This is a genomic window from Aestuariibaculum marinum, from assembly GCF_014596975.1.
Lineage (GTDB): Bacteria > Bacteroidota > Bacteroidia > Flavobacteriales > Flavobacteriaceae > Aestuariibaculum > Aestuariibaculum marinum.
The window spans coordinates 699,996-815,338 of the sequence record NZ_JACVXD010000002.1 but is presented as its reverse complement, the minus strand read 5'-3'; the positions used below and the strand labels follow the sequence as shown (position 1 = coordinate 815,338).

Sequence of the window (115,343 nt, the reverse complement as noted above, 5' to 3'; positions counted from 1 at the left end):
GATACATAACTTGCCAGAATAACTGCTAAGAAATTAAGAACAAAATACAATGAAAGTTTCGTATTCTGACTTACCAATCGATCCAGCATCGATTTTTGAGGCCTGTTAATTAAATCTTTCTCTGAATCGTAAAAATTATTGATAATATACCCTCCGGCAATCGTCATCGCACTCGCCATAACCAGCATAAATAAATTTAAATCGAAAACCACCGATTTCACCGGTAGATGATTTCCTAAAATATAAATACTCGCTAAATACTGGGCAATAACAATAATAAGAATATTGTAGCCACGAACTACAGAAAACATACTAAAAAACTTAATGAGAATATGTTTCTGTCTTCGGTTAAGCATATAATAAAATGTTTATGAGATTCTGAAAAATTTCAGAATGACAGAAGTTTTAGAAGTTATAAACCACTTCCAGTTTATAATCAGATAATGCTGATTTAGCTTTTTCTATATCTTCAGTAAATCCTAAAATATAGCCTCCGCCACCAGAACCACACAGTTTAAGATAATAATCGTTAGTCTCTAGTCCTTTTTTCCAAAGCTCGTGAAATTGTTTTGGAATCATTGGTTTAAAATGACTTAAAACTACTTTAGATAATTGTTTTGTATTTTGGAATAACGATTTCACATCACCCTTTAAGAAATCGTCAACACAGGCGTCGGTATGTTTTATAAACTGATCTTTAAGCATACTACGGAACCCTTCCTGCTTCATATTTTCCATGAAAATGCTAATCATTGGAGCGGTTTCACCAACAATACCACTATCTAATAAAAATACAGCACCTTTTCCGTCTGGTTTTTGAGAAGGAATACCAGTCGCTTCAATATTATCTTTAGAATTGATAAGAATTGGAATGCTTAAATAGCTGTTTAACGGATCTAATCCTGATGATTTACCGTGGAAAAACGACTCCATTTCAGAAAAAATCGATTTTAACTGTAACAGTTTTTCACGCGTTAAATTTTCTAAAACCGTAATTTTATCCTTCGCATAGTTGTAGTAAATCGCAGCCACTAAAGCGCCACTACTTCCAACACCATAACCTTGCGGAATAGAAGAATCGAAGTACATGCCTTCTTCAACATCATTTTTTAAAGCAGCGATATCGAAAGTTACTAACTCCGGATTTATGTTTTCTAAATAATCGGCAAATCGTTTCAAACTTTGATTAGATTGAATAGCCTCTTCTGAAGGATGCTCCGAAACTTTTAGAGCCCCATTATAAAAGTTATAGGGAATTGATAAGCCTTTAGAATCTTTGATGATACCGTACTCACCAAACAATAAAATTTTCGAGTAAAAAAGAGGTCCTTTCATAATTTATATTCAATTAGCTACACGCTTAAAACCAATATTTTAGACAAAGATAAGAATATTATTGTACTTGTTGCGCACCAAAACCTATCTGGTCGCAAATATATTGCTCGTTTTGACAATATCCAACTAACTCGTTCTTTATAAATTCTAGGATTTTTTCTGATTCTTTTTTCGGATATAATACATGTACATTAGCTCCGGCATCTAAAGTAAAGCCAATATGCGCCCCAGTTTCTTTTCTAAAAGCCCAAATTTTATTGATAATTTCCAAAGTGTTTGGTTTCATTAAAATAAAATACGGCATACTGGTCATCATCATAGCGTGCAGTGTTAGAGCTTCACTTTCTATTAAACTGATAAATTCATCCAGATTTCCAGATTCTAAAATGGGTTTTAATTTTTCTAAATTATCGTGCGCCTGCGCAAATCGGTTTTGTGCATACGGATGATTAAACATTAAATTATGACCAACCGTGCTACTCACCTGCTTTTCGCCTTTATCAACCAAAAGAATAGTATCCTGATATTCTTTAAAATTATCGTGAACCGCGTAAGGATATTTCACACCAAATAAATCGCTGCTACCTTTCACAACTTCGTTTTCTCCCCAAACTATTAAATCGCCTTCAATACTTCTACAAGCACTTCCTGAACCTAATCGCGCTAAAAATGATGCTTTTTGATTGAAATATTCTTCTGAAATTTCGTTAGAACTCAACTGCTTTTCAACACTCATTAAACACAACGCCATGGCACTCATCCCACTTGCGGAAGAAGCGATACCCGAACTATGTGGAAAGGTGTTTCGTGTTTCAACTACAAATTTATAATCCTTTAAAAAGGGAACATACGCTTCAACGCGCTTGAAAAATGTTTCGATTTTTGGTTTAAAACCGTCCTTTTTTTCACCATCTAAATACACTTCAAAATCAAAATCAGACGTATCCTCTTTTTTTTCAAAAGTTAAGGTCGTAATGGTTTTACAGTTATTAAGAGTAAAACTAATAGATGGGTTTTCTGGGATTTGATTTTTCTTCTTCCCCCAGTATTTCACTAAGGCAATATTACTTGGCGACTCCCAGGTTACCTTACCTTGCTCTACTGTATTGGTATATGCTTTCGGAATAAATTGTGCTTCGGTCATGTGTTAAGATTCTGCCGACAAAGATAACAACTTTACCATAGTATTATAGTTTCTTGCAGTCGCAATGATGTTCAATTTGCGCTCGAAAAAATTATTATTGAATTTCGTTTTACCATAGCCGTTGGCGCTGTAAAAATAAACACAATTTTCTGTAATAGTAAATTGTTCTTCGGAGGTGCTTAACTGCATAATTTGCTCTGCTAATTCAAGTTTCGGTTTATCAAACAACAACATGAAATAGCTTTTCTTTAACGCCTCTTCTGAAAACGGACTTGCCTCAAAAACAGCTTGAAAATCTTCAAGGGTTTTCACTAAAACCGACACGTCGAAACCGAATTGTTTTAATATCGCTTTTGAAATAGTTTCTGATATCGATTTTTCATCTTTCACATCCGATCGAAAAACCACATTTCCACTTTGAATATATGTTTGTACTCCAGTAAATCCAGCATTAGACAACAAAGTTCTTAACTCTGCCATTGGGATTTTCTTTTGTCCGCTAACGTTTATACCTCGAAGTAATGCGATGAAGGGTTTCATTTTGCTATGGCTTTTGATGCAATATATGCGCCTGTCCAGGCATTTTGAAAGTTAAATCCACCGGTAACAGCATCGATATTTAACACTTCTCCAGCAAAAAACAGATTTTTATGAATTCGGCTTTCAAAAGTTTTAAAATTAATTTCCTTTAAATCGACTCCACCTGCCGTAACAAATTCATCTTTAAAGGTGCTTTTTCCTTCTACATTAAAAACAGCTTTGGTTAATTGTGCTCCCAAAGCCTCCAATTGTTGTTTGTTTAAATCAGCCCAACGGGTTTGCTCATCCATATTTGAGGCCAAGACCATTTGATGCCATAAGCGTTTTGGCAAATCGAATTGCGTCGATTTAAACACGGTTTTCTTGGCTAAATCCTGTTTCAAGACTTTTAACTCATCTAAACAATCTTCAAACGACTGCCTGATAAAATTAATTTCAATTTGAAATTTATAATCCAGTTTTGCCAGCTCCACCGCACCAAATGCAGAAAGCTTTAAAATAGACGGCGCACTCATACCCCAATGCGTAATTAACAACGGGCCTTCACTATATAAATTAGTCCCTAAAACAGAAACCTCAACATAGGAAGCCACAACACCAGGTATGTTTTTTATGCGGCTATCGTTAATATTAAAAGTGAATAACGACGGAACGGGTTGCGAAATAGTATGCCCTAAATTTTCAAGAAGTTTCCAGAATTTCACACTGCTTCCCGTAGCAATTAAAAGGGTTTGACATTGATACGTTTCTTCTTTAGTTTGCACCTCAAATCCTTCATCTGAAGGTTGAATATCCAAAACATTCTGACTGTACAATACCTCAACCTGATGCTTTTTGGCTTCACTTAAAAAACAATCAATAATGGTTTGTGAAGAATTAGATTCCGGAAACATACGTCCGTCATCTTCAATTTTTAAAGGCACGCCGCGTTTTTCAAACCATTCAATAGTATCACCTGTCATAAACTGATGGAAAGGTCCTAAAAGTTCCTTCTCACCACGCGGGTAATTCTTTATTAATTCCTGCGGAATAAATTCGGCATGCGTCACATTACAGCGACCACCACCAGATATTTTCACCTTTTGAAGTCCTTCTTTTGCCTTTTCTAAAATAACGACTTTTAACTCCGGATTCTGCTCAGCGATATTGATTCCCGCAAAAAAACCTGCTGCTCCACCACCAACTATAATAACATCGTATTGTTTCATCTGTTCATACTTATTACCTTTCAAAGGTCAGATGTAATTCACTAAAAATAACCTCGATTGGATTCAAAATTTATTATAGCTCATTTCATATTCTATCTGGATAGTCGGAGATGATACCATCTACGCCATAACTTTTCATTCTGGCAATGGTTTTTTCATCGTTAACCGTCCACGTGTTTACTTTATACCCTTTTTGTTGGGCAAAATTAACGTTCTCACGGGTTAATAAAGCAAAATTGGGATGAATAATTTTTGAATTAATAGTTTCAGCAAATTCAATAGCTTCGGCCACATTGGCTTTCGTTAAAACCGCTAACGGAATTTGCTTACTTAGTTTATAAACATCTTCCAATTCGTGATGTTGAAAACTGGACACAATAAAATCGGAATACTTCCAACCCTTTTCATTGACATAGGTTTCAATAACCTCACAGGTTTTCGCTGCGGTGTGTTTTCCTTTTAATTCAATATTCAACAAACAGCGTTTATCAATCAAATCCAGAACTTCTTCAAGCGTTGGTATTTTATAATGCTCGTTAACGTTGAGTTCTTTCAGTTCTTTTAAAGTCCGTTTACCAATTTCACCCGTTCCGTTGGTCATTCGATCTAAGGTAAAATCATGGAAAACCACCAATTCTCCAGAAGCACACTCATGCACATCTATTTCAATACCATCTACATTAAAACTCAATGCTTTTTGTATCGACTCGATAGTGTTTTCTGCTACATATGCCAAAGCGCCTCGATGTCCCACTTTTAAACCTTTATAATTCATTATTTCTTTTTAATTGGTCGCATTAAACCTTCCTGAGTTACAGATGCCACAAGCTTGCCATCTCTGGTAAAAATATTGCCACGAGCAAAACCACGTGCGTTTGATGTATTGGGTGATTCGATAGAATACAACATCCAATCGTTGAAATCAAAATCTCGGAAATACCACATCGAATGATCTAAACTTGCCGTTTGGGTGTTCCCATAATGCGCTTTACTGGCATGACGATTCATGGCAGCTGCCAGAATATTATAGTCTGATATGTAGGTCAAAATTTGTTGTTTGGTAGCATGATCTAATGATGAAGCATCGCCATTTAACTTAAACCAAACATGTGTAAACGATGGCAAATCTTCTTTATTAAATGGATTTACCACTTCAACCGGTTTAAACTCTATTGGACGCTCAACCTCTATAAAGCTTTTGGTTCTTGAAGGAATAGCATCACCAAACTGATTGAGCATATCTGTCCAACTTAATAATTCTTCAGGTTGCTTAATACCTTTCGGCATCTCAATTTGATGATTATAGCCTTCTTCTTCTTTATGAAAAGACGCCGATAAAATAAAAATGGTGGTACCCTCCTGAGCCGCTGTTACACGACGAACCGAAAAACTTCCTCCATCGCGGACAATGCTTACATTATATTCAATGGGTTTTGTTAAATCTCCAGCCTCTAAAAAATAAGCATGCATAGAATGTAAAATTCGGTCTTTAACATCGGTTCTACTCGCCGCATTAATGGCTTGTGCCAAAACCTGACCACCAAATACATGCGGACTACCTATAGTTACACTATTACCAACAAAAGTTGTATCGCCTGTTTTACCTAATTTTATAAGATCTATTAATTGATTAACCGTTGTCATACACTAATTTTTCCATTGAATCTATAAATCTAATAAATGAAAATAAGCCAACCATATTTTTTAAATACTTAATTTTGCCCAAAATAATTAATCATGCCCTTAAGAATTTTGTTTACCCTTTTTATCTGTTTATTATTTGTTGCTTGCAGCACAGGAAAACTATCTGTTGTTGCTGATATTCCTAATAATTTAAAAGAAGTTTCTGGTAATGAAATCACTACAAATTCTAATCTAATCTGGGTGATTGAAGACGCCGGAAATCGCAACAATGTTTATGGCTTAAACGACAAAGGTTATATTGTAAAAGATATTGATGTTAAAAATGTAAATAACCTGGATTGGGAAGATTTAACCACCGATAAGGAAGGCAACCTTTACATTGGAGATATTGGAAATAATGATAAAAACCGAAAATGGCTAAGCATTTTAAAAATATCAAATCCAGAAGCCATTGAAGATGAAACTACCGCAGAAGTGATAAAATTCAAACTACCTAAAGGTGAAAAACCTAAAGACTTTGAGGCGATGTTTCTTTACAATAATTTTTTCTACTTGTTTAGTAAAGAATCTGGTAAAGCCATTTTAATAAAAGTACCAAACGCTTTAGGAAAACATACCGCTGAAATTCTTACTGAATTTAACCTAAACGGAAAACACAACCTCATTACCTCTGCCGATATTAGCGATGATGGTAAAACCGTAGTTTTACTAAACCATGAAAAAGTATGGATGTTAACAAACTTCACAGACGACAATTTCTTTGGAGGTAAGCTGACTAAACTAACTTTTGAACACGATTCTCAAAAAGAAGGTGTTTGTTTTGAAGACGACAATACCATCTTAATCACTGATGAAAGTAATGACGATTTAGGCAGTAATATTTATAGTTTTGAGTTGAAGCAAAAAAATTAAGTCTGTCAAAATCACTTAAAACTTCATTCCAAAACCGAATGAAAATCGCATACCATCTTCTCCATTAAACAGGTTAAACGTAGCCGAAACAGTTTCGGCAGCTGCCACCCAAAAACCACCTCCATAATCGTTATGCCATTTATTGGAATGATCACCTCTCAACCAAACACGGCCTACATCACCACCTCCAAACACACCTATTTGTAACGGTGCAAATCCGGTTTTAAACGAATTGAAACTGTAACGTAAATCGGCGCTACCTATAAACGAATTACGCCCTGTAAAACGTTGTGTACGATACCCTCTAAATCCATTTTCACCTCCTATATTTGCAGCCTGATAAAATATTAAATCATCCCCAAATCGTAACTGAGTTCGAGCATCGGTTTTTAACACCCATTTTTTATTTACCGATAAGGCATTGTAAAACCCTAAATTAGAATTGATATAACCATAAGTAAACGTCGATTCTTTAAGCTCGGTTTTTCCACCAACTTCGGTTAAAAAGGTCATCCCGCGTGATGGGTTTAACTTTTTATCGAAACTGTTATAGCTATAATTTACTTCGGCACCAGCAAAAAAACGGCGCTCGTAAAAATCAAGATTAATTAACGGTTCAAATTCTGAAATAAATCGATTCGGGGTATCTTGAATTTCAATTCCTTCAAACATTAATTTTGCTCCAAAGGCACTTCCGTAATTTGTAGTCTTGGATAGTCCTATATCAAATCCATAAATTCCTGTTTTTACACGATTGTAATCTAACCCTAAATTATCATCTTTATTTTCGGTCTCGTTTCCATAACCAAAGAAATTATTGGTAAAATTTTCACTGGCAAAAATACCACCTACAGCTAAATTCCATTCACCAAAAACATTTGCAAACTCACCGTTATACCGTATATCATATCCGTCGGTAGCGAAATAATACCCGCCATTAAAACGATGCTGTGTTGAAAACGGATTACGTTTAAACCCTTTGGTTGTTCGGGTAAAAGATACTCCTAACTTCATCCCATCATCAGGATTATAACCTATACCTGGAGCAATAAAATTAGTTCGGATTATGCCTTTTTCGTAATCGAACAAATTCAACGTGTAGATATCGGTTAAATTAATTCCGCCTCCTTTATTTTCCTGGACCGTATTCTTCTTACTCTTGTAATCATAAACTTTAATACCCTTACCGTTTTTTATAATATAAGTATCATTGTTTTGCCCTCCGATTAATCTAGTAAAAATAGGATGTTTTCCCTCTCCAGAAACCTCAAAAATATCTTTATCATCTAATCCATAAACCCAAAGTTCTTTAGTAATGTTTTTATCGAAAATTCTGTCCACTAAAATATCTGCCTTTTTCCCTTTTTTGATTCGTGATATGACAACTCTGGTCTTATAATCATCTACACGAAGCACCTCGATATAATCATCTTTGTCCGTGGCTGTGATAATCACTAATTCGTTTAAATAAGCATAGTAACGACTGGCAATATCCTTAAGATTACCAAGCCTGCCGGTTAACTTTTGTTTTATATCCTGGAGCTGTTCATTTTTAACAGCATCTGGCACATTTTTAAAGGCCCTTTCTATAACGTCATCGGTTATATGTTTCTGAAGAAATTTAGCTTGTTCTAACCACAAATCTTCTTTTGCATTCTGAATTAATACGCGATCTAATTTTATACCTGCATTATTAATCCATTTAATATCTTTTAGCTCGGCATCGTAAACCTGAAGCTGCTTTACCGGGTTGCTAATTTTTTTAAGCAATGTTAACAAACCGCCATCGAAATTTGAAAATGCTTGGTCGCGATCTCTTGGAATTGGCCGATACAGTTTATCTCCATTTTCCTGATTGAATTGTGCCCACCTCCACTGATCCTGATGCCTGTCCCAATCGCCAATAAGCATATCAAACAATCGTGCTCTTATGTATGCCTCTTCATCTATTTTATACTTTTCATCCTTTCTTATTTTGGCAATAATATCATGTGAACTTTCAATATCATCGGCATATCCAAAATTCTTCTTATACGCCTGGTTTTCTTCCGGACGTTCTTCAATCATATACAATTCATCACCATATTCGTCATTGAAATCTCCTAAATATTTATGCTTCGGAATGTAATAAAGTTGAGGGGTGGTATGATATACTTTTGCTGCTTTTGACAGTTCCGGAATAATCTCGAAAGCATAGGGGTGAGCTGCTGTGTAAAAATCAAGAATCAACTCTTCAACTTCGGTCTGCTTAAAATCGTTTTCTATATAAATATCCTTAAATAATACCGCCTGAAGATACTGCGTTGCACTTTTTCGAAGTGCTCTCATATTAAACTGACGACCATCTTTAGTTTGTAATCGTAAAGATCGTGTTTGATGACCACCGCCCTTTCTAACAATTTCCAATCCACCATAAAGGGTATCTAATGTCGCTACCCGGGCTTTGATTTTCGTGCTATATAAATCGCGATAATGATCACCCCAAAACGTTTTGAACGATTGAGAACGATCGGTTTCTTCATCACTGTAAACAGAAACTTCCATCGTTTGCGAGAAGTGCTCATCTAAATCAGACACATCAAACGGCTGATACGGTTTGTAGACTTCCTTTTGATATAATAATTTAGGTTCTCCGTTATTGGACGCATAAAACAACACCCGCGAACTTCCATCTTTAAAAACCTTATAGATCGCAAACCCTTGCTTCCCGTAGGAGAACAAACCATCTTCTCCTAACGCGGCATAAGATTCTTTAGATCCTGCTCCGGAAATAATTTGCTTCACGCCTTCATGTTCTATATACTGCAAAGTATGTTCATGTCCCGAAACAAACACGATATTACCATTATTGATAGACATCGTTTCTATACGTTGCATTAGTTCGTTATACCGCTTATTATAACGATCTTGTGGAGACACCCCGCCTTGCGCACGTAATTGCACCGCTAACGATGCCAAACCAGGAAGTGGAATAGGCTTCTGCATTGGAAACAAATGTTTTGCAGCACCAAACTCGCCACCATGCGCGCCATTTGTAAACATTGGGTGGTGCATGGCAATTACCACAGTTTTACCTTGTGCCTTTTTAATTTCTCCTTCTAATTCATCAAAAAACCGTTCCTCGGTTTTTATCTCACAATCGTCGTTTATTGTTGGATTTTTATTCCAGTTCTCTAAATACCATTGTGTATCTACAATAACCAATTGTACCTTATCACTAACATCGACACTTTCAATTGGACAACCATTTTCCGGTAAAAAAGTGTTTTTCCCAAGTTCTTTTTCAATAAATTTTTCTTCTTCCTTTAATCCAACCAATCGATTTGCATACCAATCGTGATTGCCTGGGATAAAAATAGTTTTGCCTTCAAACCCTTCTACCGCTTGGATTTGCACTATTAAACTTTGTTCCGCTTCGGCTCTTCCTTTTTTGCCCTTTTTAGGCATACCTGCAGGATAAATATTATCACCTAAAAACAAAACAAACTCATTTTTAGTTTCCCTATTTTTTATAAAATTCTGAAATGCTTTAATACCTTCTGAAGCTTCATTATTATACACCAAACCACCATCGCCAATCAAATAAAACGTTGCTTCTACTTCTTTATCAGGAAAATCGATCTTCGTAGAGATTTCATTTTTATATTGCGCTTTTTTTGTTGCACAAGCCGTTAAAATGATGAAACTCACTAAAACTGAAATGGTTTGAAAGTATAACTTCATTAAGGTTATTTTTAAACTATAAAGGTACTAATTTGAGTTACGCTACGTTATAAAAACAAGCTACTTTAAAGATAAACAAACTTCCTAAACTTATCTCACTAAAGATTAATGCCCAAAAGATTGTTTTTATTGAAATTCTCAAATCTCGATTATAGATTAAAATACTGTCTCTTTTAGTTAAATTTAGTAATTTGTACCCGTGTAATCCCAACAGTTTATGTCGCAATTAATAGAAAACACAGAATCGTTTGTTTTTAATTTGTTTAAGTCGCAATTAGACCAAACTTTTTTATATCACAACCTTACACATACTGAGCGTGTTTTAAGAAGCCTACGAGAAATTATAGAGAACTCAGAAATCAGCAAAGAAGATGCTGAAATGCTTCAGTTAGCAGCCCTACTTCACGATACAGGCTATATTAATTCCAGAGAAAATCATGAGGAAGAAAGTGTAAAAATTGCTACTGAATTTTTAACAGACAAAGAAGTAGACCAAACCACTATTGCCGCCATTAATAACTGTATTCTGGCTACTAAATTTGAAGGATCACCAACTACCGAATTAGAAAAAATTATTCGTGATGCCGACTCGTCACACTTTGGCAAACCTTATTTTGATGAGGCCAGCGAGTTTTTAAGAAAAGAACTGGAAATTCAGGGTGTAAAGAATTATTCGGCTTCAGAATGGTTAGATGAAAACATAAAAGTACTAACCAAAAAACACGAATTTTATACTGATTACGCCTTAAAACATTGGCAAAAACAGAAAGAAGATAATCTTGCTAAACTAATTAAGCGAAAGAAAAAGCTAAAAGAACAATTAAATAAAGAAAAACTTAAAGCAAAGTATAAGGCTCAATACAAAAGCGAAAGCCCAGAACGTGGCATTCAAACCTTTTATCGCGTTGCTTTAAGAAATCACATAAAACTGAGTGATATTGCCGATACTAAAGCGAATATTCTGCTTTCGGTAAATGCCATTATCATTTCGTTGGTTTTATCTAATCTATTTTCAAAATTAGATAATCCTAGTAATGCCTTTTTAATTATACCAACAGCCATTTTTACAACCTCCAGTGTCATTTCTATGGTTTTATCCATCATTGCTACGAGACCAAACGTAACACGCGGAGAGTTTACAAAAGAAGATGTAGCTAATAAAAATGTGAACCTGACCTTCTTTGGTAATTTTCATAAAATGGAACTAAACGAATTTGAATGGGCAATTAGCGAACTTCTAAAAGACAAAGACTACGTTTATTCATCACTTACTAAAGACTTATATTTTTTAGGAAAAGTATTGGACCGCAAATACCGTATTTTACGCATTACCTATTCTTGCTTTATGATTGGTATTATCGTATCGGTATTAGCTTTCGCTATCTCGTTTAAATTAATGAATTAAAGTAAATATTGTTTCGCTAGGCCTTGATGGTTTTCATTAAATCTTCGTAAGTATAAAAGTCTTTGGCATTTTCCTGATGCTGGTAAAGAATACTAACACGAATAGCCTTTACCCCTGTAACACCTTGTAAATCCTCTAGCTCAACAATTTCAACGTCGTCATTAAGTAACTTTTTATGCTGCAAGAATTTAATATATTCTAAATACTCTACTTCATCTTCCTTTTGAGAGTAGATGATGGTTATTTTTCCTTTTTCTGTAACGCGTTGTCCGGTTCCTTTTATAACCGCTTTATCTACGCGTTTCTTAACCACTTCATAACGCGCATTGTAAGTTCCATCAACATCAAACTGCTTCTCATCCATTCTGAAGCTAATAGTTAATGGCTGATTAAAGACTAGAATCATGGAAGCAACATCCAGCGACACAGGATACACATGACGATTCTGATAGTATTCGTTTTCCATCTCGCACATAACCTGTAACTGCCATAACCTTAAATTGTAAAGGTAAATAGTATTAAAACTTTCCTCTTTGGTTATAGCCTCACCAATATACATATTATGCTCTACCCCGTCTGTTTTAAAACGCTCGAAATAATGCGGATACATTTTTTGGGCATCCTTCTGTTTCTCATCCAAAACAGAAGCCATGTTTTTATTAATCAGTGCTATGGTTTTATCGAAATCTTTTCGGTAATGATATACCACATTTAAATTCGGATCTACCTTGCTAAAATAATCTTGTATGGCTTCGCGATAGGCTTCCTTTTTTACCATAAAAAACTTAAACAACGGCTCTATTTCCTGTTTAAAGAAATTAGCTATTTGTTGTTCACTATCTACCTTAAAATCTTCTTGCAGCAAGTTTCTGTAGCTATCAATTTGATATTTCAATTGTTCGTAAATCGGTAAGGTTTCATCTTCAAGCACATCATGAATAATACGATTCACCAAAGTTAATTGCAACTCTAAATCTCTTTTTGTAGCCAGATTTCTCACTTCAGAAGATCCTTTTACATCAATTTGACCGAACAGCGGATAGACATTTTCAAAACTGATTTTGCTGAATATAGCATTACTACCAACATCCTGTTTATCTTTTAAAAACTGACGTGCAGCATTTTCAAATTTCCAGGACACACTGGAATGGATTGAGGTACATTCCTGTTGAATAACAGCTTCGATTAAGTTTTCATATTCACGTTTAGAACGTTTTACCGCCGACAAAATAAACGGCATAACATCTACCAGTTTATTGGCGTTAACGCTATTTAAAATTTTAGGTGTTTTCGATACAATCTCTAAAATCCCCAACAGCTCATTTTTATCTGAAATTGGCGCAAAAATAGCACTCTTAATGCCCTGTTCTTTTAAAATTCTGAACTGTGCTACTTTACCTTCTGACATTTTAAAATACTTGTCAACATCAGAAATAGAATAAGATGTATTTTTATTGATTAACGATTTATACGATGCCTCACATAATATGGTCTTACATGGCGATTCTTCAACATCTTTCAACAAGAAACTTTGTACACCTTGTTCATGTACACAGTCGAAGCTGTCTTCGGTTTTATTATAAATAGAAAAACCAACCTGCAAGTCTTTAATTCCAAATAAGGATTGAAATATGGTTTGAAAATCAGCCATATTTTCCTTTTTCTGGATTTTATTTTCAGCTATAAAAGTCGATTTCATGTTAGATATAGACTGATCGTCGGTTACATCGAACATATTTGAAATTACAAAACCTCTGAACAAATAGCTTTTAGGCGGAAATTTAGATTTCCACAATTCAATATCATTAAAATTATCGATTAATTCATTGAAATCATCTGGTGTTATTTTTATAGCCTTTTCAGTTGGAATAATTTCAATAAAATCGGCATTGTAAGCTATTTTATAATAACGCATTACACCATTTGCATCCGGTATTTCGTATAAAATAGGACGTTTAAAACTTAAATTATACCCGTAACAAGTATTTAAAATTACTGCACAAGCCATGATATAAACATCATTCTCGGGCATGCTTTTCATTTTCAACTGAAATCCTTCACCTGCTTCTTCAATTATTTTAGTAAATCGATTGGAGGCATTAAACACAACATCTTTAAACGGCATCGAAGCTGTTTTAATCTCATTGTTACTTAATATTTCACTAAACGAATCCTGTAAAATAAATTTGATTTCTTTTTTGTAGGTGTCAAAATAAGCAGGATCGCTAAACCCTTCTCTTAAAATAGGATGCGGTTTTTGTACCTCTAAAACTTTACGAGCCTTAGATGCAATAAAATCGTCATCACTTGTTGATAAGCGCTCATAATGTTCAATAAGTTTATTAAAACTTATTCTTAGATCGAACGGTGACGGTGTATTTTCATTGATATCTATCATAGCTTTTACAGATGCTGCAAAGTTACAAATTAAGAACTACAGGATAACATGGAACACCCAACTTTATGTCGCGCCCATTCCGGACGTTTAGCAAACCATTTTTCCATATTGGGCTGCTCGGCATAAGGTTGTTTTAACAGTTGAAATAATTCATCAATTAACGAATAATTTCCATTATCGGCGGCATCTATAGCTAATTGTGCCATATAATTACGAAGCACATATTTAGGGTTAACCGCATTCATTTTTTCTTTTCGACTTTCATCTGAAATGCTTTCCTGTTGTAATCGGTCTGCATAACGCTGAAACCACGCCTGCCATCTGTTAATCACTTCGCCAGTTAATTCTTCTGACTTGTAAAAAGCATCCTCTACTATTTGGGTGCCTTCTAAATAATTTTCCTTTTTAAACTGACTTAGGTTTCTAAAGAAAATGGTCATATCGGTTTCTATTAACAACAGGTTATCTTCAAGATCCTGAATTAAGGATTTATCGAAAACATCTTCCGTTTCTAAACCAAGTTTACTTCGCATCATTTCGAAAGATTTCTTGTCAAAATCTACTTTATACGCATCTAAAATATCTTCTAACGGCTCAGCTTCTTCAATCAACGGATAAAGTGCGTTTGCCAACTTAAAGAGATTCCAAAGCCCAATATTTGGCTGATTGCCGTAACGGTAGCGTTTATGTTCTCTATCCGTTGTATTTGGTGTCCAGCCATAATCGAAACCCTCCAACCAACCATAAGGCCCGTAATCTATGGTTAAACCTAAAATGGACATATTATCAGTATTCATGACTCCATGCACAAAACCAACACGTTGCCAGTGGATAATCATATCTAAGGTACGATTCGTTACTTGTTTAAAAAAAGCCAGATAGGTTTCTTTACTTGGTTCACCTAATTCGGGATAATATTCTTTTATGGTGAAGTCGACCAGTTTTTTTAAATTTTCAACATCTTGACGAGCAGCAAAAATTTCGAAGTTCCCAAAACGTAAAAAGCTTGGTGCTACGCGTGTAACGATTGCTCCTTTTTCGTAAGCAGAATTTCCATTATACAACATATCACGTAGTACCTGATCACCAGATAAGGCTAACGATAACGCTCGTGTTGTTGGTACACCCAAATAATGCATAGCTTCACTACATAAATACTCACGGATTGACGAACGCAACACCGCCAAACCATCGGCTGTTCTGGAATATGGTGTTTCCCCAGCACCTTTAAGTTGCACTGCCCATCTTTTGTTATTATGATTAACCTCAAATAAATTTATTGCTCGTCCATCCCCTAATTGACCTGCCCAATTCCCAAATTGATGTCCGCCGTAACACATTGCGTAAGGCTTGGTATTTTGGTACACTTCATTTCCTGTGAACACTTTTAAAAAGGTATCACTTTCGCTATCTTCTTTCGACAACCCTAACTGCTCCAACATGGCTTCAGACACATGAAGCAACTTAGGTTTTGCAGTTTGTTTGGGCGTTACAAACGAATAGCAAGCCTGTTCTACCTGACGCCTCGTATTTTCCTTTACAGCATCGGCAGGTAAGCTATCTATGAATGTATTATCAAAATTTAGGTTCATTTTTATTTTAATTTTTCGGCATGCATTTTTCTAAGCTTTGCCAATTTAGGTGTGATTACGGCCGCACAATACATTTGTTCTTTATTATTTGCGTAATAATCTTGATGATAATCTTCAGCTTCATAAAAGATGCCTAACGGACTTATTTCTGTTACAATAGGATTGTCGTAATACTGAGCTATTTCTTCTACCACAACCTCGGCAACATCTTTCTGAAAGTCGTTGTGATAATAAATTACAGAACGGTATTGCGTTCCTACATCAGCACCTTGGCGATTTAATGTTGTTGGATCGTGACTCGTCATGAATACAAGTAACAAATCTTCAAACGATACTACATTAGCATCATAGGTTATTTGAACCACCTCGGCGTGACCCGTTAACCCAGAACACACTTCGCGGTAGGTTGGTTTTCCAGGTGCCGTTCCGCCGGTATAGCCGGAAACCACTTTTTCAACACCTTTTATTTCATTAAAAACAGCTTCGACACACCAAAAGCAGCCACCACCCACAGTCATTAATTGTAATGTTTTTTCTTCCATTAATTTTCTTCTTCAACAGTTTGTAATGTTAATGATTCTGAGTTGACACAGTAACGCAAACCGCTTGGTTCTGGTCCATCAGGAAACACATGACCTAAATGTGCATCGCAGGTATTACACATAATTTCTACGCGAACCATTCCGAATGACACATCCTTATCATACTTCACTGCATTGGGCTTAATAGGCTGTGTAAAACTAGGCCATCCTGTACCTGAACTGAATTTTATTGTCGAATCGAATAAAGGTGTATCACAGCAAATGCAATTATATTTACCTTCTTCATACGAAGAACACAACGCTCCTGTATGTGGTGCCTCCGTTCCTTTATGTCGCGTAATTCGAAATTGTTCCGGCGTTAATTGTGCTTTCCAAGCTTCTTCAGTTTTTTCAACTCTGGTATCTGGTTCTGGATTACCATTAACCGCAAAATTTATAATGTCTTTCCAAGTCAACATAGGCTTGATATCTTTCTTTTATATTAATTTTCGTCAAAGTTAAAGAATAGTCGATAGAACATTGGTTTCCTTTCAACTATTAGCTATTTACAATTTAATGATAAATACAGATATTCTCTCCCAAGAGCATGTTAAACTCTATATAACGAAAAAACCACCGAGAGCAAACTCTCAGTGGTTTTTAAATCCTTTAAAGATTCAAATATATTAAAATCCTTTGTTTATTGCGTAAGCTGCATCATTCCAACGCAACTCTTGTTTAAATCTGTATAAATCGGTTTTCTCGTCGATTAATAAGAATTCAATATCCATAATATCTGCATAATCTTCTAGAGATTCAGCAGAGATATTTTGGCTATAACATGTATGGTGTGCACCACCAGCGTGAATCCAAGCAGCAGCAGCAGTTTGTAAATCTGGTTTAGCATCCCATAATACGCGAGCAACTGGTAAGTGAGGCATATCGTTTTCAATTTCTACAGCCTCTACTTTATTTACTAACATTCTGAAACGGTTACCCATATCAACAACAGACGCATTTAATGCTTTACCTGCTCCACTGTTAAATACTAAACGTACAGGATCTTCTTTACCACCAATTCCTAATGGGTGAATTTCGCAAGACACATGGCCTTTAGCAATTGTAGGACAGATCTCTAACATATGAGACCCTAAACACGTTGAATTTTCCGGATCGAAGTGGTATGTATAGTCTTCCATAAAACTGTTTCCTCCTTCGAGACCAGCACCCATAACTTTCATTGTACGTACTAAAGCAGATGTTTTCCAGTCACCTTCGCCACCAAAACCGTAACCGCTTGCCATTAAACGCTGCGTTGCGATACCTGGTAATTGTTTCATACCGTGTAAATCTTCGAATGTATCAGTAAATGCAGAATACCCTCCGTTTTCTAAGAAGGCACGCATTCCTAATTCGATTTTAGCTGCGTCTCTTAAAGACTGACGCATAGATCCATCAGCTTTAATTTTTTGAGCCATCACATAAGTATCGTCGTACTCTTGTACTAAACGGTCTACCTGTGCATCGGTAATTTGATCTACAAAATCAACTAAGTCACCAATTCCGTAACCGTTAACCTCGTAACCAAACTTAATTTGAGCTGATACTTTGTTTCCATCGGTTACTGCAACCTGACGCATGTTATCTCCAAAACGAGCGACTTTCATACGACGGCTATCTGCTACAGCATTAGCTACACGACACCAGTCTGCTACTTGTTTGATAACTTTTTCATTTTTCCAGTGACCTACAACCACTTTACGGTTTTTACGTAAACGCGATACTAAGAATCCGAACTCACGACCACCGTGTGCCGATTGGTTTAGGTTCATAAAATCCATATCGATGGTTCCCCAAGGAATATCTCTGTTGAACTGCGTATGTAAGTGTAAAAATGGTTTTTGTAAAGCCGTTAAACCAGCAATCCACATTTTTGCCGGAGAGAACGTGTGCATCCAAGTAATAATACCAATACAGTTATCATCGTTATTTGCTGCTTTGCAAATTGCGTGAATCTCATCTGCCGTCTTAACTGTTGGCTTGAAAACTACATTTACCGGAATCACAGAACTTTCTGTGTAGGCATTTGCAATTTCTTTTGAATGTTCGGCAACCTGTTTTAAGGTCTCAGGTCCGTAAAGGTGTTGACTACCTGTTACAAACCAAACTTCACCTTGTTTAAAATTAATCATTATTTATAAAAAATAGTTTTTGTTAATTATTATGATAAATAAATATAAAGTGCCACCACAGCCGCAACAACAGCAAAACCAACTGGTTTTAAATATTGCCAAGGTGTGATATCCACTTGTTTTGTATACTCTTGATTGTAGTCTGTTTCTCTTGGAACAAAAGAACTCACTACATACATGATGATTACGGTTAACACAAACAGAATACCCATTAAGTGTAAGAAACTAATATCTGGTTTAATAACATATAACGTTGTTAAATATGTTACTACACTGAATACAATAGATATGTTTGCTGCTTTTCCCGACACACGCTTAGAAAAGATTCCAACTAAAATGATCGCTAAAATCGGCACACTATGTGTTCCATTTAACTCTTGTAAATACGTGAAGATTCCTCCTTCAACACCATATAGTAATGGTGCAATCGCCATAGAGAATAACGCCAGTACGATACCAAAAGTTTTACCAGCTTTCACCACTTGCTTTTCAGATGCATCGTGATTGATATATTCTTTGTAGAAATCTAAACCGAATAAGGTTACAGAACTATTTAACGCACTATTAAATGAACTTAAAATCGCTCCAAAAAGTACTGCAGCAAAGAACCCTATAAAGGCAACTGGCAATACCGCTTTTACAACCATTGGATACGCTTCATCGGCATTTGCTAAATCCCCATTAAATAAATAGAACGCAATGATACCCGGAAGTACTACGATGAATGGCCCTAAGATTTTAATGAATGCTGCTAACAATAACCCTTTCTGACCTTCTTTTAAGTTTTTAGCTCCTAAGGCTCTTTGAATGATAGCCTGGTTGGTTCCCCAATAGTAGAAGTTTACAATTAACATCCCTGTAAATAAGGTTGCAAATGGCACATCTGAATCTGGTCCACCAATAATATCAAACTTCTCGGGTAAAGTTGCCGTTAACGTTTTTAATCCTTGAAAAACGTTTCCATCACCAATTTTCATTAAACCGAAAATAGGGATTAACGATCCCCCAATAATTAAACCTACTGCATTAATAGAATCGGAAACGGCTACTGCTTTCAATCCTCCAAAAATAGCATAGATACTACCAATTATACCAATAGCCCAAACCGTTACCCAAAGTGCTGGTTCTGGTTCCATTCCAATCATTTCAGGAATATCAAACATGGTATTAATAGCTAATGCTCCAGAATATAGCACTGTTGGAAGCATAGAGATGGCATATCCTAATAAGAATAATAATGAGACAATTGTTTTTGTGCTTTTACCGTAACGGTTTTCCAAAAACTGAGGAATAGTTGCAATACCACTTTTAAGATACTTAGGCAATAAAACAAACGCTGTAAACACCATAGCAATTGCTGCTACAACCTCGTACGCCATAATTGGAATACCGTCTCTAAACGAAACCCCATTCATTCCCACAATTTGTTCTGTTGATAAGTTGGTAAGTAATAAAGACCCTGCAATTACTGGTCCTGTAAGACTCCTACCTCCTAAGAAATACCCATCAGATGAATTCTCATCTGTTTTTCTTGTTGACCACCAAGCAATTACAGCAACCAGCAAAGTAAAAGCGACAAAAGATAAAATACTCATAATAGTTTATTTAGTTATAGTTATTAGAAATTACTACGCCATTAACACCCCTGACCATAATAAGCATCTTTACCGTGTTTACGTTCAAAATGCTTTTTCTTTAAGGCATCTTTTAAAATAGCTGCATTGGGGTTGATTTGTAACGTTAAGTACGCCATTCTGGCTACTTCCTCACAAACGGCGCTATTATACACTGCTTTCGCAGCTGTAGCTCCCCAAGTAAACGGCGCGTGATTTCCAACTAATATCATTCCTACTTCGTTGTAATCTAATTTACGTTCGTTTATACAATCTATTATTTGATACCCGGTCATGTGCTCATAATCGCCTGCAATATACTCATCTTTCATTGGCGGAGCACAAGGAATATCAGAAATTAGATGATCGGCATGTGTGGTTCCAAAAATCGGAATATCCTTGATAGCCTGAGCCCAAGCAGTTCCGTAAGTTGAATGTGTATGCACTACGCCTCCAATTTTATCCCACTCTTTATATAAAACAGCGTGTGTTTTAGTATCTGAGGACGGGCGCATTAATCCTTCTACAATTTTCGCCTCGAAGTCACAAATAACCATATCTTCAGGTTTTAATTCTGAATATGGCACACCACTTGGTTTAATGGCAAATACACCTTTATCGCGATCTACAGCGCTGGCATTACCAAATGTAAAAAGTACCAGACCTAATTCTGGAAGCTGCATATTTGCTTCGTAGGCTTCTTCTTTTAATGATTTATAACTACTCATAATCTTATTTTTTCATGATGTGATCTTCCATAGCAACACAAAGCTCACTATAGTCGTTATATACTTTTTTATAAGCCTCCACATTTTCTTTAATAGGCTCATATACTTTTTCAAACGGACTTGCCATAGCGTCCATAGCTGCTTCTGTATTAGGATGAACTCCTGCTGCTACCGCTCCAAATACTGAAGCTCCTAAAGCACAAGCCTGTTCTGATTTAGCCACTTTAATTGGCGCATCTAAAACATCGGCCATGATTTGCATCACTAAATCTGATTTTTTAGAAATGCCTCCAATAGCAATCACTCCTTTTATAGCAATACCTTCTTCAACAAAACGATCGGCGATTTTCTTTGCGCCAAAACAGGATGCTTCAACTAAAGCTCTGAATACTTTTGGAGATGTGCTTCCTAGGTTAATTCCTGAAATTACACCTTTTAAATTCTGGTTAGCATCTGGAGTTCTTCTACCATTCATCCAGTCTAAAGCTAACTCGCCTGAAGCGCCAATAGGTTCTTTTGCGGCTGCTTCACTTAATTTCGGTAAAATATTATCTAAAGCTTCTTCAACTAATTGTGCTTTAATCTCTTCAGAAATTAAATTTGAACCACCAATAAGTTCTTTAATTGGCCAGGCGATTAAACGCTCGTACCAAGCGTAAATATCTCCAAAAGCCGACTGACCAGCTTCAAGACCCAACATACCAGGAATTACAGATCCATCTACCTGTCCGCAAATACCTTTTACCAAATGCTCTTCTTCGTGCATCGGTGTTACTACGATATCACAAGTTGATGTTCCCATCACTTTTGTTAAGTGATATGGCTCAATATTAACACCAACAGCTCCCATATGACAATCGAAAGCACCAACAGCAACTTCAACATTTGAAGGTAAACCTAAACGTGTTGCCCATTCCTCTGAAAGTGTTCCAACTGAAACATCAGAGGTGTAAGTTTCTTTAAATAATCTATTGGTTAATCCATCTAAAACAGGATCTAAAGCCACAAAGAAATCATTTGGTGGTAATCCGCCAAAAGACTCATGCCATAATGCTTTATGACCGGCAGCACAACGACTACGTTTCATTTGTGTTACATCGTCTCCTCCCGTTAATAAAAACGGTACCCAATCACAATGTTCTACCCATGAGTACGCCGCGTCCTGAACGGCTTTATCGGCTCTTGAAACGTGTAATATTTTAGACCAAAACCACTCTGAAGAATAGATTCCGCCTTCATACTTAGAGTAATCAATATCCCATTTTGAACAAAGCGCATTAATTTCGTCTGCTTCTTTAATTCCTGTGTGATCTTTCCAAAGCACAAACATCGCATTCGGGTTTTCTTCAAAACCTTCCAACAACGCTAATGGCGTACCAGTTTTATCAACAGCTACTGGCGTAGACCCTGTAGTATCTACTCCAATTCCTACGATGTTATTCACAACATCTTCACTTACCTGAGATACTACCGATGTAATAGTAGCCTCTATACCTTCAACATAATCTAAAGGGTGCTGTCTAAATTGACTTTCTGATGGAATACAATATTTCCCTTCTTTCCATCTTGCATAATAATGAACAGCAGTAGCCAATTCTTCTCCAGTAGCGGTGTTAACAATTAACGCTCTAACCGAATCTGAACCGAAGTCCATTCCTATGGTGTATTTTACATTATTCATAATATGAATATAACAATTTTAGTATTTATTCTTTTTTAAAGAAAGAACATTGCAATATAACATTTATTTTAAAAGTGTAACACTCACACTTTTAAAAATTTAGCCAAAAAAAATAACTTTAAAAAAGTTATTTTTTTCTTGTGTTATAAATTGAAATTCAATTCTTTGTTATAAAGTTCTTCGTCAAATCTGTAGAAATAGGCACCTTTTCTGGATTCAGACATGTCTTTTTCTTCCAATCTAACCAAGTAATTCATCTGTGATACTTTCCTTCTGAAGTTTCGTTTATCAAGAGACTCGCTTAAAATACCTTCATACAACATTTGTAATTGGGGTAAAGTAAACTTAGCTGGTAATAAATTAAACGCTATCGGGAAATTTCTAACACGACGTCTTAAACGTCGAATTGCGGATCCTACCATTTCGCTGTGATCGAAAATAAGTTCTGGCAAATCTTCAATAGGAAACCATTTGGCATCGTATTTACCTACACGTTCCTCATTATACTCTGATTTTAGAATCATTGCACTATAGGTAGTAGAAACTACACGCCCTGAAGAATCCCTATCGGCCTTACCAAATGTTCTTACCTGTTCCATATAGATATTCTCTAATCCTGATAAATCATACAGAACACGATTAGCAGCATCGTCGATATCTTCATCGTTACCAACAAAACCACCAATTAAAGACCATTTACCTTTTTCGGGTTCAAAACCACGATGTACCAGAAGTAACTCTAGTCTGTTGTTATTGAACCCGAAAATGATACAATCTACAGCTAGCTTAATTTGTTGTTTTTGTTCCAATTTCTTATTCACAACAAATTAGTCTACTGTTATTGGTTTCCTTTTTTGTAATCAGCTAAGAACTTCGCTAAACCGATATCTGTTAAAGGATGTTTTAATAATCCAGTAATTGACGATAAAGGTCCTGTCATCACATCACTACCAATTTTAGCACAGTCGATAACGTGCATAGTGTGACGGATTGAAGCTGCTAAGATTTGCGTTTCGAATCCGTAATTATCGTAAATCTGTCTGATTTCAGCGATTAAATTTAATCCATCAGTAGAGATATCATCTAAACGTCCTAAGAACGGAGACACATAAGTTGCTCCCGCTTTAGCCGCTAATAATGCCTGACCCGCAGAGAATACTAAGGTTACGTTTGTTCTGATGCCTTTATCTGAAAAATATTTACATGCTTTAATACCATCAGCAATTAAAGGTAATTTAACCACGATTTGTGGGTGAAGGGCTGCTAAAGCCTCTCCTTCTTTTACCATACCTTCAAAGTCTGTAGAAATTACTTCAGCACTAACATCACCTTCAACGATATCACATATCTTTTGGTAGTGTGCTAAAATATTTGCTTCACCAGTAATTCCTTCCTTCGCCATTAAAGATGGGTTTGTTGTTACACCATCTAATACCCCTAAAGCCTGTGCTTCTGCAATTTCGTCTAGGTTTGCTGTATCAATAAAAAATTTCATTTTATATCCTATTTTTATTAGTTGTTATATGCTTTTAAATACTCTAAAACCTGTTGGCTTACCTGTGGCCCTGTAAATCCGAATTTCTCATCAAGAACACCTGCAGGCGCAGAATATCCAAAGTGATCTAATCCGAATACTTTACCAGCATCACCAACTAAACCTTCTAAGTTTACTGGCAATCCAGCTGTTAAACCAAATAATGGTTTACCTGCAGGAATCACGCTGTTTTGGTATTCTTTAGATTGAAGTCTGAATACACCTTCTGAAATTACTGAAGCAATATTCACTTTTAATCCGTTTTCGTTTTCTAAGATTTCAGCAGCTGCTACTAATGTTGACACTTCCGATCCATTTGCGATTAACACCACATCTGGATTTTCAACTTCTTTCACTAAATAACCACCTTTTTCAGCAGCTAAAGCTTCGTTATATCTTGAACCTTGCGCAGGAACATCTTTAATATTTTGTCTCGATAAGATTAACCCTGAAGGTGTCGTTGTATTTTCTAAAGCCATTTTCCAAGCTACAGAGGTTTCAGCAGCATCAGCAGGACGTAACGCCAAGAAACTTGGTTTTCCGCTGTGGTTTTTAAGCTTTTCTAATAAACGAATTTGAGCTTCTTGCTCGATAGGTTGGTGTGTTGGACCATCTTCTCCTACACGGAAAGCATCGTGTGTCCACACATACTTAACTGGTAACTCCTGGATACCACTTAAACGAATGGCTGGTTTCATGTAATCTGAGAATACAAAGAAGGTAGCCACAACAGGAATAATACCTCCGTGTAATGCAATACCGTTAGCGATAGAAGCCATAGTTAACTCGGCAACACCTGCTTGTAAGAACCCACCAGAGAAATCACCTTTTTTAAGTGCATGAGATTTCTTTAAGAAACCGTCCGTTTTATCTGAATTTGATAAATCGGCAGACGATACAATGATGTTTTCAACATTCTCAGCTAAGTAACCTAATACTGCAGAAGAAGCTGCTCTTGTTGCAACTCCAGATTTTTGCTCGATTGCAGAGAAATCTAATTCTGGTAACTGACCAGATAAGAAGAAGTCTAATTTTTCAGCTAATCCAGAATTTGCAGATTTCCAAGCATCTATTTCCGCTTTCTTTTCGGCAGCCTGAGCTGTTTTTTGAGCAAGAATATCTTTATAGAATGCTTCAACTTCCGGATAAATATCAAACGGATTTTCAATATCGGCACCTAAATTTTCTAAGGTTTTAGCATAATCTGCACCTGTGTGTCCGATTGGCTGACCGTGTAATTCACAGTGCCCTTCAAACATACTACCATCAGCAGCTACACAACCTTTACCCATAATCGTTTTACCGATAATTAAGGTTGGTTTTTCAGTTTCAGCGTTAGCATCTTGTAATGCTTTACGAATTTCGTCGTGGTTATGACCGTCGATTGTTACAACTTTCCATCCCCAAGACTCGTATTTCATTGCGGTATCTTCAGTTGTTACCTCATCTGTTGAAGTAGATAACTGAATATCGTTAGAATCGAAGAACATAATGAAGTTACTCAACCCTAAGTGACCTGCAATACGACCAGCTCCCTGAGAAATCTCTTCCTGAATACCACCATCTGAAATAAATCCGTAGATTTTGTGGTTCATCCAGTCTCCAAATCGTGCTTGTAAAAATTTAGCAGCGATTGCAGCTCCAACTCCCATAGTGTGTCCTTGACCTAATGGTCCAGACGTATTTTCAATACCTCTTTTAACATCTACTTCCGGGTGACCTGGAGTAATAGAACCCCATTGTCTAAAATTAGCTACATCATCCTTTGCATAATTCCCTAAAAGATAATACTGAGCATACATTAATGTAGATAAGTGCCCCGCATCCATGAAAAAACGGTCTCTAAACGGCCACTCCATGTCGGTTGGATCGAAGTTAAAGAACTCTGAATAAAGAATGTGCATAAAATCTGCACCTCCCATTGGTCCGCCAGGGTGTCCTGAATTTGCCTTTTCTACCATCGCTACAGCCAATGCTCTGATATTATCTGCTGCCTGCTGATCTAATTTTTTGTTCATTTTAATTTAGTTAATTTAATAGTCAACGTTTTAGTTTGTTGAACGCATTTAAAATAATTGTGCAAAAATAAAAAAACATTTTACCTAATGCCTATTTTAAACGCATTAGAATTTGATATTCACAAATATATAACATTTATTTATAAGTGTAAAAAAAACACTTGTAAATTTTTTGACTAGTTTTTAAAAAAACTAAATTTTCGTTTGAAAGTTATTAAATAAAGAAATCTTTTAAAGCTTGAAAATACTTTCTAGAAGCATCCATTTTTCTCCAGATTTAGCCATTGGTAACTCTTGTTGAAACTTCCACATAAAATTTTCCCATTCCTGAACTTTAGGATTATTTGTATCCATTTCAGCCTTCTTATCGAAAGAAAACTCATCGTTCACTTCCATAATCATGAATAACCTATTTCCAATATTATAAATTTCCATGTCTTCTATACCCGCTGCCTTAATACTTTCTATAATCTCCGGCCAAACATTTTTGTGAAGTTCTATGTATTCGGCAATTAATTCAGGACTATCTTTAAGGTCGCAAGCTAAAGCGTATCGTTTTGTTTTCATCTTTTAAAAATTCTTTTTGTAAACCATAACCCCATAATAACAAATAATAAGGAAACATGAAGCCGGTAAAATGAACGAAAAATTAACTTCAGGTACACCTAAAATTTTAATATCGGTATAACCAACACCACCCATATCTAAAATTAAACCCTGCAAAGTTGGCATTAATGCCCCACCAACAATGGCCATAACTAAAAAGGCTGCACCAAATTTAGCGTCTTCACCTTGTCCTTCAAGTGCAATACCATAAATGGTTGGGAACATAATAGACATAAAAAACGAAATACCAACTAAAGCGTAAAGTCCAACCATCCCTGGAACGAAAATGGTAGTTAGCGTACAAATTAACGCACCAATAGAAAAGTAAAACAATAGTCTACCGCTATTAATATATTTCAGAAGAGCGGTACCTACCCATCTACCAGATAAAAAGATAACCAAGGCACTTATTCCGTAAGTTACTGCTGATTGATTATCGATACCGATAGACTCTGCATACTGGTATAAATAGGTCCAACACATAATTTGCGCACCCACATAAAAGGCCTGAGCGATTACGCCCCAAACAAACTTTTTAGAAGAAAATAAACGTTTTATAGAACCTACAACTGACACTTTTGTTTCCTGCTCTTGGTTTTGTGGCATTTTCATCATTGCTATTAAAATAAAGAACCCAATAACAACAACACCTAATAATACATATGGATTACGAATCACCTGTAAATCAGCTGTCCGTATTACAGATTTTGCTGCTTCATCCAACGTTTCGAAGATCGAAGTTCCATCAGCATTTAAATCATCAGATTGAAAAGACCCTAAAATAAACTTTTGAGCCACTATTAATCCGCCTAAAGCTCCCATAGGATTAAAGGCCTGAGCCAGATTTAATCGTTGTGTAGCGGTAGCTTCATCACCCATGGAAAGGATATAAGGATTCGCCGTAGTTTCTAAAAAAGCCAATCCGAAAGTAAGTATATATAAGGCCGCTAAGAAAAACCCAAAGGCTTCAAAAGCTGCTGCTGGATAAAACAATAAAGCCCCAATAGCATACAATGCCAATCCTAATAAAACACCTTTTTTATACGAATATTTATTTACGAAAATAGCAGCAGGAAGTGCCATAGTAAAGTACCCGCCATAAAATGCCATTTGCACCAGCGAAGCCTGAAAATTATCGAGTTCTAACACTTTTTTAAATGCAGAAACCATAGGATTTGTAATATCGTTTGCAAATCCCCAAAGGGCAAATAATGAAGTAATTAATATAAAAGGAACGATAACGGATTTCGCTACCACTGGTACTTTAGCCATAATGTCTTATTTAGGTTTGTTGAATTTTAATTATTCTGTTAATAACGATCGGTCTAAGTGAACATAACCTCCATCTACAAAAATGAATTGCCCTGTGGTATGTGATGATCTGTCTGAAATAGTAAACAAACAAGTATCTGCAATTTCTTCAGGAGTTGTCATTCTATTTTCTAAAGGGATTTTCTTCACGATAGATTGTAATTTTTCCTCACCATTTTCTAATGTCTTAATCCAATTATCGTAAGCTGGAGTCCAACTTTCGGCAATTATAATCGCATTTACACGAATACCTTCTTTAATTAAATCGACAGCCCACTCGCGCGTTAAACCAAGTACACCTCCTTTTGAAGCCGCGTAACCTGATGTTCCACCTTGCCCAGTCATACCTACTTTAGAACCAATATTTAAAATATTCCCTTTAGATGCTTTAATGTATGGCAAGCAATACTTAGTCATCGCAAAAAAGCTTACTAAGTTTAATTTAAGCGACCACATAAAATCGTCGATAGAGGCATCTAAACCAGCCCCATCATTGACACCCACGTTGTTAATTAAAGCATCAATACGACCGTACTTTTCAGCAATAGTTTCTACTGCCGCTTCAATTTGACCAGGATCGGTTAAATCGGTTTTCACAAAAATCGAATCGACACCGCGTTCCTGTAATTCCTTTTCATAGCCAAAACCACGATCGTTTCTACAAACAATCACCGGAATAGCGCCTTCATCAGCTAAACGCTGAACTATTGTTTCACCAATACTCCCTTTAATTCCGGCAGCACCGGTTACCACAACTACTTTATCTTTTAAATGTAAGTCCATATCTTATAGTTTATAAAATTTCATCGCATTAGCACCCATAATCTGTTGTTGCTCAATGGTACTTAATGTTGAAATAAAATTGGTTGTTAATTCTTTTACTTTCGCATAGTTTCCTGCGACCAGACACACTGGCCAGTCGGAACCAAACATGACGCGATTGGAACCAAAAGCTTCTAACACCAATTCCATATACGGGTGAATTTGCTCCGGTGTCCAGGTGTTATAATCGGCTTCCGTTATCATTCCAGAAAGCTTACAATATACATTGTCGTACTTTGCTATTTCCTTCATTAAAACGGCCCAGCCTTCGTAAAAACCATCTTTAACATAAGGTTTCGCAATATGGTCGATTACAAAATTCATATTAGGAAAACGCTTTACAAATTCTAAAGCAGCACCTAATTGATGAGGAAATATTAAAACATCGTAGGTGTAATTGTTTTTCTCTAACACTTCGATACCTCGTAAGAAATTAGGGCGTAACAAAAAGTTATGATCGGGCTCGCCCTGAACCACGTGCCTAAAGCCTTTCAATTTATCAGCTTCACTATATTCAGAAAGTGTTGATTCTAAATTATTAGCTCTTAAATCTACCCAACCTACAACACCTTTAATGAAGTTATTGTCTTGGGCAAGTTGTAAAAGAAAATCGGTTTCTTCAAGGGTTTGATCGGCCTGAACCGCTACACACCCTTCAACACCGTTGTCCTGATAAACAGACTGTAAATCGGAAGGCATAAAGTCCTTGCGAATTACAGCCATGTTACCATCAATCCATGCATGTTTTACGGGCTCGTATTTCCAAAAATGTTGATGACTATCTATTATCATTTTCCTGGGTAAGCGATAACGTTTTGTTTAGACACGCCTAAACCTTCAATACCTAACTCCATAACATCACCAGGCTTTAAGTATACTGGAGGTGTTAACCCTAAGCCTACACCAAATGGCGTTCCTGTTGAAATGACATCTCCAGGTAATAAGGTCATAAACTGACTGATATAGCTAATCGATTCCTGAATGTTGAAAATGAAATCTGAAGTGGAACTATCCTGCATCATTTCTCCGTTTAACTTTAACCATAAATGTAAGTTATTCGGATCTTCAATTTCGTCTTTCGTTGCCATGAATGGTCCAAGAGGTGCGAATGTATCACAACCTTTTCCTTTACACCATTGGCCTTCTTTTTCAATCTGGAAAGCTCGCTCACTCACATCGTTATGCAATACATAACCTGCAACATGATCCATAACTTCATCTTGAGAAATATAAGACGCTTTTTTACCTATAACCACAGCTAACTCCACTTCCCAGTCAGATTTTTCACTTCCTTTTGGAATGATAACATCATCATTAGGACCAACAATAGCTGTTGTTGATTTAAAGAATAATACAGGCTCATTTGGAATCTTCATACCTGCCTCAGCCGCGTGTTTTGCGTAATTTAATCCGATACAAACTAACTTTGAAGGACGACAGATTGGCGATCCTAATCTAACATCATCTCCAACTACTTCACAATTTGACTGATTAATTTTTAACCATTCCTCTAAACGCGCTAATCCGTTAGTTTCAAAAAAACGTTCTGTATAATCTTCAGCGAAAGCTGATACATCTATTTTTGTTCCATCTGGTAATTGAACTCCTGGTTTTTCATTACCAGCTTCTCCAAATCGTATTAATTTCATCTTTTATAGTTTATTAGTTTTAACCATTTAATTTTATAAATCCACCATCTATAGGAAAATCTGTCCCTGTAATGAAAGACGCTTCATCTGAGCATAAAAACAGTGCTAAATCGGCAACTTCCTGAGGTTTCCCCATACGACCAATTGGTTGTGTTTGTGATAACTTCTCAAACATTTCAGCTTCTCTTCCCGGATAATTATTTTTTAGGAATCCGTCAACAAATGGTGTATGCACACGTGCTGGAGAAATACAATTACAACGGATACCGTCGTTAATATAATCTTTAGCCACCGAATACGTCATAGTTAATGCTGCTCCTTTAGACATGGAGTAAGCAAAACGATCATTAAGCCCAACAGATGATGCTATAGAGGCCATGTTGATAATCACCCCATTCTTCTTTGCTTTCATATGAGGAACCGATGCAAAAATACAGTTGTAAACCCCTTTTACATTCACACTATACACGCGATCTAAATCGGCTTCCGGTGTATTTTCTACATTACCAATATGTGCGATTCCAGCGTTATTGATTAAAATATCAATTCCGCTTTCTTCTGCAATTTTATTAATAACTTCAACGACGTCGGTTTGATTTACCACATTACATTGATGCACTGCAGCCTTACCGCCGTCTGATTCGATCTCAGATTTTGTAACTTCAGCATTATCAACATTCAATTCTAGAATATGAACGTACGCTCCCTGTCCGGCTAATGTTTTAGAAATAGCTTTACCTATCCCGCTTCCGCCTCCGGTAACAATAGCTGTTTTGTTTTTTAAACTAAATTTCATCTGTTTTATGTTTTTCTCAGGATTACGAATTTACTCTTCACTAAAATTAACCATAGCCTTGATAACTCCGTTTTTCGGATCTAACCAAGAATCGAAGTTAGTAATCATTTCTGTATAAGGCACCTGATGGGTTACAAATTTATCGGTTGGGAACTCTGGAAGACTATCAATTACAAATTGAAAATCTTCTAAAGTTGCATTTCTACTACACATAATCGTCGATTCTTTAGCGTGAATTCCCGGGTGACTAAACACCAAATCGCCTTTTGAAAGTCCTACCAATACATAACGTCCGCCATGGGACATGTAAGCAATACCGCCTTCAAGTGCGCGCTTATTTCCTGTACAATCGAAAACCGCAGTAGCTAAATCGCCATTGGTAATTTTTGAGACTTCTTCAGCTGCTGTTTCTGAAACTTTAACCACGTGTTTTACGCCAATTTCATTCTTCACAAACGCTAAACGCGACTCGTCTACATCAATAGCGATGACTTCGGCTCCTTTTATTTGTGCCAGTTTCATTAAACCAATTCCGATAGGCCCACAACCAACAACCACAATAAATTCACCGGCTTCAACATCGGCTCTTCGAATGGCATGTGCTCCAATAGCTAAAGGTTCTACAATAGCCATTGCTTCGTAAGATAAGGTGTTAGCTAGAATTAATAAATCGGTTCTTACCGCTACAGCTTCCTGCATTCCGCCATCGGCGTGAACACCTAAAACCTTAATATTACTACAACAGTTTGTTTTTCCCTTTCTACAGGCAATACACTCGCCACAGCTTACGTAAGGCATCACGATAACCTTATCACCTACTTTTAAATTCTGCTCGTTTTCTCCAACCTCTAAAACTTCGGCTGCTAACTCATGCCCCAAAATTCTTGGATAAGTAAAAAACGCCTGATTACCTGAATAGGCATGTAAATCGGTACCGCAAATTCCAACACGGTGGATTTTAATTAACGCTTGATTCGCTTCGCGAACCGGCTGCTCTTTTTCTTTTAATGCGAATTTTGTTGGTTCTTCGCAGACTATATATTTCATTATTCTAAGTACTAAATTATACTAATTCTCTATCTCTATAACGACATGCCTCGTTTCCAAGGGATGAAATCATTCTGCTCTAATTTTCTTGCTTTTACTTGTTTCCCACTGGCTACTTCAATTAAAAAGTCCAATAATTGTTCTCCTGTTTCTTCAATAGTTTCTTCACCATCAATAACACCTCCGGTATTAAAATCGATGATATCATTCATTCTGTTGAATAATTTTGTATTAGACGACACTTTAATCACCGGTGTAATCGGGTTTCCTGTTGGCGTTCCTAATCCTGTGGTAAACAAAATAATATTCGTTCCTGACCCCGCTAAACCGGTAGTTGATTCCACATCGTTACCGGGAGTACATAATAAATTTAGTCCCGGTTTCACCACTTGTTCGGTATAATCTAAAACGTCTTCCACTGGCGATGTTCCTCCTTTTTTAGCTGCACCTGCCGATTTTATCGCGTCTGTGATTAATCCGTCTTTTATATTTCCTGGTGAAGGGTTTGCCGAAAACCCGCCGCCCAACAAGGTCGCTTTTTCATTGTAAACCGCCATAATATCAGAAAACTTATCGGCTTTCTCTTTCGACTGACATCGGTTAATTAATTCCTGCTCTACACCATTCAACTCCGGAAACTCTGCTAATACTGTCGAACCTCCCAAACCAACTAATAAATCGGATACATAACCTAATACCGGGTTGGCTGAAATTCCTGAAAACCCATCAGAGCCTCCACACTCCAGACCGATAACCAGTTTATCTAATGTCGCTGGTTGACGCTCCACTTTATTGGCTTCCATCAATCCGACAAAAGTTTTCTTAACGGCTTCAGCTAATAATTCCTTTTCAGAATTCATATGTTGCTGCTCTAAAAAGTAAACCGGCTTGTCGTTATTTGGAGACATTTTATTTAAAGCATCCTGTAAAATTTTAGACTGCGCATGCTGACAACCTAAACTTAATACCGTAGCGCCTGCCACATTAGGGTTATTAATATATCCTGCTAACAGATGACATAAAGCAATAGCATCAGACGTTGAACCACCGCAACCTCCATCGTGGGTTAAAAAGCGAATACCATCTACATTTGGGAATAACGGATTTTTATAAACATCATCGGTCTCCTTTAAAATGTCTTGTTCTAAAATTGCTTCGGCTGAACCGCCTGATTTATACGTTTCAATTAACGTATCGACATTTAAACCTAAATGCTGCTGTTTCCCAAAACCTAACTTATCAACTAAGGCATTTTTTAATACTTCAACATTTCTGTTCTGACAAAACACCAAAGGAATAATTAACCAGTTATTCTCTATGCCCACTGTTCCATTAGTTCTGTGGTATCCTAAAAAGGTTTTACCCTTAAATTTTGAAATATCGGGTGCTTGCCATTGTATTTTTTCTACAACTTGATTGGCACTGTAATGCTCCGTATCGTGTTCCAAATTTTCAGTAGTAATCAGTCCGCCTTTTGCTATCTCTTTTTTAGCTCTTCCCACTAAAACTCCATACATATGAATCGGGGCACCAACGTTAAAATTTTTGGTTGCAAATTTATGTTTGGCAGGAATATCATCTACCAAAATGTATGTTTGATTTTCAAACGAAAGTTCAGCACCCTTTACCAAATCGGTTAAGGCTACCAGTACATTATCTTTCGAATGTATTTTTAGTATTTCTTGTCTATTTCCTATCATTTAAAAATAAGATTAATAATTGCAATACTATAAATATTAAATCATCAAATCTTCCTAAATCATGACTAAACATGATACTATTTTTGCTTAAAACTTCACTATATTGATTTAACCAGCAATAAACATACTTTTAAAAATCGTTAACCCTCCTGATATGAATTAACATGTTCCTTTATGTATTCTGAAGGATTACAGCCCATTATTATTTTAAACTGCCGATTAAAATTTGATATATTATTGAAACCTACTTCATAACAAACCTCAGAAATATTCACCTTCTCCTCCAATAACAACTTGCAAGCATAACCAATACGGATTTCGGACACATAACGTGAAAACGGCTTCCCGTTAACGCGTTTAAATAATCTACTAAACGCCGTGGCATTCATATTTGCAATCTTAGCCACAGCATCTAAGGAGATATCCTTATTGAAATTCTTAAAGATATACGCATAGACCCTATCCAGCGTCTTATTGGTTTTTACCTTAAACGATTTCATATACCCAGAACTCGCCAATAACTTATAATCTTTATGACTCGAAAGTGTGTTAAGAATATTCAAAAAGGCAATCGTTTTATGAAACCCGTCAAGGCTTAACATCGTTTGGACCGTTTCTAAAAATTCACTCTGTAGATTTAAAAATTTAACACCAAAACGAGCACGATCAAACAGTTCCGATAAGTGATGCATCTCTGGTGTTTCAAAGAAATGATCGCCTAAAAAATCCTTTTTAAAATGAATGGCAATTGACTTTGCAACCAGCTCAGGGTCATCTGCAAAATAAGCTTCCTGATTCAGCCACATATGCGGTGTATTTTTACCAATAAGAAACACATCTCCTGGCTCAAACTTTTCAATACCATCCCCAATAAAACAGTTGCCGTCACTTTTTAAAATAACGACTAGTTCCAGCTCAGGATGGTAATGCCAGAGTTTTAAAAAATTAGAATCTTCATGCACTTTAGCAGTAAACGATGTATCACGTGGTGTACTCCTATCGATTAAATGAAGTTTCATTTCCTTATTTGATTTTTTATTCTACATCAATTTGAATGGTTGCATCCTTTAAACCATCTGAAGTGGCTTTCAATTGAATATTTTCAGCTTTACCGCTAGATTGAATAATAACAACACATTTACCATTATAGGCTTTACGTTTTTTAGCTTTAAACGATTCTAAACTCGCCTGATAACCGTTATCTACTCCCACAATTTTTCCTCCACCTGTAACTTCAAAATGAATTAAATTATTGGCTCTTGGCACTAAGTTTCCTTTATCGTCATTCACATTTACGGTAACATAAACTAAATCGTAGTTATCGTTTGTAATCACTTTTTTATCAGCTTCCAATTCTAATTTTGAAGCAGCACCTGCGGTATGTACTTCTTTCTCTAAAACCACTTGTCCAGCTTTTCGAGAGACCACTTTAATGGTTCCTGGTTCGTATTTTACGTTCCAAGATACATGCAACTCTTCATCTTGTTTAGACTTTACACCTTGCGATGTTCCGTTAACAAACAGTTCTACCTCATCAGCATTATTATAATATGCCCAGACATCGACTTCTTGTCCAGCATTCCAGTTCCAGTGCGGTAAAACGTGTAATACATTTTTATCGCTCCACTCACTTTGGTACATGTAATACACATCTTTTGGTAAACCTGCTAAATCTACAATTCCGAAATATGAGCTACGTGCCGGATAAGGATATGGAATTGGTTCTCCGATATAATCGAAACCTGTCCAGATAAATGTTCCTGCGATATAATCGAGTTTCTTAACGGTTTTCCAGTTTTCTTCGTGGGTGGTTCCCCAGTATGCTGCTACATTATCATACGCCGAAACGGTATAATCGTCGTTACCATCAAACGGTTCGTTATGAGCCGGAGGCCAGAATTTAATTTCTGGAGATGTGGCATCGTAATGACCACGTGTTTCTAAAGCCGATACACTTTCGGAAGCAATAATTTTTTGACCTTTAAAATTCTCAGGGAAAGTTCCGTAATCTTCATGCTTGTAATTAAAACCTAAAAGATCTAAAGCTCCAGATTGATAGATAAAGTTTTTCTCCGGAATATTCTCGGTTAAGGCACATGTTACAGGTCTGGTTTGGTCTAAACTTTTTACAATTTTCACCAAATTTTTCGTCATTGCAATTCCGGTGCTATCAAACTGCTCACGAATTTCATTACCAATACTCCACATCATTACCGAAGGGTTATTACGATCACGACGGATTAAATCCTGTAAATCACGTTTATGCCATTCATCCCACTCCAGGTTATAATCATTTTTAACCTTTCTTTTTTTCCATACATCAAAAGCTTCAACCTGAACGATTAATCCCATTTCATCACATAACTGCAACAATTCTAAAGATGACGGATTATGAGCCACACGAATGGCATTCACTCCCATATCTTTCATGATTTGAAGCTTTCTTTTTATAGCATGTTTATTGGCCACAGCACCCAAGGCACCATTATCGTGGTGCAGACAAACTCCATGAATTTTAGTTGACACACCATTTAATGAAAACCCTTTTTTAGCATTGAAGCTAAAATAACGAATACCTAGTGGCGTTTCGTAATTATCCACTAAGTTCTCACCTTCATAAATTTTTGTTTTCACCGTATACAAATACGGATTTTCAACACTCCACAACACAGGATTTAAAACTTCCATTTGTTGTCTGGTGACATAAGATGCATGCGGCTGAATGGTATCTATTTTTTCCGAAACGACAACCTCTAGATTATCGGAATCTAAAATCGTATTTACTAACTTAAAGACACGTTTTGCGGTGCTATCATTTTTAATCGTTGTTTCGAAAGCTACCGTTGCCTTATCTTTTAAAACTTTAGGCGTGGTTACATACGTTCCCCAGTGGTCAACATATAGATTTTCAGTAGCCACCAAACGCACATTTCTATAAATCCCAGATCCGGTATACCAACGTGAATTCGGCTGTAACGAATTATCTACTTTTACAGCAATCACATTTTCCTTTGTTCCAAAATTTAAATAATCCGTCAGATTATAAGCAAAAGAAATATATCCAAAAGGACGTTTGCCCAAGTAATGTCCGTTAATCCAAACCTCACTATTTCTGTACACGCCATCAAACTCCACAGAAACCGATTTACCATTCCAGTCTACTGGTAAGCTAAAAGTTTTTCTATACCAGCCTATTCCGGCAGGTAAAGCACCGCCTTCAGGTTTTGTTGGATGTTCTTCACTGAACTCACCTTCAATACTCCAGTCATGAGGTAAGTTAAGCGTTCGCCAATCGGTTAACTGAAAATTAGGTTGAATCGCCTCAGGAAAATCTCCTAATTTAAAATTCCAGTTGAAATTAAAATCTTCAACAATCCGCACGTCCTTTTCAACAACGTCTTCTGTTTTACTACAAGAAAAAATTACGCTGACTAACAGCAACAGGCTAAAGATTTTTGTTTGGTTTAATGTCTTGTTCATTATCTATACTCGTAATTAATAATCGCTTTTATTGAAATTCGAATGACTCGATTCGAAGTCCTTTCATGTTCTCTGATTCCAGCTGAATCTTATACGTTCCGGCATTAATATACCCTCCGGAAGTTGTATTTAAAATTTTCCACTTATCATTTCTAACCGGGAATTCGATATCGTCATTTCTTAATAAAATACCGTTAGCATCTTCAATTTTTAATCTCACCTTCAAGGGCGCGTCAGTTAAATTCATATACCTGAAACGCATTAAATAAATATTAGCAACTCCAGGCGTGACTGTAAAAGTAATACTGTTTTTTTTGTTTTCGGTAAACCCGACGTAATCACTTTTTTTAAAGAAAGCTTTTTCTACTCCAGAACCAGTAATCTCTGCATCGGTTTCTGCTTCCAGTTTTACAATCGCGCGATCGTCTTTTTCTTCCATAGAATATGTTGGAACCACTGCAATGGTTGCCAATCCATTTTCTGAAGTAAACTTAATTTGTTCACCTTTTTTAGCTACACGCTTATAAACCGTATAGGTTTGGTTTGAACTATTTTCAGCAGTTTCTTCCAATGTTTCATAACTTTCAAAGTGTTTTATTTCTGAATTTACAAAAGCATAAACCGTGGCATCGGTCTTCAAGGTAAACTCTCCTGAAACGGTTTTATTAGCTTCTGAAATCGGGAATTTTAAATAATCAGCGCCATAAACTTCTGAAGGCAATTTGGTAAAACTAACGTTTGAATTCACAAACTGTTTATCGGTAATATTTAGCCAGGTTGATTCTTCAACACCTGTATTCGCTGAAAGATTTAAAATATTCTTATCGGAGGCCTTAGCTGGATTTACATTATAATCATTTGAAGCAATAGCAATCGCCGAAATTACCGCCTCACCAGAAGCTACATTCGGAAATGACACCACTAACTTCCCATTTTCACTTTTTGCTGTATAGACTTTCTTTAAAGCAGTATCATGTCCAACGGTTTTCCAAATATCTAAATTCTTTTCAACAATATTATTGTTAATTGCTACATCAAATACACGCCAATCTTCGCAATCCATACCTCCTCCAGTGCCGTACCAAGGCTCATTAAAATACAATTCTACCTGATATTCGCCATCCGGAACAGGGAATTCGTAACGTAACTTATCGGCTCCATATCTAATATCCTGAAATAATTTCCAGTCTTGCGTTCCTGCAATCGGGTCGTAAGTGGTACGCTGACTCGCATAGTACGCCGGAAGGTTTTCAAAATTATCCGTCCATGATAATGAACCCCATGAATTTTCACCAGTTTTATGCACATCGGCTAACCAGGTATTTCCAAAGGTATCGGTATAATCGGCACCACCGCTATTCACACGATACAAATAATTAAAACCATCAGCTGGTTTTAAAATATCGTTTGCTTCGCTCACCAAGGCATCAAAATGTGGCGACTCTGGTAAATTATTTAACACAATAAAATCTTTCGCAACAGGCTTCCCATCAACATAACCCACAGCATACAATACATTATATTTTACATCGACATTATTAAACTGAAAATGTTTGCCTAATCCCGGATTTTTTAGTTTTCCTAAAGATGCTTCATTAACATCGTTAAACAACTCCACTTCATCACAATTTGAATATACATCGATACCATTTTTCGTTCCAATATCATTCCAACGGGTCGGCCACGAATGCGACACGATATACACCATCGGTTCTTTTTTGTTCGATACATAATTGGCGCGATACATATAAAATGCATCTAAAGGTTCACCCCAAATGGTAAAAATACCTTTGTAATTTACTGGCCCGACTTTATCGATATCGCGATAGCCTTCGCCATTTTGAGAACGCCCCGGATTTTCGTGAGAATATAATAACCAATGGTATTGCCCAACAATTTTATCGCTTACCGATTCGGCTTCAGCAACCTTAATTTCCATCAATTGTGAAAAACGATTTTCGCTAAGCTCTCCTTTTTGGTCGAACTCCCCTTCGGTATGCCAATCTGCCGAACGCCAGGCACCATATTCTCCATTTAATAAATGTTCGGTCATCTCTTCACCGTAATTATAAGGATCGCCTCCATACGTACCCGACCAGTTTTGAATCACGTTCCAATCTGTTCCCTGCCCACCGTTGCAGGTCGTTACTAAGCGTTGTGTTGCGGTTGGGTCTAATTCCCGGATTATTTGCGTACACTCTTCTGCAAAGTCCTTCGGAATGGTGCTTTCATTTTGTAAGCCCCACATCACCACAGAAGGATTGTTTCGACGTTCTTTAATCCATTCCTTCAATAAGGTTTTAAAATTGGCTTTAAACTCTGGTGTATCGTACCAGATATGCGCTGAAAATTGACTCCAGAATAAAATACCATCTTGATCTAAATGTTCCTGATATCTTAAATTATGTGGCTGATGACCTTCTCGAAATGCATTATACCCCGAGGCTTTAATTTGACCAATTCTGGCTTTTACATCTTTATCTGAAAACGAATGACTTCTACCAATTAGGTGTTCGTATTCGCAGGTTCCGTTTATAAAAATTGGTTCATCATTTAAGAAAAATCGATTATCATCACCTTCACGATTAATTGGCCAGCTTACCCAGCGGATTCCATAAGGTGTCGTTAATGCATCCTTTAAATCACCATTTTCGTAAACTTTAGTCACCAATTGATATAAATACGGATCTTCCGGCGACCATAATTTTGGGTTAGAAAACTCTGGTAAGGTTTGTTTGATTTCTTTTAAACCGGAAACGTTTTCTATTTCAGTTTTCACTGAAACCACCTCTTTTCCGTTGGCATCTATCAATATATTTTCAACAGTAATTTGTTTTGCTGAATCGCTATAGTTTTTAACCTCTGTAGTGGTATGAAGTAAAGCGTTTTCTTTGTTTGTTGATGCATCATTCCACACATGAACTCCGAAAGGTTCAATACGCAACTTATCGGTAACGACTAAAGCTACGGGTCTAAAGATTCCCATAGGCTGAGAGCCTTCCGAGAAGCCCCATTCACCTGAACAACCACCGCAGACCCAAGGTAAATCGGCTATAAATGCCGGATGTGCCGCTTTCACTACAATGTTGTTTTCAGTATTAAAATCAATAGCTTCAGTAATATCTAAAGTAAAGGTAGTTCGTCCGCCTTTGTGATTCCCCACTTCTTTACCATTTACCCAAACCGTAGCATACGAGCCTACGCCTTCAAAAAACAAAAAGTGTTGTTTTCCCTCGTCTTCATCATTTAATTTTAAAGTCTTGTAATACCAGGCTGTACCGTGTAAATTACCATGTTTCATACGGCGGTAGCCATAATACTGATCCCAGTTATGAGGTATAGAAACAGATTTCCACTCCTGATTTATCGCTATGTTATTCACAAATTCGGCCTCCGGTTGATGCAAACTATCTAAATGAATCGTATGCCAATTGTCGTTTAAACTGATTTCTTTTCGAATAGTATCAACCTTTACCTCTTTTCCACAAGACATGAACATTAAAATGGTTGCTAAAACTATGTATTGTAACTTTTTCATCAAACAATGATTCTAATAAAATTATAAATTTAAAGCCCCTGAAACAAGTTCAGGGTGACAAGACATGTCTTGTTAATAAAATAACCAATCTATGGCTTTACCTTCTTCCTTGTTGGTTATACCAGCATCGTGAATAACGATTTTTTCTTGTCCATCGATAAATCCTAAAACTAAAACCCGTCCTTTTCCTAACACCAGTTTATGCTCGCCCGGCTCGTAACGATAACTGTAAATATTTACCGGATACAAACCAGAAACCAACATAGCATTAGCAATCTTGATATCGGCTTGTCCCCTGTTATTCGCTTGCGCATTGGTTTCTAATGTTGGCGGCGCTAAAACGGTAAAACTGTTGGTATTGAAATACCCCACCAAAATTTTTACTACTTTGTCTGTTTTAAAATGTAAAACGGTACCGTTTTCCTGTTGTTCTTTGTCTGAGAATTGAACACCTGTCAGATGCCTTAATTCTTTTGCTACTTCGTCAATTTCAGCTTCATTATCAGAGTAAACTTTTTGTCCCTTTTTCAATGAAAAACGGGATGCTTCTTTATTTAAAACTAAAACTTCTACAGGCTCTAACGTCTTGAAGGTTTTTATTATTTCGTCATTATTATCAGATTTCAACATTTCTATATTGTGCTTAAACACCTCCAGCTCCTTTTGATAATGTGGCAATAACTCTTCCCAGGTTTTATTTTTACCATCGTTACCTCTAATGGGAATACGGCGCAACTCGGTTTGCATACTATTGGCATATAAATACGTGTCTTTTGTACGGTTAACCAACTCCTGATAATAAGCAACACTTTTTTCTAAATGTGGCAAGGCCTGGTCTAAATCTTCAATGTTATTCGAATAACTATAACGCAGTACTAACATGGCTGCTTTTACCTTTTCGGAAAAGAAATTAGCAAAGAGATTATAACAATAAATATCATTCTTTAAACGATTGAATTCTGTAACATCTTGAATAACATAAGGCGTTGCCTGTTCAATACCTTCAACAGCAGCTTTTCCATGATTGACAATTTCGTTGATGATTTGAAGCGGTGTTTCGCCAACATGAGGCTCGCCTTCCCATTCTTTTTTAGCATACTCCAATAAAATTTCACCAACAGGCCCGCATGACTCATAAAATCCGGGATACACCCGATATTTATAAGGATTCACCAACTGACTTGCGAACATGCCCAATAATAAGGTTTGTCGGTTCCCTTCAGTGATTCCAAATCGACGTAACGTTTTAGGCGCAATTTCACCGGCTTCTTCGTAAGCTTTTAAAATTCCTTCTCCTGAACCTACACCGTATTTCTGACTTAACTGATCTTGCCAAAAACTAATTTCTTCGGTTCTATCATGTTGACTATTCCAAGCATAACGTCCCCAAGCTTTATACCAAATCCAGTCGCGTTGCATTTCCAATAAACGCGGTTCGGTGTTATCGGGCGCATACGGCCAATCCCAATACGAAGTCTGCGGAAATAAATGCAGCGCATTAGCGCCATGAATGCTGTGCATGGCTTTTACACTTTTCTGAATAAAGTCTGGGGAGCCATAGCGGAAAGGTTCCAAATTCGCTAAAATATGCACGTTAGATATATGCGTAGAACCCGCTTCGCTTAACTTTCTGTGCGTTTCTGCCCATGGCCCTCGCGGTTCGTAAGTGGTTAGCGATTCGCCGTTGTATTTGTTCATGGTATACAGATTCTTATACAGCGGCAATGCTCTTTCCATAACCAAAGGCGCATCGGTATCGTGACCACGAAGAATAATTGGTGGTTCATTAGTTTCTCCAATTGATTGTAAACCGTCCTGAACTCCTGGAATAATGACTTTGGTAAACCATTCGACATCGTCATCAATAGTGTTCATGGCTTCACCCAAGGTAGTTAACAAACCAACGTTCGGGTATTTTTCAATAAAAGCTGCAATCGATTTTCTGGTATAATCAGCTAAAAGCGGAGTGATAGGTCGCGAGCGTTCCTGTGTTTTAATACCATAATGCTCCGCAAATGGTTTTGATACCAGAATATTATAAAACATTTGAATGACCCAAATGCCACGCTTATTGGCTTCTTCGGTAACGAATTTAAATATCTCCTCGTTCTTTTTAAAATCTTCATCACTAACTTCAACCGCAAACGGATAATCTTCTAGCTTGACTAAAGACGCAAACGGATGTCCATTCCACAGGTAAAGCGAGTTATAACGATTATCGACCATCATATCCAGATACTCAATCCAAAGGTCTTTATCGTAAAACCAAGGAAAATTTTCTGGGGTATACGGGTATTCGTAAACTGTTCTTCCCGGAAGGTATTCCGGTTTTTGAATGCCAATTACAGTACCTCGCAATACCATTTCCGGAGCATCTTTTTTATTGATGCTATCAGGTAATACTTTGGTTTCAGAAATATGATCTACCAAATCGAGCGCTCCGTAAAGCACGCCAGAAGCATCGGTGCCTTCAATGTAAGTTACCTGCCCAAAAGACATGATTTGAAAACCTTCCTTTTCTGTAAGACTTGAATCATCTATGTTTAAATCTGAAGTATTTAAGTTCCAATTTTCACTTCCTTTTTCACCAATAATAATGGTTCTATCGGTATTATTTTCGGGTAATCTATCGGAAACGGTTACATGGTAATTATTTTCCAATAATACGCCTGAAAGCTTATCGATAGCAAAGGCTAAACGTGGTAATTCTAAATCGCCAACAATAACCACATGCTTGGTTTTAGCACAGGATAATATCAGCAAAAGAAAACATAAACTTAAATACTTCATCTTATTTTTTATTCACCCTGAAACACTTTTTTAAGGTATGCGACATTCGCTCCGTAGTTTTTCACCACGTTATGAACATCGGTAGTATCACGAGATCGCTCCACAATCAACCAACCTTTCCAGTGCATCTTATCAAGGGTTTCTTTAATTTTCGGAAGATCGATAGCCGGATCGTTTTCAATCCAGTGCCCGTCTGTATTTGAGGCATGAATTTCACCAATATTATCGCGACCTAATGTTTTTAATTCCTTTGAAATATCGCGTCCGTTTTTAATAGCGTTTGCAAAATTGAATGCAATTTTAATATTTCTGTTTCCTATTTCCTTTAATAACTCTTTTTCTTCAGCTGCAGATAAAGAGGTTTCAACCGCAATAATGCCGTTAATCTTATCGACCTGTTCTCCTGCCCAACGTAATCGTTCAACAATAGCAGGACGTAATTCTGGATGTTTCACTAAATCTCCTTTAGTTCCTAGTGGCAAATAAGCTACTTCAACATCGAATGTTTTCATCACCTCGATACAATCAGACACCATTTTTTTATACGTTGGACGCTCTGCAAACGACTGCCCATAGAAACCAGACATGGCAATAGAACTAATACCAACGCCTGTTTCTGCCATTTTTTCGTTCCATACTCTAACGCTTGCGGTATCACCATTAACAAATTTACTATCAAACGTTTCGCGATTTCCTAAACCACCCATATCCATCTCAACAGCATCGGCTCCAATTTCTTTGGCTCGTTCAAATTCACCTAATTTCTGACGTTTTAAAATCATCCAATCGCAAACCGCCACTTTATAGCGTTCTTTAGTTGGACCTGGCCAAACCCCATCTACAATTGGAAAAGTCACCAACTGTGAAGGATCAATTTTTACATACTTTATTTTTTGACGTCTCCATGTGTATACACAGTGAAGCATACCGTCTGACCCCTGAATGATTGAAGGATACGAATACTGACTAATTTTAGAATCTTCTAACACTAAAGCGGCATTCCAGTTGATTCCATCTTTGGAAGTTGCAATATTTAACGGACTTCTATAGCTTTTGTTCATATCTTCATTAGGCCAAACATGGTTGTAAATTAAAGCATGCTCACCATTTTTCATGGTTACGGCATCGGTTCCTGAACTATTGTTAGGCATATTCAACAACTCTAAAGGCGACCAGGTTTGTCCGTTATTTTCAGACCATGTTGAAAATAAATGTCTGTTTCTGGTTCTTCCAATTTGTTGCAGTTTTCCATTTTCATGGAATAAAATACTTGGTTGAATTGCATTGATATCGTTTGGTCCTTTTGGCAAGGTATCCTGTATATTCCAGGTTTTACCAAAATCTGGTGTAGACTCCATGCGTAAATTCCAACCGTTACCCTCTACACTCGATGGCAATAACAACGTACCATTTTCTAATAGTTCCGGTTTGTTTTTAATCGGACCTAAAAAACCTTCAGGCAACTTTTCGGCTTCGGACCAGGTTTCGCCACCATCAGAAGAACGCTTCAACATCCCCCACCATGTTGATGGATGCGGTCCTATTTTATAAAACAACATTAAGTCTCCATCAGGAATCTGATACAACACCGGGTTCCAAGTTGGGTAACGTAAGGTATCATTCTGAACACCATTAGCAACCTCAACACCTTCCGTCCATTTTCCGTTTTTACGCTTACTCACATAAATACATACATCAGGGTTACGTTCGTGTGTTCCTCCAAACCAAGATGCCACTAGTTCGCCGTTTGTATTTTCGACTATGGTTGCTGCATGACAAGACGGATATGGCGCTTTATCATAAATAAATTCGTCAACCACAATACCTTCTCGCCACGTTTTATCTTCTAAAGCTATTTTCTTTTCAACAGGTTGTTTACAACTCCCAAGAAGGATACTTCCTAAGAGCACCATAGCTATTTGAAACTTTTTCATTTTATCTCTATTATCTATTATTCAATTGGTTTTCTCTTTTTATAGCTTCGCTGAAATGGTATAAGTTCCTGATTTCAGACTTAAAACTATCTTGTCATTTTCTGATTGATATACTTCAGAATTTATTTTTTCTCCATTAAGTCTCACTTTTAAAGCATCGCTTGTTGGAATATACACTTTAGCTGTCGTGTTTACCGGTACAGTCACCTCCCATTGGAGCTTATTTCTGTTCAATTTCCAGTAACTTTTAATGATTCCGTGAATCGATTTATAAGAGGCGTTTACATAAGTTAAACCAGCTTTAAAATCGGGGTTCATAATAATTTGTTTAAACCCTGGTTTTTCAGGATTACTTTTAATACCCGCCATGTTTTCGTAATACCAAATGATTAAATCGCCCAATAGCATCACGTGGTTTTGTGAATTCATTTTTGGGTCGGCAGTATTTCCATTCCACAGTTCCCAAATAGTAGTTGCACCGTTTTCAACCATATACCCCCAGCTTGGGTAGGTTTTATTTGATGCCAATTTAAAGGCTAAATCACCGCGACCAAACTCGGTTAAAGTTCGCATTAAAAACTGTGTTCCCACAACGCCGGTACTAATATGCCCTTCCTTAACGACTTCAATTTGATGAACCATATTCTCAAAAACCTTTTGCTGAAGATTATCAGGAACCATATTAAACGCTAAAGGCAACACATTTGCGGTTACTGTATTGTTGGCATAGCTATAATTTTCTCTGTTGAAATACTTCGTATTGAATGCTTTTTTAATGCGTTCGGCTAAAGCGTCGTAATATGCTATATCAGCATCACTGTTCCCTTGAATTCTAGCGAACTTTTTCATGATTTGAAGCAAGTGATAGTAAAACGCACTAGACAGCACTTCGCCATCGGTTAAACGCGTTGGATCGCTGGAACGGATAATCTCCAATGATTCCGGTGGTACACACCAATCGCCATATTTATCTTTCGTCATTAAATCATCTTTCAGATAATTGGCTTCCATATACAGCAACCATTTTTTCATATATGGATAATGTTCTTTAATTACCTTTTCGTCACCAAACTGTGTGTATAACATATCGGCTACTTTCATGTAAGCACCTTGCCAGGTGACCCCATCACCGTAATAACGCCAGAACGCGGGAGCGACATCCGGAATACCACCATCTAAAGTTTGCGAATATTTTATATCGTCCAACCACTTGGCGTAAAGCGTTTGATTATCGAAAATAAAACTCTCGCCATAAGCCCCCGTAGTACGATCGCCTAACCACGGCTGACGCTCATTACGTTGCGGACAGTCGATTGGCATCCCTTTATAGTTTCCGCTAATGCCCCAAAAGGCATTTTTAAAAATCTGATTCATGGTTTCGTTTGAACACTCGAACGTTCCCGTGGTTTCCATGTTATCGTAAACCACTTTTCCTAAAAACTGATCTAACGATGGCTTCGATTTAAAGCCTGTAAGCTCCACGAATCTAAACCCATGAAAGACAAATGTTGGTTCCCAGACTTCTTCACCTTCTCCTTTTAAAATATATGCATCGGTGGTTCGGGCATCACGTAAATTAGCTATGTAAAGTGAACCATCGTCTTGCAATGATTCGGCGAATTTCATGGTAATTTTATCACCACGATTTCCTTTTACTTTTATTTGTAACCAACCTACCATATTCTGACCCATATCCAGAATATAGGTTCCTCGGCTGGTTGAAGAGATAGAAATAGGTTTTACCTCATCCATGATTTTCATATTGGGTGTCATCTGGCCTTCGTAAAATCCGCCAGGTTCCTGAACCCACATCATGTTTAACCAATCGCTATCGTCAAACCCAACTTTGTTCCAGTTTGGCATTTCTTTTCGGGCATCGTAAACTTCACCATCATATTCATTATTGCTTCTGATTGGGCCATACGGTGTAAATTTCCAGCTTTCATCGGTTTTTATAGTTTCCTTGCTGCCGTCTTCATATTCTACTACCAACTGCATGGCCATTTTTGGAAATCCGAAACTTTTAATCTTATAGGGTTTATATTCCTGACGCATGGCAAAAAAGCGTCCGTTTCCTAAAATGGTTCCTAAAACATTATCGCCTTGTTGCAACTGAGAGGTAACATCAAATACATTGTATTTTACATTTTTAGTATAATCGGTAGGCACTGGAGCCAATACCTGATCTCCTATTTTTTCACCATTAATGTAGAACTCATACAAGCCCATCCCCATAATGTACACTTTGGCACTTTTAACCTTTCCTTTTAAGTTGATAGGTTTTCGAACATATCTAGCCGAAAGTTTTGCAAACTGGCCAATACTATCTCCTTCAAATAAGTGATTATAACCAATCCATCGTGTAGATTTCCATTCGGCATAGGTTAAAATCCCCATACTCCAAAGGGCCGATTCGCTCCAATTACTTTCTCCTTTATTCGTCCATACTTTTACTTTCCAAAAAGCTTCGTCTTTACTATCTAAGCGCTTTCCTGTATATTGAACATTTACAGTGGCATCGCTATTTACTTTTCCGCTATCCCATAAATCAGCTTCATTATTTTTTAATTTTTCAGGTGAAGATGCTACCAAAATATGATATGCCGTTTGTTCAATCTGAGATGCATCTGTTTCTAATTGCCAGCTTAATCGTGGTTGCACCACATCAATTCCTAACGGATTGGTTAACATTTCACATTGCAAATCGGTTACCTGAATGGTATTCTGGGCCACCGAAACCCATGAAATCAATACTAATGTGATGTATATAAATGTCTTATTCATTGTCTTCCTTTTATTCAGAAATCACCTTCTCCAATTTGCTTGAAGAAGCTACTTCTTTTCCGTTTCTAAATACTTTTAAACCTTGACCTTTATGGTATTTCTCTCCGGTTTTATCCCAAAGAATGGTAATTATATCGCCGTGATATAACACGTTATCTAAACAAAACCAATCCCATTGGTCTTCCGGAATTAATGGATTTACTTCTATGTTCTCATCTGCACGCGGACGTAAACCAACCAACCCGGTAATCATTAAATCGTTAAATGTTGAATGATTGTAGTAATAACTACGCTCACGATCTCCCATTAGCCAGTATCCGGTTACTTCATCTAAATACTCTCCAATATAAGGGCGTCCTCTGTGGTATTGCGACTCTACATATAAATTCATATGATTGAAATAATCCCCTTTACCAACCACTTCCTGTTTGTAATTGTTTAAAAGATTCGCCATAGCCGTTAACGTTTGTGCCGAAGCAAATGGCCAAACTGCACCATCCCACTCACAGGTTCCGGTGCCATGTGTTCTAAAACGTGGATGTCTGCGCTCGGCAGTGGTTAATCCGTAAGGTGCTAAAAAACCACCTTCATCTTTTACCTGCTCCCAAGCCACTTCGAAACCTTTATTTTCAGATGGTAAATTGAAATACCAAGGAATAAACCCGATAGCTTCGCGCACTTGTGATGATGTATCTTTCTCGGTTAAAGTTTCAAAAAATTCATGGTCGGTATTCCAAAGTTTAGTTTCAACCAAACCTTTTAAAGTCTTCGCTTTTTTATCGAAATATACCGATTGTTCACTGTCCCCTTTCATTTTTGCCATTGTTGATAACGCTTTGGCATTGGCATACATATAACTGTTAATGGTTGGACGCATATTTTGCACATGACGACCACCACTTAACGATTCTTCCATACCGTCTTTCACATCGTGCTGCCAAAATAACCCATTAGGTGTTTGACGTTCGTTTTCCCAGGCGGCATAATCGGAAACCATATCTGGGTACATGTCTAAAAGATAGTTTTCATCTTTATTTACGAGATACATATTGTACAAGGCATCTGCCGTCCAGCTACTAAATTTATGTAATTTCCCCATGGGTTTACCCTCATTTCCTCTATACCAAACATGCACATTCTGTTCTATATATTTGGGATCGTGAGCCCAACGGAATTCATAAATATGATGTCCTAAGGCACAGGCTATTAAATTGTATTTATCGGCATACGAACGATCTACCAAAAACTCGGTAATCGCATAACCTTCTGGTGTGTCGGTAATATGCTTACGCAAACTCCACCAACGGAAATAGTACATTTCTTCAAAATTATCCTGCGGACATTCAAACAGCGGAATATTTGCTTTCATCCACGACCAGGCACTATCATTTGGCACTGCCTTGGCGATGTTTTCATCTTCCATTCGGTTGAAATAATCGGCGTAATGCTTAAAATCATCTGCCTTCAAAACAGATTCCGTTTCTGAAGATTTACATCCTGCGATTAAAAAAGGTAATACCAGTAATAAAGATTTTATCTTGTTCATGTTCATCTATTTAATTTTTAAAACAAGGTGTTTTTTATCTATTTCATTTATAATATTAGCTATGAATTGCCAAATGCCCATTATGGGCTTTTATTTACCGTAAAACGTATAGGTTTCCCCAGCTTTCATCTGCACATCATATTCGTAATATTTTGGAAGTTTTACCTTCTCTAATTTTGCTGATTTTGAAATAATCGGTTCTTTAACATTAACTTCGTAGAAAAACGGATTATCATTTTTGCCTTTAGCTTTTCTTAAACCTGCTCCTCGTAAAGGCGATTCTAAACGTAATCGGCAATTACCATCTATTGAAGCGGTAATTTTTAATTCGGATACTTTGCTATTTTTCCAGCTCATATCCAGTTCGTAACCACCTCTGGTTTTTAAACCTCTTACCACCCCCTCTTTCCAAACGGAAGGCAAGGCTGGTAATAACTGAATCCCGCCTTCGTGACTTTGCATTAACATTTCGGCAATACCAGCGGTACAACCAAAATTTCCATCAATTTGGAATGGTTGGTGTGCATCTAACATATTCGGGTAGGTTCCCCCACCTTTTCTCTGTTCAGGAGTTACTAAGTGTAACTGATCTTGTAATAACTTATAGGCATGGTCTCCATCTAATAAACGCGCCCATAAATTCACTTTCCAGCCCATAGACCACCCTGTAGATTCGTCGCCTCTAAACTCTAATGAGGTTTTAGCCGCCTGAAATAATTCTGGTGTTCTATTTGGTGAAATTTGATTACTTGGGAATAGTCCGTACAAATGCGACACGTGACGGTGATGATCTTCCGGGTCGTCCCAATCGATTAACCATTCCTGTAACTGTCCGTGTTGCCCTATTTGCATCGGTGCCATTTTATCTAAAGCAATTTGAAGTTCTTTTGCAAACCCTTTATCTTCTGAAAGAATATCCGTGGCACGCATAATGTTGGTAAACAAGTCGAAAACTAACTGATTATCCATAGTCGTTCCTGCAGTAATAGTCGATTTTCCATCTTCACCCCCATGGGTGTTTTCAGGCGAGTTTGAAGGCACAACCACTAAATATCCAGAATTAGGATCGGTAATCATGAAATCTAAAAAGAACTGCGCTGCGCCTTTCATAATCGGGAAAATTTCTTTTAGATATTCGGTATCTCCCGTATACAGATAACGCTCCCATAAATCCTGACATAACCAGGCACCACCTGTTGGCCACATACCCGATGCCGCCATATCAATTGGTCCTGTTATACGCCAGATATCAGTATTGTGGTGCAATACCCAACCGTTAGCGTTGTACATTATTTTTGCTGTTTCTTTACCAGTTTCAGCAACTTCTCTTGCCAACTGAATAAACGGCTCGTGCATTTCAGAAAGATTTGTTAATTCCGAAGGCCAATAATTCATTTCGGCATTAATATTCATGGTATACTTACTTTCCCATGGTGGAAATAACATATCATTCCAGATACCTTGTAAGTTGGCGGGTTGTCCTCCCGGTTGTGAACATGATATTAACAAATAACGTCCAAATTGAAAATATAATGCTGCCAATTCCGGATCGAACTGACTGTCAAATTTCTTAATTCTGATTTCGGTTGGATCGTTATCAACATGACTTTTTCCTAAATCTAAAGACACCCGATTAAAAAACTTTTGATAGTATTTAACATGGTCCTCTTTTATGGTTTCAAAATCCTTGGCTATAGCTTTATCTAAAAAGTCTTTGCTTTTCGAAATATAATCTCCTGAAATATCTTTATAATTCACAAAATTGGTCGCGATAGAAATATAAAGTGTTACCGCATTAGCGTTTTCAACGCTGATAATTCCATTTTTAACTGAGGCATTTCCTCCATCATGCTTAGCAGTCATACGCCCCTGAAACTTCACTTTTCCTCTGGTGCCTTCAACAGTACTTGTTTCTCCCGATAGAGTCACTTGGTCCTCCTCAGTAGTTGTTAAGGTTTTATCGAACGGACTGTTCATAAAGCTGTTGAAGGTAATCATGCCCGGTTTGTTTGCCGATAACTTAACCACAATCACATCATCTTCAAAGGCCGTTAAAATTTCACGAGTATATTCAACACCTCCTACCGTATATTTCACTTTGGCTGTAGCATTTTCAATATTTAAATCGCGGTAATAATTGGAGTAATTCTGATGTCCCGGAAACGATACATACACACTTCCGAAAGTCTGATACGGCATCCCGTTATTGGTTTGCGAACGAATATCGGATGTTGCTAAATCCTGAGCTTCTTTATAGCGTCCTTCAAAAATTAACTGACGTACTTTTGGCAAAGCCACCAACGCTTTTTCGTGTGCATTACTGTTTGGCGAACCTGCCCAAATGGTTTCTTCATTTAACTGTAAACGCTCTACCGCAGGGTCTCCAAAAACCATAGCTCCTAAACGACCATTCCCTAAAGGCAAGGCTTCGTTCCAGATTTCGGCTGGCTTATCGTACCAAAGTTTCAATTCATTTTGTGCCGACACTTTTAGCATTCCAAAAAGGAAAATCAACACAAGACTTTTTAATATTATATTATTTCGATTCATAAACTCTTTCATTTTTTTCTCCAAACAATTCATACAATGCTTCAATATCTTTTATGGCGTTTTTTGGTAAGTTTTCAGGGTTATTTCCAAACACATAAAGGTTTTCATAAGGTTCAACAGTTACCGTTGATTCATCAATACCTCCGTTTCTATCGGATACTTTTTTCAAACTCAATTTCAAATATTTCGCCATAAACGGATACATCGCCATACGCTTAGATGCCTTGTAGTTATGCCCTTCTTTTGCAAAATGTGCATTTTCAACTACATCTTTTTTTCCGTAAAATTCATAAATACGTTGAACAAAAGGGTACTCCAATTCCGGAGTGTTATTGGTCCAGTCACCACCATCGGAAACTAACAATTGTGGTTTAGGCGCAGCCATGGCTGCGATTTCCACATTATTGGTTCCATTACCGCATAAATGAATACCGCGACCACTCTCGCAAGGACAACCTCCGGAATGGTAAGACGATACCATAACCACAGGTACCGATACGGTAATTCTATCGTCAAGTGCTGCTAAAAACACCGTTTGCGAACCACCACCAGAACCTCCAGTAACACCTACGCGAGACATATCGGCTTGTTTTAAAGTAGACACATAATCTAACAAACGCATGCCTGTTAGCACCTGAACGGTTGAGGCGATACTGTTTCTATGATATTTTGAATCGAATTGCAACTGCGATTCATCCCAGGCAAACAAATCGTAATTCACGACAATGGCACCCATTTTTGCCAACATCGCACAACGAATTTGCTCGCTTTCGCGGAAACGACCATCACCAAAATGCCCGTTAGGCGTCACAATAACCGCAGCCTTTTTAGGCATTGGATGTGGCTTGTAAATCGATCCGGTTGCGTAAACTCCTGGTAATATTTCTAAACCTATGTTTTCAACCGTGTAACCTTTATACTTTCGTTTTTTTGTTAGGAAGGGTTTGGAATCGGGCATGGCGGGTGCTTTATCCAATCCGAATGCTGAAAACATACAGGCTTTTAATTCGGCTTTACGTGCTTCCCAAGATGCTAAATCAGGACTTAAAGATTCTAAATACTTGAGACGCTCTGCACCTTTTTCTTCGGTTAACTTATGATATTGAAACTTCTTAATTTTATACGTACCGTTGCTTTGCTTTACAGCAGAAAGATTAAACGGACTCAACACATTGGCGAAAGTCACTTCAAGATTGGTGGCATCAATTTTCCATTGACCATAATCAAGTTCCTTATCTTTTAGTAATCCGTCATTATCAATAATTTCAATCTGAAATACCGACTGAATGGTTTTTACTGTTTCAGTTAAAGCTTGTTTAAAATGAGTATCGGAGGTTTGCGCATACACATTTGGCAACATGAAACATGCTACAAAAAACAGAACAAACCTTATATTTTTCGTCTTCATCATTATTTTTTGCAAACTATATTATACACACCAGAACCGACTAAATAAGTTGGTCTGTTGTGTTCTACATTCGACTTTTCGAAATCCTTTCCATTCACCTCAATATGCATTGACATATCAACCGGCAAGGTAATAGTTGCTGTAGTATTTGCAGGCACTTCTACTTTAAAAGTTATCGCATTATCTGACACATTCCATTCTGAAACAATGGTTCCGTAAAGTGACTCGTAACTTGCTTTTACGAAGGTCATATCACCTACAATTTCCGGTTCGATAAAGAAATGTTTAAATCCTGGATGCTCCATATCTGGAGTAATTCCGGCTAAACTGGTGTAAAACCATTCTTCAATTTGGCCCATCATAAAATGGTTCCACGAATTCCCCTTTCTTGGATCCCATTGCTCGGTTAATGTCGTTAATCCGAATTTTATCTGGAACCCGTAACCCGGCGTATCGTAGTGGTTATTCATTTTGTACATGGTTTCGTTTTCACCATTTCTGGCCAAGGCTTGAAATAAATAGCGGTTACCAACATCACCTGTTGTTAAGCGGTAGCCTCGTTCTTTGATATCGGCTAATAAATTACCCATAACTGCTTGCTTATACTGTGGCTCAACAATATCCATAAACACAGAAACGGCATTACTAAACTGACTTCCGGTGCCGTATTGCTTGGTTTCAGCATTGAAAAATTCGTTATTATACGCTGTTTTGATATCCTGAGTTAAGGCTTCATATTTAGCAATATCTTCGGTTTTATTCAAATGCTTCGCTGCTTTTGCAAACAAGTACGCCGCATAGTAGTAGTGACTCGTTGCTGATAGCGCAATAGGACTATTTTTAGAGTAGCCGGCAGCATGCTCACCATAATCGTACCAATCACCTAAGCCATGAGACACAATATAATTATCGGATGTGCTTGTTAGGTAATCGACGTACGTTTTCATCACGTCGTAGTACTCTCGAATTAAGGAATCATCGCCGTAATATTCATAATACATCCAAGGTAAAATCACACCAGACACCCCCCATTCCGGTGAATCGGTAAAATCGCCACCAAACACCACATATTCCGGAGCAATAGTTGGTATTAAACCATTTTCGCGTTGCGCATCTTTAATATTTCTCATGATGGTAGGAAAATAAGTTTTCATTTTGTAATTAAACATTAAACCTGGTCCGTTAAGGTGTGCCTCTTCCAGCCAACCCAATTTCTCACGATGCGGACAATCGGTTAATACCGCCTGAAAATTACTTTTTATAGCATTGTTAATCAATTCGTGTGCTTTGTTGAAAATCTCGTTTGAGCTTTCGAACGACCCAATTTCGCCTGCCGAATTATAAATAAAATTTGATTTTAAATCGACCAAAGTAGGTAAACTATCCACTTTGGTTTCTTTATAATTGATGTTTTCAATCTGAATATACTGATACCCGTAATAACTGAACTTAGGCTGCCAGATTTCTGTTCCTCCTCCTTTCAGCGTATAATCATAATAATATGGTTTTCCTGAACGTCCTTGACTGATAGTACCGTCTTCCTTTAGGCCTTCACCAACCCAAACACGAACCGTCTGCCCCTGTTTTCCTTGTACCGAAATGGTTGGAAAACCAGACAGGTTTTGCCCCATATTAAACACATAGGTATTTGGACCAACTTCATTAAATTCTTTAACATCGTATTGTTTTTGAATGGTTACCGGCGGCGCAATCTGTGCTTTCAACTCACCTTTTGGAGCTTCCTGAATAACAACCGGGTTCCAGTTCGAAGCGTCAAAGTTTGGCTTGTTCCATCCTTTTTGTTCTAAATTCGCATCGTAATCTTCGCCACCAAACATACCGTTATAAGTTATCGGGCTTAAGCTGTATTTCCAACTTTCATCTGAACTTATAATAGTTTCTGAACCATCTTCAAAAGTCAACTTCATTTTAAAGAATAAAGTCGGAGGCCCAAAACTCACAAAGAACTTGGTATAGCGTCCTTGTACCGTATTGTACATCCCGTTTCCTAATAACACCCCTACAACATTATCGCCATTATTTAACGACTCTGAAGGAATTTCATACGTATTATAATTTACCGATTTATCGTAATCTGTCCATAAGGGCGCAAACTCACTATTACCAATTTTTTTGCCGTTGATACTTAACTCGTAATGACCAAGTCCAGACACATAAACAACAGCATCCTTAATGTCCTTTTCAACATTGAAAGGCTTACGAAGCATTATACTTTTACGCGACAAAGAATCGGATGCATTTATGATACTATCGCGTCTGGATCTTTTAATAATTGCCGTATGATAATGTCTGCCTTCCGGTAAATGGCTGTCGGCTTTTGTAACCGCTCCAATCCATGTTGGATTTAATCTTGAAGCTTCAGGCACGGTTCTAAAAAATCCTGTTGAACTCCAGTCTGTAGATTTATTATTGTTTGTCCAAACCTTTACTTTCCAATAGTATTTCGTTTCAGCATTTAAGGGTTTTGCTATAGTTACCAACTGACTTTGATCTGAATCTACCTTTCCGCTATCCCAGATATCGGCAATATTATTCTTTAAATTTTCTTCGGAAGACGCTACTAAAACCTGATAAGCCTGTTGAGTTACATTGCGTAATTCCGGTGCTTTAATTTGCCAGCTTAATCGTGGTGTCGTCGATTCAACCGCTAGTGGATTTTCAGCCATTTCACAGGTTAAATCAGACAAAAATACGGATGCCTTGTTTGATGGTTTACAGGCTGTAAACACCAAAACAAATAAAACTATAGCCTTTAATACCTTCAATTTATTGCTTTTTAGTAATTAATGATTGTATATGAAATACCGCTTCTTTAATTGGTAAACCGGTATTTGGTAAATCGTCGTAATCTTCTCTATCGGCTGGTGTGTCTGGATTTGGGAAATGACGTTGCTCACCAGTACGGAACATGATGCGCTCGATACCATCAGCAGGTGCATAAAATATCTGGCGAGATTCTTTGCCTCCATTTACACTTACCGTATATGAACGTGAAGTTGTATCTAAAATCACCTTAACCGTATAGGTTTTTCCAGCTTCATATTCTGAAATCGTTCTGAAACGTGACCCTGCTTTAGTTTTTAAAATCCCGTCGTTATCGAATACCAAACGAATAGATGGCAACCCGGTTTTATTCTGGAATTCAACTTGAAGTAACCCGTGATCGTTTTGTTCCGGAGTTACCGTAAATTCTGCTTCCATTTTTTGAGCAAACGGAATCACACGGTCAACACGAGCATAGTCAAACGGATCGTGGTCGCGTAGTGTTAAAGTTTTTTGGTTATTTACTTTTTCAATTTCGGCGGAAGCCCAAGATAAATTATACACATTCCAAAGGTCTAATTCTTTACCGTCTTCTAAATTGTTAAACACGTCTTTAACATCGCTATCAACAGAACTCTTTACTGGAACCGGAACCGATGCCACCCAGATATCTTCTTTATTCACACTATAACTCACCCATAATTTACCATCCTCAGGTGTTCCGTTATTTTCAGTAATACCACGAACATACTGAGGACCATATGACTTATAATTTCCGCCATAACGCATTGGTGTAATTTCACCATGAACCAATAATAAATCGGTGTAATTTAAACCATCATCACTGGTTGAAATAGCTAATGGCCAACGGTATTCTGAAGGATTATAAACTGTAGCATAACGTCCGTCACTGGTTTTTTGTCCCCAGATTTTAGCATTACTATTTACAAATCCAGGTGCTCTTAACGGACGGTACTCCCAACTTTTTCCGCCATCTTTACTTATTGAGGTTAAAGCATGTTTCCATAACCCTACCACATTCCCGTTTGGCAAATGGTAATAGCTAAAGGCTTTATATTGTTTTTGAAGCGGAATTAAAGGATCGTCTCTATCGGCCTCTTCAACCCATTGCTGCATTTGTAAAGGTTGCGACAATAATTCTTCACAAGCTTTTTTGAACCCTCTGTCTTTGCTCTTTTTATAAAATGGAAAATTAGTATTCGATTCGTTCCAACCATGGTTATAACGAATAAAGTGAATAGGTCCTAAACTACCATCTTTATAAATTTCACGAATGACACGCCCAATACCCTTTCCGTCATTCGGACTGTCTTTTTCATCCATGGAAATACCGTAAAACGCCAAAGTAAAAAAACGATTATCTGAAGACGTAAAAAAGCCCATACGCTGGTGCATGGTCGCCGTTAAATTTTTAGCCACGCCTTCTACACCTTCCTTCGTGTAACCATCAGGAATATTGTAAATAGGGAAAGCTACTTCAGGAAAACTCCAGTGTTCACCATCTTCAGAATGCATTAAAAACGTCTGACTTGGGGGAATATGTTCTCCCGCAGGGTCACTTAAATAATTTAAGTAAAATTTACCATTCCAATACGCCATGTTCGTGGCGTGATTATACGTCCAACCAAAACCATCGGCTTTATTTGGATGCTCACGGCTGGCACGCATAATTTGTGTGGCGTGCACCCCAACAGCCAAAGGCAATTGCCCATGGTGATAATCGACATTTGATAATGTGTTCCCGACATAACGTATCGTGTCTTGCTGTGCAGAAACGGTTGCCGTTCCTCCTGCCAACAACAAAGCCACTGCTAAAAATATATTACGCTTCATGTGTTTATTTTCTATTTTTATGTCATGCTGAAATAAATTCAGCATGACATTAATTTTTATTTTTTATTCTTTTGAACGTCACCCTGAACTTGTTTCAGGGTCTCATGATCAATTTACATTTATATTCTGAGATGCTGAATCAAGCTCAGCATGACATCAATTTTTATTTTTTATTCTTTTCTTCAATTAAACCATTCAATACTTTTTGAGAAATAGTTGTAATGGTTCCGTGTTTGTGTCCTTCAGGCAAACTGATTTCCTCAGATACATCTTCAAACATTTTAAAATCTGAAGTCTTTACTGCTTTATAGTTTTTCTCTCCGTAATTATCGTAATAGATCAACCAGTCATTTTTTAATTTTAACACCGTTGGACCTTCCGATAAATGTCCTGAAAATGGCTCCGTTATATTTGTAAATGGACCAATTGGCGAGGTTCCAAAACCAACTTCAATATCACGTCTTGGTCTGGTATTATCTTTTATAATTAAAGCATAATCGTCTTTACCTTTCTTAACAATAACACAATCTATAACGCTAAACCCAGGATCTAAAAACAACTTCGTATCTGAAAAGGTTTTAAAATCTTTAGTCGTTACATAATACATGCGATGATTATTATCCTCGGCTTCAATACCCTTTTCGAAACGATACGGAATAGTCGATGCCCAAATAATGATATACTGATCCTGTTCATCGTCATAAAAAATTTCAGGTGCCCAAACATTAACCACGGTTGGTTCATGTTTCATTACCGGAATGTATTGTTGCTCACTCCAGTGTATTAAATCTTTTGAGCTGGCATAACCAAAGCCATTGCCGCCTTTCCAGTCGGTAGTCCAAACCATGTGATATGTATCATCCTTTCCACGAACAATTGAAGGATCACGCATAATTTTACTATCACCAGCTTCTGGATTTAAATAAGGTCCTTTAAGGTCTTCCCAATGATAACCGTCTTCGCTGTATGCTAAATACAAGCCTTCGGTTGCCGGTTCTCTAAACGACGTAAACAAATAAATGTCTTTTTTAGGCGCACAGTTAAATACCGTAGCTAAAAGCAGTATGAACAGCAGTTTTTTCATCTTTTAGTTTTAGTGGGTTTGAGGATGTTTAAAATTTTAATGTCTCGTCATTACGAAGAAGAATGACGAAGTAATCTTCCGATTTTTAATCATGAGATTGCTTCACTTTAGCCTGTCTCAAGCGACAGACTAAAGACTCGCAATGACGGTACATCTCAGCTTTTAAATATTCTTCATAATTTATTGCCGATTACTCGACTTTGATTTTTACTTTTAATTCTTTTCCTGTTTTTAAAGGTGTTTTCACGTTTTCAAAAACATTATTTTTTAAGAATACACTTTTCGTATCTTTTCCGTCAACTTCAACATACACATCGGTTAGTTGCATTGGGAAATTATTATTCAACAATACATTCGATACATTATTCAATTTCACAACAGGCGTATCTTTTAATGGTGCTTGTGTTGACACGTGATCTAAAATGATATTACTAGACTCCTCAACTTTAAAAGCCGAACCAATAGTGGTGTTCACTTTAACATCATGAAATTCGATATCGCGTGCCGTAGTTACTGAAAATCCTTGTTCTGCTTCAACATTGATATTTGTAAACGATAAATTATGGATTGGCATTTCAGGAATACCAATGACGCGACCAGCTGTGTTAACATTCGTAGCCGTTACATTACTAATATGAATATTTCTAAAAATTGGCGTACGCTCGGTTACTGGTTCTTCAACGGTATTTTTATCATAGAATAAGTTGAACATAAACGCTTCCTTTTGAATATTGTTCATAACCACATTACTCACGCGAATATCTTCAACAACACCACCACGACCACGAGCTGCTTTTAAACGGATACCTCTATCGGTTCCATCGAATACACAGTTTGCAATGGTAATTTTTTTGATGCTTCCAGACATTTCACTTCCAATAACCACACCACCGTGACCGCTAAGCATGGTACAATTTGTAATGGTAACGTTTTCAGTTGGCGTTGCCCATTTTCTACCATCGGCATCACGACCCGATTTAATGGTAATACAATCGTCACCCACACTAATATGGCAGTTTGAAATGCGCACATTACTACATGACGTCGGGTTTATACCATCGGTGTTTGGTGAATATGGGTTGTAAATTGACACGTTATCTATCGTGATGTTATTACAAAACGCTGGATTGATAGTCCAGAATGGTGAATTTTGAATAGTTACACCTTCGATTGTGATATCTTCACACTTAAACGCCTGAAATAACGGCGGACGGTGAAACAAGTAGCTTCTGGTACGTTTGTAGTAATCGGCCGTTTGTATATGCCCGTTAGCTTCCTCCGTCATTTTTTGATATTTAGTAGGCTCCAATTTTTCTTTAGCCGACTCAATACGCCAGATTTCTTCCCACCAGGCACGTCCTTGACCATCGATAGTTCCACGTCCAGTAATGGTAATGTTTTTAGCATCGCGAGCATGTAATAATGGTTTGAACGTTTGAATTACAGTACCTTCCCAACGTACTTCTACGAATGGTAAATAGTGATCAAAATTGGTTGAAAACTTGACTAAGGCTCCTGCTTCAACATGTAAAACAATATTACTTTTTAAGGTTAAAGGCCCGGTTAAATATTCCCCAGCAGGGAAATAAACAGTACCTCCTCCAAATTCTGAAGCTTTATCGATAGCACCTTGAATGGCCTCTGTACATAATTCGCCTTTATTGTTTCCGCCGCTTTCTAAAATATTAAACCAACCATTGTTTGCCCAACCCATAGTTGAAACAAAAACACAAAGTATTAAAACTAACTTTTTCATTACATCTTATTTTTTAGCAGTTAAAACCAATACCCAATCGTTACCTTCCTGTGATTCTCCTGGAGCATCAAAATCTAAAACACCTTCATTTTTAAAAGTTCCCACAGCAGTTGTTTCGCCAGTTGATGGGTTAAACCAAGATGCTTCTACTTCATCGCCTTCTATAACTCCCATATTCGCTTTAATAGTTCGCCCGGTGTACGTGTAAAACAACGCGTAATCATTTCCACGGGTTGCTGCGATATAATCGTATTTTTCACCTTGATTAGCCACTAAACTTTCGTCTGGAATACGGTTGAAATAATCAAATTTCAGCATTAAATCTTTTAAATGAACCATTTGTCCTGCTCCCGGATCGTTTAAGGCATCTACCCAATATGTTTTGCTTCCGTAGGCTTCAGGAATTTTGTGATCGGCATGCATTTGCATAATGTGGTTGTTTCCGTAGGTGAATCCTGCTGCACCTGCAAACACCGACCAATATCCGTAACGACGTAAGTCTTTGGCTTTCCAAAGTGGCTGTAAGGTATCGTGTAATCCTTGAGGAATTCCTTCGTATGAAGGCTCGCCATCTAATGTTGGCTTGGCTGGCTTTAAATTGAAATCTACATTTACAAACTTGTAGTTATCTTCTCCGTAATTGCGCTCGGTATCATCCTGATCGTAACGACGGTGACCCGACTGAAACATATTGAAATCTAACCAGTTTTCGTTATGAAAATTATCAGAAGAATCGGTACGACCACGAGGATGGAAAGTAACCATTCGCTTTGGATTTTTTGCTTTTAAAATGCTTCCTATGGCGTTCCATAATTCAGTGTTTTCATTACCAAAGGTATCCCCTCCAACTAACCAAATAATGTTATCGCGATCTTGAAAACGCTCTGCTAAAAAGTTGGCATACGCCTTAGCTTGTTCGATAGAAACTTCTCCCGCTGTAACTGGCGATCCCCAAACAGGCACCATTCCTAAGTACAAATTGTTTTCTTTAGCAACATCTAAAGCATAATCAACATGGTCCCAAAAATCGTAAGCTTCTTCATTATTAAAATCATTCCCTTCGGTTACTAAAGGTTTCGATAAATCTTTCTTTACTAATGCCGAATCGCCATAGACATTGGCCACTCCTAAAGAGTGAATCGTCATGATTTGAATGACGTTGTATCCTTTATCTTTTCGGTCTTTAAAGTAGGTTTGAAATTCTTCACGTTTTAGTTTATTAAAAGCTAACCAACCGGTATCTCCTAACCAGAAAAACGGCTTACCATCTTCGGTTTGAAAATAATGTCCATCTTCTGAAACTTCAATATTTGGCATATTTGCCTCGGCTATGACTTCTTCTTCTACTTTCTTGTCCTGATTTCCTTTACAAGAAACCATGACTGCTATCACTCCTAAAATGGATAACCCCCTAAATAGTTTTGTTGTTCGCTTTTTCATCTTTTATGTAATTATTTCTTTCTTATGTAAACTACTAATTCTGCTTTGTTCGGTTGTGGTGCTTTTAGATTATGCCTCGATTTACCTTTAATATTGGTTGTTGAAATAACTTCTCCGTTACCTGAATCAATCCAATACACTTCAAACTTTCCGCTGTAATCGGTTAAATCGATTTCCACAGTTTCACCATGTCTCAAATAATGTAAATAAGCCGTTCCTGCATCTTCTAAAGTCCAGACATCGCTATTTAAATCCTGCGTTTTATTAACATTCATATTTGTTAAATGTTGATAAAAGCCATCGACGTTGATAAACGGAATATTAGGTAACGACCCACCAGCCATAAGTACTGGCCAGCCAAATCGAGGTGCTGCCATAGTAGAATACAACACCACTTTATTAGGATAAGCTTCGCGATATTCGCGTACCGCACGATAAATTTGTTCTTCGGTTTCCTTACCGGTTTTCATTTTACGTGCATGCTGACGTGGTGCTAAATTTTTACCGCCTTCCGGAGCATACACAGTCCCATCTTGTCTGTAATGCCAGTAACGAATATCGATTAAGTCAACAATATTAGCTCTGGATGCATCTTGTAAAATAGCATCCTGAACATCTTTAGTGGCACTTAATCCAATAATATTTTTATTTCCATTTTCTGTTTCCCAAGCTTTAACTTCATCTAACCAAAATTCCATAAAATGAAGTGGTCCCGTATATTCTGCACTTGTAAAATGAATGACATTACTGTTATCTGCGAAGTTTTCTAAAGATTTTCTAATAAAGCCTTCGTGAAGGTTTCTTCTGTTTTCATTGGTGACATCATAGAACTGTTCGGCCATAAAAATACGCTTATCGCCTGCATATGGTGGAGGCTCAGGAAAACCTGTTCCATTCACATTGTTTATAGAACGCCATGGCGAACTCGACCAGTGCGCCCCTGCTTCTATGATGTTATGTTGAAAATACTGTTGGTTGATTAATAACTGTCCGTTAGCTTCGGCTAAATCTGCAAAACGACCTAAGCGATTCCAGTACCAACCGTTGAATTTTGTTAAATCGTATTTACTTAATTGATCCCAGGCTAACCCTTCTCCTGTTCTTGCAAAAGGCTGCTCGTAAAACGGAGGCCATACATCGGCATCTATTCTGCGGGTACGCTCGTGATCGTCCATACGACGTTCGTACCACAACCCGTAGTTATGCTCTAAGGCAACAATATTATTCTGTTTAAAATATGCTGTAACCTCATTTAAGTTATCAGTAAATCCGGTTCCCGTGCGCCCTGGAACAAAACGTGTTATATGTGGTGTTGCATTGTTAAGATCATGTTTTCTTAAGCTTCCACGCCACCATTGTACATTTTGTTGATTCCCGGCAATAAATTTACCGTTAAAGGTTAGTTTTCCATTTACAATCTTTACGGAACCTTTATCTGAAGTATTCTCTTTAGATTTTAGTTTTAAATCTTTTACCGATTTTAATTTTGAAGCCTCAACTGGAATTGGATTTGCTTCAGACGATTTTTGAATCCATTCTGGCATGCTCATTACCGGAATCAAGGCTTCCTGAGTTAACACCTGAGCTTCATCCACCGTCGGACTTGATGTTGGCTCTGAACCCATATCGTAAACAAACGGATTCATAGGAAGTTTTTCAAGACGATTTTCTAACTGAGCATAGAATAAACTTCTTGGTGTAATATGGTTATTTACATCTTTCCAATGCCCATTTCCGCCCATAATGCCTCCCCAAGTACCGAATGCCCAGTTCTGTGCAGTTGGCGGACTATAATTTAATATTTTTGATGCTGACGTTTCCCAGAATACACTATTTGCTGCTGTCCAGCCTGCTCCTCGTCCAGTTTGCTCTCGATTTTCATAATTAATACCTTCACCATCTACGTAAGACACATCGAACAAGATTCCTGTTGCCCAGGAACCAATTGCGCCACTATTACTATAAGGCAAATAGGAATGACATTGCACAAAAGCATTTGGTCCTGTGGTACCAAAACCTCCAACGGCAAAATCGTTATAACCGTATTCGGAATAACAACGTTGAAATAAGGTTTGCTGACCTTCGGTATAAAAGGTGTGTCTTCTAAACGCTGCAATTTCAGAAACAGGTTCAGTAACTATACAGTCTTCAACAGTGATTTGCTGCGCGGTTTTTAAAATGGTTACCGCTCCACCTGCAAAATGTTTAAAATTTACCTGACGTACCCAGGTATTTTTTACATTCGCTAAACTAATACCAAACCAACGGTGCTCTTCGTCTTTCTTGTTTGCAGCATTAAACGTAGACTGCATGTTAATATTTTCGACACCTACATTTTCAATTCTGCCTGTCCAAGAATATTTAGTAACTTCCGGCTTGCCGTAATTATCATCTAAAGTCATGGTTAGTGGTGCATTTAACGTCACCTCACTACCATTAATATCTTTTACAACGCGGTTCCAGGTAATGTCCCAATCACGGGTTTTCCATCCTATCCAACCGGTTTCTGCACCAAAGAAATCCATACCCAAAGTCTTTATCCATTTGTCGGTTAAAGGCTGACGGATAACAATCTCATCGGAAGCTTTTAATTTTGAAGTATTTTCTAATTGAATTTTTTGAGCACCAAGCGGTGTATATGTTGTTTCAAACGCTAACGTATCGCCATAGGTGCGGTTATCTTCACCTAAAATACTTACTAAAGCTTCACGCTTTAAACCGGTTCCTAACAACACCGTTTCGTTGTCTTCATTACCACTTCCGCGAAGCACAACTCCTGAGGTTTTTAAATATAATGTTCCGTTAACTTTGAAGGTACCTTTATCTAAAAGCACCGCGCCACGGAACCCGTTGGCATCAGGTTTTAACTGACTTACATAATCAATCGCTGCCTGAATTCTTTTTGTAGCATCTTCGGTTTGATTAGGCACAAAAATTTTAGCATCTACTGTTGGAATCGCCTTTTCAGACGCCATATACCCCGCATAAGAGAAATCAGGAATCTGATTTCCTAAGCTATCGGCAACATGCTGCACCTTTCCATTTTTATCCTTTATGATATCCGGAAAGGACGCCTGAGCAAGCGCAACATTAGACACTAAACATATCGCTAAACTCGACAAAAGGACTTTACCCTGAAGATAAAGCCCTGTATTTTTTAACCCAATAAAATTCATTATGAATCTGCTATTTTATTGTAACAATCTTTCTGATAAGGTATCGACGTTATTTTCAGATTTTTTCCAATCTACTTTTTTAGTCGGATCGATACCATTGATGTATTTTTCAATATTTGTATATCCATCGCCGTTTAAATCCTGATTGGCATCAGAAGCATCTTTAGGATTTAAACCATATTTTTTCTCCCATTTATCTGAGATTCCATCACCATCTGAATCTTTATAAGCTTTTCCTTTATACTCCGGGTAACCACCTACCTGATCTGGATGTGTAATGATGCCTTTTTTATAAGAATCGGCTGGTAATCTTCTATTGATAAATTCTTTTCCAATGGTATTTTCAAGACCATCTTTGTATTCCACTTTTCCGGTTCTAACCGTTTTAATTACACGCTCATCAACAGCATCACGTTTTGGTAACGTTGCACCTACATGATCTAACACATATTCGTAAGCTTCATCGGCTTCCATAATGGTTACATGAGCCATCGGAAATGCCTTAGACTGCTTGATTAAATCCAGATAATACTGTTCTTTATTATCTGCTTCATCTTCTAACTGCACACCACCATTCCAGTTATCTTTTGTTACTTCCGGTGTTCCTTCCGTAATGTTTCCAGCTACATAAGCACGACCAAAAGCTTTAGGTTGTTTATATCCTGATTCCGGTTTTAAAATTCGGTAACGAATCGGTTTATCAGTTGGAGTAATAGGGCCTGGTTTAAAATAATTATTAACAATATTGAACATAGAGCGGTAATCACCACCATCTAAAGAACGGTTCCACCAGTTAAATAACACGTTATTAACAAAGTTAAAACTACCATACATCCCAATTGAAGGATTTCTGGAAATATTATTAGCCCATAAGTTACGAATAAATGTGCTATTTAACCCGCCAATAGTACTACCAAACGCATGATTATACGTATCTAAACCTTCAGATGAAATGGTATTTTGAATGGTTACATTTACCGCCGGCATTTTTTCTAATCTCGACTTTTCGTTTGCCTGAAACTGGTGTCTGTATAACGATATATTCTCATCTAATCCCCAACTCACCGAACAGTGATCAATAATCACATTACCAATTACATTTCCACCAAGTGCATCATCCCTACGAGTTACATCGGTAGCACCACGACGGAAACGCATGTAACGGATAATGATATCGTGCGTATCTAAAAGAATAGATTCACCAGCTACACAAATACCATCACCTGGCGCTGTTTGTCCAGCAATAGTAATATATGGTGCACGAACACTAATTGGTTTTTCAAGCTGAATAATTCCAGCCACATTAAACACAACTGTTCTTGAACCCACAGCCTCTAACGCTTCACGTAAAGTCCCTGGCCCGCTATCAGCTAAACTGTTTACCACAAATATTTTTCCACCGCGACCACCTTGCGTAAATGCGCCACCACCTTCGGCTCCTGGAAAGGCAGGAATTTCTGCCTGAACTAAATCTGCAGGGTAAGCAGCCCAAGGAATATAAGGCTTTCCTTGTTTAGCTTCTGCTTCAATAATGTGATAGTTTTTCTGCCAAATATCATCGAGTCTTTTATCTTCTAAAGCTAAAACTGAATCTGTTTTAGCTTGAAGTTCATGAGGAATTTCAGGGTATTGCGCCTGAGCCGTTTTAACCAATGAACAAAAAGACACCACTGTAAGTGCATATTTTAGCGCCTTATTTTTAGTTATGCTGTACATATTGATATTTAGTTTTTAGTTTAATATTTTATTGGAAAGCTTATTTTTTCTTAGCTTCTTCGATGCGTTTGTACCAACCATCTCGCTCCTTTTCCAAGTCGTAACCGCGTGCTGATAAATAGTTATTAATTCTTCCTTTATACTTACCAAACCAAGCGTGTTTCTCTTTAGAAGAGCCCCCATCCATCGCATGCTCTCTTGCTTCTTTCAGATTATTATAGATATAATCTTGCTCGTCTTTTGTTAGGCTAGGAATCATTTCAAGGAAAGCCGCATAGGTTTTAGGTAGTACTCCATAAGTCATACCATCTTTAACACCATCAACTTGTTCTTCTGTTAATTCTGAAGACAACTGCTTTACATAAGATTTGTGTAATTTATTGATAGCCTTTTCTGACTTCGATTTTACTTTTTCAATCTTTTTATCTTGTTTCTCCTCTGAAAGATCACTTTTTTTTAATTCCTCAATCTTGGCATCACGCTCATCCTGAAGTTTACTTAAATTTTGATATTGTTTAGCAATAATTTCGGTAACCACTGCTTCTTTAGCCTCATCATCTAATTCTAATCCATTCACTATTTTCGCTCCGCGCTCTTTAGTAACTTTAATGTATTCCGGATCTAAATACTGCTGAGCTGATACTGTTCCAAAAGCTAATGCAAAAAACAACACTACTTTGCTTAATCGTTTAATCAACATATGTCTTTAGTTTAATTATTACAGTTTATTTTAGTAGTTAACGAAGCCTATTTTAATAGCGGCTTCGTTAACGTTTCTTTATTGTTTTTAAGATCTTTCCAGTCTGCTTTCTTCTTCGGATTGATTCCGTTGATATATGACTCGATATTGGTATAACCATCGTTATTCTTATCTTCCTTACAATCTGAATAATCATTAGGATCTAAACCATATTTCTCCTCCCATGCATCTGGCATACCATCTTTATCGGTATCAACATAAGGCGTACCTTTGTATTCCGGATAACCACCAACCTGAGCGATATCAGTTATAATTCCGTGTTTGTACGAATCCTTTGCTAATCGACGGTGCTTAAAGTGATAGAATGAATCAGGATCTAAACCTTCTACGTATTCCGGTTTTCCTGTTTTAACTGTTCTAACAATACGCTGATCAACTACATCACGAATTGGAAGTGTTGCTCCTACATGTTCGGTTACGTAATCGAACGCTTCATCCGCATCCATAATTTCTCTTATCCAAGGCATAGGAAATGGTCTGCTTGCATTCATATAAGCGAAATATGGTTTAGCGCCTTCAAAATCTAATAACTCGCCATCTTTACCTTCTATCTGAACGCCTCCAGCCCAATTATCTTTAGTGATTTTTTCATTATTTTCAACGATGTTTCCTTTTACATAAGCACGACCATAAACCATAGTATCTAACTTACTTCTACCTGCCTCAGGCTTTAAAATACGGTAACTTACCGGCTGATCAAGGGGAGTTAAAGGCCCTGGCTTAAAGTAGTTATTAACAATATTATATTTAGCAGTGTAGTCACCACCATCAACTGAACGGTGTACCCAGTTAAACATTACGTTATTAACAAAGTTAAAGATTCCGTTCCAACCAATAGAAGGGTTTCTTCCTGCATTATTCGCCCACATATTTCTCATGAACGAACAATTTTCACCACCTAAAGTACTTCCAAAAGCATGGTTATAAGTATCTAATGCTTCACCAAATAAACTATTTTGAATAGTAATATTTACAGTTGGTTTCTTTTCATCTTTGTAATCGGCACCCGGGCTATACATATGTCTGTAAATAGACATATTTTCATCTAACCCCCAAGTTGCAGAGATGTGATCTAACATAATGTTTCCCACAGGATTCCCTCCAATAGCATCATCACGACGACCAACAAATGTATCTCCTCTTCGGAAACGCATGTGACGGATAATAACATCGTGCGTATCAATCCAAACTGTTTCACCGGCTACACAAATACCATCACCAGGAGCTGTTTGCCCTGCAATGGTAATGTAGGGTGCACGAATAATTAAAGGTGTTTCAAGCTTAATAATACCTGCTACATTGAAAACAATTGTTCTTGCTCCACCTTTTTCACAAGCTTCACGAAGCGATCCTGGTCCGTCATCAGCAAGACTGGTTACTGTGTAAACTTCACCACCGCGACCACCGTAAGTATACATTCCGCCACCTTCTGCTCCCGGGAAAGCTGGAATTTCCGCCTGTGGTAAATCTGTTGGTCTACCCGCCCACGGAATATACGGTTTACCTTCTCTGGCTTCCTTTTGAACTATAATTTTAGCTTTCTCCCAAGCTTCATCCGAATGTTTGTAGGCTTCAGCTATTATTGCTGCTTCTTTAGCTCTATCATCATCTGTTAGTTTCGGGTATTGCGCATAGGCATTACCCACAATTAGTGATAGAGATAATAAAATAAAATGACTCTTTTTCATTATTAGTTTTCTTGAGTTATTATACAATTTATGTCACAAACTTGCTCTGCACGAGCAGTTAGTGTTTTTTAGACACTTATATTGTATAAAAGTTTAATTCATCTAGAAAAAAAATACCTGTATTTACTAGAAAAAATACAGGTATTTAATTATACTCATTTAAACAAAAGATTTAAAAAGAAATACTCTTAAAATTGAGCATTTCTTAAAAAATTAATTTTGATAATCGAAAGTTCCTTCAGATCCTGTAGCATCTTTCCATCCTATCGTTTGCTCAAGCCAAGGGTTTTGACTTAACACACTTGATTGTAATCCCATGATATAATAATTTTGTTTCCAATCGATTTGAACAGCTGTTCCATTTACATTATCCATTGGATTTTCTAAATCTGTTAAAACAAAATTATTGGTATAAATTGTTGCTAAATTTTGAATTTGAGTGTCAAAATCTGCTGCGTCAGGATCTACAGATATTCCATCTATAGTTCCTGCTAAAGGATTATCACTAGTTGCCACTGCGTTATATTCTAAATAATGCCCTGTACGTTGTGTTCCGTTTAACGGCGTTACTCCTAAAACTGCACAAGTCGTATTGTTTGCAGATGCATCATCATTATATAACATCCAACGCTGTACATCCCAAAAACGTTTACCTTCATAAGCTAATTCAACCTGACGCTCATATAAACATGCATTAATCGCAGCATATTTATCAGATAAAGTTCCAATTCCGTAATTATTGGTTGAAGGAATTCCTACACGATTTCTTACTTTACCTAAATAAGCCAAGCAATTAGATGTATCGCCTAATCCTGCGTAAGCTTCAGCAATATTTAACAGCAACTCTGCATATCTATATTCAAAAATATCAGTTCCTGAATACTGGAAATTATCATTACTTTCATTAATATCAGACATTTTTCTAACGAAAACAGGGCTAGATACTTGATTGTTATCACTATAATAAGCCGTATCGGTATCGTCTAACCAACGGTAAGCCCAAACTGTTTCATCGGCATTATCTTTATATCCCCATTTACTTCCTGAGAAGGCGAATGTTCTGTAGAATCTTGGATCACGATCTACAAAAAATAAAAATTCATCATATCCATTTGCTGCTGTTGGCTTAGACCCATCTGCCATTGGGAACAAGTCAATCATTTCTTTAGGAGCAGATAAACCACCACTACCAGCTTGACTTGTTAAACGCACATTATTTTCCCATGAGTTATTTAAAATACTAGTATTGTTACCATTACCTAACATTTGCACCGTAATAGCTTCTGAACAAAATGAATTATCTATTAAGAACATCTCTTGCCAGTCTTTGGCTGAAGTTCCATATAACCCATAACCATCAGCTGTTAACTGAACCTCTGCTGCTAAACCAGCATCTAAAGCTGCTTGCCAACGCTCGGTTGAAGCATCCCACGACGTGTTAAATAATGGACTAGCATAGGTTAATAGTACTCTTGCTTTTTGCGCTAAAGCCGCTCCTCTTGTAAAACGACCATATTCTGAGGCGTCCCAATTACCTGGCAATAAACTCGCTGCCATATCAAAATCGGCAACGATTTGCGCTACAACTTCAGAAACACTAGCTCTTGGTAATTTAATACTTTCATCTGTTGATGAAGCTTCCTGAACCTCTGTAACGATTGGAACACCACCGTAAACACGCATTAAATCGAAATACTGTAAGGCACGTAAATAGTACATTTGACCTTTGGCTAAATCGCGATAATCTTCATCTAGCCCTCCACCTTTAACATCAATTTCTTCTAAAAAAGTGTTGATATCTCTAATTCTATGATAAGGCTCATTTTTAACCTTATTTTCTAATTTAGAACCGTAATACCCAGAACCATCGTCGGCATTAACTAACGTAATTGTTGGGTTAATTAAATCTTGTACACCTCCAATTTCCTCGGTTAAACGTGAATTTGTTTGCGAATAACTTCCAACAATTGTGGATAATGGACTTGTGTAGCCAGCAAAATAATCGAAATACACGTTGTTGATATACCAATCTACACGCTCCTGACTTTCATAAAATGTGTCATCATATTTTCCGAACTGTCTTTTTTCTTCCAGAAAATTATCACTACATGAAGCACCCACAACTAATAAAAGTGCTAAGGCTATATATATATTAATTTTTGTTTTCATAATTCTTCTCATATTTTTATTAGAATGACACACTTAGGTTAACTGTCCAAGTTCTAAGTGTAGGGTATCTCTCGTATGAGTTATCATACATATTACGATACTTATCTGGATACGGGTTATAGAAATCCCAAAGGTTATTACCAGTAATACCAATTGTCGCTTTACTAATATTTATTTGAGACATTATATCTTTTGGTAATTCATATCCTACTGTTAAGTTTTTAACAAAGCAACGGAAGGTATCTAACATCCAGAAATCTGAAGGCGCAGAAATTTGATCAGCGAATACTAAACTTGGATATTTCCCATCTACATTATCAGTTTCATCATACATATCGGTCCAATAACTTTCATGAGACCACATGTTATGAGATGACGATGTTCCTTGTTTTACAAGATCTATCATTCTTAGACCTCCCCAAGTTGTACTAATCTGAGATCTAAAATATAACCCTTTATATCTAGCCCCTAAATTAGTTGTAAACCCATAACTTCTATTTTTCTTAACTAACTTAACATAATCCAGCTCGCGATCAATTCTACCATTAGGCCCTTCTTGAGTTCCATCCTCACTATTAAAAGCTCCCCCTATATCCTGATAAGCCAACATTCCTTTTCTAATCCCATCAACACTATTGATTCCTAAATAGCTAGGATCTGTTCCCGCTGCAGACGCTAAACCGGTTAAATAATCCCAGTAACTAGCAATATCTTCATCTGTTCTTAAAATTCCATCACCAGTAGATGTTCCTTTCCATGTTTTGAAACCCCATGAAGGAAAAATTAATGATTCCCCTTCTTGAGTTATATTGTTAGCAGGGTGCACTAACGCTTGCTCTGGATATTTTTTTACTTTATTGTTATTAAAACCAAAGTTAACACCAACATTATAACTAAAATCTTCTTTAATGTCATCACTCCAGTTTACACTAAATTCAGAACCCCAAGCATCAACAGACGCATAATTTTGTTCAGCGAAACCACCTCCAACTGAAATAGGCACTCCAGAAGAACTTGCCATATTAGTTAACATGTCTGTTGTTCTGTCATAATAAGTATCTGCTGTTAAACGCAATCTATTTTCCAAGACATTGATATCAAAACCAAGGTTATGTTTGATTGTTGTATCCCATTTTACATTTCTATTCGGGTTAACCTGAGGTGTTAAACCTCCACCTAACGTACCTCCGTCAGATCCAAACTGGTAGCCTTTGTTTGTAAAGATATCGTAGTACTGTGCCCATCTCCAGGCTTTAATATTATCTTTACCTGTTTTACCTACTGAGTAACGTACTTTAAAATAATCTACCCATGGTAAAGCATCTTCAAACCAGTTTTCTCTAGACATAATCCAACCTACTTGAGCAGAAGGGAAGAAGCCCCAATAGTTCTCCGGAGCAAACTTTGTAGATGCATCACTACGGAATAACAATTGTAATAAGTATTTATCTTTATAACTGTAGTTAATACGTCCTAAATAAGACAGCGTTCCAGACTCCCCCTTTAAAGCTGTTGAGTTATCAGTAATCTCACCAGCTGTTTGATACGTTCCTAAATAATCTCCTGATGTACCTTCAAACGCTAAACGTGTACTTTTGAAATCAGACTCAGAACGCTCTATACCAAACATAGCACTAACATCATGATCTCCGAAAGTCTTTGCATAATTAACAAAGAAGTTGGCTTGTGTACTTCTGCTATTATAATTATTATAGTACACTCTGGATCTTTGACTATTCGTTTGAATCGTATAATCATTATCCTCAGCAGCACTCGCTAAGTGATTTCCTTCACTGTTATAATTTTTAATTCTAGCTAACTCGTAAGGCAACTGAATTTGTTCTGTATATGAAGAACTTTGATTTCTAGAGAAAGTTCCTTTTAAAGATAGTCCATCTATAAATGGTACTTTATAGTTTAAAGACATATTTACGTTAAACGTATTATCATCTTCAATTTGTTTAGAACCATTATTTAACGTAGCAAAGTAGTTCCAACCAGCAATAGTACGGTTAGTATTAGCGCTACCTAAATTACGATCTGTTCTAGGGAACGGAGACATCCAATATGTTTCTCCTCCTACTGTAGTATCCCATGGCACATACTTAGGCATATGCAATAAGATTCCATAATCAGCTTGCTCGCCATTAGTTCTTGAACCATAACTTCCATCATTTAATGTGATAGATTTTGTAAACGATTTTTCAACCGACCCAATATTACCAGATACAGAAGCCGATAAATCTAAATTTTCAGTAATTTTAGCGTTAACTCCTGTTCTAAAATTCCACTTGTTATAATCTTGATCTCCTAAGTTAGCTCCTTGTGAAAAGTAAGTAGCCCCTGCAAAATAAGTAGCTTTATCGTTACCTCCACTTACAGTAAGCGAGTGTCTTTGCTGACCTGCGCTAGACCATGCTTTATCTAACCAATCATAATCTAAAGATTTCATTTCTTCTAACTCTTCAGTTGAAAAAAGATTTCTTCCTTCACTATCTCTATTGTCCGTTCTTAAATAACGATTCATCCAAACTCCGAAATCATAAGCATTCATGGTTTTTGAATGACTTACAGCATCGTTGAACGCAAACTGACTATTGTAGCTAAAGCTAGTTTTGCCAGCTTTACCACGTTTCGTTTTTACAACAATAGCTCCTTGAGAAGCACGAGAACCATAGATAGCAGCAGAGGCATCTTTTAACACCGTAATACTTTCAATCTCTGAAGGATCTAACCTATTAAAAGTTTCCAAAGTTGGTAATCCTGTCTCTGGATCCACCTGCACCATATCATCGATTACAACTAAAGGTAATGTAGTATTACCGTCCTTTGAAAACCCGAATGTTTGACGAATTTGAATTGTTGCTGCCTCACCAGGACGTGAAGAACCACCAGAAACATTAACTCCCGGAACCTGCCCCACTAAAGCTTCAGCTAAGTTAGACACAGGTAAATCCTGAACATCTTCTGGTTTAATAGTAGCAATCGCCCCTGTTAAATTTTCTCTTTTCTGAGCGCCATATCCTACTATAACAACCTCATCTAAAGATGCTGTATCTTCTTGTAATGTGACATTAAGGACTGTAGTGCCTTTTACAGAAACCTCAGTTGTTTTCATTCCTACGAATGAAAACACCAGCATAGCCTCCTCTTTTACAGAGATAGAAAACTCTCCATCAAAGTTAGTCACTACACCATTGGCAGTCCCTTTTTCTATGATGTTAACCCCTGGTAAAGGCACCCCTAAAGGATCTACCACTGTTCCTGTAACAGCTTTTTCACTATTAGCATCCTGCGCATATACCGACATACATGCCAGACTAAATAGCAACAACATACAAAAATTTGTAAATGTTTTTTTCATACTTGTTTAGTTTAATTATTTATTTAATTTGTTTGGCTTATCGATAGAATCGACCTTAACAATAATTGCGCTAAGATTATGAATTTAACAATATTTAACTGTTATTTTTGAACGTCGACCGATTTTATAAATCATTTTTTATGTATTTGATGATGTTGTTCCATAACAAACTGAAAAACAATTCGGTATAATATCTAAAAATCATTAATTTAAAAAACAAACGTTTAATACTTATCGATATTTTTACGAAATACATCGCTACACAATAATAAACACTTCTAAATTCAGTCAATTCAGTACTCATGAGTCAAAAAAATTATAACATTCTAGTTTATTTAAAGCAGACTTTAAAACCTAAACTTTTACTGAATTTATTCTAGATAAATTGAAGGCTAATAAAGATAAAAAGAAAAAGGCTAATAAACATATGTTTATTAGCCTTTTTCTTTTATTAAATCTAAAAATCAACCTACAAAAAACATCTAATAAGGTAACCAAACTGTCATTTCTTCCTGATTACGGTTACCCCAAGTATAATATGGCACAAGCGTTAAATTAACTTCTTTTTTCTCCTTTAAAATTGGTCTATATAATGTACTTTTCCAGTTATCATTTTCAACAAAGCCTTTGCAAGTGATTCCTTTAACATTTCTATTATTAATCACGATATCTTTTAAATCTAACTCTGAATTAATATCTAAAACAATGGAGTTAATTTCAGCTTTTTCAGATAAGTCATCAGACTCTAAACAATACACAATTGGACCTCGTTTTACGGCTACCTGATTTTTAGTTTCCTCAACCAAAGGATTTGCCTGCATCAATTCAACAGGCATTGGCAAGTTCAATTCTATCACATCACCTTTTTTCCATTTTTTAGCTACTGTGGCATACCCTAAATTAGAGCTAAAATTCGTTTTTTTATCATTTATAGAAATCTGCGCTCCTTGACTCCAGCCCGGAATTCTTAAATTTATTGCATATTCCGATTTTGGTGCCTTTACAATTTTTAAGATTATCTTACCATCCCATGGGTAGTTGGTTTTCTGTTCGATTACTAACTTATCGCCATTGGGCGTTACTGTTTTTAAATCATTGCTTCCAAAAAGGTTTACATATAAACCTTCTTTTGATAAATTATAAGCATAATTCCCAATTTCAGTTAAGGTACGCGTTACATTAGGTGCACAACAATTTGACAGTGCTATGTAACCTTCTCGTTTGCTCCCCCAGCGTTGTTGAAACGGTAAATCTTCCGATACGTTTAGCGGGTTATTATAACAAAATTCCTTTCCTTCTAAACTTACTCCTGACAGTACACTATTATAAAGTGCTAATTCCACAATATCGGCATACTTTGCATCTCCTGTAATTTGCAACATACGCCAGTTCCAAAGCACATTCCCGATATTGGCACAGGTTTCATTATGAGCAGTAGCATTGGGTAATTGATAAGGACGACCATACGCCTGATGGATTTTTTGAACTATTGAAGGATCGTAAACGGTTCCGTCTGGAGACACGCCATCATATAAGGCACCACAAGCTCCAGTGATATACATTTTTCTATAAACCACATCTTCCCAAATCGACTTTAGATTTTCCAGAAGTTTATCTTCACCTGTTTCGGCATATAAATCTGCAATTCCAGCATACAAATAATTCGCTCTTACCGCATGCCCCATAGCAGTCGTTTGTTCTCTAAACGGTACGCGATCCTGGTTGTCATCTGTACCATCATCTGTGGTTCCTCGAATATCAATCAAGTTATTGGCTAATTCTAAATAGCGTGGATCTTTAACCGTACGGTACATTTCAACAATACCCATGTAATGTGACGGACAAATGGCGTTTCTTGCTAATTCTGGCGACGCTTTTTTATAAAAATCATATAAGAAATCGGCAACACCTTTTGCTACTTCTAAAAAATTCGTTTTTCCAGTAGCACGATAATGTACGCAAGCGGCGGTCATTAAATGTCCCATGTTATATTTCTCGAATCCTAATTGCTTCTGTAATTCTTCAGGCCCTAAGGTTCCCCAACGTTCTTCAATTAGTACGGGAGTATTGATGTATCCATCTTTTCGTTGTGCTTTTGCAAACATGGCAATAGTTGTATCCATTTCCTTATCCAATTCCGGATCTTGCGTCACAGCATATGCTGCTGCCATACCTTCAAGGATTTTATAAAAATCGCCATCGTGAAATGAAGGTCCACTATGCTTACCCTTTTCTAAACCTGCAGCAATCTTAAAGTTGGCATAGGCATGTGTAATGGAATCGTTATGATACAAATCCCACATGTAAGGCAGGGTGTTTTCAACACCTATATCAAACTGCTCTTTCCAAAAACCATCAGTCCACTGCACATCCTGTAAATTCACACTATGCAGTTTTGTATGCGGACTATCAGCATTTGCAACCAGCCCCTTGTCTTGAGAAAACGACAAAGCACTTGCTGCCATTAGGCCGATTAAAACTATTTTATTTTTCATTTGTTAATACTTTTTATTTCACAAACACATTTATCAATCTTGTCATGGTATCACCATCTGCATCCTTAACCGAAATACTAAACGAAGCAAAGCCTTTTTCCGAAGGTTCAAAAGCTAGCTTTCCATTTTTCAACTCAACCATTCCGTTAACAACATTCGAATAACTATACTTTGGTTTACTTTCATAACCTTTAAAATAATCGGCAACATTGAATTCTAAAGTTTCGCTTTCTGAAACAAAATAATGCGGTTGTGCCATCCAGTTTAAATAATCCTCCAATTGGGTAAATCCGTCTTTATCCTCATCTTTATTCGCATCTGAAAAATCATTAGCAGCGGAATTCACATTGAAACCTTTAGCTTCTTCCCACCAGTTTGGTAAACCATCATGGTCGGTATCCCATGATTCCGGACGTGTTTCACTATTATATTCAGGAAATCCACCAGCATCTAACTCAGTATCTATCATACCTGGCAACCCACTTTTACTACCTTTAAAGGTATACGTACCTTTCAACGTTTCATCAATAATACGTTGATCATGTTTATCGAAATACGGTTGTGTTGAACCGACATCGGACAATACATTTTTGTATGCTGATTGTGCTGATTGAGTATTCACATAAGATGGGAAAAACGGCTCATCAACAAAGGTTTCATAATCGACAATTTCATTATTCTTAATTCGCGAGCGTCTTCCTTTTTCCTGACTATTTTCATCAAAATAGCCTGGCATCACATTACCTTCAAAATAATAACGCTGACTTCCTTTGCCTACTCCTTCATGGTCGGCTGTTAAAGCCACAAAAATATCAGTCGCTGCTCCGGGTTTGTAATAGTTATTGACAAAATTCACCTCGTTGGCACCACCATCGGTGGTGCGGTGTCCCCAGTTATACACCACATTATTACGGATATCTAAACGCCCTGAATAATATCCATCTCCGTTTAATCCACCACCCATACTCCAGTTTCTTCCGTAATTATGCGCTAATAAATTATGATGAAAACTTCCAATATCTCCACCAATAGTCGCTGCATACCCATGCATTTTTCCTGTTCCATACTTACCATGTTCTGCCACATTTAAAGCTTCGGAAATTAATGTTCGTTGTAACGTGATATGATGCGCTCCACGAGAGCTAAAGGACTCGTCAATCGTCCAACTGATTGAACAATGGTCTATAATACTGTTGTTTGCTCCGGTAAGCCCCATACCATCGTACGTTCTACCCGCACCAATTCTAACACGTACAAAACGCATAATCCCTTCATCACCTGTTAACCCCACTGGCGCTCTGCTTATGGTTATCCCTTCGCCAGGAGCAGTTTGCCCTGCTACAGTAACGTAAGGGTCGCTTATAACTAATCTCGATTTTAATTCTATATTTCCAGACACATTAAAAACAATCGTTCTCGGACCAATGCTATTTGTTACGGCTTCACGGAAACTGCCTGGCCCGTCATCATTTAAATTAGTCACCTCAACTACTTTTCCTCCACGGCCACCAATAGCAAATCGACCATAACCTTCAGCGCCGGGAAATGCTAATTGTGCCGGTCTGAATGACCATACATTTCCTTCGGTTATGTCGCCAGTGGCATCAACAGCATCGACACGCCAGTAGTAAGTATTCATACTATATAAGTCGCCAACCTCGTAGTTATTAGTAGTAAATGTACCTTTATATAATTCGGAAGATTCATCGGCTTTTAAAACCGCTTCCTTATCTTCTCCAAAGTAAACATGATATTCTTTAGTTTCCTTAGGTGCCTGCCATTGTAAATTCAGCTTATCGTCGATAACAACGTGCTCATCTGCATTTTCAGGATATGGTGTGTTGGCTTGTTTTTTAATATCTGGGGTATCAATTTCAAAACCATTAACCACCAATTGTTTGTAGTAAAAGGCGTCATGCCATTGCTCGGTTCCTAAGTCCATTTTAAACTTTACAACAACATCTTTATCTGCTTCGGCATTAAATTTCAAATAAGAAGTACTTGCTTCAACTTTTGAAAATGCTCTGTTACTTGGCTTCACTGTTTTTACTAATTCATCATTCACATAAACTTTAATATCCGGAAAATCTCTGGCTTCAATTTTATCGAATGTGTTATGAAAAGTCAATAATGAATGTTTTCCAGGTTTTAATCCGCTAATTGAAAACTCCAAACTATCACTAACGACTAATCCGTCGCTAATTAATTGCGCATAATGAGGAGCACTCATACCAAGTTTAAACCATTTTGAATTGATTGCCCCGTTAAGTTTCACGGTAACCTCATCAAACGATTTTTCATCATTTGTTCCTTCGTTAATTACCCAAGATTGATATAGCGGATCATGAACCTCAGATATACGTCTGCCCGAGAAATCGAAATCCACTTTTACGGTTTGCTTTTCTACAGGTTTATTTCCTTGACATTGCACATTTAAAAGCGCTATTGTTGATAGAAACAAACAACTTATCGTCTGTTTTACTTTTCTCATTTTAGTTTAAGTTTATTTTTTCAATTATTGTAAAATCTAACAGATTTTGAATATCCTTCTTCCTGCTTTCAGGAATAACTTTTATAATTTCTACCTCACCGTTTTCTAGTCTCGCTTCAACGGTAGTGTTTTGAGTTGCATGTAATTTAAAATGTACATCCCAGTGTTTTGGCCATGCCGGAAACAATAAAATTTTACCATCTACTTCCTGCATAAGCATCTCCTGCATACCTATCATACCCGAGCCTCCCCAGTTATGGTCAGGAGCCCAATCGAAACCAGGCCCCCAAAATGTTGGAAAACGCCTTTCGGAATTCGCCATTTTCAATAAGGTATATTTTGAAGCTTCATTGGTCAACCCAAGTCTGGCAGCCATAATATTGGCTTGCTTCCACCCAACATGACTTCTGAATTTAATTAAATCTTCGTCTAACTTATACGTATTCTGCGCCACCTCTAAATCTGGTTGTCCTATGCCATACAATTTCCAGGGGTACACCGGATACAATTGTGCGGCTTCAGTATTATTAATACGTTCCCAAGTTTTCGCCGGAGATAATACCTTTTGATGATTAATCTCTCTGAAATTTAAAGGAGGTATACGCATTTGAAAGCCTTTTAAATATTCAACGTCTTCTGAAGTTAAATCTTCCGATGACAACTTTAATAGTTTTTCAGTAATCACTTTTAAAGCTGAAATGGTACTATTAGCATTATTCGCCATTTTGTAAGTCTCTACTGCCGACCCCGGAAATAACACCAAATGGCCTTTAGCATCTAAAGCTTTTCGTCCACGTTTCTTGGCCAAATACTGATAGTGTTCATCGAAAAACCGAAGACAACTTAATATAAAATTATTATACTTTTTAATATCAATATTAGCATATTCCTTTTGCTCTAGCATCATTTTACAGAACTCAAAAACGGTATCCCACTGGTATTCTAACCACGCGTTGTATTGCAAACCAGGATCGTAATCTTCAGGACGTTTCCAATCGTATTCTGCAGGATTTGGTAAACCAAAATTCTCTAATTGTTCGGTAAACGCTGCACCATTGTGATTCCAATATACTTGACTTCGTAACTCGGCATTTTTTTGAAGCGTTAAATAATAATCTAACTGCGATACCATCATATCGAAATCACCACTTTTCAACATCGGAAAATATACTAGTCGCTGATTTTGTTGCGTCATAGTACCACCTCCCCAATTTCTAAAATCGGGAGTAAACGTATGATCTTCTTTTGTGTAAACCGGATCGTAAGTAAACAACCCACCGTTAAATTTTGTTGGATACTTTCCGTAGGCATTACAGCCTAACATATAACGAAACAACTGATAATTCTGCCCTATCTGATAAGCAGAATCCTTCTGTGTTTTGTTATCGGTTTTTGTATAAATAAAACTGCGATCCCAAAAATTGTTCCACCAGGTTTTTGTTTCCTTTTCTTTAGATTTATATGAAGCTAATAAATCTTGCAGCCCTTGTTTCCATACAGAAACATCTTCATTTTGAACCGTATGTAAATACAATTCTAAACTGTGCTTTTTGCTTGGTTTTCGACTAACCAGACTAAAGCCCTGAAAATCGGTATTCACATATTTACCTGTGTAAACCCCTTTCGATTTCATATTCGTTCCCTTCATCACACCGCCAAAAGTAAGGTGCTTTAAAGGGTTCATCATGTCCTCTTTAACCGATTCCATTTTTTGCTGCTTTACCGCAACATCAAACACTGTGTGCTCTCGGTTTTTATGATAAAACTGAATCCCATTATCGGCAAAAGAGATAGAATCTTTGTAGCTTATAATATCGCCTTGTGGCGCCCATTTATAAGAATTGGCATTATTCGCACGACCTTCAACTTTTCGATTTTTATATCGCCAGCTTTCGTACGAGGCTTGCATGGTTAAAGCCTCTTTACTTTTTACATCTACATGAATCACCGGACTGAACACATCAACCCAAAGTTTCACTTCTGTATTATTTTGTGAAACCGTAATATAGCCATCTTTTAAAACGAGTTCCTGATGAAAACCTTCATCATTTTTAAACGGATTCGGTGTTAATTCTACTTTTACACGTCCTAATTTTAATAAAGTATTATGCTCGTCGAAGGTGCCACTTTTTGAAAAATAGAAATACAGATTGCCTTGTTCAACCCAAACATTTACACCAATATCACCGCCGCCTAAAGGCATAGATTCTGATGCATTTTTACTTTGGGTCGTCCAAACCTGATTGTAATTTTCAAGCGTAGGGATTTGTGCTTTTACTGAAAAAAGCGCTGTAAAAAGAAATATGTGGAGTATTAATTTTTTCAATTTTCTTTATTATCAATTATTTTGTCATGCCGAACTTGTTTCGGCATCTCATAAAACTGTATTATTTTGTGAGACCCTGAAATAAATTCAGGGTGACAAAAATTCTATTTTGTTTTATAAAGCCCTACCACTCATCTGTTCTAAACGACGACATTGGTAAACCTCCCGTACTGAAAATTTCGGCTTTTGTGAAATCTTTAAATAAGTATCGCACAGCGACCGGTTTTTCAACCTGTGGTGACGATAACAACACCGATTTTCTTCTTAAAACAGCCTGTGCCGGATAGAACACTTTATTCTCCCCTGCGATTTCGAAACCAACTACTTCTTTATCGTAAGACGTTACACCGTTCGGCACATTATTAAACGATACGGTTACCGTACTTCCTTTAATTTCCATAGCGTTGTACCCCGGACTTTCAAACTCAAATCCTTCAAAACCATAAGTTTTTGCTAATGCCTGATATGCCAGACGTTCTCCTCCTTTATTTTTTTGTGCCGGGTGAATATTTCCAAACTCACCAACATCTAATAACACCGCCATTCCTGAATTCGGAATTTCTTTTGAAGCTTTTAACTGCGCTTCTCTTAAGTAAGCTGAATTGAATTCTTCTTTATTATCGTTGGGATGAAAACGTGCATAATCAAACGGAGCTATTTGCGCGAAATAGAACGGAAATTCGCCCTGATTCCATAACTCCCGCCAAGACATTACCATCTTTTTGAATAAATCTTTATATTGAAACGGACGCTCGTAATTTGATTCCCCCTGATACCAGATCGCGCCTTTAATGCCATAGCCAATCACAGGCGACAACATCCCGTTAAACAACGTAGTTGGCACACGATTTGGACTACTCTTTAAATCATCTTCACTCTTTGGTAAATCTAATGCTAAATCGAAATCTTTAAGCATTTCCTCATTCATCCATGCTTCAACATTTGAGCCACCATATGAAACCACAATCATACCCACAGGCACATCTAAAACCTCTTGTAATAACGCCCCGAAATACCAGGCAGTTGCACTAAAATTAGCAGTTGTTTTTGGTGACGCCACATGCCAGCCCCCTTCAAAATCTTCCTTTGGTTCTAAAACCGTTGCTCTTGGTACGGTTATAAAATGAATATTTTTATTATTTGAACGTACAATGGCTTCGTTACCGCCTTGCACTGGCTGACCAGGAAAACCTTTTAAAGGCATTTCCATGTTAGACTGCCCCGAACACAACCAAACTTCACCTATCAACACATTGTTAATTAGTTTCGTTTCGTTTCCGTTAGAAACCGAAATGGTAAATGGGCCGCCTGCCGCAGGTGTTTGTAAACTGGTTTTCCATTTTCCAGTTTTATCGGCTTTTACTTCATAAATTTTACCATCCCAAGACGTCGTAATTTTTAACCCTTCGCTTTTAGAAGCCCAGCCCCAAATAGGTGCATTACCGTGTTGTTGCAACAGCATATTATCGGTAAATAATGCCGGCAATTTTATTTCAGCTTGCAAAGTGAATACGCTAAAAACACATGCTATTACTAATACTATTTTATTTTTCATCTACTTAAATTTAATCAAGAATATCTGGTTTAGTTATTTAGTTATTTTTATAGGTAAGACCATTGTTTGCCTAATTCCCATTTTGGGTTTTCTTTATAATTTTTATTTCCCCAAGTAAACCTGATTTTACCATCATGGTATCGTCTAGTCTAAAAGGCGCCGTTGTCCAAGTTAAGCGTTGATCTTTTGGTAATTTCTCATCACCTATTAATCGGTTTGCCCAGGTATTGGTTACTTTAATCTCTAAGGTATTTTCTCCTGTTTTTAAGGCTTCTGAAATGTTTGCTCTATATGGATATGTCCAAACAACACCACAAGGTCTGTCATTTAAAATCACCTCAGCGATACAATTCACTTCATCAAACTGCAACCAAAACTCATTAGACTTACTTTCATTCCAATTGAATGTTTTTGTGTATGTCGCCGTTCCAGAATAATATTTAATACTATCATTCGTTGAAGTCGTCCAGTCGAATAATTTATTGATTTGCATTGGTTCTGAAGGACCATAAAAGTCTTTATCAAACTGAAGCATCCAGTCTTCATTGAATGTCTCAACCGTTTTAAAACTTGACCAATTTGGAGTTCCTATTGATGCCTTTTTATCGGTTTCATCTTGAAAAATGATAAAATAAGCTTCATTAGGCTTAAATTGTAATGGTATAATGGTTCTGCCGTTTTCAACGGTCCAGTTTTCTAACACCACCGTTTCATCTGAAATGGGATGATATAACACCGGAATTTTTCCAGTCACTCTGAACGACACCTCTAACTGACGCGTTTCTTCCAATTGATTTGACAAGAAATAAATCGATTCCTCATCTGTTTCACGCTGCGTCCAGGCGATATCTTTATCAACCAAAACATTAGGTTCCACTCCCAATTCTGAAAAAGTCGCTCCCAAATATGGCAACTGAATCACTTTTCCTTTACCTAAAGTCCATTGTTTATTTCCGCCTCCCGACCAAAGTTCATCAACTAAAGCCTGCCATTCGGTTTGGCTGGTTATTAATTCGGCTTTTTTATCTGGTTTTTCACCAACTAAAATCGTCGCTCCGGCTTTCACCAAATCCACTAATTTTTGAGCCACTTGCAAAGACATGATGTTACTCGGCATCATTTTTCGATGATCCGGAAACACTAAAAACTTATACGTTAAAGCATTTTTAAAAACGACTTTTCCGTCTTTCACTTCAGCATTTAGCAACACATCGGTATTAAACGAATCGTATTTATAACCGTTTAAAGCATTCACCCATTCGGATAAATCGGTGCTGTTTTTGGTATACTTTACTTCCTTTGGCATTCTTGCTGTCGGTTGCCCTTCATTTTGTAGTCGGATAGCCTCGGAAGCCACTCGTTCTGCTCCAAAAATATTCGGCATAAACGACACCAAACGATCTGGTAATACCGAACGTGACGGAATATCTTCACCTGTAAACACCGCAAAATCAATCACTGGTTGTCCTTTTTGAAGTTGATACTGAATATTTTTACAATACTCGAAAAACGCACTTCCCGGTTCCCACCAGGTTTGATCGCGTTGAAAAAAGGTTCCGATAGGATCCAAAGTCATTCCGGGTTTTCTATCTACCCATGGATTGTGCATAAACACGTGATAGAAAAATCGGTTAATCCCCAAAGCATAATTTCTATCGGCCATGGTTTTTAAATTCCCCGGATGCTCATCCCAATCCATTCGTAATTGGGTAAAGGCTTCCGCTTGAATAATATCACGCCCGTAAATATGTCCGCCATTAATCGCATCAAGCATATCGTTTGGTTTATCGTGCGTCGGGCTTCTAAACCAGAATTCACCACTTGGATAATCTACATATTTAAAATGCAATAAGCCATCGCTAGTCATGGTTGGTGCCACATTTTCTGTACTAAATTTAACACCTGTTTTAATGGCCTCTTCTTTTAGGGTTCCGAAGAAATTATCAGCAGTTAATTCAGCAATGGTTTTTCTAATATCGTGAAGTATCTGTTCCGATTTTTCAATATCGTCTAACGGAATACCAGCCATAACAGGTAAATATTCAACGATATCATAACCCCGACGCGTTTTGAACTCTTCCCTGAACACCGGCGACCAGTTCTGGCTGCCACATTCCCAACTATCCATATGAAGAATTTCCACAACTTTTGAAGCAAGTTCCTCTCCTGCGGTGCGACGCATTTCTCCATACCAGTGGTCTAACTGAAATTGAACTGCTTCTTTGTTAAACTTATCAACTTCAAGACCGCGACCACCACCAGCGGTTGCATTTTCATGTCCGGTTGATGTATGCCCAAAACGCATAATACGCCAGTTTCCTTTTGGTGCTTCCCAATTTAAAAGGCTATTGGCATCAATAAATTCAGAAACATTTACCATGTTTTCAGTTTTAACACATTCTGATTCTGGAATTTGAGCTTCGGTATTTCTAGAACTTATGCGCCAAACAGCACCACATTTCCCTTGATAATTATCAATTAAAGGCTCTTCGGAAAGAATGATTTTTGTGACTTTAAATGGTGAATTCCATTTCGCCATATCAATATCTTCGGCACCTGGTTCTGAACCTTCCGGATTATAAACAAACCTAAAATATTTCGCTTTCACGGAAAGGCTGTGCGTATAAAAGGCATCGGTATCCTGCCAGCCCGAACGCGGCGTTTCCAAACGACCAAGGCTTTTAAAGGTTTTTCCGTCGTTGCTCACTTGAACAATCATGCGGTGCGCCTGATAATTATTTCCTTTCGTCTCCACCTGAAGCGATTTACAATCAAAAGGCGTTTCAAATTCATATTGAATATAGCCCGGCTCTCCTAATCTGAATTGCGTTTGTTCGGTTGAATTATCAGTTAAAAAATCGGCCTTTTCATTAATCGAGGTTGTTACTTTTGGTTGAACCTGAACCGATGTTTTAAACACCTTATTAACAGGAATGGCAAACGCAACAATGTCCTGATAATAATCTTTATAATGTTCCGGCACTGGTAATTTTAATCCTTTAGTTTGTTCTGAACTCACCATTGTGTCTGCCCAAACTACTTTTTGCATCGACAATTCCGGGGTAATCCAAGGACCTCCCGCAACTGCAAAACCATCTGCGGGATGAAAGGCTATTTTCAATCCTAATCGGTCGGCTTCTGTTAATGCCCAACGCACGAAATCCCAGAATTCTTTGCTCAATTGCACCACTGGCGGATTCATTAAAGGCTCTTCATCCGGTCCTTTAATCGTCATTAAATAAGCCCCGCGAATACCCGCTTGTTTCATAGCTTCTAAATCGGCGGTAATGCCTTCTTTAGAATAGGCACTACGCATCCAATACCAATACACCCAAGGTTTCGAAGAATCTTCGGTTGGTTCAAAATAAGATAGCTTTTGCGGTTCTTGTTGGTTACAAGACAGTAAAAACGCAACTAAAATCAGGCAAATATGTTTAAAAGACAAGGTCATTAATACTGAAATTTATCTAATGTTTTGTTTAAGCCGTCTTTCCCTTTAAAAGGCAATACATAGAAACTGTACTCGTAATCTTTAGACGGAATCTGATATTTTTCCATTGGCGCACTAACTGGCGACCAGCTATCGTTACCACCAATACCCATTTGAATTAAATCGATATTTACCGTTAAGTACCCTGATTCCTTTAGGTCGTAAGTATGTTTTGCCTCGTTTATATTTTCTTCGGTATATGGCCAGACACTCATACTTAGCGGTTGTTGATTTGCAACTACTAACAATCCTTCGTTTTTAGTTGAAGTTGTACCTGCTAGCCAGCGCACATCGGTTCGGTTACCGTTTTCCTGAGGCCTAACATAAGGTTCCATAAACTCATCTAACGGCAGACTGTAACGTTCTACAAAAAAGCCATGATTACGATCGATGTAATTTTCCATTTCTCCCTTTCCGTACCATGAAATTTGTCTAAAATCATCTTTGATTCCCATTTGCATACCCACTTTTGGAAGGTTTGGTAAATCGGTAGAAGCCTCCAATTTATAATCGACTTTAATTAATCCTGAAGGTTTAATGTTGTAGGTTACAGAAACACTGGCGCTATCTTTAATCATCTTGTAATTTGAAATAACAATCACATCATTCCCTGATTGTTCCGTTTTCACGGAAGTTAACACAGGTGTATTGTCGTACCACTGCTTTAATACTTTATGCGGTTTCCATCCTTTACTGTCGTTATCGGTAAACGGACGGGTAAAATTTGGCAATAACGGCGCAAACACCTGTTCTTCGTTATTAAATACATACGAACTTAAAGACCCGTTTTCTTTATTAAATTTAATGTTGAAGTTTTTCCCTAAAACTTCTATATCGTCACTATTTTCTTCAGCTGAAATACTTCCTTTTAAGTTTGAAAATAAATACGTTTTATCTCTTAATTGTTTTGGTGGAAACTGGTCTTTAGCGACAACAAAACCTTTTTTAGCCCAAGGCGTATCTTCTGAAAGTTGAAACTGAATTTCGTAAGTCACCTCTCCTTTGGTTTTAACCATTGGCAGATATTTGTTCAAATCAATAGTTGTACTATCTCCTGCTTTTAAATTTAATGGTGTTAATGCAACTTCTTTAAATACTTTACCGTTTAACAGCATGCTTAACACCGGAGTTAAATCGTCCAACGATTTTTCTGCACGTCGATTTTTAACGGTTACTTGACGCCCGTTAAAACTTGATGTTGCCGGCTGATATACCCATTTGTTTTCGTACATAGCTGCTTTTGGTCGTCCATCGGAAGCAACAATACCATTAATACAGAAATTACCATCGTGACGAACTTCTCCAAAATCACCACCATAAGCATAAAACTCCTGTCCTGTTTTTTCATCAACTTTTAATAAGCCCTGATCTTTGTAATCCCAGATACAGCCGCCAATCATTCTTGGCAGGCGTCTGAATTCATCCCAGAATTCTTTCATATTACCTGTTGAATTCCCCATGGAATGTGAATATTCTACAAATAAAATCGGACGTGTATCCGCTTTATTATCCAACAAGAATTGAGGTGTAAATACTCCCGGATAAAAACGACTCACCATATCCACATACCAATCGTCCTGCGGATTCTCAAAGCGGTGGGAATGATCGCCTGTTGAAGGATACCTTGGGTCGCGTTCATCGATATAACCATCTAATCTTGGGTTCCCTTGTGCAGGCTCGTAATGTATTGGTCTCGTAATATCGAAATCACGTGTCCAGGCTGCCATAGACGCATGATTAGGTCCTTTACCAGACTCATTACCCAAACTCCACATAATCACACTCGGATGGTTTTTATCACGCTCCACCATGCGGCTCATGCGCTCCATATAAGCATGTGTCCAACTTGGATTATTACTTAACATCCCGCCAATACCATGAGTTTCAAGATTCGCTTCATCCATCACCATAATACCATATTCATCGCATAATTCGTAGAAATACGGATCGTTTGGATAATGACTCGTTCTTATAGTATTAAAATTAAACTGCTTAATCGTTTTAACATCCTGCTCAATATCAGCACGCGTTAGGGCCTTTCCACGAACCGGATGATGATCATGACGATTAACACCGTAGATATACGTTTCCTTTCCGTTTATTAACAATTTACCATTGTCTTTTGAAAACTCAATAGAACGGAAACCGACTTTACAGGATTTTACTTCGGAAATACTTCCATTTTCATCCTTTAAAATCATCACCAAAGTGTACAGGTTAGGGTCTTCGGAACTCCATTTCTTCGGATTCACAATCTTATTTTCAAAGAAACCAAAACGCACATTATCTAAACGCGGGTAACTTTCATTAACAATGGCTTTTGCCAACGTATCCTTGAAGGTTTTAAATAAGGCTTCATTTTTATCGTTGTATAACTGATATTCAAACGACGCATTTCGAACCGAATCTCCTGTTAGATTTTCCAGTTTCGGACGCAATTGAAACACCGCATTTTTATATTGCTTATCAAGTTTTGTTTGATAGAAGAAATCCTGAATACGCAATTTTGGTTCTGCCATAATAAAGACATCACGCTGAATACCACTCATACGCCAGTGATCCTGATCTTCTAGATAAGCACCATCACTATAACGCATCACCTGAACCGACAATACATTTTCACCTTCTTTTATATAAGGTGAAATATTAAATTCTGAAGGCAAAAAACTATCTTCGCCATAACCCAAAAATTCACCATTTAACCATACCTGAAATGCCGAACTCACGCCTCCAAAATGAAGCGTTACCGTCATATCTTTCTGCCAGTCTTTAGGTACTTTAAATTTATGCTGATACGACCCAATACCGTTTGTATCTTTCGGTACATATGGCGGATTTATAGGTCTGAATGGATATACCGCACTTTTATAAATTGGAATATCGTAGCCTTTTAATTCCCAGTTAGATGGCACTTCAATTTTATCCCAGCCTTTAACTTCAGTTTTATAAAAATCTTTTGGTGCCTGATCGAGATTCACAGAATACTTAAAATCCCATTCGCCATTAAGCATCACCAACCGGCTTTTCTCTCGATTGCCTTCCAAGGCATCCTCTACCGTTTTATACGAGTAAGCCGTCGCCCTTGCCGGTTGGCGGTTTATACTGGTTACCAAGGGGTCTTCCCATGGCGCATAGGTGTATTTTTTAGGTGCTTCAGGAATACCTGATAATTCACCTGTCACGGTTTGCGCTTGTAGTCCTAAAAGCCAGCAAAAAGCTCCTAAAAATAATATGTTACTCTTTCTTCTCTTCATCATCTGGTTTTACAAAATGTAAATCGCTTGTTCCAATATCTTTAGACGTCGCTAAAGCAATACCTCGTTGCCCGGCTTTGTTAACCGCACAATAATAATGATACACAATACCATCGTGCTTTACCACAAACGATTTGTGAGCAAACATATCGTCGTAAGGTTCTGAAGATTCAATTAAATTATCGCCTTCCCAGTCTTTCCAGTGAATTAAATCGTTGGACACGGCAAAACGGTTGAATGCACCTTGATCCCAACCTGTCCAGAAGGCTCCAAAATAAAACATGACCCAGGTATCGTTGATGCGTTGAATATAGGCATCACCTGAAATACCTCTATGATGATTAATCAATGGCGCATCACCGTAACGTTTCCAGTTTTTCATATCGTCTGAAACTGCCATTGCAATACGTTCAGCACCTTTCGCCGGATTGATACTATCACCGCGAGCGTTGTAATACATAATGAATTCATGACCTGTTTCCTTCTCCACATCACGAATCACTGAACTTTTATACATAGTACTGTTATCCCACCATCTGGCTTTATCATCGTTTGGTCTTAATACAGGTTCAGGTAAACGTTTAAACTCTTTTGGCGTGGTTGGCAACTCATCGGCGTAAGCCATACCCATTGATAAAATTCCGGCTTCATAACCTGTAGTATTACCACCAAAATAACTCACCCAATATTTTCCATCGTAAGGCTCCCAAGCATAAGAACCTCCCCAAGTTGGGTCTTGTAACGCAATATATCCCGCTTTTTGATTCACATCCCATTCAGTAGTATCTTTTGAAAACGACATGACTTTTCCTAAGTGATTCCAGTGTAATAAATCGTCACTTTCAGCCAGCCAGGTTTCGTAACCACGACCTTCAAAAATGAGGTAAGTCATATACCACTTACCATCTTTTTTATAAATACTCGGACAATCCATTTTATAAGAGTTATCCGTTGGCACCATCACCATACCGTATTTGTATGGCGTTTTAATTTCGTTATAAATCTCTTCCATTACGGCATCGGTAATCTCGCGTTTCTTCAACTTTTCAGGTTTTGAAACACAGGAAATTACTGAAACCAGAACACCGATTATTGCAGCAAATTGTAAAATACCTTTTGATTTCATTTTCACTTTTTATTTTTAGGTCATTTTGAATCTCCCTTTCTGTGATGAAGCAATCTCAACTCTTTGACTGAGATTACTTCTGCGTTCGTTCCTCACGCCTCGTAATGACTTTCTTTATTATTTATCAAACTTTAAATATACAGTACGTTTTTGTAAACCACTTAACCATTTCGGTTGTGATGATGGTCCACATAAATCGGTTGCATTTACTTTATTTCTCGCTGGTGGAATTACATCTAAAACCGCAATTCCTGTATTTGGAATCGTGTACAATAAAGCGTCACGACCATCGCGAGGCGAATACACCCCTAAGTATGTATCGGTTCCTTTGTTTTCGATATAGATTTTACCTTCTGATGTAGTGAACTCTGCCCACTGCCAGTTATTAAAATACCCTTTAAACTCAGGATAGTTAAATGACTCACCCGGAATTGGATCGTTATAATCGTTTTCCCAGATATCTAAAGTGGTTCCTTTTAAACGGTTTTGCCACACACGGTATGGCCCGTCTCCTAACCATTTTTTATGTTGCATTTTTTCTTCCGGATAGTCGAAATACACACCAGCTAAATCAACCACACCATTGTACTCGTATTCGTAATCTAACTGAATTAATCCTGAAGCATCAATAGTCCATACCACTTTTTGAAGAATACCATGATAATTGGCTTCAACAACAACTTTTCCATCAACCTTTTTAGCTGAAATATTCAATAAGTTTTCAGAACAGTTTACTTCTTCATCAATACAAGCAAATTCTTTATAAATACGATCTTCTCCTTTTAAAAATTCAGGATTTACAGTTCCATCAAGAGTTCGATCGCCACGACGCGCCATGATAATTTTTGGGCCGTTAGCTAAACTGATGGTGTTTCCATTTTGGGTAACTTCAACCAATTTACCTGAAGTTCTGTCAATTTTCACAACAGTTCCTAAAGCAGAAACCGTATAAAACTCATTAGATTCACTTAAATCTACGTTTCCTGAAGCTGATGCTTTAGCTTCATTTTCTTTTTCCCAGGTGAAATCCCAAGTCCATAATTCTTCACCATTAGCATTCGTTGCTTTCACATATAAGACATCGGCATCTTTCCAGTTACCTGGTAAGTTTACTTTTAACTCCCCTTTTCCGTGAGGTTCAATACTCGGCGCTTTAATCGTGCCTTTGTTAACCGTTTTACGCTCTGCCTTTCCGCTTAGCGGTGACGTAAAACTTACTAATTCATATTCGAAAGCACAGGTATTTGTATTGGTGAAATCGTAACGGTTTTCAATTGAGAATGTACCATCGAAATCATTTGGCAATTCCGGTTTATTCATAATCATAACCGGCGACCACACTTCTTTTACCGTAAAGAAGCTACCTTCTTTTTCGTGATGAGGCCCAACAATACCATCGGCACCATAATTTCCTTGATTATCAATTCGACCATCCTGGTCGGTACGCGCTATACCTTCGTCGGCAAAAACCCAAAGGTAACCACCACCACTTCTTGGGTGCTTGCGCATCACTTCCCAATAATCATCGAAACCTGCACCGTGACCACCGTCGTATAATCCGTGAAGGTATTCGGTTGGCATGAAAATATTATCATCTCTAAAATACTCTAAAGTCTCTCCGTAAGAACGGTAATGCATAGTTTCAACACCATTGTGTTCTTGTTGCGGGTGTAATACCGGACGTTTTTGTAAGTCCCAAATATCGAATTGATCATCTAAATTGGTATTCCAACCACCTTCATTTCCGTTAGACCAGAAAATAATACTCACGTGATTTAAATCACGGGTTACCATTTCTTTTACTAACTTTTTACCAACAGCATCATCGTAATGCCCGTGCCATCCACCAAGTTCATTCATAACATACAACCCTAATTCATCACAGGCTTTTAAGAAATCTGGATCTGGAGGATAATGTGATAAACGTACGGCGTTCATGTTCATTTCTTTAATTAAACGCACATCGGCATAGTTTAATTCGGTGTTTAAGGTTCTTCCTGATTCCGGCCAGAAACTGTGACGATTTACCCCTTTCATTAACACACGTTGTCCGTTAACGTAGATTCCATCGCCTTTTCTAATTTCAATGGTTCTGAAACCAATGGTTTCTTTGATTTCGTGAACGACTTTACCAGCTTTCAATAATTTGATTTCAGCAGTGTAAAGATTCGGCGTTTCGGCAGTCCATTGTTTTACATTTTCAAACTGACCCCCTAAATGCAATTTATCGGCGCCATTAACAGCATCAGCTTTCATAGTAGAGCCTACTTTTTTACCTTTTTCATCTAAAATGGTAATTTCAGCAGATACATTTTGACCTGCTTTTCCTAAAAACACATTCGCTTCAAAGCTTCCGTCAGCTTCAGCTTTTAACGATGTATAATCGATATGAGTGGCCGGAAGTGCCTCTAAGAACACCGGACGGAAAATCCCTCCGAAGTTCCAGTAATCGGCACGTCTTTCCGCAAGGTTTACACTCGCGTTTTTCGATTCCTTACTAACGGTAACTTCTAGCACATTTTCTTTTCCGAATTTTAATAAATCAGTGATGCCATATTTGAATCTGTAAAAGGCTCCCTGGTGTGTATCATCGCTCGCCGAACGCCCGTTGATACGCACTTTAGTATCGGTCATCGAACCATCGAAAACAATTTTTACAATTTTGTTTTCCCATGCTTTAGGTACAGTAAACTTGTATTTGTACTCACCTACTTCATCTGCAATACCTTCAGGAAACGGCTTTCCGTAGAAACGAATACCGTATTGATATTTTCCAAAACCTTCCTGTTCCCAAACAGAAGGCACATTAATAGTTGACCATTCGCCACTTTTGCGTCCATCGGAAATTTTAAATTCCCATTCTTTCGTGTCTTGATATCCTGTACCAGATAAATATTGAATTTCGGTGTTTTGCGCCACAGCCGACAACCCAGCTAAAGCCAAAACAAAAGATAACTTGTTAATAAATTTAATCATTATAGAGAATTATAGTGCTTTGTATTTGATTGAATATTGAGTGTTAGGTTTAATCGTTAACTGATATTTATTTTTACTTAACGATTTCACCTCTCCTACATTTGTTGAAGGTTTACTTTTACTTTCAATAATTAGAGTTCCTTCACCTTCTGAAGCTTTTACGTTTATCTCACGTGTGCTACAGTAAAGATCTACCGTTCCGTTTGGAGTAGGCACTTTACCTTCCATCCATTTCAATCCGCCTAAATTTGGTTTCACTGTATAGGTTTCATAGCCTGCTGCAGTTGGCTCCACACCTAAATAATATCTACCAAATAAATATATTGGGCTCGCTCCCCAAGCATGGCAAAGGCTTTTTCCGTAAGGTCTACCATACATTTCTAAGTGCTCCTCACCACTTTGATTTGGGTCGTACTTTTCCCAGAAAGATGTTGCTCCAAGATCTAACATAGCTCCCCAATAATCTCGAATTTCATCCAAAACAAATTCTTGTTCTCCCATAGCACAAAGCGCTTCCAATTCATAAAAACGCATGTATGGGGTTGTGATTTGAAGAATATCGTCGTTTAACAAAACTTTATCTTTTACACTTTGTTTTTGAGATTCATCGAAGTAGTTGAAAAAAATGCCGAACATATTAGCATAACGTGTTACGATATCCTGCATCTCACCATCGACACGTTGATGTTTCATAACGCCTTGCTCTTCATCCCAGAAGATATCAAACAACTTCGCTTTTAAATCATCGGAAAGGGTTTGATACTTTTTAAAATCGTCTTGTTTGCCTGCAATTTCAGCACTTACTGCCATGGCTTCTAAACTACGCGCCAAAAGCATTTGCTCGAAACTTGTTTCTCCTGTTTTCGGTAAACCATCTGCCCAGTCAATAAACACCCAGTCGCCTTCTAAAGGTTCAAGGAAACCATTGTCGTTTCTTCTTTCTAAACAGAATTCCATTAAGGATTTCATTCTTGGATAAAACGTTTCAATAAACTTGGTGTCTCCGGTATATAAATAGTAATCGTAAATGCCCACAAACCAGTACAGCGAATAATCCATAATTGTATTGATGTGTGCCGTTACCGGATCTTTTCCGCGAAGCGCTAATAAGGTTCTCTCAACCGAAGGACTATCAAAGAATAGGTAGTAATTCATTAAATAGCTCTGATAAGCATCGCCCGACCAAACCCAGCGGTCGCGTTTAATACCATCGATAAAAAACTCACGCGAGGTTAAATGCATTGTGTATGCCGATACATCCCAGATTTGATTCAGTAAATCATCCGACGATTTGAAGGCACCCCGATACTCTAATGGTAAATATTCGTAAAGCATAGAAATGGAATCGTACTTTACGCTTGCATCAGCCTGCACCTGAACATATCTAAACGCTTTAGAACCTTCTAAAGTATAGGTTTCAGATTGTGTTCCGTCGAAAGACAAATGATCTAAGGTTTCACATTTGGCTGAGTCTAAAGCTTCTTCACGAGACTCTCCGTAATACAAGGCTAGTTTTCCTTTTCCTTTTAAACCATGGATTTGAATATAACCGAAGGTTTCTTTCCAGAAATCGACCAATTCGCCTCCTTCAATTTTCTCTGTACTTTTTGCATTCCAAGGTTCAGTAGCTAAACGGTATTCTGAAGGTTTTTCTTCCGGTGTATTAAAATTCCATGAACCAACCGGCACCCATGGTGTTCCGGATTGCTGGGCATTACCTGCTTCATCAATCCATAATTTATCTTCGTTTGTTACCTGCCAACTGGCATTAGAATTTACATATTTCCCATCTATAAAAATAGCTGGCAATACTTCCTGATTGTAAACTTTAAACGATATTTTATGTTTTCCTTCGGGAATTGTAATTGATTTAGGTTGCCCATAAATTTGAACACCGTCTACCAACAACTGAAAAGGACCTTCTGAAAAGATTTTCACCTCATCGGCTTCTGGAATATCAACTTCGGTTTGAAATGTGACTAATGCATAAGGACTGTAATAGCGCCATAGCGGCGGAAACACAGCTTCACGTTCGGTACGTCTTACCTGCATTTTATTGCTCAACCACACTTCGAAATCCCCTGGATACCAAATCCACGTGGCTTCGTTGTTAGTAGTTTCTTGAGCCGACAAAGTCCTTTCCGAAAAGAAAAGGACTAAGATTAGACATATAATTCTTGACGTTAACGACTTATAATACATATTAGTTGTTTATATTTTTAGTGCATTGTAACACCAATGCATCATGGTTTAATGTCCGTTGAAATAGATGTATAACAGCACCATAACAATGGTTAATAACACCCATAACATTTTTACTTGTTTATCTGGTCGTGCCTTAGGATTGATGGTTAATAACTCATCATGATTATCCTGAACAGTTTTATCGGCTAAAGAAATAACAACCACCATAGCACAAAGGGCTACAAAAATGTAAAAAGACAACAGTAAAAAGTGAGGCCAAGGATATTCGCCATTTGGGAACACCCATAAATACAGCACCCCTACACCAAGACTTAGTACCGTACCTAAAGTCAACACTAAATTTACGGCTTTTGTACTGGTTTTTTTCCATAAAACCCCAAAAAGGAACACCACAGACATTGGAGGCGCAATAAACCCTAAGATAGACTGAAAAATATCGAACAGGTTTAATCCTTTTATACTATTAATTGCTAATGTGATTAATACCGCTAAAATAGACCCAAATAAAGTGACTAATCGACCCGTTTTAACAATGGTTTTTTGTGACGCATCTGGTCTGTACTTCTTAACAAACACATCCATTGTAAATACCGTACTTAAGGAGTTTAATGCCGAACCAATAGTACTAATTAACGCTGCAATTAGCACGACTATAATTAAGCCTCTTAATCCTGCTGGGAACAATTGTGTTACCATAGTCATATAAGCTTCATCAGGATTCTGTAATTCAGGAAACAACACAAAACATACAATACCAGGTAAAATAAATAACGGTACGTCTAATATTTTTAGCCAACCAATAAAATTAGCTCCCAATTGTCCTTGTTTTAAGTTTTTTGCACCTAAAATCGATTGTACCATAGATTGATCTGTACACCAAAACCAAACCCCCATAATAGGATACCCTAATATGATAGCCGTCCATGGATAATTGGCATCGTCGGCTGGCAAAAACAGGTTCCAGTACGATCCTGGTGTACTGTTGTAGACATGTTCAATTCCGCCAGCTTTATTAATTCCTAAAATAACTAACAGAAGTGACACACCAATCAACAATAACATTTGAAATACATTAGTATAGGCAATAGCCTTAAGTCCTCCTGCTGCCGCAAAAAACCCGGACAAAATCACCATTAAAATCACCGATAGATACATTGGTATATCTAACAATTGTTGCACCAAAATTCCTCCTGCAAATAGGGTTAATGATAACCACGAAATTAAAATAGTAATTAATGTATACCATGCTAAAATGTTTCTCGTAGAATCACCAAAACGCTTCCCCATAAACTCAGGTAAGGTTACCACATTGGCTCCTAAATACCTTGGAGAAAACACCACTGCTAACAATAAGATAAAAACAAAAGCATACCATGCAAAATTACCTGCTACAATACCGGTTGTAAACCCAATACTGGCAGAAGCTATTAACATGGAAGGCCCCACATTGGTTCCCCACATGTTTAGACCGATACTGGTCCAGCCAAGTGTATTACCTGCTACAAAATAACTGGCATCTGTTTTTTTATTTTTTATAAATGAAATATAATATCCGAAACCAACAAGCAGTATAAGGTATCCTATAATAACCCCATAGTCTATTGGTTCTAAAAAACTACTGATTTGTCCCATGTTTAAACCGTCTCAGATTTTAAAAGATTATACTCTGCTAAAATATCGCAAATTTTAACAGGAACACCAGTTTTTAAAGTTCTATCCATGGCAATTAACAAAGCTACAGTTCCTATACCTTCTTTCATATCAGGATAAGCTGTAAACCCTTGTTCAATACTATCTACGAAATACTCCAAATAGTTTTGATATTCACCAGCATGATGGGTTTGACCTGAGAACCTGAAGTAATATTTTAGTTTTTCATCACCCCAGTGAATGATTTTCTCTTCACCTTCTTTAGTCGTAACCGAATAACGCAATTCGTGATAATCAGCCTGACTTGCACCTTCGGTTCCTCGTAAAACACAACTCATCCCACTATCGCGTTTTGTTGGCTGCGTTGGTGAGGTGTAAACACCACTTACTCTGGCCACACGACCATCGGTTGCTTTAAAAATAAAGTGCATGGTATCTTCGTTCTTTAATCCGGCTTTTTTAGCATTACTACTTATCATACCATACCCCATTACTTCTTCAATATTTGGCAAATACCATCTAATGAAATCTACAGGGTGACTTAATCCACCATATAACCACTTGAAAGAATCTAACAGCGCCCAACCTTTTTCTAGGAACCAACGGTGATCGGCATGATAATGTGCTTCTATAGTAATTAAATCTCCAATAACACCTTCTGTAAAATCTTGATGCTGACGTTTCATAGGTTCAAAAAACCTTGAACTTTGTCCAACAAACACCTTTTTACCGGTGCGCTCACTAATTTCAAGAAGTTCATTAGCTTTAGATAAATCGTCAATAAAAGGCTTCGTACATACCACGTGTTTTCCATGCAACAAGGCTTGCTTGACATGCTCAGCATGTAAATAATCTGGAGTATAAATGGCTATAATATCGATTGATTCATCCTTTAATACATCATCGTATTCCGTTGTATAATTCTTAAAATCGAATTCTGTTGCTCTTTGCTTACAAAGGGCCTCATTCTTATCACAAATAGTAACTAACTCTAATTTTTTACTTTCCAAGGCAGCCGACATGGTGCTGCGTCCTTCTCCAAGACCTAGAATTGCAATTCTTAACATGTTGAATTTTAATTTAATTTGTTTAAAAACACCCAGGTCTCACCAGATTTTGTCCCTTCAATTCCTGTTTGGTATCGTTTCATTATTTTGTTCCACTCATCTACGCGTGGATTATTTTCAGTTGTCTTTGGATTTAATTCGTCTAAATCAGCCCCTTTTGGTATACTGATAACAAGCGTTAATTGACGCCCGTTTTTAAAGACTTGAAGTTGTTGAAAATCGGCATTGCAAAACCCTTGAGCTACTTCTGGCCATTCTTCAAATTGGGTTTCGTGGTACTGTAAATATTCTTCTTGAAGTTTAGCATCATCAACCAGATTAGCCGTTAATACAATATGATCCCATTCAGCAGCCATGGTTTTATCATCACAATGTTCAAATTTGTTGAAATTATAAACTGGTGTGTTGTAAGTTTTAATTTCAGCTTTCGGATATTCTAATGCCAGCTGCTGTTTTAAATATTCGATATGATTCATTTTAGCATACAAAACCGTATGCTTTTTCCATTCATATAATTGCGCATCGATTACCCCATTAGTTTTGGCAATGGATTTAATTTTTTCTGAATCAAATCCTTTTCCAATTAACTCTACTGCAGCAAAATGAGGAATCTCCTGCATTGGCCAATTTGTGTCTACAACAACCTCTTTTAACAGATGCTTGTATGGCTCGCGAATACCAGCATTGGTTTTAACACTCTCATTTACATAAGCATTGTTGTTTTCCCAAACATTATCTGGTCCGTTAGCATTTTGAAGAAATTTTTCAGCCGGAACCCAGTTATTTTTCACATCGAAATATGCAGAACCTTCATCGGTATACAAGTAAAACCAGTGATACGGATCGTGGGCGTAAGGATTGAAATAAATGTCATAAACGTAATTTTCTTCAATCACACTTTCGGGTTGTGCCGAAAGCGTATAAATTCCTGCTGTATCATATAAATGCTTTCCGTAATGATGAATTTTATTAGCAATCACTTTATTATTTCGCATGGCATTAACCGTTTTCGTCCAGCCCCAGCCTAAACCAATTCCGGTGTAAGCGACATCGGAAATCTCGTTATGCGCAATCGTAATATTTTTAACAAAACCAGCACTAATACCAACACAGCCCCAGTCTTCATTAGTTACATCAGTAATAAGATTATCGATTACTGTTTCGTTTGAGCATACTTCCCGTTCATCTTTAGGATTATAAGGTAAATGCGTTTCGAAAGCTTCATCTGAAAACACGCCCAGATTAATGGCACTTCCACCAATATCTTTAAATAAATTTCCTTGTACTGTATTATTGTTGGTGCCTTTATGTAAGTCTAAACCTGTTGAAGCCAAATGCTGAAACGAGCAACCTTCAAACAACATATTATTAGCAAAATTCACCTCAACTGCTGCCCTTGGTCTACCCAACCACGCCTGATTTTCTAGACCTGCTTTATCTGGTGTCCCTGGTTCTTTTAATTTGTAGGCATCTAGCATGTACATTCCCGCTTGAAGAGGTACATGACCTTGCTCTGACGGACGCAACCAATTACTATATTCGAAAGCTATATTTTTAAAATACACATACTGAACAGGTGTATCGGCAGTTCCTTTAACTTCTACTAAACTTTCTAAAACCGGAGCAACAACTTTAGTCGTTGTTATATCTTCCCCAGCTTTTGGATAGTAATAAATTTTACCATTCAAGCGATCTAAATACCATTCTCCTGGCTCATCCAACAAACACAATGCGTTATTTAAAAAGAAGGCCGAATTTCCTGTTTTTTCAGAAATCCACGGTGCTGGCCAAGGATGCTCACTTTGAATACGGCTTTCAGGTTGCTCAAAATACAATTTTGCGCTATCACCTTTAACTTCTATGTCTTTAATACGAAGCGTGGCAATGGCCCACCATTGCTGAATAAACATCTCCATACCCGGTTCAAAAGCAACCGATTTATCTTTAAAAGGAATCCAGCAGGTTTCAGATTTTGTATCCCAAGAAAGAATACGATCCATCTTATCTCCTTCCGTACTTTTTGCTCTAACCGCCTTATTTTCGTTAACCCATAACTGTCTGTAATTTAAAACAGCACCCGCCTTTTTTGGTGCATCCGTTACCCAAACGGTTCCTGCGGCTAGCCCGTTAACCGCTTCAGCCTTTTTCCAATTTGAAATTTGAACACCGCCACTCAATACAGGCGTTGCATTTGAGGCAGCTTCAATAATCGTCGGACTTTCTGCAGTACCAGCATCTTCCGGACGAATAAATACAGGTTCATTCAAACTAAACACACCATCCATTAAAATAATACGAACCCCATCTTTAATCATAGGATCATTCAAACGACGCATATTTCTAACCTTTCTCAAGGCCATATTCAAGGTTGCTAATGGCTGTTCTTTCGTTCCTGAGTTATTATCATTACCTATATTACTCACCCATAATTCAGTTCCTTGAACTGAAAAAATCACGAAAAGACACAAAAGAAGCGCTAGAAGCTTGGTGTATTTAGTATTAGTTGTCATTTTATTCTAAGAGCGAGTCGCTCATTTTATATTTATACTCTCTAAATTTTCATTTTTAACTAAACTCAAACTGCAGGATATAAAAAGTTTGTATTTTAGCCTCTGAATCGCATATTTCGCCTTGAATTTTAGATATTTACACTCTTAAATTCGAAAAATACTAACCCACAAATTTAGTATATATGAAGCAATATTGTGATTTTAACAAAAATAAAATGCTATTTTTAAACGATGGTCAATTTTATAAGTCCTTTTTAAACACATTAACAACACCTTAGTAACTTATAAAATTTTCGATTAACCAGTTTAAGCTTTAAAAATTTGGAGAACTCAACTAAAAAAAATAAAACAGGAAATCAGGGCGTTTGGTGGTACGATGAGAACCTTGGCCCCCTAGCTAAACTACCATATATCAGACATTTTGGAAGCATGAAATTCTCTAAAGTTAAAATGGACGAAAACATGCTGCCTCACCTTAATGATGGTATAGAAATTCATTTTGTTCACAGTGGCAAATACAACTGGATTATTGATGACAAAGAAATTGAATTACTTCCCGATAATCTTTCTATTTCTGCACCTTGGCAATTGAACGGAAGCCCAACAGGGAAAATGGATATTGGCCAAATTAACTGGCTCGTTATAAAACCAGAAGCTTACAGCCCAAAAACACCTCTTAAATTAGGAAAATGGACTAAATTACCTGCAGATTTTCAAGAAAGTTTCGGATCACTTCTAGCCAACGATAAAGAGTTTGTTATAAAAAAAGCCAAGATTTTCAAGAAGTATTTTATTGAACTTGAACGTGAACTTACCAATCAGGAAGAAGGATATGAGATTATAGTTGGAAATATTATAGAAAACTTATTTGTAGACATTCACCGCCATCTATATTTAAGAAAACAAAAATCACACGAAGAAGACACGTTTATTGACAAATTATCCCAACTTATTCATAGCGATTTAAGTAAAAAATGGATCATTGATGATTTAGCGTATAAGTTTGGTATGGGAAAAACCAAATTCACTTATGAGGTTAAAAATCTTACAGGCTACCCTCCGAACAGTTTCATTATTAATTTAAAAATTCAGAAAGCTATAGACTTAATTGAAGAAGAAAATGATATGACCATGTCTGAAATAGCTTTCTCCTGTGGTTTTTCGTCTTTACAACATTTTACCGCTACATTTTCGCAACGTATAGGTATTAGCCCTGGCAAATACAAGAAACAGTAACTTAGTTTGAATTAGCCTTAACTAGTATAAAATCCTTATTTTTAGTTTAGTTAAAAAACAACCCTATGCAACCCATTAATACAGCATTATGCTCTTACGGCATGAGTGGTCATATATTTCATGCACCGTTCATTTCTGTAAACCCTAACTTCAATTTGTACGGCGTTTTAGAACGCACTAAAAATGAAACTGAAAAGCATTATCCAAACATTAAGACTTTCAGATCGCTTGAGGCTATGTTATCTGATGACAACATTGAGCTTATTGTTGTTAACACACCAAATATAACGCACTACGAATTCTCAAAAAAAGTTATTGAAGCGGGTAAGCATCTTATTGTTGAAAAACCGTTCACAACGTCCGTTGTGGAAGCTGAAGAGCTTATAAAACTAGCTAAAGAAAAAAATGTCATATTATCGGTATACCACAACAGACGTTACGACAGTGATTTTTTAACAATTAAGCAGGTCCTTTCCGAGAATTTAATTGGAGAGTTGGTTGAAGCTGAATTTCATTACGACCGTTTCGATCCTCTATTAAGTTATAAAGTCCATAAAGAAAAACCTACAGCCGGTGTTGGTAGTCTATACGATTTAGGTTCTCATTTAATCGATCAAGCCTTACAACTTTTCGGAATGCCTAATGCTCTTTTTGCCGATTTAGATAGTTACCGACCAAACTCCAAAGTAGGTGATTATTTCGATGTAAAACTATACTACCCCAACCATCGTGTTATTTTAAAATCCAGTTATTTTGTTCGCGAACCTTTACCAGGAAGTATTTTGCATGGCACTAAAGGCTCATTCATAAAAACAAGAGCCGATATTCAGGAAAAACAACTTCAAGCAGGCAAAAGGCCTAATATTAAACATTGGGGTGAAGAACCAGAAACAGAACGCGGACTTTTACATACCGAAAAAGATGGTAAAACAATTAGAGAACACATCCCAACAGCGACTGGTAATTACATGACCTATTACGATGGTATTTTCGATGCTATTAGAAACCATAAAAACATCCCTGTAACAGCCGAAGATGGCATGCTCGTAATTAAAGTCATTGAAACTGCTTTAAAAAGTAACGAGCAAAAAAAAGTGGTTAACCTATAAAATTAACCACTTTTCTATTCACATTTCTACTGAAACTATTTTAAATATTTTTCTACACTCGACACATTCCTTTTTAATTCTGAAACAGCTAGTTTAGCAACTTCATTAGCTCCTAATTTAGACAAATGCGTATCGTCATGTTTACCTTCTTTGTAATACGGATGTTCTCCCGGCTCAAAATGAAGATGTAATTTTTTAGAGTTTTCAACACCGTAAGACTCTTCCAAATGTTCCGTAAAATATTGTAAGTCTATAAACGGAACATCGTACTCCATAGCCACCAAACGCACTTCTAAAGGATACTCGCCATGCGTATCGACTAACGTCCCATACTCATTAAAATTTCGCCTCACAATAGAAGAAAACAAGATTGGCGTTGCACCTTTTGCTCTTGTTTCTTCAACAAACTTGATTAAGTTATGACGATACGTTACATGCGGATTTGTATATCGGTCTGGCGATTTAAACTTTTGATCATTATGCCCAAACTGAATAAATACAAAATCGCCGGCTTTTAAAGTTTCCAACACCGAATCCCATCGTCCCTCTCCAATAAAACTACGACTACTTCTCCCGTTTACGGCTCGATTATCGACTGTAACACCATCTGCTACATAATTTGGTAACACCTGCCCCCATCCATGTTCTGGGTTTGTTTCAGGGTTCTTTTTATTTGCCATTGTAGAATCTCCAATCATGTAAATTGTGGTCTGCGCCATACAACTCGACGTGATTAACAATAGCATGATGAGATGTAATTTTAAAAGCTGTTTCATATTCATTTTTAACGTCTTTATAAGTTTTGATACCATTTAGTTGTTGATTTTAATATGTTTTCTTTAGTATATTTTTTCGCTTGTGACTTTTTTAATTGATGAGACCATTCCACCCTACTTTCCGGTTGAAAGCCTTCTCCTGAACAATTATATTCTGCGTAAAATGAAAATTTTTCAGCTTCAGGCTTTTTCCAATTATGCCAACCTTCAGGTCTAATATGTGCTCCCATATCACATTCTAAAAATACGGTTTTAGCATAAAAACGCCAAGGTCTACCCAAATACACCTCGGTCACATCTTTACCGGCTGTGAGATTACAATTTTTAAACACATATCCATACTCCTGCCCTTGCGGTGTGGATGCTGCTGTAATATAGGAATTCGATTTGTTGTGGATTTCACAATCTTCAAAAAGCACCGTAGCTTCACCAAAAATAAAATCGGTAGTCCCTTCAATGTAACAGTTTTTAAAATATTGTTTAAAACCTTCACCAGCTGTGTAAACGGTATCTTGATTGCCGATAAAAGCACAATTTTCAAAATAACATCGATTAGCATTTACCGAAAGTGCAATGGCCTGCCCAACTGCGCCTGCTGTATTTTTAACAGTTAGGTTTTTCGCAATAAAATCATCGCCTTCTACTAACAAAGTTGATGTATGAAACGTGCTATTTCGCCCTAGGTCAATTTTCTTAAAATAATCATCGAATGTGATGATAGTCCCCTCTTTACTTTCCCCAATTAAAGATACATGCGTGTTCCATGAATAAATGTGTACTTTTTCATTATACACACCGTTTTTAACATTAATAATAACACGTTGATACGGAAAAGATTTTGCAGCATACATAGCCTCCTGAATGGTCGTAAAATCACCCGTACCGTCTTTAGCTACAACCATATTATAAGGATCTTTCGGTGCCTTTTTCTTTATAGGTGTTCCATATTTTACTTTCCATTCTGGATATCGTTTTAAAACCTCATTTGGAGCGCCACTATACCAGGCATATCCGTTTCTTCGTTCCTCACCAATTTCAGCCAAAGTGGCTTTTTTAATTCCATCGCGATCACAAAAAAATGGTGAATTATCATCCAGCTCCATGAAACGCGCCCATAACGGATAACTACCATCCTCTTTAACTACAATGGTATTACGTTTACCGGTTTCTTTGTCAAACTCACGTTTAACACGAATACCGGTTAACTTGGTTTTTTCAAACCATTTTACGGCACTATTAATCGAATTAATAACTTCAGGGGAAGGATTTTCTAATGACATTAATAACAAAACAATATTAGCCGATTCGGCTCCACTTAAAGAAGGCAACTCATAACTTCTTGCTTTAGCTGGCTTCAAAGTTTTTTCATCATGCTGTGCACACCAAGCCGTTAAAACACCATTTTGTTTATACTGTGTTTTTACAATACACGCTATACCTTTCTTAAATGCTTTTTCAACCTCTGCCTTTTTTTCATCTGAAAGTTTTACAGCGTATTTCCCAGTATCATCTTTTAAGTCTTGCAACACTTTTAAGATATTCACCATAGAATTATCATTATAAGTGATGTGCGTATAATACCCCTCCTTCAACGGATAAAACTGCGGCCAGCCTCCATTTTCATATTGCGCTTCCAAAAGATAATCTACACCTCTTAAAAAAGCCTGTTTGTACACATCTTCTGCAGTTGCCTTATACATTTTAGACAAAAAATACAATTCTTGAGTGGTAGCACCATTATCGGTAGTTGCTTCTTCATTTGTCTTTTTAAGCTTTTTAAGATGCTCCTTCTCGCTTAAGCTTAAAGGCTTTTGCATTTGCGTATTCTTAGGCCACCCGCCAATTGCTCTTTGATACAGCAAAACATTTTCTGCTATGCTTTTTGCCTCTTCTGTTGCAAACCAATTATCTTCACTTTGATAAATGATGCGTCTCCACGACCGATCATGAACTTGACTAAACGCCAATGTTTCAAAGGTTATTATAAAGATTAATGCAAGCGCGATATGCTTTAAAATTTTCATTTACTTTTATTATTTAGTTGAATTAATGTAATGGTTTATAAATAAAGTTATCAAAGATAACATCGCCCTCACCAAAGGCAAACAATCCGGCACGTAGACTTAAAAACTCTCCGAATACATTATGATTAAATCCACTAGACTCAATACTTCGCTCTACGCGACTCCATTGTTTTCCATCTTGACTAAAATAAAAACTCACCTCGTTTTCTTCATTTAAAATACGGAGAAATCCATGGTTTCCTAAAGTATTAGGTTCACTGATTTTTCGTTTTTGACGATTGAAAACCGCAAAACGATCCTTGTTAACCGAAATATGCATATTAGCGACTTCATTATAATACAAGCACAACCCGATTTCAGCCTCTCCTTCTAACGTATATTCGACCTCAACTTCATATTTTCTATCGCCACTGTTTACTAAAAGCGGTGAACTATCTGCAAAAGATGTTCCTTTACCTTTAAAAACCAAAGCGCCATCTTTAAATCGTACACGACTCATATCGTTATCTTTATAGAACTGCCATTGCAGATTTAAGGTTTCATTATCAAAATCATCACTTAAGCCATGCTTTGCTTTTGAGCTTCTTAGGTTTGGGACCGAAATTTCATCAGAAGGTTTAATACCATCGGGCACTTTAAACCAACCATCTTCCGTCCACTCAATCGGTAGCATCAAGGTTTGCCGGCCTAAAGTTTGAAAATGCTTTTCATAACCATGATACATAATCCACCAGTCTCCATTTACATCGTCAACCAGTGTACCATGACCTTGATTCCACCAACGCTCTGCTCTGCTTTCGGTATGTACTATTGGGTTATATGGTGAATTTTCAAATGGTCCGTAAGGTGATTTAGCTCGTGCTGAAACTACCATATGCGCCGTTGCCGGCCCGGCTGTTCCTCCTTCGGCTGTAGTTAAATAATAATACCCATCTTTAATTGTAGATTTAGGAGATTCTAAACAAAAGCACTCCGTACTCCAACTCTTCGGAAACTGCCAACCTTCATAATTAAATACAGGCTCTTCTGCAATTGCTAAGCCATCATTGGTTAATTTTACAACATATCCTTTTGAAAGATATAGATAACGATTACCTTGCTCGTCCGCCACATGACCTGGATCTATAAATCCATTCAATTTTAAATCAACAGGCTCACTCCATGGCCCTTTAGGGCTATCTGAATACACTACCCAGTTTGTGCCACCTGCCGGGAAATAGATATAATATTTTCCGTTTACAAACACCAAATCCGGCGCCCAAACCGATCCCACATTTTTAGTTAAAGCATGGGATATGCGTTCCCAATGAATTAAATCGGTAGAATGCCAAACAACTAATCCCGGATAGTAGTTAAATGACGAATGCGTCATGTAGTAATCACTACCAACCCGAACAATTGAAGGATCGGGGTAATCACCCCCTAAAATAGGGTTCGTGTATTTTGGTCCCTCCTCTGATTGAGATGTCGTCACAATGCTTTTTGACTCTTGCTTACAATTCATAAAAGTGATAAACAATAGCAGAACGACATATATTAATTTTGAGTGTTGCTTAGTTTTATTCATCTTATTAACTTTTTTAGTCGTACCATTCTATTTTTAAGTTTTTAATCAATGTGGCACCACTACCTACGCTTCCGGTATGCTGAAAACTTAAACCACCATACGTATTCGGCTTAATTTCTGCTTGTAAATTCACCTCATTAACAACGGTATTATCCTTATGACTCGCGAAATAATCTTTCGTATTTTCTGCATGAGCGGTTAACTTATTACCTTTAATTTCGATAGTGATTTTACAATTCGGCCTGTAGCAAGAGGCAGAAATCGGTTGACTAATAGCCTGTGCAACACCACTTTCGTATTTCATTAAAATAAAATCTGTTGCATCACTATACTTCGTTGTTCTAATTAATCGTAATGCATAGCCATTCATATTCTTCACATCCATTTTAATTCCAATATCCATATATTGAGCGCGCGCACTGCTAAATCCTTGACCTGCTGTTTTTGAAGGAACAGCGGTAAAACTTATTTTCATATCACCAAAAGATTCACCCACCGGTTGATAACGCATACGCGCCCCTTTTGTATTCTGAACAAACCCTTTTGTACCTGCCGCGCCATTTATTCCTTCACCATAATACCACGGATCTTTACTGTTATCGGCTTGCCAGTTATACTCATTCGTATCGGCTGGCGCATAACTATCTAAACTCCAAAATCCGGGTATAACCTGGGGTTGATACTTAGCTGACATCGTTTCAAAATTGGGTATTAATACCTGTTGATTATTTTTTACATCACTAGGTTTAATCTTATTTTTAAAAATGACTGTTCTAGCTTTTCCTGGATAGCACCTTAAATGTTTAGGTTGAATACTAGCCATAATATAGTAACCAATATCTCCAACACTTAGATCGTATGTTCTTAAAGGGTTATTTAATCTAGAAACAGATATCTCTATTGGTTGGTTTCCTTTTTCATCAACACAGCGATACCATGAAATTAGAGATTCATCTTCAAAATTCATATCTAATTTATAATGTAATGATAATTTTCCAGGCTTTATATTTTGTATTTTTGGAGCAACAATAAAATCAGGAGGATTAATAAACGAAGGTTTTATATACAACACTGCTGCCGCTTCTAAACCCGAAGATGTGGATGCCTTAACAATAACCTCCTTTGTTTCGTCTTCTTGATTAGTTGGAACAACCAAACAGGTTTGGTCTTCTTTTACAATCAATTGTACATAGGATTTATATTCTGATGAAACTGTCCACTGAATATCTTTTGAATCTACTTCGAAGTTTCCAAATCGAAAAAGTTTTGGTGTGAGCACCAAACTATCTTTTCCTGTTTCCAAAGTTTTTTGAGTAGGCTTCACTTCCAATAAAGTTGGTATATTAGAATAATCTTTACCGGACTTTTCTTCCTCTTTATTCACCATATATTTAACTTTCATCGGATCCCAATCGTCATTTCCCCGAAGTAAATTGTAAGTATTATAAACAATGTGACTGTTATATTGAAATCTGTATGCATTTAAAATAGGTTTATCAGTCATCTCCACCGTAGCGTAGGCATCTTTTTCCCCAACAAATAACGGCTTGTCATTTAAACTCACATTATATTGATAATACCGAGCTTCTTTATCCGGAATATCTCGCCAGCCTATGTAATTAAGTTCCTTCGCTGAAAAACGTGTGTCTACCAAAGCAATAGGCCCACGGCTTTTACAAAAATATTGTGTGTTTTGAGTGAATGTATTAATATCACAATTTAGAAAAACAGATCCCGTACCATCTGTTCTATAAAACGGTTTTGATGAGTAAAAATCGAAGCTACAATTTAAATATACCGCACTACCATTTAGGGCATCGTCTGTCATTTCAAAATGACAACCATCAAACAAAGTACGTTTACTCCCCCAAAACGGTCCTAAATTTAAACGACTAATAAATCTGGTATTTCTAGCAACCACCTTATCGCCATTTGAAAAAATTAGCTGCGCCTGAACAATAGCAGACCCTCTCTTTTTCCTATTTAGCTTGGGGTTTAACGGGTAAACTAAATCTAAATTACAGTAATTTCCAAATGTTATATTCTCGGCAGAAGTTCCATCACCTTTAATATTCAGCATGGTGAAATTACCTTTGGCTCCCATTGTTTGTCCGCGATTACTGGCTATTATAATATGTTCTGGGTTTTCAGACAACCCCTGAAACCGTAACCATTCGCATGAAATCTCCAAACCAAATGGCACAGGGTTTCCTGGTTTTGGAATTCGGATTTCCGGGTCATCGGGATCATCTACCCAATATACCCAAGGTGCAATATACAAAACCATGGGACTGGACTCTGTTCCATCGTTTAAATGTTTTGATGCTTCTACAATAGAATTAAATACAAAAGGGTATTTTGCGACCTCAGCATCCGACATTTGTCCGTCAATAAAAAAGGCATTAGACCCTAATTTTATTTCTTTCCCCTTATAAAGAATGTAATCTCCATAAAACTCAAGGTCCTGATATAAATCACCCTTATAAGATTGTGCGCTAGAAGAAAATGAGAGTCCTAAAAACGTCAGGAATAGTATTAAGTAACGGTACATATGGTTTAGTTTAGTTGGTGGTGTATTTCTAAAATACTTTTCATTTTACATTCTTTAGGTATCCAATTAATATTTTCATATTCCTTATGTAAGTTCCTGTTGATATGAATAACTGATTGGTTTTATTTGGATATGGAGAGGTATCATATTCGTCACCTACTCGAGTTGTTGCGAATTCGTCTGTTGGAATTGTATATTCCGGATCACCAATATATGGATTACTAATGTATGCTCGAGTGGTTAACCAACGATTAGCATCATCTAATTCACTTAAAACCTCAGAAACCTGTTTCTCGTCAACCTCAAAACCATACACATACCTATTTAAATCATAATACCGTTGTGGTGTTTGAGAATCCTGAAACTGTTTTGGTTTTAAAGGTGAGTTCTGAGCGATCTCTGCCTCTGATAATTTTAAGACTTTCTGATATTCATCCTTCAAATAATCTAGTTGAACAAATGCTTTTCCATAATAATGAGATAATAGGTTTGAATCATTTTCATCCATATAATACTCGCCGTTAACCACATTAGAACCACGTCTATGAACATAAATAGGCTTATTAGTTTTAGCATCTAAAAAAGTAGGATGCGTTCGATGCCCTTCAACTTTATTTTCAGACAACTTTATTTGCTCTAACCAGGAAATAGCTTTAGGAACACCTCCTAAAAACATTTTATCACCGGTTAGCTTATAAAATTTAATAAGTAGCAAGGCATTTTCGCAAGTTGTCCTCGGTAAAAAGGCAGCTGGCTCATAAGTTCTTGCACTAGCGGTTTTCATATTCATGTCTAGTTGCTGTCCCCATGCCCCTATTTCATCTTGGGAAATTTTATAAAAATTCATCCCTCTATAAATAGGTTCTAAAAAACGTTCTTCTCCTAAAACCAAATAGCATTGCATGAGAAAATGAATATTCTCCCAAATCACATCATCATTAAACGTGTAAAAGGGTGTGTAATCAGGAAACTTATCAGTTTCAAATCCTTTAACATAAGGATAGCGTTGTGGCCAACCTCCATTAGGATATTGACTTTTTAAAACAAAACCAATAGCTTTATCTATTGCTGGTTTATATTTTGGATCCATTTTTTCTAAATACATACGCATAAGAAACCTAGCAGCATCTGATGTTACATCGTCATCAAATGTAGAATTACCGTAATAATGCTGAAATTCCTCCAACCGCCAGCCATTCTTCCCAATCGTATTATACCATTGCTTTAACGAACGGTCTCCAGCAAAATCAATCATATAATTCCAACCTCCTTCATGACTTTGTCCCCAAATTAGTGCCGAAGCAGCTTTTTCTGCAGCAGAATAATAATATTCATCTTTTGTCACCCTATAAGCATCCAAAAAGAGATGCCCCATACTTATTGTACCTGGATGTTGAAGCCATACCATGGTTTTATAAGCTTCCATTTCACCCCATTGCCTTGAAAAATCGGGCAGATAATACCAGACGTAGCCACCATTATAACTAACTTCTTCTACCATATACTTGGTAGCCTCTAACATAGCCTCGAGGACAAGGTTTGGATTAATTCGATTTTGAGAGTTCAACTTTAAAGCTAACACACTAGCAAAGCTGAAAATAATAAGCTTTTGAGTAAGCTTCATCTTATTTAGTTTTAGTTTTTTGGTTGAGATGCTTATTATAAAGACATAAAATCTATAGGGGTAATTGCATTCGGCGTTATCCTGATTTTATAAATATCTCCTTTAAACCATGATCTTTTATTTAGTCGAACCCCTATCGAGGTTTTGCCAGTCTGGATTGGACGGAACTCAAAAGGCTCTTGCAACTCTCTAACACCATTGACATAAGTGGTTAATTTATGTTTTTCTACTACAAGAGCAACGTGATGCCATACTCCTGATTTATGCATTAGCGATTCATCAATTAAAGCTTTTTTATGCTCACCTGACTTCACAAATCCATCAAAATACCAATAGCCATTCAAAACTCTTATTTCTAACAACATTCTATCTCTTGAGACCTCTCCTATATGTAACACACGCTGTTCAAAACTACCATCAGTAGCGGGTTTGAAAATCATCTCAACAGTAAAAGTTTCTAAATCTTTTAATGGCATTTGATTTAAAAACAATGCATCGTTAATACCGTTAAAACTTAAAACTTCTCCTATAGAAGAACTTACAACTATGGGATGCCCGTCAATTATACCATTAAAATCTTCTTTCAATAAAGATGATAACTCCCAATTCGTAGTTACTTGACAATAACAAAAGTTAAACATTAGAAATATTAAAAATCTCAAAACAATTTTTTTCATACAATATCCCACTGTTCTTAATCACTAATCATATGTAATCGATTACCAAATATATTCAAATAATCAACGCTTTCCCAACAAAAATAAAATATCACCAAAATATAAGCTAAAAATTTAACTATTCTCAAAAAATCACAGCATAAATCAACAAACACTCGACTTAAAAGTCCTCAACTTATCCATTTACCCTGCTAAAATCTCTCCCTATTGTAACTAAAAAACGTTTTCGATACAATATTCAATATATTTTAGCAATAAATCCTCTCTAAACAGCATCAATCATAAGCCCTTTTAATACAAAATACGTAATAACTCATCTCCCTGAATATATATTTAATAATTAAGACTATACATAGTTAAATAGTCAACAATTATTTGCTAAAAAAAAAATAATATTTATATTTGGGACAATCGATTACATTTTAAATTCTAAATCTTAGGCTCGTTTATTTACTAAAAGCCTTACAAATAGAGGATTTAAAACCTTTTTTCTAACCCAAAAAAGAGTTATCGATTGCCACCACAAACCACTAAAACCATCTAAATAATGACATAAAAACCTTTCCTTCCTCTCAGATTCTCAAACTAAAACAAATAATTAACAATTAAACGAACTATTTATGACAAACTATTCCTTTTTTAAACATCAATTTTTCTTGCTCAAAGCGAGACAAAAAACCCCTCCATTTAAAAA

The 115,343-nt window shown here is 37.1% G+C and carries 70 protein-coding genes (2 of these 70 cut by a window edge); 5 read left to right on the top strand and 65 right to left on the bottom strand.

From position 1 onward, the window contains the following. The 7 genes from ICJ85_RS07255 to ICJ85_RS07225 all read right to left on the bottom strand — a co-directional run. Positions 1-356 carry the 5' end (the start) of a geranylgeranylglycerol-phosphate geranylgeranyltransferase gene (locus ICJ85_RS07255; protein ID WP_188223099.1) on the bottom strand. Its footprint begins 559 nt before the window's first position, so 356 of the gene's 915 nt are visible here — the first part of the coding sequence; the start codon lies at positions 354-356; the stop codon falls past the left edge of the window. Between the two features lie 49 nt (positions 357-405). Continuing rightward, positions 406-1,335, bottom strand: a complete 930-nt coding sequence (locus ICJ85_RS07250) for a mevalonate kinase family protein (RefSeq protein WP_188223098.1) — start codon at positions 1,333-1,335, stop codon at positions 406-408. Positions 1,336-1,393: 58 nt separating this feature from the next. Then, positions 1,394-2,479: a diphosphomevalonate/mevalonate 3,5-bisphosphate decarboxylase family protein gene (locus ICJ85_RS07245; protein ID WP_188223097.1), complete on the bottom strand. Its 1,086-nt coding sequence runs from the start codon at positions 2,477-2,479 to the stop codon at positions 1,394-1,396. A gap of 3 nt (positions 2,480-2,482) precedes the next feature. Next, positions 2,483-3,019 (bottom strand): DUF1697 domain-containing protein, encoded by a 537-nt coding sequence (locus tag ICJ85_RS07240; protein ID WP_188223096.1) that lies wholly within the window; start codon positions 3,017-3,019, stop codon positions 2,483-2,485. Next, positions 3,016-4,227 (bottom strand): BaiN/RdsA family NAD(P)/FAD-dependent oxidoreductase, encoded by a 1,212-nt coding sequence (locus tag ICJ85_RS07235; RefSeq protein WP_188223095.1) that lies wholly within the window; start codon positions 4,225-4,227, stop codon positions 3,016-3,018. Before ICJ85_RS07235 ends, ICJ85_RS07240 begins: the two co-directional genes overlap by 4 nt. A gap of 85 nt (positions 4,228-4,312) precedes the next feature. Next, positions 4,313-5,002 (bottom strand): glycerophosphodiester phosphodiesterase, encoded by a 690-nt coding sequence (locus ICJ85_RS07230; RefSeq protein ID WP_188223094.1) that lies wholly within the window; start codon positions 5,000-5,002, stop codon positions 4,313-4,315. Continuing rightward, on the bottom strand, positions 5,002-5,871 hold the full coding sequence (locus ICJ85_RS07225; protein WP_188223093.1) for an acyl-CoA thioesterase: 870 nt from the start codon (positions 5,869-5,871) through the stop codon (positions 5,002-5,004). The genes ICJ85_RS07230 and ICJ85_RS07225 overlap by 1 nt, the downstream gene beginning before the upstream one ends. A gap of 93 nt (positions 5,872-5,964) precedes the next feature. On the opposite strand from ICJ85_RS07225, the gene ICJ85_RS07220 reads away from it, so the two are divergent. Beyond that, entirely contained in the window at positions 5,965-6,783 is an 819-nt protein-coding gene (locus tag ICJ85_RS07220; RefSeq protein ID WP_188223092.1) for a hypothetical protein, read from the top strand. 15 nt (positions 6,784-6,798) lie between these two features. Here the strand turns inward: ICJ85_RS07220 and ICJ85_RS07215 are convergent, their stop codons facing one another. Continuing rightward, positions 6,799-10,506 (bottom strand): metallophosphoesterase, encoded by a 3,708-nt coding sequence (locus ICJ85_RS07215; protein WP_188223091.1) that lies wholly within the window; start codon positions 10,504-10,506, stop codon positions 6,799-6,801. 217 nt (positions 10,507-10,723) lie between these two features. Here ICJ85_RS07215 and ICJ85_RS07210 point away from each other — a divergent pair, with 217 nt between their 5' ends. Next, positions 10,724-11,911 carry a Pycsar system effector family protein gene (locus ICJ85_RS07210; RefSeq protein WP_188223090.1) on the top strand — a complete coding sequence of 396 codons (1,188 nt, stop codon included), beginning with the start codon at positions 10,724-10,726 and terminating at the stop codon, positions 11,909-11,911. A gap of 16 nt (positions 11,912-11,927) precedes the next feature. Here the strand turns inward: ICJ85_RS07210 and ICJ85_RS07205 are convergent, their stop codons facing one another. The 51 genes from ICJ85_RS07205 to ICJ85_RS06955 form a co-directional block, all read right to left on the bottom strand. Continuing rightward, entirely contained in the window at positions 11,928-14,309 is a 2,382-nt protein-coding gene (locus ICJ85_RS07205) for a GAF domain-containing protein (protein ID WP_188223089.1), read from the bottom strand. Between the two features lie 29 nt (positions 14,310-14,338). Beyond that, entirely contained in the window at positions 14,339-15,901 is a 1,563-nt protein-coding gene (locus tag ICJ85_RS07200; protein WP_188223088.1) for a protein adenylyltransferase SelO, read from the bottom strand. Positions 15,902-15,903: 2 nt separating this feature from the next. Then, positions 15,904-16,443: a peptide-methionine (S)-S-oxide reductase MsrA gene (msrA, locus tag ICJ85_RS07195; RefSeq protein ID WP_188223087.1), complete on the bottom strand. Its 540-nt coding sequence runs from the start codon at positions 16,441-16,443 to the stop codon at positions 15,904-15,906. After that, on the bottom strand, positions 16,443-16,901 hold the full coding sequence (gene msrB / locus ICJ85_RS07190; RefSeq protein ID WP_188223086.1) for a peptide-methionine (R)-S-oxide reductase MsrB: 459 nt from the start codon (positions 16,899-16,901) through the stop codon (positions 16,443-16,445). Before msrB ends, msrA begins: the two co-directional genes overlap by 1 nt. A gap of 207 nt (positions 16,902-17,108) precedes the next feature. Further along, a complete protein-coding gene (gene araA, locus ICJ85_RS07185) occupies positions 17,109-18,614 on the bottom strand; it encodes an L-arabinose isomerase (protein ID WP_188223085.1) in 1,506 nt (501 codons plus the stop codon). Between the two features lie 29 nt (positions 18,615-18,643). Then, positions 18,644-20,209: a solute:sodium symporter family transporter gene (locus ICJ85_RS07180; RefSeq protein WP_188223084.1), complete on the bottom strand. Its 1,566-nt coding sequence runs from the start codon at positions 20,207-20,209 to the stop codon at positions 18,644-18,646. Positions 20,210-20,250: 41 nt separating this feature from the next. Next, on the bottom strand, positions 20,251-20,958 hold the full coding sequence (locus ICJ85_RS07175; protein WP_317173062.1) for an L-ribulose-5-phosphate 4-epimerase: 708 nt from the start codon (positions 20,956-20,958) through the stop codon (positions 20,251-20,253). 1 nt (position 20,959) lies between these two features. Beyond that, positions 20,960-22,636: a ribulokinase gene (locus ICJ85_RS07170; RefSeq protein WP_188223082.1), complete on the bottom strand. Its 1,677-nt coding sequence runs from the start codon at positions 22,634-22,636 to the stop codon at positions 20,960-20,962. Between the two features lie 143 nt (positions 22,637-22,779). Beyond that, on the bottom strand, positions 22,780-23,457 hold the full coding sequence (locus ICJ85_RS07165) for an NUDIX hydrolase (protein ID WP_188223081.1): 678 nt from the start codon (positions 23,455-23,457) through the stop codon (positions 22,780-22,782). Between the two features lie 17 nt (positions 23,458-23,474). Then, a complete protein-coding gene (fsa, locus tag ICJ85_RS07160) occupies positions 23,475-24,131 on the bottom strand; it encodes a fructose-6-phosphate aldolase (protein WP_188223080.1) in 657 nt (218 codons plus the stop codon). Between the two features lie 17 nt (positions 24,132-24,148). Then, positions 24,149-26,188, bottom strand: coding sequence for a transketolase family protein (locus ICJ85_RS07155; protein ID WP_188223079.1), 2,040 nt, complete (start codon positions 26,186-26,188; stop codon positions 24,149-24,151). A 231-nt stretch (positions 26,189-26,419) separates the two neighbouring features. Beyond that, a complete protein-coding gene (locus ICJ85_RS07150; RefSeq protein ID WP_188223078.1) occupies positions 26,420-26,755 on the bottom strand; it encodes an L-rhamnose mutarotase in 336 nt (111 codons plus the stop codon). A 3-nt stretch (positions 26,756-26,758) separates the two neighbouring features. Beyond that, positions 26,759-28,066: an L-fucose:H+ symporter permease gene (fucP, locus tag ICJ85_RS07145; RefSeq protein ID WP_188223077.1), complete on the bottom strand. Its 1,308-nt coding sequence runs from the start codon at positions 28,064-28,066 to the stop codon at positions 26,759-26,761. 30 nt (positions 28,067-28,096) lie between these two features. Further along, entirely contained in the window at positions 28,097-28,888 is a 792-nt protein-coding gene (locus ICJ85_RS07140; protein ID WP_188223076.1) for an SDR family oxidoreductase, read from the bottom strand. A gap of 3 nt (positions 28,889-28,891) precedes the next feature. Next, a complete protein-coding gene (locus ICJ85_RS07135; RefSeq protein ID WP_188223075.1) occupies positions 28,892-29,719 on the bottom strand; it encodes an amidohydrolase family protein in 828 nt (275 codons plus the stop codon). Further along, positions 29,716-30,576, bottom strand: a complete 861-nt coding sequence (locus ICJ85_RS07130) for a fumarylacetoacetate hydrolase family protein (protein ID WP_188223074.1) — start codon at positions 30,574-30,576, stop codon at positions 29,716-29,718. The genes ICJ85_RS07135 and ICJ85_RS07130 overlap by 4 nt, the downstream gene beginning before the upstream one ends. Positions 30,577-30,595: 19 nt before the next feature. Beyond that, positions 30,596-31,372, bottom strand: a complete 777-nt coding sequence (locus tag ICJ85_RS07125; protein ID WP_188223073.1) for an SDR family NAD(P)-dependent oxidoreductase — start codon at positions 31,370-31,372, stop codon at positions 30,596-30,598. A gap of 30 nt (positions 31,373-31,402) precedes the next feature. Next, the gene (locus tag ICJ85_RS07120; RefSeq protein ID WP_188223072.1) at positions 31,403-32,419 is read right to left on the bottom strand and encodes a zinc-binding alcohol dehydrogenase family protein; all 1,017 of its coding nucleotides are present in this window, start codon (positions 32,417-32,419) and stop codon (positions 31,403-31,405) included. Positions 32,420-32,454: 35 nt separating this feature from the next. Beyond that, positions 32,455-34,119 (bottom strand): UxaA family hydrolase, encoded by a 1,665-nt coding sequence (locus ICJ85_RS07115; RefSeq protein WP_188223071.1) that lies wholly within the window; start codon positions 34,117-34,119, stop codon positions 32,455-32,457. Between the two features lie 140 nt (positions 34,120-34,259). Continuing rightward, entirely contained in the window at positions 34,260-35,138 is an 879-nt protein-coding gene (locus ICJ85_RS07110) for an AraC family transcriptional regulator (protein ID WP_188223070.1), read from the bottom strand. Positions 35,139-35,154: 16 nt separating this feature from the next. Beyond that, positions 35,155-37,599, bottom strand: coding sequence for a sugar-binding domain-containing protein (locus tag ICJ85_RS07105; protein ID WP_188223069.1), 2,445 nt, complete (start codon positions 37,597-37,599; stop codon positions 35,155-35,157). Between the two features lie 28 nt (positions 37,600-37,627). After that, positions 37,628-41,137 carry a malectin domain-containing carbohydrate-binding protein gene (locus ICJ85_RS07100; protein ID WP_188223068.1) on the bottom strand — a complete coding sequence of 1,170 codons (3,510 nt, stop codon included), beginning with the start codon at positions 41,135-41,137 and terminating at the stop codon, positions 37,628-37,630. Positions 41,138-41,209: 72 nt separating this feature from the next. After that, complete coding sequence (locus ICJ85_RS07095; RefSeq protein ID WP_188223067.1) at positions 41,210-43,927, bottom strand: alpha-d-galacturonidase; 2,718 nt, start codon at positions 43,925-43,927, stop codon at positions 41,210-41,212. 8 nt (positions 43,928-43,935) lie between these two features. Then, on the bottom strand, positions 43,936-45,861 hold the full coding sequence (locus ICJ85_RS16555; RefSeq protein WP_241739503.1) for an exo-alpha-sialidase: 1,926 nt from the start codon (positions 45,859-45,861) through the stop codon (positions 43,936-43,938). Positions 45,862-45,900: 39 nt separating this feature from the next. Continuing rightward, positions 45,901-48,645 carry an alpha-L-rhamnosidase gene (locus ICJ85_RS07085; RefSeq protein WP_188223066.1) on the bottom strand — a complete coding sequence of 915 codons (2,745 nt, stop codon included), beginning with the start codon at positions 48,643-48,645 and terminating at the stop codon, positions 45,901-45,903. A 10-nt stretch (positions 48,646-48,655) separates the two neighbouring features. Next, complete coding sequence (locus tag ICJ85_RS07080; RefSeq protein WP_241739502.1) at positions 48,656-50,191, bottom strand: MGH1-like glycoside hydrolase domain-containing protein; 1,536 nt, start codon at positions 50,189-50,191, stop codon at positions 48,656-48,658. 90 nt (positions 50,192-50,281) lie between these two features. Next, positions 50,282-52,741 carry a glycoside hydrolase family 95 protein gene (locus ICJ85_RS07075; RefSeq protein WP_206688033.1) on the bottom strand — a complete coding sequence of 820 codons (2,460 nt, stop codon included), beginning with the start codon at positions 52,739-52,741 and terminating at the stop codon, positions 50,282-50,284. After that, on the bottom strand, positions 52,728-54,152 hold the full coding sequence (locus ICJ85_RS07070) for an acetylxylan esterase (RefSeq protein ID WP_241739501.1): 1,425 nt from the start codon (positions 54,150-54,152) through the stop codon (positions 52,728-52,730). Before ICJ85_RS07070 ends, ICJ85_RS07075 begins: the two co-directional genes overlap by 14 nt. Beyond that, positions 54,152-56,935, bottom strand: coding sequence for a glycoside hydrolase family 78 protein (locus ICJ85_RS07065; protein ID WP_206688032.1), 2,784 nt, complete (start codon positions 56,933-56,935; stop codon positions 54,152-54,154). The genes ICJ85_RS07070 and ICJ85_RS07065 overlap by 1 nt, the downstream gene beginning before the upstream one ends. 1 nt (position 56,936) lies before the next feature. Further along, a complete protein-coding gene (locus tag ICJ85_RS07060; protein WP_206688031.1) occupies positions 56,937-58,832 on the bottom strand; it encodes an exo-alpha-sialidase in 1,896 nt (631 codons plus the stop codon). A 118-nt stretch (positions 58,833-58,950) separates the two neighbouring features. Continuing rightward, entirely contained in the window at positions 58,951-59,871 is a 921-nt protein-coding gene (locus ICJ85_RS07055; protein ID WP_188223063.1) for a glycoside hydrolase family 43 protein, read from the bottom strand. Between the two features lie 190 nt (positions 59,872-60,061). Next, entirely contained in the window at positions 60,062-61,627 is a 1,566-nt protein-coding gene (locus ICJ85_RS07050; RefSeq protein ID WP_188223062.1) for a glycoside hydrolase family 28 protein, read from the bottom strand. A 6-nt stretch (positions 61,628-61,633) separates the two neighbouring features. After that, positions 61,634-63,067 carry a glycoside hydrolase family 140 protein gene (locus ICJ85_RS07045; RefSeq protein WP_188223061.1) on the bottom strand — a complete coding sequence of 478 codons (1,434 nt, stop codon included), beginning with the start codon at positions 63,065-63,067 and terminating at the stop codon, positions 61,634-61,636. Between the two features lie 11 nt (positions 63,068-63,078). Beyond that, entirely contained in the window at positions 63,079-66,243 is a 3,165-nt protein-coding gene (locus ICJ85_RS07040; RefSeq protein ID WP_188223060.1) for a DUF6298 domain-containing protein, read from the bottom strand. A gap of 15 nt (positions 66,244-66,258) precedes the next feature. Beyond that, positions 66,259-67,959, bottom strand: a complete 1,701-nt coding sequence (locus ICJ85_RS07035) for a polysaccharide lyase (protein ID WP_188223059.1) — start codon at positions 67,957-67,959, stop codon at positions 66,259-66,261. 40 nt (positions 67,960-67,999) lie between these two features. Further along, the gene (locus tag ICJ85_RS07030; RefSeq protein WP_188223058.1) at positions 68,000-68,659 is read right to left on the bottom strand and encodes a DUF3826 domain-containing protein; all 660 of its coding nucleotides are present in this window, start codon (positions 68,657-68,659) and stop codon (positions 68,000-68,002) included. A gap of 47 nt (positions 68,660-68,706) precedes the next feature. After that, the gene (locus ICJ85_RS07025; protein WP_188223057.1) at positions 68,707-70,407 is read right to left on the bottom strand and encodes a pectate lyase family protein; all 1,701 of its coding nucleotides are present in this window, start codon (positions 70,405-70,407) and stop codon (positions 68,707-68,709) included. 213 nt (positions 70,408-70,620) lie between these two features. Beyond that, positions 70,621-72,576: a RagB/SusD family nutrient uptake outer membrane protein gene (locus ICJ85_RS07020; RefSeq protein ID WP_188223056.1), complete on the bottom strand. Its 1,956-nt coding sequence runs from the start codon at positions 72,574-72,576 to the stop codon at positions 70,621-70,623. Between the two features lie 19 nt (positions 72,577-72,595). Next, positions 72,596-75,940, bottom strand: a complete 3,345-nt coding sequence (locus ICJ85_RS07015) for a SusC/RagA family TonB-linked outer membrane protein (RefSeq protein WP_188223055.1) — start codon at positions 75,938-75,940, stop codon at positions 72,596-72,598. Positions 75,941-76,422: 482 nt separating this feature from the next. Continuing rightward, entirely contained in the window at positions 76,423-78,435 is a 2,013-nt protein-coding gene (locus ICJ85_RS07010) for an aceric acid hydrolase (protein WP_188223054.1), read from the bottom strand. Between the two features lie 13 nt (positions 78,436-78,448). Continuing rightward, positions 78,449-80,926: a pectate lyase family protein gene (locus ICJ85_RS07005; RefSeq protein WP_188223053.1), complete on the bottom strand. Its 2,478-nt coding sequence runs from the start codon at positions 80,924-80,926 to the stop codon at positions 78,449-78,451. A gap of 1 nt (position 80,927) precedes the next feature. Then, a complete protein-coding gene (locus ICJ85_RS07000; RefSeq protein ID WP_188223052.1) occupies positions 80,928-83,252 on the bottom strand; it encodes a DUF5703 domain-containing protein in 2,325 nt (774 codons plus the stop codon). Positions 83,253-83,376: 124 nt separating this feature from the next. Continuing rightward, the gene (locus ICJ85_RS06995; protein WP_188223051.1) at positions 83,377-84,807 is read right to left on the bottom strand and encodes a sialate O-acetylesterase; all 1,431 of its coding nucleotides are present in this window, start codon (positions 84,805-84,807) and stop codon (positions 83,377-83,379) included. Between the two features lie 70 nt (positions 84,808-84,877). Further along, positions 84,878-88,258, bottom strand: a complete 3,381-nt coding sequence (locus ICJ85_RS06990; RefSeq protein WP_188223050.1) for a glycosyl hydrolase — start codon at positions 88,256-88,258, stop codon at positions 84,878-84,880. After that, positions 88,258-91,554: a glycoside hydrolase family 2 TIM barrel-domain containing protein gene (locus ICJ85_RS06985; RefSeq protein ID WP_188223049.1), complete on the bottom strand. Its 3,297-nt coding sequence runs from the start codon at positions 91,552-91,554 to the stop codon at positions 88,258-88,260. Before ICJ85_RS06985 ends, ICJ85_RS06990 begins: the two co-directional genes overlap by 1 nt. Next, on the bottom strand, positions 91,532-92,677 hold the full coding sequence (locus ICJ85_RS06980) for a glycoside hydrolase family protein (protein ID WP_188223048.1): 1,146 nt from the start codon (positions 92,675-92,677) through the stop codon (positions 91,532-91,534). Before ICJ85_RS06980 ends, ICJ85_RS06985 begins: the two co-directional genes overlap by 23 nt. 117 nt (positions 92,678-92,794) lie before the next feature. Beyond that, entirely contained in the window at positions 92,795-95,653 is a 2,859-nt protein-coding gene (locus ICJ85_RS06975; protein WP_188223047.1) for a glycoside hydrolase family 2 protein, read from the bottom strand. A 9-nt stretch (positions 95,654-95,662) separates the two neighbouring features. Further along, positions 95,663-97,786, bottom strand: a complete 2,124-nt coding sequence (locus ICJ85_RS06970) for an alpha-L-rhamnosidase-related protein (RefSeq protein WP_241739500.1) — start codon at positions 97,784-97,786, stop codon at positions 95,663-95,665. Between the two features lie 117 nt (positions 97,787-97,903). Further along, positions 97,904-99,490 (bottom strand): sodium:solute symporter, encoded by a 1,587-nt coding sequence (locus ICJ85_RS06965; protein WP_188223045.1) that lies wholly within the window; start codon positions 99,488-99,490, stop codon positions 97,904-97,906. Between the two features lie 2 nt (positions 99,491-99,492). Then, a complete protein-coding gene (locus tag ICJ85_RS06960) occupies positions 99,493-100,575 on the bottom strand; it encodes a Gfo/Idh/MocA family protein (protein WP_188223044.1) in 1,083 nt (360 codons plus the stop codon). A gap of 8 nt (positions 100,576-100,583) precedes the next feature. Continuing rightward, a complete protein-coding gene (locus tag ICJ85_RS06955; protein WP_188223043.1) occupies positions 100,584-103,085 on the bottom strand; it encodes an L-rhamnose mutarotase in 2,502 nt (833 codons plus the stop codon). Positions 103,086-103,406: 321 nt separating this feature from the next. On the opposite strand from ICJ85_RS06955, the gene ICJ85_RS06950 reads away from it, so the two are divergent. Both ICJ85_RS06950 and ICJ85_RS06945 read left to right on the top strand, forming a co-directional pair. Next, the gene (locus ICJ85_RS06950) at positions 103,407-104,321 is read left to right on the top strand and encodes an AraC family transcriptional regulator (RefSeq protein ID WP_188223042.1); all 915 of its coding nucleotides are present in this window, start codon (positions 103,407-103,409) and stop codon (positions 104,319-104,321) included. Between the two features lie 65 nt (positions 104,322-104,386). After that, positions 104,387-105,430, top strand: a complete 1,044-nt coding sequence (locus ICJ85_RS06945; protein ID WP_188223041.1) for a Gfo/Idh/MocA family oxidoreductase — start codon at positions 104,387-104,389, stop codon at positions 105,428-105,430. A gap of 35 nt (positions 105,431-105,465) precedes the next feature. On the opposite strand, the gene ICJ85_RS06940 is transcribed toward ICJ85_RS06945, so the two are convergent. The 6 genes from ICJ85_RS06940 to ICJ85_RS06915 all read right to left on the bottom strand — a co-directional run bounded on the left by ICJ85_RS06940 (position 105,466) and on the right by ICJ85_RS06915 (position 114,649). Beyond that, positions 105,466-106,206, bottom strand: coding sequence for a rhamnogalacturonan acetylesterase (locus ICJ85_RS06940; protein ID WP_241739499.1), 741 nt, complete (start codon positions 106,204-106,206; stop codon positions 105,466-105,468). 17 nt (positions 106,207-106,223) lie between these two features. Further along, on the bottom strand, positions 106,224-108,230 hold the full coding sequence (gene pelA, locus ICJ85_RS06935; protein ID WP_188223040.1) for a pectate lyase: 2,007 nt from the start codon (positions 108,228-108,230) through the stop codon (positions 106,224-106,226). Between the two features lie 22 nt (positions 108,231-108,252). Then, positions 108,253-109,734 (bottom strand): family 43 glycosylhydrolase, encoded by a 1,482-nt coding sequence (locus ICJ85_RS06930; protein WP_188223039.1) that lies wholly within the window; start codon positions 109,732-109,734, stop codon positions 108,253-108,255. Between the two features lie 76 nt (positions 109,735-109,810). Then, positions 109,811-112,348: a hypothetical protein gene (locus tag ICJ85_RS06925; protein ID WP_188223038.1), complete on the bottom strand. Its 2,538-nt coding sequence runs from the start codon at positions 112,346-112,348 to the stop codon at positions 109,811-109,813. A gap of 40 nt (positions 112,349-112,388) precedes the next feature. Then, complete coding sequence (locus tag ICJ85_RS06920; protein WP_188223037.1) at positions 112,389-113,972, bottom strand: pectate lyase; 1,584 nt, start codon at positions 113,970-113,972, stop codon at positions 112,389-112,391. 35 nt (positions 113,973-114,007) lie between these two features. After that, positions 114,008-114,649: a LamG-like jellyroll fold domain-containing protein gene (locus ICJ85_RS06915; protein WP_188223036.1), complete on the bottom strand. Its 642-nt coding sequence runs from the start codon at positions 114,647-114,649 to the stop codon at positions 114,008-114,010. A 656-nt stretch (positions 114,650-115,305) separates the two neighbouring features. On the opposite strand from ICJ85_RS06915, the gene ICJ85_RS06910 reads away from it, so the two are divergent. After that, positions 115,306-115,343: the start of a SusC/RagA family TonB-linked outer membrane protein gene (locus ICJ85_RS06910; protein WP_241739498.1), read on the top strand. It continues 3,241 nt past the right edge of the window; 38 of the gene's 3,279 nt are visible here — the first part of the coding sequence; it begins with the start codon at positions 115,306-115,308; its stop codon lies off the right edge, out of view.

Coding starts and splice junctions, on each gene's coding strand:
- ICJ85_RS07250 (WP_188223098.1), bottom strand. CDS start 1,335: ATGAAAGGACCTCTTTTTTACTCGAAAATTTTATTGTTTGGTGAGTAC.
- ICJ85_RS07245 (WP_188223097.1), bottom strand. CDS start 2,479: ATGACCGAAGCACAATTTATTCCGAAAGCATATACCAATACAGTAGAG.
- ICJ85_RS07240 (WP_188223096.1), bottom strand. CDS start 3,019: ATGAAACCCTTCATCGCATTACTTCGAGGTATAAACGTTAGCGGACAA.
- ICJ85_RS07235 (WP_188223095.1), bottom strand. CDS start 4,227: ATGAAACAATACGATGTTATTATAGTTGGTGGTGGAGCAGCAGGTTTT.
- ICJ85_RS07230 (WP_188223094.1), bottom strand. CDS start 5,002: ATGAATTATAAAGGTTTAAAAGTGGGACATCGAGGCGCTTTGGCATAT.
- ICJ85_RS07225 (WP_188223093.1), bottom strand. CDS start 5,871: ATGACAACGGTTAATCAATTAATAGATCTTATAAAATTAGGTAAAACA.
- ICJ85_RS07220 (WP_188223092.1), top strand. CDS start 5,965: ATGCCCTTAAGAATTTTGTTTACCCTTTTTATCTGTTTATTATTTGTT.
- ICJ85_RS07215 (WP_188223091.1), bottom strand. CDS start 10,506: ATGAAGTTATACTTTCAAACCATTTCAGTTTTAGTGAGTTTCATCATT.
- ICJ85_RS07210 (WP_188223090.1), top strand. CDS start 10,724: ATGTCGCAATTAATAGAAAACACAGAATCGTTTGTTTTTAATTTGTTT.
- ICJ85_RS07205 (WP_188223089.1), bottom strand. CDS start 14,309: ATGATAGATATCAATGAAAATACACCGTCACCGTTCGATCTAAGAATA.
- ICJ85_RS07200 (WP_188223088.1), bottom strand. CDS start 15,901: ATGAACCTAAATTTTGATAATACATTCATAGATAGCTTACCTGCCGAT.
- msrA (WP_188223087.1), bottom strand. CDS start 16,443: ATGGAAGAAAAAACATTACAATTAATGACTGTGGGTGGTGGCTGCTTT.
- msrB (WP_188223086.1), bottom strand. CDS start 16,901: ATGTTGACTTGGAAAGACATTATAAATTTTGCGGTTAATGGTAATCCA.
- araA (WP_188223085.1), bottom strand. CDS start 18,614: ATGATTAATTTTAAACAAGGTGAAGTTTGGTTTGTAACAGGTAGTCAA.
- ICJ85_RS07180 (WP_188223084.1), bottom strand. CDS start 20,209: ATGAGTATTTTATCTTTTGTCGCTTTTACTTTGCTGGTTGCTGTAATT.
- ICJ85_RS07170 (WP_188223082.1), bottom strand. CDS start 22,636: ATGAATAATGTAAAATACACCATAGGAATGGACTTCGGTTCAGATTCG.
- fsa (WP_188223080.1), bottom strand. CDS start 24,131: ATGAAATTTTTTATTGATACAGCAAACCTAGACGAAATTGCAGAAGCA.
- ICJ85_RS07155 (WP_188223079.1), bottom strand. CDS start 26,188: ATGAACAAAAAATTAGATCAGCAGGCAGCAGATAATATCAGAGCATTG.
- ICJ85_RS07150 (WP_188223078.1), bottom strand. CDS start 26,755: ATGAAAACAAAACGATACGCTTTAGCTTGCGACCTTAAAGATAGTCCT.
- fucP (WP_188223077.1), bottom strand. CDS start 28,066: ATGGCTAAAGTACCAGTGGTAGCGAAATCCGTTATCGTTCCTTTTATA.
- ICJ85_RS07140 (WP_188223076.1), bottom strand. CDS start 28,888: ATGGACTTACATTTAAAAGATAAAGTAGTTGTGGTAACCGGTGCTGCC.
- ICJ85_RS07135 (WP_188223075.1), bottom strand. CDS start 29,719: ATGATAATAGATAGTCATCAACATTTTTGGAAATACGAGCCCGTAAAA.
- ICJ85_RS07130 (WP_188223074.1), bottom strand. CDS start 30,576: ATGAAATTAATACGATTTGGAGAAGCTGGTAATGAAAAACCAGGAGTT.
- ICJ85_RS07125 (WP_188223073.1), bottom strand. CDS start 31,372: ATGAAATTTAGTTTAAAAAACAAAACAGCTATTGTTACCGGAGGCGGA.
- ICJ85_RS07120 (WP_188223072.1), bottom strand. CDS start 32,419: ATGAAATATATAGTCTGCGAAGAACCAACAAAATTCGCATTAAAAGAA.
- ICJ85_RS07115 (WP_188223071.1), bottom strand. CDS start 34,119: ATGATAGGAAATAGACAAGAAATACTAAAAATACATTCGAAAGATAAT.
- ICJ85_RS07110 (WP_188223070.1), bottom strand. CDS start 35,138: ATGAAACTTCATTTAATCGATAGGAGTACACCACGTGATACATCGTTT.
- ICJ85_RS07105 (WP_188223069.1), bottom strand. CDS start 37,599: ATGAACAAGACATTAAACCAAACAAAAATCTTTAGCCTGTTGCTGTTA.
- ICJ85_RS07100 (WP_188223068.1), bottom strand. CDS start 41,137: ATGAAAAAGTTACAATACATAGTTTTAGCAACCATTTTAATGTTCATG.
- ICJ85_RS07095 (WP_188223067.1), bottom strand. CDS start 43,927: ATGAAGTATTTAAGTTTATGTTTTCTTTTGCTGATATTATCCTGTGCT.
- ICJ85_RS16555 (WP_241739503.1), bottom strand. CDS start 45,861: ATGAAAAAGTTTCAAATAGCTATGGTGCTCTTAGGAAGTATCCTTCTT.
- ICJ85_RS07085 (WP_188223066.1), bottom strand. CDS start 48,645: ATGAATAAGACATTTATATACATCACATTAGTATTGATTTCATGGGTT.
- ICJ85_RS07080 (WP_241739502.1), bottom strand. CDS start 50,191: ATGAACAAGATAAAATCTTTATTACTGGTATTACCTTTTTTAATCGCA.
- ICJ85_RS07075 (WP_206688033.1), bottom strand. CDS start 52,741: ATGAATCGAAATAATATAATATTAAAAAGTCTTGTGTTGATTTTCCTT.
- ICJ85_RS07070 (WP_241739501.1), bottom strand. CDS start 54,152: ATGATGAAGACGAAAAATATAAGGTTTGTTCTGTTTTTTGTAGCATGT.
- ICJ85_RS07060 (WP_206688031.1), bottom strand. CDS start 58,832: ATGCTGAATTTATTTCAGCATGACATAAAAATAGAAAATAAACACATG.
- ICJ85_RS07055 (WP_188223063.1), bottom strand. CDS start 59,871: ATGAAAAAACTGCTGTTCATACTGCTTTTAGCTACGGTATTTAACTGT.
- ICJ85_RS07050 (WP_188223062.1), bottom strand. CDS start 61,627: ATGAAAAAGTTAGTTTTAATACTTTGTGTTTTTGTTTCAACTATGGGT.
- ICJ85_RS07045 (WP_188223061.1), bottom strand. CDS start 63,067: ATGAAAAAGCGAACAACAAAACTATTTAGGGGGTTATCCATTTTAGGA.
- ICJ85_RS07040 (WP_188223060.1), bottom strand. CDS start 66,243: ATGAATTTTATTGGGTTAAAAAATACAGGGCTTTATCTTCAGGGTAAA.
- ICJ85_RS07035 (WP_188223059.1), bottom strand. CDS start 67,959: ATGTACAGCATAACTAAAAATAAGGCGCTAAAATATGCACTTACAGTG.
- ICJ85_RS07030 (WP_188223058.1), bottom strand. CDS start 68,659: ATGTTGATTAAACGATTAAGCAAAGTAGTGTTGTTTTTTGCATTAGCT.
- ICJ85_RS07025 (WP_188223057.1), bottom strand. CDS start 70,407: ATGAAAAAGAGTCATTTTATTTTATTATCTCTATCACTAATTGTGGGT.
- ICJ85_RS07020 (WP_188223056.1), bottom strand. CDS start 72,576: ATGAAAACAAAAATTAATATATATATAGCCTTAGCACTTTTATTAGTT.
- ICJ85_RS07015 (WP_188223055.1), bottom strand. CDS start 75,940: ATGAAAAAAACATTTACAAATTTTTGTATGTTGTTGCTATTTAGTCTG.
- ICJ85_RS07010 (WP_188223054.1), bottom strand. CDS start 78,435: ATGAAAAATAAAATAGTTTTAATCGGCCTAATGGCAGCAAGTGCTTTG.
- ICJ85_RS07005 (WP_188223053.1), bottom strand. CDS start 80,926: ATGAGAAAAGTAAAACAGACGATAAGTTGTTTGTTTCTATCAACAATA.
- ICJ85_RS06995 (WP_188223051.1), bottom strand. CDS start 84,807: ATGAAAAATAAAATAGTATTAGTAATAGCATGTGTTTTTAGCGTATTC.
- ICJ85_RS06990 (WP_188223050.1), bottom strand. CDS start 88,258: ATGACCTTGTCTTTTAAACATATTTGCCTGATTTTAGTTGCGTTTTTA.
- ICJ85_RS06985 (WP_188223049.1), bottom strand. CDS start 91,554: ATGATGAAGAGAAGAAAGAGTAACATATTATTTTTAGGAGCTTTTTGC.
- ICJ85_RS06980 (WP_188223048.1), bottom strand. CDS start 92,677: ATGAAATCAAAAGGTATTTTACAATTTGCTGCAATAATCGGTGTTCTG.
- ICJ85_RS06975 (WP_188223047.1), bottom strand. CDS start 95,653: ATGATTAAATTTATTAACAAGTTATCTTTTGTTTTGGCTTTAGCTGGG.
- ICJ85_RS06965 (WP_188223045.1), bottom strand. CDS start 99,490: ATGGGACAAATCAGTAGTTTTTTAGAACCAATAGACTATGGGGTTATT.
- ICJ85_RS06960 (WP_188223044.1), bottom strand. CDS start 100,575: ATGTTAAGAATTGCAATTCTAGGTCTTGGAGAAGGACGCAGCACCATG.
- ICJ85_RS06955 (WP_188223043.1), bottom strand. CDS start 103,085: ATGACAACTAATACTAAATACACCAAGCTTCTAGCGCTTCTTTTGTGT.
- ICJ85_RS06945 (WP_188223041.1), top strand. CDS start 104,387: ATGCAACCCATTAATACAGCATTATGCTCTTACGGCATGAGTGGTCAT.
- ICJ85_RS06940 (WP_241739499.1), bottom strand. CDS start 106,206: ATGAAACAGCTTTTAAAATTACATCTCATCATGCTATTGTTAATCACG.
- pelA (WP_188223040.1), bottom strand. CDS start 108,230: ATGAAAATTTTAAAGCATATCGCGCTTGCATTAATCTTTATAATAACC.
- ICJ85_RS06930 (WP_188223039.1), bottom strand. CDS start 109,734: ATGAATTGTAAGCAAGAGTCAAAAAGCATTGTGACGACATCTCAATCA.
- ICJ85_RS06925 (WP_188223038.1), bottom strand. CDS start 112,348: ATGTACCGTTACTTAATACTATTCCTGACGTTTTTAGGACTCTCATTT.
- ICJ85_RS06920 (WP_188223037.1), bottom strand. CDS start 113,972: ATGAAGCTTACTCAAAAGCTTATTATTTTCAGCTTTGCTAGTGTGTTA.
- ICJ85_RS06915 (WP_188223036.1), bottom strand. CDS start 114,649: ATGAAAAAAATTGTTTTGAGATTTTTAATATTTCTAATGTTTAACTTT.